This window comes from Nocardia wallacei, from assembly GCF_014466955.1.
GTDB lineage: Bacteria > Actinomycetota > Actinomycetes > Mycobacteriales > Mycobacteriaceae > Nocardia > Nocardia wallacei.
Genome location: NZ_AP023396.1, coordinates 3,569,372 through 3,684,714 on the forward strand (window position 1 = coordinate 3,569,372; position 115,343 = coordinate 3,684,714).

Sequence of the window (115,343 nt, forward strand, 5' to 3'; positions counted from 1 at the left end):
CGTGTCCAGCCGTTCGCCGAGCAACCGGCGCAGCTCCTCCGGAGACGGGGCGGACACCGGCGGGCGTGGCCGGAGTCGAATGTCGTTGTCGGACACCAGCCGCAACCCCGCCGCGGGTGCGGTGAAACAGCAGTGCAGCGCGTCGTGCCGAGGCAGCCAGGCGGCGAACGCGGCCGCCAGCGCCGCCTGGTCGATCGGGCCCGGCACCTCGAAGGTGGCGGCCAGCCAGGCTGTCGGCGCGGCGGCCAGGTGCAGCAGCTGGTTGGAGGTGAGCGGAGTCGGATCGGGCACCGGGCCGGGCTCCGCCGAAACCGCCCACTCGAGCAGCGTGCCCGGCGCCACGTCGAGCCGATCGAGATATCCGAGCCGCATCAGGTCCCCTCGGAACCCGATGCGGCCGTGGCATATTCGCCGGTCGCCGCGACCGACCGCACCACCGCGCGCAACCGCTCCAGATACGCGGTGACCGAGTCGTGCGCCCGCGTGGTGTCCGGGAACATCACCGCTACGTGCACGCGATCGGCCTCCCGGTTGAACCACAGCGGCGAGGGCTGGCCGATCCGGGCGGACGAGCCCAGCCCGCGGATGCCGTGCAGGCCGGGCATCGAGCGTTCCAGCAGATCCCCGGAGATCGGGCGCATGTCCATATAGGACACCCACGGCCAGTCCCGGACCTGCGGCAGCGCGCGCCCGGCGAGTTCGGCCGCGCGGGGGAGCGCGGCGAGCAGCGGGATGCCGGTGAGCGGTTTGATCTCGTGCAGCGCGGCGCGGGCGCGCCCGGCGAGTTCGCCGAATCGCGCGGCCGGGCCGACGTCGAACGCGACCGGCAGCAGGTTGACGAACCAGCCCTGCGTGAACCGGAATCGCGGATCGGTGCGTGTTCCCAGTACATTGAGGCCCAGATAGCCGGTGCGCCCGGCGATCTCGAGTTCGGTCAGCGCGATGGCGGCGTACAGCCCGGCGGTGAACGAGCCTCCGGCCGCCGTGCACGCAGCGGCGAACTCGTCACACTGCTCGCCGGTGAGCAGGTCGAACCGCAGGCCCGTGCTGTCGCCGAACTCGCCGGGCGCCAGGCCGAGATCCCAGGGCGTGGGCAGGATCCGGTCGGCGTTGTCGGCGAGCAGGCGGGCGAGTCGTTCCACCTCCGGTGGCCGCGCGGCGATCGTGTCGCGTTCCTCCCGGGCGTACTCGGCGTAGTCGGTGGCCGGGGGCAGCGTGGGCGTGGTGCCCCCGGCGTGTGCGGTGTAGCTGTTGTACAGCTCGGCGATGGCCGTGACCAGCGAGGTGCCGTCGGAGAAGGCGTGGTCGAGACTGAGATATACGGTGAAGCCGTCGATACCGTGATCGATCGCGCCGCAGGCGAAGGCGGGCCACACGGTCGGGTCCGGCGCCTGGAAGCGGGCCGCCAACCGGTCGCGCAGCGCTTCACCCGACGCATAGGCGCCATGGACCACCGTAGCCATCGCCACGTCGGCGGGAGCCAGGTCGTGACGGGTCAGCGTCGGCCCGGTGTCGTCGAACCGGCAGCGCAGGCTGTCGTGCCGGCGCAGGAAGTCGGTGCACGCTCGGCGCAGCGCCTCGCGGTCGAGCGGTGCGGCGATGCTGAAGCACATCGACAGCTCGGTTCGCACCTCGCGGGCGACGTCCGCCGGTGCCGACTCGCGCCGCCGCCGCTGCCAGTAACGGATGTGGAACTCCTGGATGTACGACGGCGGGATCGGCGCGGGCGGCGCCGCGGCCGCGGCGGTCACCGCGGCGGGCGTGGGCACGAATTCGAGCAGTTCGCCGGGCTTGGGCAGCCAGTCGGTGAGGTGGATCATCTCCATGTCGACGCTCCTTGTCCGAGGGGAGGGGTGGTCGTGAGCAGTGGCACGTCCGCGTCGCGGGAGTAGCCGTCGAGCAAGCGGCGCAGCCGCAGCGCATGGCGGTGCGCGGCCCGGGTGGCACGGGCGGTGCCGGGATAACGCATGTTGAGCGTCACCCCGGCGGGGGTGCGCAGGAACCAGTAGAAGAACTCGTGGGCCGAGCGGGTGCGGCTGCGCAGCCACCGGGTATCGGATTCGAGCCACCGATCCGCGCCGAACATCGCGCGAATGTCCATGTAGGACAGCATGAAAGACACCTGTGGCCGCACCTCCAGGAGTTCACACACCCGCCCGAAGGGCACCGTGGCCGCGCCACGCACCCGGCGCAGTTCGGTACCGGACCGGGCCACCAGGTCGGCGAGACCGGTCGCGTCGCACTCGATCCGATACGGCGCCAAGCCGACGAACCAGCCGAGGCTGTCCGCCCACCGGGGTTCGTCGCGGGTGTGCATGGGCACGACGGTGCGGAATCGACGGGCGCCGGTGAGCTCGGCGTGGGCGGCGGCGAACGCGGCCGTCAGCACCGCGACCAGGCCGTGGCCCTGGTCGCGGGCGAAGGCGGCGGCGCGATCGGCCGCCACGGCGTCGAGGACCTCGAGGGCGAGGGTGCGCTGCGGGGCGGCGCTCGCCTCCGCACCGTGCCGATCCGGCCGCTGCGCCGGCTCGTGCCGCAGGTAGTGCACCGGGCGCCCGGCGGCCTCGGCGAGATCACCCGGTATCGGCGCGTGATCGGCTGCGCCGGTGAGGAATTCGCGCCACAGCGCCACCGCCGGGTGATCCGGACCGGCCGCGTCGGTGCGTCGCCGTTCCAGATCGCAGAAGTCGAGATAGCTGGCCGCGGCAGGGAGTTCGGCCTCGCGCCCGGTACCGGCCGCCGCGTAGAGTGCGCGCAGTTCGCCGCCGATCGAGGTGGTCGAGTAACCGTCCATCATCGCGTGGTCCGCGGCCACGATCGCGGTGAACGAGCCGCCGTGATCGATCGTCACGCACAGGTGCGACGGCCAATCCAGCGGAGAGGTGCGTTCGTCGAGCAGCTGGTGCACGAGGCGGTAGGCCGACATCGCCGAGGCCGGGCGGCCGGCGTCGGCCGCCCGGATCGCGGCGCGGCCCGGCGGTAGGGTGTAGCGCGCGGTGCGCCCGCCCTCCACCGCGACGTGACTGCGCAGCACCTCGTGCCGGTCCACCCAGGCTGCCAGCGCGGCGGCCCAGGCCCGGGCGTCCAGGCCGCCGTCGATCCGCAGCACCTGACCGAGCCAGCAGTGCCGCCGAGCGCGAATCCGGTTGTGCTCGAGCGCCTCTCGCAAATGCTGCTGATGGTTGTAGGACACCGCGCGGCCGTCGCGGGGCCAGTCGGCCCAGTGCGTGTCCGCGGTGGCCAGCCATTCCGTCACCCTGCCGGTGCGCAGCGGATAATCGGCCAGTTCGATGAATTCCATGAACATCCCTCATCCGATGTGTCAGAAAATTTCGAACGGAAGTTGTTTTCCGGTTCGTCGCGGAAAATGCCGACACGCACGTCGTGCCGTGCTCCGATGGTCTGAAAATCCCGGTGACCTCGTCGTTCGCCGGAATGCGGATGACTCTAGGACATTCGCCCAAGGCTCGTATCGGTGACGTCGGTCACCGTAAAGAATTGGCTTGTGAAAAGAGGCTAGTTATCTTCTGGCGAATTCCGGACATGCGGCCGTTGTTCTGCCTGTATGACACGTCATGTTGACGGCTTCGAGTTGCATTCAGGTGATTCGCCGCCTGGCTGACGACCGGAATTCACGTGGGCGTCGCCGAATTTTTACGGCCGCCGGGCGACGGGTCAGGGCGCGAACGCGGCGGATTCGAGCTTGCGGGCGATCCGGGCGGCGGACAGCGTCATGGCATCGGTGGGGCGGTGCGGGTCCAGACCGGTCAGTTCGTGCACCCGGGCCAGCCGATAGGTGACGGTATTGCGATGGATGTTCAGCTGCCGTGCGGTGGCGAGCTGATTGAAGCCGCTGTCGACGAACGTTTCCAGCGTCTCGGCGAGCAGCGGCTGTTCGTCGAGCGGCGCGAGGATCGTCGCCAGTCCCGGCCGGGCCGCGGCCCCGGCCGCCACCATGTACTCGAACTGCAGATTCTCGCGGCGGCACACCGACTCCGGCCGATCCAGGCAGCGGCCCAGTTCGGCGAGGGCGCGGGCCTCGGCGAACACGGCCGGGACGGCGGAGCGGCCGTGGGCGGCGCCGACGCCCACCCAGAACCGGGGTGCGTGCGCGGCCGTGCGTGGCGGCAGGCGGCCGGACAGGTGTGCGATGGCCGCCGAGCCGTCGTCTCCGGCCCGCAGCGGCACCAGCGCGGTCCAGCCGCCGCTGTCCAGGCGCAGCAACACCCCCGGGATCGATTCGATGCGGTGCCGCAGCTCGGCGGGACCGGAACCGGCCCGGCCACCGGTGCCGAGCCGGAAGACGGCGACCAGGAATCCTTCCGGCACCGCGAGCACCGGCTCGTCGGCCCACTGCGCCGGGTCCCGGCCGGTGAGCAGCGCGTCGGCCAGGGTGCGCCGGCGTTCGAGCAACTCCCAGCGCGGGTCGTGGGCGCGTCGCACGCAGGCTGCCGCGATGCGTTCCACCACCAGCGTCACGTACCGCAGCAGCGGCAGCGCGGCCTCGGCGAGCAGTTCGCGTTCGGCGCCAGCGGTCGCCGCGCACAGCCGGTCGTAGAGGAATTCGGCGCCCTCCCGGTAGCGGCCCAGCACCTCTTCGAGGGGCTCGCCGTCGCGGACGCGGCCCACGGCCAGTTCCACCAGTTCGCGCGTGGCCTCCTCGCCGGGTTCCTCGCCGCGCTGCAGGAAGTCGAAGAACAGTTCGATGTTCAGGGTCGCGCCGCGCTCCCAGCCGGGCATCACCAGCGAGCGCGGAATGCTGCGATAGGGCGGAATCGACGCGGAGAACTCCCGCATCAGCACACCGGCCCGCCGGTACAGGGCTTCGAGGGCGCGGTCCCGGGTCGGCGACTCCACGGCTTCCTCCGTCCGGGCCTATGGGGTGTACAGGGATTCGATGGTATCGGCATACGCTGCGGCGATGGGCTTGCGGCGCAGTTTGCCGGTGGGCGTGAGGAAGTCGCTGCCGGGCTCCCAGACCTCCGCCAGCAGCGCGAATCGCTTGATCTGCTCCACTCGTGACAGCCTCGTGTTGGCCTCGGCCACGCCCGCCTCGACCGCGCCACGGACCCGCGGATCGCGGGCGAGCGCGGCGATATCGGTGCCGGGCAGCCCGTGGCGCGCGGCGAAAGCGGCGGCCAGCTCCGGGTCCAGGCAGATCAGCGCGGTGTTGTACGGGCGGCCCTCGCCGATCACCGCGACGGTCCCGGCCAGCGGGGTGTGCGCGGTGATGGTGTTCTCGATGGTGGTCGGCGACATGTTCTTGCCCGCCGCGTTGATGATGAGTTCCTTCTTGCGGTCGACGATGCGCAGGCATCCGTCGGGGTCCGATTCGCCTATGTCACCGGTGTGCAGCCAGCCGTCGGCGTCGAGCGCGGCGGCCGTGCTCTCGGGGTCCCCGCGATAGCCGCGCATCACCATCGCGCCGCGGATCAGTACCTCGCCGTCGTCGGCGAGCCGGACCTCCGCGCCGGGCAGCGGCGTGCCGACCGTGCCGATCCGGATGTGTCCGGGGCGCGTCACCGTGGCGCCCGCGGTGCATTCGGTCAGGCCGTACCCTTCGCACAGCGGCAGGCCCAGTGCCAGGAAGAATTCGTGGGTGTCGCCGGGAATCCGGGCCGCTCCCGTGACGGCGATGCGCACCCGGTCCAGGCCGAGGCGGGCGCGGAGGGTGGACAGCACGAGCCGGTCGGCGAGCCGATAGCGCGCGGTGTCCAGCAGCGAGGGGGCGCGGCCGTCGGAGACCGCCCGGGCGCGGGCCCGGCCCACTCCGATCGCCCAGCGGGCCAGTGCGCGGCGAACGGCGCTGGGCTCGGCGGCGAGCCGATCTTCCAGGGCCGCTTTGACTTTCACCCAGACGCGCGGCACGCCGAGGAAGACGGTCGGCCGCACCTCGAGCAGCGCCTCGGCGACCTCCCGCAGCTCGGGGACCGTGGTGATCCGAGCCGCCTCGAGCAGATTGAGATAGTGAGCGAACCAGCGATTGGCCGCGTGCGCGTCGGGCAGATACGACACCACCCGGTCCTCGATGCCGCCGCCGCCGAATTCGTCGACGACGCGGGCGTTCTCGATGAAGTTGGTGTGGGTGAGTTCGACGCCCTTGGGCCGGCCGGTGGTGCCGGAGGTGTAGACGATGGTGAGCAGGTCCTCGGGAGCCACGGCGCGCCAGGCGGTGTCGAAATCGAACTCCGGAGCCTCGGTGCGCTCGACCGCGGCGAGGCCGATCGTGCCCGGCGGCGTGCCGTCGACGCAGACCACGTGCTCGACCCGGTGTCCCGCGGCGGCCGCCTGCTCGACCGCCGCGAGCACCTGCGGCACGAACCGCGTCTCGCAGATCACCACGCTGTTCCCGGCGTTGCCGAACTGGTACGCCAGTAACTCCGGCGGATTGGTGTTGTACACCGAGAACGGGGTGGCGCCGGTGTGCAGAACGGCGGTGTCGCACAGATGGAACTCGGGCCGGTTGGTGAGCATCAGCGCCACCGTGCCGCCGCGGCCGACGCCCAGCGCGGCCAGCCCGGTGGCGATGGCGCGTACGCGGGAACCGTACTCGCGCCATGTGATTCGCACCGCGTCGCCGCGATCGCAGACGGCGACGACGTCGGGATAGCGGGCGACATTGCGCTGGAACGCCTCGCACAGGGTGCGCGGGCGGGCCGCGTCGCCCGCCACCGTCGATGAACTCACAACACACCCCTGGCTCGCGAAGATCGCGCGGCCACGACGGTGACCGCGATGTCGATCTCCAGCACAGCGCGGACCCGGGCGGGCCGGTACCGGCAATCGGGCGGCTCGGCAGCGGCGGGTTTGTGCACTGTGCACCAGCGGCGTGCGTTCGCGGGCAGAACTCGCCGGGCGGCTTCCGGTCCGTGCCCGCCGTCGCCCTGTAATCTCTGGAATCCCATCGTGACCTCGAGTGCCCGGCCCGCGGCAGGTCTGCTTCTTCCGTCCAGCGGCCCGCTGCTCGGCATTCCGATTTCGCGAAAGTTGTTGTGCCACAACGGTTTCACGTGAAACAAGATCACGACTCGGCAGGGTCGTGCGTGCCGTCCCGGATCGGCCCGGCGTGACGATGGCGACACCCGGTCGTGGTCCCGGCAAGCCTCGAGCTACACTATGGGCCAGGGTGTGACGCACACCCGGCGTCGTAGATTGCTATCCCTACGCTCCAGCGCCCAGCTGTGTGGCACCGGCTTTCCTTGCGGCGATACCGATATTGCCCATCGGCAATTTCGCCACCGAGTGCCCCGGCGCGGATCCGCATCACGCTGCGCGACGCGGGCACCCTTGCCCGAAAGACACTGCAATTCCTGTGAATTCATCGATGTCCCCGAGCGGATCGACCGCTCCCTCCTTCGCCGCGCTCGGCGTGCGTGACCCGCTGGTGCGGGCGCTGCACCGGGCCGGTATCACCGAACCGTTCCCGATCCAGGCCGACACCCTGCCCGACACCCTCGCCGGGCGCGATGTGCTGGGCCGGGGCAAGACCGGCAGCGGCAAGACCCTGGCGTTCGCGATCCCGACCGTGGCGCGGCTGGCCGGCGAACTCGCCGGGCGTCGCCGTCCGAACACCCCGCTCGGGCTGATCCTGGCACCGACCAGGGAACTGGCCACCCAGATCGCCGCCGCGCTGGAGCCGCTGACCGCGCCGTACTCGATGCGGGTGACCACTGTGTTCGGTGGTGTGCCGCAGCATCGGCAGGTGCGCGCACTGCAGGCCGGTGTCGACATCGTCGTCGCCTGCCCCGGGCGACTCGAGGATCTGATGCGGCAGCGGCTCATCGCCCTCGACGCCGTCGAGATCACCGTGATCGACGAGGCCGACCACATGGCCGACCTCGGCTTCCTCCCGTCGGTGACCCGCATCCTCGCCGCGACGCCGGCGGGCGGGCAGCGGCTGCTGTTCTCGGCGACTCTCGACAATGGGGTCGACAAGCTGGTCGCGCGGTTCCTGCCGAAGGCAGTGCTGCATTCGGTGGACGAGGCCAATTCGCCCGTCGCCGCCATGACCCACCACGTGTTCGAGGTGGGCAGCCAGGAGGTCAAGAAGGACCTCGTGCACAAGCTGGCCTCCGGCACCGGCCGCCGAATTCTGTTCATGCGCACCAAGCACCAGGCGCGCAGGCTGGCCAAGACCCTGACCGCCGCCGGTATCCCCGCGGTCGACCTGCACGGCAACCTCGCCCAGGCGGCGCGCGACCGCAACCTCGCGGTCTTCGCGTCGGGCGACGCCAAGGTCCTGGTCGCCACGGATGTGGCCGCCCGCGGCGTGCACGTCGACGACGTCGAACTCGTCGTGCACGTGGACCCGCCGGCGGAGCACAAGGCATACCTGCATCGCTCGGGCCGCACCGCCCGCGCCGGGAGCACCGGCGACGTGGTGACCATCGTGCTGCCCGAACAGCGCAAGGATATGGCGGCGCTGATGCGCAAGGCCACCATCTCCGTACAGCCGCAACGGGTTACGGCCGAGTCGGCCGCGGTGGCCGGGCTGGTCGGTACGGTCGCTCCGCTGGTCACCGCCGTGCCCGCACCGCGGCAGGCATCCGGACCGACCGGTCCGGGCCGAGGGCCTCGGGGTGACGGTGCGGCAGGACGCCGCCGCGGGCCCGCGAGTGGGGAGCGGGCCGCCGCCGGCGAGCAGCGTGGCCGCCGTGGCTCGTCGCCGAAGGGCGAGCGGCGCGCCGACGTGCACGCCGAGACCCGCGGCCACGGCCGACCGGCCGGGCGTGGCGCCGGAGCGCCGGCGGCGGGTGAGCAGCGCGGTACGCGCAACGGCCGCGGCGCCGAGGCCGCCGACCGAGGCCGCGGCAACCCGAGCGCCCGATCCGACTACCGCCGCGGCGGCTCCGCGTCGGACCACGGCCGCAACGGCGATGTCGCCCAGCGGCATTCGGGTCGCCGCAGCGAGCACACCACCGGGTCGGCTCCGGCCGGGAGCGGCCACGCCAGCCGCCGCCAAGGCCAGTCCACCGGCACCACCCCCCGCGCCACGACCCGTGCCACCGGTCGCGGCGCATCCCCCGCGGGCAGCACCGGCGGCCTCGCCGGTTTCTCCCGCACCAACGGCGGCGCCCGCCGCCGCCGCGGCTGACGCCCCCTCACCCGGTCACGCGGCCAGTGCCGGTCCACCGGCACTGGCCGCGTGGTTTGTTGTGGGTGTGGCCGCGTGGTTTGTTGGTGGCCGCCCGTCGACCGAGGCCGCGGTGATCATCGGCGGCGGGGGACGGAGGTGGTGAGGACGCCCGGGGCGGGCGGGGTGTCGCTCGGTATCGTTCGAGCATGGCAGGAGAGCAGATGGAGATCTGGCACAATCCGCGGTGCACGAAGAGCCGGGCGGCGAAGGCGGCGCTGGACGAGGCGGGCATCGCCTATACCGAGCGCCGGTATCTCGAGGAACCGCCGGGGGTCGAGGAACTGCGCGCCGTGCTGGGCAAGCTGGGGCTGGAGCCGTGGGACATCACTCGCACCGGCGAGGCCGAGGCGAAGGAACTGGGCATGCCGGGCTGGTCACGCACGCCCGCCGACCGCGAGCACTGGATCGAGACACTGGCGCACCATCCCAAACTCATACAGCGGCCGATCATCGCCACCCCGGACGGTCACGCGGTGGTGGCGCGCGACGAGCAGACCCTGAAGTCGGTGCTCTAGTGTGCGAGCACGGTTGCCGCGCAACGCAATCGGCGCCCGCGACGATTACCTGACGCGTAATCGACTCCCGGCATCCGGTCGCGGATGCTGTTCTCATGAGCGAATACGAAACCACCGAATACGAGACCATCGCACAGCGCTACATCGACTCCTGGAACGAACAGGACGCGGACAAGCGGCGGGCCCTGCTCGCGGAGGTGTACACGCCGGACGCCACCTACACCGACCCGCTGGCCGCGGTGACCGGACTCGATGCCATCGACCAGGTGGTGTCCGGAGCGCAACAGCAGTTCGCGGGCCTGCGATTCACCTTGGGCGAGCGGGTCGACGGCCACCACGGCATCGCCCGGTTCACCTGGAATCTCGGCGCCCCCGGCGCCGAGGCGCTGGTGGTGGGCTTCGACGTGATCGTTCTCGAGCAGGGCCGCATCGCCCAGGTCCACGGCTTCCTGGACAAGGTGCCCGGCTGAGACATCGGTGCGCACGGGGATCCCTCAGCGGTTCGCCGCTCTCCGTGCGCACCGAGTTGCGTTGCCGCCGGACGTCTTTCGCCCGCACACCGCGCGTCACCGGATCGGGGCGGACTCCAGCGGAAACGGCGGAGCGCCCACCCCGGCGATACGCAGATTGCCCCACGGATCACGCTCCTGCAGCGTCGCGTCCACCGGAACACCGCCGGGCAGTGTGAGCCGGACGTGTCCGCGTCCCGGATCGGGGAGATCCGCCGGGTTCGCGGCGGACACCCGGCCGTACCAGTGGTACCGGCCGTCGATCGGATCCGGATGGCCGTTCAGGGTCACCGTCACCGGCAGCTCGGCACCGGGCGCGTCCAGTCTGGCCGGACCCGAATACTCGTGTGCCGCTTCCCGTTCCGCGGAAACCGTCAGATCGAAATGCCTCGGGTCGGGGCGTCGGACCGCCCGCCGATACGACGCGCTCGACCCCGGCCAGGCGACCCGATCGACGCCGTCCGAGTCGCGGTACGCGCCGGAACCACCACTCGCCGCGGCCGCCGCCCTCGCCCGCAGCCGCCGATTGAACTCGTGTTGGGTGGCCGCCCGCACCTCGATCCGATCGGCCGCCGCCCGCCGCATCAGCTGCATGCATCGCCGGACATACCCGGCCTGGGCCTCGAGCACGGCACCGGTGCGACGGTGCCCGCCAAGGGAATTCGGCCCGGCCACGAGAAACAGGTTCGGGAATCCGTGCACCGTCGTGCCGAGGAACGCTTCCGGCCCGGCGCTCCACGCCTCCGCGAGCGTCCGCCCGCCCCGGCCCGTGATGGGCTGCCGGGCGAACCGCGCCGGATCGTGCAGCGGTCCGACCGCCGACACCAGCAGCCGTGGACGCCACTGCAGCCCGGCGGCGGTGCGGACGTCCCAGCGGTCGGTGGCCTCGTCGAATTCCAGAGCCGCCACCGCCGACCCCACCCGGATATGCGGGCGCAGACCGTCGCGTTCGACTGTGCGCCGCAGGTCTTCGCGAACCTCGCCCCGGGCGAACAGCCGCGTCCCGAGCGAGGCCCGGAATCGGGGCGCGATCTCCCGGCCGCAGTGGGAGCAGCGGTCCGCACCCTCGGCCTCAATGAGGTCGTCGCCGCGCGCCAGCACGACGAAATCCTCGATACCCGCCCGGCGCAACTCCCGCGCGAGGGCTATCCCGCCGAAACCGGCCCCCACGATGACGATGTCGGCACTCACAGCAGCCCTTGCCGCCGCCACAACCACTTGCCGGCCGGACCGATTAGCCCCTGCTTGTCCAGGAACGCACCGAGATTCGCCGCTCCGGTGCCCAGCGCCCGCTTGGCATGCGGATTGGCGCGCGCCACCCGCCGCGCCGCCCGTCCGTCCAGCCCGGCCCGGTCGTACATGTGCCGGTTGGTCATCAGGTGGACGAACAACGGCGCCGCGATCGCGACACACAACCGCGTATAAGCCGATTCGGCCCGCGACATGGTCGGCGCCCGCCGCGCCAGCGCGTCGCGCGCGAACCCGATATGGCGCGCCTCCTCCGTGACATGGATGCGCATCACCCGCGACACCAGCGGCTGCAACTGCGGATCGTCGAGGGTGCGCCGCTGCAGCGCGTCGAAGATCTCCTCACCGACCAGCGCGCCCACCCAGGTCATCGACCCGCGCAGGAACAGCTGCAACGACGAGATGACCAGCCGCGCAGGTGGTTTCGGCCAGTAGGGCCGCGCCTCGATCCGGTCGATGAGTTTGCCGAACATCATCATGTGCCGGCACTCGTCGCCCATCTCGGTGAGCGTGTAGTGCGACTGGCGCGTGGTCGGGTCGCCGTTCATCAATTCCCGCAGCAGCAGCCGGTTGAGCAGGTTCTCGAACCAGATCCCGACCGACAGCACATTCGCGAGCTCCTGCCGCGACAGCTCCCGGCGCTGCTGCGGCGTCATCGCATCCCACAGCGCCGTGCCGTAGAGCGAGACCACCTCCGGCGGCAGGAACAGTTTCTCCGGGTCCAGCGGCGCGTCCCAATCCAGATCGACCACCGGGTCGTAGGACTTGCGCACCGAGCCGGTGAGCAGGCGCTGCGCGAAGGACTCCGCGGGGAGCGACGCGGTACCCCGAGGCGGCACGACGGCATTGTCCATGACGGCTCTCTCATTCGCTCGATTACTGATACATGTTGTAACACTCAGATTAATGAGACAGCTTGTATCGGTCAATAGTCCGGCGGGTATCGTTGCGGTGTGACCAAGACCAGCGGAAAGTCCGGAGCGCGGCAGACCGGAGCCGCCGTCGACGGCCGCAGCACCCGCTGGAGCGGCCACAAGGAGCAGCGGCGGGCCGACGTCCTGGATGCCGCGGTCGCGGTGATCGAGGAGCACGGCGTCGAGGTGTCGGTGCAGCAGATCGCCGACCGCCTGCGGCTGCCGCGCCCGGTGGTATACCGGCATTTCGACGGCCGCGCCGACCTGGACGAGCAGATCCGGCGGCGCATCCTGGAGTCGCTGCTGGCGGAGTTGCTGCCGACGCTGCGCGCGGACGGAACGGTGAGGGACGCCGTGCGCGGCGCGGTGGGTACCTATGTCGGCTGGGTGGCCCGGCATCCGCAGCTGCACCGATTCCTGTCCGGCGCTGCGCCGCAGGGTGATTCGTCGCAGGCGCTGGCCGGGGCCCGCGATCGGATCGGCGGGCAGCTGTCGGATCTGTTCGCTGTCACGCTGGCGCGCTTCGGGATCGAGACCGACCGGGCGCGGCCGATGGCGCTGGGCATCATCGGCTTCGTCGACGGCGTTGTCGAGGGCTGGCGCGCGGATCCGGCGACCTCGCTGACCTCCGAGCAGGTCGAGGGCATTGTGTCGGCGTCGGTGCTGGCGATCTTCGAGGGCAATGCGCGCGGTCTCGGCGTTCCGCTGCAGCGCGATACGATGGTCGCGGATCTGCTGGAGCGGGCGGATACGCCGCGCGTGCAGCAGGTTTCGTGACTCGATCGCCCGGCTCGTGTGGTGCTGGGCGGTCGGTTTTACTAATCTCCCAGCGTGCCCCTGTCACCGACCCTGACCGATCTGCTCGACGACGCCGCGCTGCTGTCGCTGGAGCACCAGATGCATCTGACCGACCTGCTCGGGGAGCATTCCTGGCGGTGTGACGTGAGCGGTGGCCGGCTCGAGTTCGTCGGCGCGGGCGCGACGTTCGTGTGCACCGAATTCCATCTGCTCGGGACCGCCGCGCCCGAGGCGGGGTCCTGGCTGTGGTCGTGGGCGAACCCACGCGGATTTCCGGCGCCGGTCACCGAGGTGGCGGAAGCGGTGCGGTACTTCGGCGTTCAGCACCGGATCGCCGAATTGGCCACCGCGGAGCTGCCGTTCGCCACGGTGTCCGGGGCGAGTCCCGAGCCGCCGCAGGTGGTCGGGGTACTGATGGAGGCCGCGAAGATCATCACCGGCCGCTGGAGCGGGTACAGCGCGGTGGTCGGCCACGACGGCGCCCGCGCGGCATTCCTGGTGGAGCACCCCGAATTCCGGTTGCCCCAGCCCGAACCGGCCCGCCTCGCCGCGATTCTGACCCGGGCCGCGGCCGGGCTGACGCTGTCGGATCAACGCCGCGCGGTGCGCAGCTACCTGCGCCGCCGCGGCCTCGTCGCCGACCTCGACGCGACGCGCCGCCATCTGACGTTCACCGGTCCGGACATCTTCGGCACCGTCGAGTTCGACGCGTACGGCCGGATCAGCTCCGTGCACGCGAAATCGACGTAGCGGGCGGCCCGGTGCGCGCGGTCAGCCGTAGACGCGGGCCGGGGTGCGGACCGGATGCCATTCGGCCACCCGGAATGTCGGCGTCATCTGGGTTTCGGGGCGGGCGCTGTTCGGTTCGACCTTGCCGCGCACCGAGACCCAGGTGTCGTCCGGCGGCGGGTCGTCCAGGCCGGTGAGGTGGACGCGCAGCAGCTGGGCGTCGGCGACGCAGCAGGTGATCACCAGCCGCGCCAGGTCGACGCCCGCCCGGCTGCCGTCGGGACGGGGTGCGCCGTCGTTGTCGGTGCGCACGATGAAGCCGATGACGGTGACCTCGCGGCGGTCGAGTTCACCGCTGGAATCGTAGGAGGCGCGGTCGATCAGGTCGTACATGCGGATCGTCGGGGCCACACCGGCGGGCAGCGGGCCGAAGGGGAATTTCCCGTCGTCGGTGCCCGCGGGTGCGCCGACGCTGGCCTGCGCGGTGCTCCCGGACTGCACCGAACCGGCGCCCAGCGCGGGCGGCACCACGATCAGCAGGGCCGCGATCGGCGCCAGCAGCAGCCATTGCGAACGGCCCGGGTGATGGTCGGAATCGGCTGCGGCCCAGCCGGTTCTGATATCGCGGCCGATCACCACCAAGGCCAGGAGCGTCAATGCCGCGCCGCTGGCGATCAGATACGGCTGCAGGCCGGGTTTGACGTAGCGCAGATAGGTGTCGTCGAGCGCGATCTTCAGCACGGCGCCGCCGATCAGCAGCAGGACGAAGTTCTGTGTCACGCGGTTCATCGCGCCCCCAGGAAGATCAGCCCGGCCAGGGCGCCGCAGCCGGTCGCCACGGCGAAGGTCACGGGTGCGAAGCGCAGGGCGAACCGGCGGCCGAAGGTCCCGGCCTGCATCGCGGCCAGTTTCACGTCCACCGCGGGGCCGACGACGAGGAACACCAGCCGGGGCAGCAGCGGCAGGCTGGACATGCTCGCAGCCACGAAGGCGTCGGCCTCCGAGCAGAGCGCCAGCAGCACCGCCAGCAGCGCGAGCACCAGGATCGACACCAGCATCTGCCCGGCCAGGCTCCGATACCAGTCGGCCGGGACCAGCACGTGCAGTGCGGCCGCGGCGGCGGCCCCGACCACCAGAAACGCCGCGGCTTGCAGGAAGTCGTGCCGTGCGGCCTCGGTGAACACCTGCCAGCGGGAGCGGCCGGGCGACCAGTGCTCGTGCCCGCGCGGTTGCGCGGTGAACCATTCCGGCCGCCCGAACCGGGCCCAGAGGAAACCCATCACCAGCGCGGTGGCCAGGGAACCGGTGAACCGCGCGGCGACCATGCCCGGCTCGCCGGGGAAGGCCACCGCCGTCGCGATCAGCACGACCGGATTGACCGCGGGCGCCGACAGCAGGAAGGCGAACGCCGCGGCGCTGGGCGCGCCCTGATCCATCAGCCTGCGCGAGACCGGCACGGCGCCGCATTCGCACCCCGGCAGGGCGACCCCCGCCAGCCCCGCCACGCCGATGGCCGCGGACTCGTTGCGCGGCAGCAGCTTCCGCAGCAGATCGGGGGACACGAAGGCCGCGATACCGCCGCTGACCACCACGCCGAGTACCAGAAACGGCACGGCTTGCACGAAAATGCCAGTAAATACCGTTGCGCCCGTCCGCAATTCGGCACCGGAGCCGAACCACCCCGCGATCGGCCCCGCGAACACCAGCCCGAGCGCCAGCAACCCGGCCAGCACATACGTCGACCACATCCGCGCACCCGGGTGAGACGTGCGCTCCCCGCCCGCGCCTGCCCCGTGCGCTCCCGCGCCACCGAGAACGCTGCCGTGCCGCCCGGCCGTACCTGGCCCATGTGGTGTCGCGTCGTCGAGTGCGGGGTTGTGCTGCCCTGTGGTGCCTGGCGCATGTGGTGCCGCGCTGTGCGGCCCGCTCGTGCCTGGCCCATGTGGTGTCGCGTCGGCGAGTACGGCGGCGCGCTGCACGGCCGTGTCTCCTGGCGCATGTGGTGTCGCGGCGTTGTGCTGCTCGGTTGTGCCCGGCGCATGTGGTGCCGCGCCGCCGAGAACGGGGCTGTGCTCCTCGTTCGTACTCGATCGATGGGGTGTCGGGTCGGCGAGTACGGTCGCTGGGGTCTGGTCCGCTACTGATTTCGGCTGTTCGTGCGGCATCGATCGCGCCTCTGGCATCGACACTTTCAACCCCCGTTTGCTGGTGACGTTCCGACCGATTCCGCGATACTGCCCGGGAGACCCGGCGCGTGTGATCTCACCGGAGCGAGCAAAACGCATGATCGCACATCCGGGTGACAAGGAGCTGCCCATGCCTGGCGGTTCGCCGTGTCGGCGGCAGCGGTTCGCCATGCGGCGGCACCATAGGGGAGGAGGCTCGGGGCCCGCGACCCATGACCTCCCCGAGGCGGACCGCTAGGCTGCTCGCCGCCGAGTGATCGCTCGATAGCTGTTGTGCCACAGCCACTCCACCGGCCCGCGCTCGAACAGGCGCAGCCACAGGTGTGCGAACACCACCATGACTACACACACCGTCAGATAGACCGCCATCGTGAACGGCACCCGATCGCCCGGCGAGACGCGCGCCGCCATTCCCAGACCCCAGCCGTAGCACAGCGCCGAGGCCACCAGATTCTGAAGGATGTAGCAGCTCAGGGCCATTCGCCCGACCTCGCTGAAGCGGCGGCCCGTGAATCCGGCGGCGTCGCGGCCGACGTAGAACTGCGCGACCAGGGCCAGAATGCCCAGCGAGACCAGCGGCGCGGTTCCGTAGCGGGTGAACAGCACCAGATCGCCGTCCCACAGGCCCAGTCCCAGATCCAGCGGTGCGGCGACCCCGAAGCCGAGCACCATGAGCCGCCGCCGCAGCCGTCGCCCCGCCGGTTCGAACAGCCCGGCCCGGAACAGCCGCGTGCCGAGCAGGAACAGCGCGACCGACATCGGGAACACGAAAACCGCCTCCAGCCGGAACATCCCGGCGTTCTCCACCCGGAACGACGCCAGCTCCCAGAACGAGCCGTCGGCGTACGGATTAGGGTCGAGCGGCCGGGCCTCGCCCGAATCCTGTTGTGCCGGTAGCGCCATCGCCGCCGCGATGGCCGTCAGCATCGCGACGTGCACCGTGGCCGCGACGACCAGCCAGCGGCGCTGGGCCCGCTCGCTCGTCGCGAGCAGGTACGCCACCACCGCCCCGGTGACCGCGTACCCCATCAGCACATCGAACTCGGCGACGAACAGGAAGTTCAGCAGCCCGTCGAGAAACAACAGCGCCGCCCGCCACGGATAACCGCCGGGCCAGGGCCGCCCGCCCCGCACCGCGGACCGCTGCTGAATGGCCAGCCCGATGCCGAACATGATGGTCAGCAGGCCGAGGAACTTGCCCTGCGCCAGCTGCTGCAGCACCCGTTCGGTCCAGCCCCAGCCGCCGGTCGGACCGCCGAGGTCCTGGACATATCCGATGAGACCCGCCGGATCGGTCAGGATCCAGATGTTGGTACCCAGCGTGCCCAGGATGGCGATCCCGCGCAGCACGTCGAGGGCGGGCAGTCGCGCGGGCCGGGGAGTGGCGGGCGGCGCGGCGAGATCGGGGCCGGGCGTGTCGCGCCGGGCGAGCGATTCGGTCATGCCGACCATTCTCATACGATCGTATGGTGCTGGTCGTCCGCCATCCGGAGGACATCGGCCTACGACCTGAGACCGACACCCGCGGGCCACGCCCGCACCCGGGATCGCCCCGGCCGCTCGCCGGTCGCCTAGGCTCGGGTCATGCAGCGCATCATCGGAATCGAGGTCGAGTACGGCATCTCCACGCCTACCGAGCCGTCGGCCAACCCGATTCTCACGTCCACCCAGGCGGTGCTGGCGTACGCGGCGGCGGAGGGCGTGCCGCGCGCCAAGCGCACCCGCTGGGACTACGAGGTGGAGTCGCCGCTGCGCGACGCTCGCGGTTTCGATCTGGGCCGGCTCAACGGGCCCGCCCCCGTGATCGACGCCGACGAGGTCGGCGCGGCGAACATGATTCTCACCAACGGGGCCCGGCTCTACGTCGACCACGCCCACCCGGAGTACTCCGCGCCCGAGGTGACCGACCCGCTGGACGCGGTGATCTGGGACAAGGCCGGCGAACGCGTGATGGAAGCCGCCGCCCGCTACGCCTCCAGCGTGCCGAACGCGCCCCGCATGCAGCTGTACAAGAACAATGTCGACGGCAAGGGCGCCTCCTACGGCACCCACGAGAACTATCTGATGAACCGCGACACGCCGTTCAATCAGATCATCGTGGGCCTCACGCCGTTCTTCGTGTCCCGGCAGGTGGTGTCGGGGTCCGGGCGCGTCGGGATCGGGCAGTCGGGCGACCAGGCCGGTTTCCAGCTGTCGCAGCGGTCGGATTACATCGAGGTCGAGGTCGGTCTGGAGACCACGCTCAAGCGCGGCATCATCAACACCCGCGACGAGCCGCACGCCGACGCCGACAAGTACCGCCGCCTGCACGTGATCATCGGCGACGCGAATCTGGCCGAGTGGTCCACGTATCTGAAGGTCGGCACCACGGCGCTGGTGCTGGACCTGATCGAGGCGGGGGAGGACCTGTCGGATCTGCAGCTGGCCCGCCCGGTCACCGCGGTGCACACGATCAGCCACGACCCCACCCTGCGCGCCACGGTGGCGCTGGCCGACGGCCGCGAGCTGACCGGCCTTGCGCTGCAACGGATCTACCTGGACCGGGCGGAGAAGTTCCACGGCCGCGAGGGCACCGACGACGCGCGCGTCACCGACGTCCTGGAGAAGTGGGCGCACGTGCTGGACCTGCTCGAGCGCGATCCGATGGAAACCGCCCACCTGCTGGACTGGACCGCGAAACTGCGCCTGCTCGAGGGCATGCGCAGCCGCGAGGGCCTGGGCTGGGCCGCGCCGAAACTGCACCTGATGGATCTGCAGTACTCCGACGTGCGGCTGGACAAGGGCCTGTACAACCGCCTCGTGGCGCGCGGTTCCATGGAGCGGCTGGTGTCCGAGCAGCAGGTGGTCGACGCGATGACCGCCCCGCCGACCGACACGCGCGCCTACTTCCGCGGCGAATGCCTGCGGCGCTTCGGCGCCGACATCGCCGCCGCCAGCTGGGATTCGGTGATCTTCGACCTGGGCGGCGACTCGCTGGTGCGCATTCCCACCCTCGAACCCCGCCGCGGCACCAAGTCGCATGTCGGGAAGCTGCTCGACGGTGTCGACACCGCCGCCGAACTGGTCGAACAGCTCACCACCTAGCGTGCCCGCGGTCGGGCGCGCCGGGCCGGAACGCAGGTCGCGGGCGGGCCACATTGCGAGGTAATCCGGCAAGTTGTCCCCGACGCTGGGTAGTGTTGAGGCACGAGCATCGGATTTTCTCCGATGCTCGCCGATATCAGTACAGAGGAGGTCGGCTGCTATGGCACAAGAGCAGACCAAGCGCGCCGGTGGCGGCGACGAGGATGACGAGGCGGTCGGCGCGGAAGCGGCCGGACAGGAACGTCGCGAGAAGCTGGCGGAGGACACCGACGACCTGCTCGACGAGATCGATGATGTGCTCGAGGAGAACGCGGAGGACTTCGTGCGCGCATATGTTCAGAAAGGCGGCCAGTGACATCAGGTGACCCCTTGCGGCTCCACACGGGGTACGCCCTGTCCTCCTTCTCCGAATACCTGCGTGAGGTAGCGCCGGAACTGTTGCCCGGCAACGGTTTCGGTCGCGCCGGCGCGGGCCCGGCGGGGGCGTCGTCGCAGGACATCGCCCCGCACGGCACCACCATCGTCGCGGTCAGCTACCGCGGCGGGGTGCTGATCGCCGGCGACCGGCGCGCCACCCAGGGCAACCTGCTGGCCAGCCGGGACATGGAGAAGGTGTACATCACCGACACGTTCTCCGCGGCCGGTATCGCCGGTACCGCGGGCGTGGCGGTGGAGATGATCCGGCTGTTCGCCGTGGAGCTCGAGTACTACGAGAAGATCGAGGGCGTCCCGCTGACCTTCGACGGCAAGGCCAACAAGCTGTCGAAGATGGTGCGCGACAACCTGCCCGCGGCCCTGCAGGGCCTCGCGGTGGTGCCCATCCTGGTCGGCTTCGACCTCGAGGCCACCGACCCGGCCCGGGCCGGGCGCATCGTGTCCTACGACGTGGTCGGCGGACGCAGCGAGGAGCGCTTCGGCTACACCGCCGTCGGCTCGGGGTCGATGTTCGCCAAGTCGTCGCTCAAGAAGACGTACCACCGCGACATCGACGAGGAGAACGCGCTGCGCATCGCCGTCGAATCGCTGCTGGACGCCTCCGACGACGACACCGCCACCGGCGGGCCCGATCTGATGCGCAACATCTTCCCCACGGCGGTCACCATCAATGCCGAAGGGGCGGAGGAGGTTTCGGACGAGCGGCTGGCGGAGATCGCCCGGGCGATCGTCGAGCGGCGCGGGGTGTCGGATCGGGAAGGGAGCGCCACAGCATGACACTGCCGTATTACGCGTCGGCCGAACAGATCATGCGCGACAAGACCGAGCTTGCGCGCAAGGGCATCGCACGAGGCCGCAGTGTCGTGGTGTTGGTGTACGACAAGGGCGTGTTGTTCGTCGCCGAGAATCCGTCGGCGACACTGCACAAGGTGAGTGAGCTGTACGACCGGGTGGGGTTCGCCGCGGTCGGCAAGTACAACGAGTTCGAGAACCTGCGCCGGCACGGGATCCTGCAGGCCGACCTGCGCGGCTACCAGTACGACCGCCGCGACGTGACGGGCCGGGCGCTGGCGAACATGTTCGCCTCGCTGCTCGGTTCGATCTTCACCGATCAACTCAAGCCGTTCGAGGTGGAGATCTGCATCGGCGAGGTGGGCTATCCGGAGCAGGCGCAGAACGCGGTCCTGTACCGGGTCAATTTCGACGGCTCCATCGTGGACGAGCGCGACTACGTGGTGATGGGCGGCAACACCGAGCCCATCGTCAGCGCGCTCAAGGAGACCTATCAGCCCGGCCTGGAGCTGCGTGCGGCGATCAAGCTGGCCTTGGAGGCGCTGCAGAAGGGCACCCCCGAGGGCGACAAGGACAAGCGAGTGCTCGGTGTCGGCACGCTCGAGGTGGCGACACTCGAGCAGGCCCGGCCGCGGCGGTCGTTCCGCCGCATCGCCGGCCCGCAGCTGGAGGCCCTGCTCACCGACGAGAAGACCGGTAAGAGCAAGGCGAAGCCGAAGGACTCCGGCCCCGAAACCCCCAGCGCGGGAGACCCTTCCAACGCCTAGCGCGTGTCGACCATGCCCCCTGCACCCCGACGGATGCAGGGGGCATGCTCATGCCCCAGGAAGGGTCGACCCGCTAAAAGCCGCCTTCTGATTACCTGTCCGGTTTGCGGTCCGGCTCGGTTTTCGGGGGTCACTGCGCAAGCGACGAAGGAGCAAGCAGTGACCCCCGAAAACCGAGCCACAGGGGACCGCAAACCCGCGGCGCCGAAGGCGTCGCCAAGAATATCGTTGCGAACCCGTTTGCATCGGCTTGGGCGCACAGCCCATTTCGGGCAGGGCATAGCTGTAATGTCGATGGTGTGCAGCGACGAATCATGGGGATCGAGACCGAGTTCGGGGTGACGTGCACGTTCCACGGGCACCGTCGGTTGAGCCCGGACGAGGTGGCCCGGTATCTGTTCCGCCGGGTGGTGTCCTGGGGCCGTAGCTCGAACGTGTTCCTCCGCAACGGTGCCCGTCTGTACCTCGACGTCGGCTCCCACCCGGAGTACGCCACGGCCGAGTGCGACTCCCTGGTGCAGCTGGTCACCCACGACCGGGCCGGTGAGCGGGTGCTCGAGGAGCTGCTGATCGACGCCGAGCAGCGCTTGGCGGAGGAGGGCATCGGCGGCGACATCTACCTGTTCAAGAACAACACCGACTCGGCGGGCAACTCCTACGGCTGCCACGAGAACTTCCTGGTCGTGCGGGCGGGCGAGTTCTCCCGCATCTCCGACGTGCTGCTGCCGTTCCTGGTCACCCGGCAGTTGATCTGCGGCGCCGGCAAGGTGCTGCAGACGCCGAAGGCGGCGACGTTCTGCCTGTCGCAGCGGGCCGAGCACATCTGGGAGGGCGTCTCCTCGGCGACCACGCGGTCGCGCCCGATCATCAACACCCGCGACGAGCCGCACGCCGACGCCGAGAAGTACCGGCGCCTGCACGTCATCGTCGGCGACTCGAACATGGCCGAGACCACCACCATGCTGAAGGTGGGCACGGCGGCGCTGGTGCTGGAGATGATCGAGGCCGGGGTCTCGTTCCGCGACTTCGCCCTCGACAATCCGATCCGCGCCATCCGTGAGGTGAGCCACGACCTGACCGGCCGCCGCCCGGTGCGGCTGGCGGGCGGACGCCAGGCCAGCGCCCTGGACATCCAGCGCGAGTACTACGCCCGCGCGGTCGAGCACCTGCGCAATCGTGACCGCGACCCGCAGGTCGACGCGGTGGTGGACCTGTGGGGCCGCACGCTCGACGCGGTGGAGGCGCAGGATTTCGCGAAGGTCGACACCGAGATCGACTGGGTGATCAAGCGCAAGCTGTTCCAGCGCTACCAGGACCGCTACAACATGGACCTGTCCGATCCCAAGATCGCCCAGCTGGATTTGGCCTACCACGACATCAAGCGCGGCCGCGGCGTGTTCGACCTGCTGCAGCGCAAGGGCCTGGCCAAGCGCATCACCGAGGACGAGGCGGTGGACGCCGCGGTCACCACGCCGCCGCAGACCACCCGCGCGAAGCTGCGCGGCGATTTCATCACCGCCGCCCAGGAGGCGGGCCGCGACTTCACCGTCGACTGGGTCCACCTGAAGCTGAACGACCAGGCCCAGCGCACAGTCCTGTGCAAGGACCCGTTCCGCTCCGTGGACGAACGAGTGGACCGCTTGATCGCGTCGATGTGACGGTCCTGCGCAAGCGGTGTCGATGCCGCTCCGTGGACGAACGGGTGGATCGCCTGATCGCGTCGATGTGACGGTCCTGCGCAAGCGGCGTGGATGCCGCTCGGTGGAATGTGTGGACCGCCCGATCGCGTCGATGTAGGCGAATCGATGGCTTAATCGTGCGCCGGGGCGCATGTGTCGGCGCGGGCAGATTACTCTGTGTCGCGTGGCGATATCCAAGGTCGAGCGGCTGATGAATCTGGTCATCGCGCTGTTGTCGACCCGGCAGTTCCTGACCGCGGAGCGCATCCGCGACAGCGTCGCCGGATACGAGGACTCCGCCAGCGACGAGGCGTTCAGCCGGATGTTCGAGCGCGACAAGAACGAGCTGCGCGATCTCGGCATCCCGCTGGAGGTCGGCCCGGTGAGCCGCTACTCCTCGCAGGAGGGCTACCGCATCAACCGCGACGCCTACGAGCTGCCCGATATCGATTTGACCAGCGAGGAGGCGGCCGCGGTAGCGGTCGCCGTGCAGCTGTGGGAATCTCCGGAACTCGCGACCGCGGCCGAGGGCGCGCTACTCAAGCTGCGGGCGGCCGGAATTCACGTCGAATCGGACGCGGCGCTGTCGTCGGTCCCGGCGGTACCGGCGCGCACCCGCGGGTCGGAGGCGGTGCTGGGCAGGTTGCTGGCGGCGGTCGATGCCGGGCGCGCGGTCCGCTTCGAGCACCGCATGTCGCACAACGCCCCCTACCTGATGCGCGACGTGGAGCCGTGGGGCGTGGTCACCCATCACGGGCGGTGGTACCTGGTCGGCCACGATCGCGATCGCGACGCCACCCGCACCTTCCGGTTGTCGCGCATCGGCGACGACGTCACCGCCTACGGGCCCCAGAACGCGGTCCACAAACCCGACGGCGTGGACCTGCGCGCGATCGTCGCGCGGGTGACCGGCGCGTCGCAGGTGACGGGCACGGCGACGGTGTGGGTGGCCGAGGGCCGCGGCCAGGACGTGCGGCGGCTGGGCGCGGCCGTGGAGGAACGCGAACTCGGTGGTCGCCCGGGCACCATCGTGGAGGTGCCCGTCCGCTCGCGGGACTGGCTGGCGCGCCTCCTCACCGGGCTGGGACCCGACGCGCTCGTCCTGGCGCCGGCCGACCTGCGCGAAGATGTCATCGCCCGGCTGCGGTCGGTGCTCGAGGGGACGGAAGTGGGGGCCACGTGAGCAGTCGGTTGTCCACGCGGCTGTCGCGGTTGCTGAACATGGTGCCGTACTTCCTGGCCAATCCCGGCATCAGCGCCGCGGACGCCGCCGCCGAACTCGGCGTCACCACCAAGCAGCTGATGAACGACCTGAATCAGCTGTGGATGTGCGGGCTGCCCGGCTACGGGCCGGGCGATCTCATCGACCTGTCGTTCTCCGAGGAGAGCATCGAGGTCACCTTCTCCGCGGGCATCGACCGCCCGCTGCGGCTGACCTCGACCGAGGCCACGGCGGTGCTGGTGGCCCTGCGGTCGATCGCCGACCTGCCGGGCATGGTCGATCCGACGGCCGCGCGCTCGGCGATGGCGAAGATCGAGTCGGCCATCGCCGGTGACCCCGGCCGCTCGGCCGGTCCCGAACCGGCCGCGCCCGTGGCGGCTCCCGCGGTGACGACCGTGCGCTCCGCGCTGGCGCACGGCCGCGCCCTGCGCCTGGTGTACTACTCGGCCAGCCGTGACGTGGTATCCGAGCGGGTGGTCGACCCGATCCGAATCGTGTTGGTGGACAACAACTCCTACCTGCAGGCCTGGTGCCGGGAGGCCGAGGGGGTGCGGCTGTTCCGGTTCGATCGGCTCGAGGAGGCTGCCGAACTGGACGAGCCCGCGCGCCCGCCCAGCCACGCCACCGACGAATCCGCGGCGCTGGACCTGTTCTCCGATGATCCCGCGATCCCGCTGGCGCGCCTGCTGGTCCACGCCGACTACGGCTGGGTGCTCGACCAGTACCCGATGCACCGGGTGGCCGTGCACCAGGACGGCAGCGTCGAGGCGACCATGCGGTTCGCCACGCTGGACTGGATGGCGCGGCTGCTGCTGGGATTCGGTTCCGGCGTCACCGTCCTGGGCCCGGCGGAGCTGGTGAGCGCCGTGCGTGAGCGGTCCGGCGCCGCGCTGGCCGCCTACGCCGCGCTCGCCGACGCGGGGGGCGCGGGGTACGACCGCACCGTGACCGAGGAGGTCGGTCCCGCGTGACCTTTCGCGTGACCGTGCTCGGCGCCGGCAGCGTCGGCGTGTTCGTGGGCGGAAAGCTGGCCGCCGCGGGCGCGGACGTCACCTTCGTGGGGCGGCCCCGGCTGCTCGACGAGATCACGACCGCGGGCCTGCGGCTCACCGATCTCGACGGCGGCGACGACCGCGTGGCGCCCTCGGCGTTCCGCACCGCCACCGTCCCCGACGACGCCGACTCGGCGGACCTGGTGCTGATCACCGTGAAGTCCGCGCAGACGGCGGCGGCCGCGCGCCAGCTCGCCGAGCGCGTCCGCCCCGGCACGGTGGTGCTGAGCCTGCAGAACGGGATCGGCAACGACACCGCGATCCGCGAGGTCCTGCCGTCCTGTGTGGTGCTGGCCGGAATGGTGATGTTCAACGTCGTGCACCACGACGGCGGCCGCTTCCATCGCGGCACCCAGGGCGGTCTGGCCGTCGCCGACGACGCGGCGCTGGAACGGTTCGCGCCGCTGCTGCGCCGCACCGGTCTGGAACTGGCACGCCATGCCGATCTGCGGGCGGTGCAATGGGCGAAACTGCTGCTGAACCTGAACAATCCCATCAACGCGCTGTCCGGGCGGCCGCTGCGCGAGGAGCTGGCCGAACGCGACTACCGCCGCTGCCTGGCGCTGGCCCAGACCGAGGCCCTGGCCGTGATGGGGCGCGCGCGGATCCGCCCGGCCCGGCTCACCGTGCTGCCGCCCGCACTGATGGCACGTTTGCTCACGGTGCCGGACGCGCTGTTCACCCGGGTCGCGGGCAGTGTGCTGGCGGTGGATCCGATGGCGCGCTCGTCGATGGCCGACGATCTGGCTCGCGGCCGCCGCACCGAGATCCGGTGGCTGTGCGGAGAGATCGTGAACCTGGGCAAGATGGTGGGGATGCCCACTCCGGTGAACGCCCGCTTGGCCGAACTGATCGAGGCCGCCGAGCACGGCGACACCCGGACGTGGCCGGGTCCCCACCTGCTGGCACAGCTGCGGGTGGCCCGCGACCACGCCGCCCGCCACCCGGCGAACGAGAGCTGACGAGCGGCTTCGCGTCTCACGAGGTCCGGTAGCATCGGACGTACCACAGTCTTTGGAGGTTATCGATGGGTTCACTCAGCCCGACGCACTGGCTGATCATCGCGGTGCTGGTGCTGGTTCTGTTCGGCGCCAAGCGGCTGCCGGACGCGGCCCGGGGCCTGGGGCGCTCGCTGCGCATCTTCAAGAGCGAGATGAGCGAGATGCAATCCGACAGCACACCGAAGCCGGAACAGCCCGCCAAGGCCCCGACCCAGGAACTGCCCCCGGCCCAGCCGACGACATCGGCGCCCGCGCCGAATCCGGAAACGCACAAGGCGTAGCAGATTCGTCGATCCCGGGATGAGGCGATCATCCCGGGTCGTGTTGTGTCCGGATCCGGTGACAGGCGATCAGCGAGGCAGCCACATCCATGCGCATACCGTTCGACCCCCGGCGCAGCCGGCGCAGGACGAATCCCGACGGCACCATGTCGTTGGTCGAGCACCTGCACGAGCTGCGGTCGCGGCTGCTCAAGTCATTGCTGGCCGTCGCGCTCACCACGGTCCTCGGATTCCTCTGGTACCAGCACGGCTTCCTCGGCATCGACAGCCTCGGCGACATCCTGCGCGGCCCGTACTGTGACCTGCCCGCCTCGCAGCGCGCCGCGCTGAGCCCCGACGGCGCCTGCCGGTTGCTCGCGACCGCGCCGTTCGAGCAGTTCATGCTGCGATTCAAGGTCGGCCTGACCGCCGGTGTGGTGATGGCCTGCCCGGTGTGGCTGTACCAGGTGTGGGCGTTCATCACGCCGGGCCTGTACGCCAAGGAACGCAAATACGCGCTGAGCTTCGTCGGTACGGGCGCGGTGCTGTTCGTGACCGGTGCGTTGCTGGCGTACTGGGTCGTCGCGCACGCGCTGAGCTTCCTGATGGGCATCGGCAGCAACGTCCAGATCACGGCGTTGAGCGGTTCGCAGTACTTCAGTTTCATCATTCAGCTGCTGATCATCTTCGGCGTGAGCTTCGAGACACCGCTGCTGATCGTGGGCCTCAACATGATCGGCGTGCTCAGCTACGAGAAGCTGAAGAAATGGCGGCGCGGGCTGATCTTCGGGCTGTTCGTGTTCGCCGCGGTCGTCACACCGCAGGATCCGTTCTCGATGCTGGCGCTGGCGTGCGCGCTGACGTTGTTGTTCGAGGTCGCCGTGCAGATCGCGCGGCTCAACGACCGTCGCCGCGCCCGCCGCGACGACTGGAGCAAGCTGTCCGACGACGAGGCCTCCCCGCTGGACGAGCGGCCCAGCGGTGTCGAGGCTGCGGCGCCGGTCGACCCGCCCGCGCCGGTGGATGTGGCCGAGCCGGTCGGGGCGGGCCCGGACAAAACCCCACGCCCGGTGTCGGACTACTCCGATACCCTCTGACGGTGACACTACGGTCGCTTTCCGGCGAACTCGCGGCATTCGCCGCGGAACTCGAATTCACGCTCGACCCGTTCCAGCAGCAGGCGTGCGAGTCCCTACAGGGCGGGCACAGCGTGCTGGTGTGCGCGCCGACCGGGGCGGGAAAAACCGTGGTCGGCGAGTTCGCGGTGCATCTGGCGCTAGCCGCCGGCGGCAAATGCTTCTACACCACGCCCATCAAGGCGCTGTCCAACCAGAAGTACGCCGACCTGGTCGAACGCTACGGCCGCGGGTCGGTGGGGTTGCTCACCGGTGACCAGTCGCTGCACCCCGACGCCCCGGTCGTGGTGATGACGACCGAGGTCCTGCGCAACATGCTCTACGCGGGTTCGGATGCGCTGCAAGGCCTTTCGTACGTGGTGATGGACGAGGTGCACTATCTCGCCGACCGGTTCCGCGGCGCGGTGTGGGAGGAGGTCATCCTGCATCTGCCGCCGGACGTACGCCTGGTCAGCCTGTCGGCGACGGTCAGCAACGCCGAGGAGTTCGGCGCGTGGATGGAGACGGTACGCGGCGACACGGCCGTGATCGTCGACGAGACCCGCCCGGTACCGCTGTGGCAGCACGTGCTGGTCGGCCGCCGGATGTTCGATCTGTTCGACCAGAAGTCCAGCGACCGGAAGGTGCTGGTCGACGAGGACCTGGTGCGCTACATCAAGCACCGCGAGCAGGCCGACCGGATGGAGAGCTGGGGCGGCCCGCGCGGCCGTGGCGGCGGGCGCCGGTTCTACCGGCCGCTGCCCCGCCCGGAGATGCTGGCCGTACTCGACCAGGAGGGCCTGCTGCCCGCCATCATGTTCATCTTCAGCCGCGCGGGATGCGACGGCGCGCTGGCGCAATGCCTGCGCTCCCGGCTGGATCTGAGCCGCGAGGACGACCGCGAGGTGATCGACGAGATCATCGACAAGCACACCGGCGACCTGCCGAAGGCCGACCTCGAGGTGCTGGGCTACTGGGAGTGGCGCGAGGCGCTGTACCGCGGGCTGGCCGCCCACCACGCCGGAATGCTCCCCGCCTTCCGGCACACGGTGGAGGAGTTGTTCGTGCGCGGCCTGGTGCGGGCCGTATTCGCCACGGAGACACTGGCACTGGGCATCAACATGCCCGCGCGCACGGTGGTGCTGGAACGGCTGGTGAAGTTCAACGGCGAGACCCACGCCGAGCTGACCCCCGGCGAGTACACGCAGCTGACCGGCCGCGCGGGGCGGCGCGGAATCGACGTCGAGGGACACGCGGTGGTGGTGTGGCATCCCGATGTCGACACCAGCGCGGTCGCGGGCCTGGCGTCCACCCGGACCTATCCGCTGCGCAGTTCGTTCCGGCCCGGCTACAACATGTCGATCAACCTGATCGACCGGCTGGGCGCGGCCGAGGCGCGGGCGCTGCTGGAGCGGTCCTTCGCGCAGTTCCAGGCCGACCGGTCGGTGGTGGGTCTGGTGCGCGGCATCGAACGCAACGAGGGCCAGGTGCGCAAGCTGCGTTCGCAGCTCGGCGACGAGGGCTTCATGGAGTATCTGTCGCTGCGCGAGCGGGTGAAGCAGCGCGAGCGCGATCTGGAGCGGCAGGGCCGCGCCGATCGGCGCGGCGCCGCGGTGGCGTCGCTGACCTCGCTGCGCCGCGGGGACGTGGTGGCCATCCCGTCGGGTCGCCGGCAGGGCCTGGCGGTGATCCTGGAACCCGATGCGTCCCCGGGTGATCCGCGTCCGCTCGTGCTCACCGAGGACAAGTGGGCCGGTCGGATCTCGGCGGCCGATTTCCCGACCCCGGCGCAGCCGCTGGGCCGGATGCGGCTGCCGCGTCACGTCGACCACCGCACCGCGCGCACCCGCCGCGACCTCGCCTCGGCGCTGCGCAGCACCGGCATCAGCGCGCCGGGGCGGCAGCGACGCGGCACGCGGTCCAAGGGCGGCGACGACCGGGAGTTGCAGAGCCTGCGGCGGGCGCTGCGCTCGCACCCCGCCCACACCCGGCCCGACCGGGAACAGCTGGCGCGCATCGGCGAACGGTACAACCGGCTGCAACGCGAGACGGAGTCGATGCGCCAGCAGGTGGCGGCCACGACCAATTCGCTGGCCCGCACCTTCGACCGCATCGTCGGACTGCTCGAGGAGCGCGGTTACGTCGACAATGGCGAGGTGACCGCCGACGGCCGCCGCCTGGCGCGCATCTACACCGAGGCGGATCTCGTTGTCGCCGAATGCCTCCGGGAGGGGCTGTGGCGCGGGCTGGGCCCCGCCGAACTGGCGGCGGTCGTGTCGATCCTGGTATACGAGTCGCGGCAGGAGACGGGCGGGTTCCTCGGACCGGCCGGGCCCACCCCGCCGATCCGGCGAGCGGTGGGTGCGACGGTCGGGGTGTGGAGCCAACTGCGCACCGACGAGGCCCGCCACAAACTGGCGCCCACCCGGGAACCGGATCTCGGCTTCGTCACCGGCGTGCACAAGTGGGCCCGCGGCGAGAGCCTGGCCGAATCCCTGCTCGCCGGTGGGGAACAGGGCAGTCCGCTGTCGGCCGGTGATTTCGTCCGGTGGTGCCGCCAGGTCATCGACCTGCTCGACCAGATCCATCAGACGGCCGACGACACGGAGGTCGCCGCCACCGCGGCCAAGGCGGTGAAGGCGATCCGGCGGGGCGTGGTGGCCGTCGACGCGGCCTAGTGGAGTAGGCGCGCCGCGAACGGGGAACACCGCGAACGACGCCAATCCGGACGCGGCGCAATCGACTGTGATTGGATGCTTGCGTGTACCGACCGTGGTGAGGCAGTGACGACCTCACTCGGGGGGCAAGCGTGAGTACGACGAGTGCGAGTGGAGGCAGGCAGATGAGCGGCCCGTACGGACCGAGCGACACCCCTGGTCCAGGGGAGGGACGCCCGAATGATCCGACCCAGCAGTGGAGCGGCGGGCAGCAGCAGCCCCCCGGCCAGTCCGGCCCCACTCAGCAGTGGGGTCAGCAGCCCGGCGGCGCGCAGCCTACCCAGCAGTGGGGAGGACAGCAGGGCGGGGGGCAGTGGGGCCAGCCGACCGGTCAGCCGTGGAGTCAGAGCCAGCCGCAGCAGCAGCAACCCCCGCCGCAGCCGCAGTGGGGCCAGCAGAGCCAGCCGTCGTGGCCGCAGCAGCAGCCTCCGCAGCAGCCGGCCTGGGAGCCGACGCAGCAGCAGTGGAATCAGCCGCAGGGCGCTCAGCAGTGGGGCCAGCCGCAGCCGGGCCAGCAGTGGGGTCAGCAGCCACAACAGCAAGGCTTGCAGCCGACCGGTGCGAAGAAGAAGTCGAGGAAAGGCGCGCTGATCGCCGGGGCGGCCGCGCTGGTCGTGGTCGTCGTCGCGGTCGTACTGGGCGTCGTCTTCCTCTCCAGCGACAAGCTGGACAACAAGGCCGTGCAGGACGGCGTGCAGAAGGTGCTGAAGGATTCCTACGGCATCGACGACGTCCAGAACGTCACCTGCCCGTCCGGGCAGAAGGTCGAGGTCGGCAAGTCCTTCGACTGCACCCTGAAGGTGGGCGGCGAGCAGAAGAAGGTCACCGTCAAGATCACCAAGGACGACGGCACCTACGAGGTGGGCCGCCCGAACTGAGCCACCGTCGCGCCCCGGCCCTGGCCGGGGCGCGAACTGTCGTGCACCCCTTGCCGTTTCCCGATCCACCGCTCAGCGACGGTGCGGTGACGCCGCGCCCGTGGCGTGCTACGGACCTACCCTGGCGGTTCGAGTCGTTCTCCGATCCGCAGTGCCTGCGCTTCTCCTGGCCGCTGACCGAGCCGTGCACGCCCGAACACGTGCACCGGCGTTTCACCGACGAGGAAGTCGCGCGACGGGCGGGCACGGAACTGGCACTGGCCGTCGGGTCCGCGGCGGATCCGGAAGAACTGCTCGGCTCGATCTCGCTCTACGACATCGAACGTGAGCACGCGCGGGCAGGGCGCGGCCACCCGCGCCGTCCGGCTCCTCAGCCGATGGGCGTTCGCATACCTTGACCTGTCCCGCCTGGAGCCGACCTGCGCCCCGGACAACCTGCCCTCCCAACGCGTCGCCGAGCGCTGCGGCTTCCTCCGTGAGGGAATCCTGCGCTCCCACATGGCCTTCCAAGGCGGGCGTCGCGACACCGTCGTGTACGGCGTGGTGCCGGGTGACCTGTCCGCGAGTAGCTGAACACCGCTGCGTGCGGCGGACCGCCGGGCAGCGCGCCCGCGAATCGTCGTGCGGGACCGGGCGGGCGAACGGTCCCGAGCACCCGAATCCTCGTGTCGGCGGGCGTGCCGATGCCGTCGGAACTCAGCCCGCGACGGACTCCAATGCCTTGACGAGGCGTTTGATCGGGCTTTCGGCGTTGTAGGCGGCGGCGAGAGTGTGCAGGCCCTCCGGGTCGGCGGGGACGGTGGGGAGCCGGTCGGGGCCGGAGAGGTGGACCTGCGCGTCGCGCACGACGCGGACGACCGGTGAGGCCGCCTTCAGATAGTCGTCGGCGGCGCGGAGTTTGGCCCGGACACCCTGTGCCAAATCGGCATTCGGGTCGTGGACGGCGGCGATCAGGGCGTCGAGGCTGCCGAAGCGGGAGATCAGGGTGGCGGCGGACTTGTCGCCGATACCCGCGACGCCGGGCAGGCCGTCGGACGCGTCGCCGCGCAGGGTCGCCATATCGGCGTAGGCGGGCCCCGCGTTCTGTTGCGGCACACCGTATTTCGCCGCCACCTCGGCCGGGCCCCACAGCTCCGCCCTGGCCAGTCCGCGGCCGACGTAGAACACCCGCACCGGCGGCGCGGGCTCGTCGCGGACCAGCTGCAGCAGGTCGCGGTCGCCGCTGACCACGATGGTCGGGTCGGTGCGCTCGCGGCTCGCGAGGGTGCCGATCACGTCGTCGGCCTCCAGCCCCGCGGCGCCGCCGGTCGCGATGCCCGCCGCCGCGAGCACGCCGAGGATCATGTCGACCTGCGGTGTCAGGGTGTCGGGCACCTGCTCCGCGCCCGGCTCGGCCCCGGCCGCGTCGTCGAGGCGGTGCGCCTTGTACGACGGGAGCAGGTCGACCCGGAACTGCGGCCGCCAGTCCAGATCCAGGCACACCACCAGCCGCGCCGGGCGGTGCCGGGTGATCAGCGCCGCGACCATGTCGGTGAAGCCGCGCAGGGCGTTCACCGGCTGCCCGTCCGGCGCGGTGATCTTCTCCGGGATGGCGTGGAAGGCCCGGAACCACAGGCTGGCCCCATCGAGCAGCAGCAGCGGACCGGCGGCAGGTGAGCTCATGCCCGAGACGCTAGCCGATCGCCCCGACAGACCGGCGCGAAGTCCGCGGGCCGGTCGGTGGTTACGGCCGACGGTGGGGGACGGGAGCGGTTCTGGCGTACCGTCGAGGACTATGAGCGCGCAATCGGAGGCACGGTTCACGGCGGACGTCTACGGGAAACGGCTCGAGCGGGCGGCGGAGCTGACGCGGGCCGCGAAGCTGGATGCCCTGCTCATCACGCCGGGCCCGGATCTGCGGTACCTGCTCGGTTCGCGGGCGCAGTCGTTCGAGCGGCTGACCTGCCTCGTGATCCCGGCCAGCGGGGAGACGCCGTCGGTGGTGGTGCCGAAGCTGGAGCTGGCGTCGCTGTCCGGTTCGGCGGCGGGCGAGCTGGGGTTGCAGGTGCTGGACTGGACCGACGGGGTGAACCCGTACCGGATGGTGAAGTCGGCGCTGAACGCCGGCGCCCGCGTGGCCGTGGACGACACCATGCCCGCACTGCACCTGCTGCCGATCGCCGACACCCTGAACGCGCTGCCCGTGTCGGCCACGCCGGTGCTGCGGCGGCTGCGAATGCGCAAGGACCCCAGTGAGATCGAAGCGCTGCGCCGCGCGGGCGCGGCCATCGATCGCGTGCACGCCCGGGTGGGCGAGTGGCTGCGCCCGGGCCGGACGGAGGCGGAGGTGGCCGCCGACATCACCGCGGCGATCGTCGCGGAGGGCCACACCGGAGCCGAGTTCGTGATCGTCGGCAGCGGCCCGCACGGCGCCGATCCGCACCACGAGGTGTCCGACCGGCGCATCGAGGCCGGTGACGTGGTGGTCGTCGATATCGGCGGCCCGGTCGAGCCGGGCTACTTCTCCGACTCCACCCGCACCTATGTACTGGGCGAGCCGGATCCCGAGATCGCGGCCCGCTGCGCCGCGCTGGAACTGGCCCAGGCCGCCGCGGTGGCCGCGGTGCGGCCCGGCGTGACCGCCGAGTCGGTGGACGCCGCGGCGCGGAACCCGTTGGCGGCGGCCGGTTTCGGCGACAACTTCATTCACCGCACCGGCCACGGCATCGGCCTGTCGGTGCACGAGGAGCCGTACATCGTCGCGGGCAACGAGACCGTGCTGGAGCCGGGCATGGCGTTCAGCATCGAGCCCGGGATCTACTTCCGCGGCGAGTGGGGCGCCCGGATCGAGGACATCGTCGTGGTCACCGACGAGGGCTGCGAGTCCATGAACACCCGCCCGCACGGGCTGACCGTGGTGTGAGGCGCGGCTCGGACGGGCCGGCTTTGGTGTGCGCTCCGGCTCGAGGGGCCGACTTGGGTAAGCCGCGGCGAGGAGGGTGGTGTGCGCTCCGGCTCGGAGGGGCTGACCTGGGGTAAGCCGCGGCGAGGAGGGTTGGTGTGCGCTCCGGCTCGGAGGGGCTGACGTGGGTAAGCCGCGCTGGGGAGGGTTGGTGTGCGCTCCGGCTCGGAGAGGCTGACCTGGGGTAAGCCGCGGCGGGGAGATTGGTGTGCTCGCTGGCCGGACGCATTGTCCGTCGGGTTGTCCTGCGGGGCATCGACCGTGGCGGCGCTCCCAGGGTGCGGCAGTGACTGTCAGTCGCTGAGCCTGCTGCTGGTGAGGGCGCGGGTCGCGCGGATGGCGATGACCACGCGGCGGGGATTCTCCCGCGGCGTGCGGTAGCGCAGGGCGTAGCGGCGCTCGCCCTCGGCGACGTCGGCGGGATCGGTGAGCACCTCCGCCGGGCCCTCCAGGGTGAGCCAGCGGGCGCCGTCGACCTGGCTGACCGCGGCGTAACCGCCGCGCTGCGCGTTGCGGGCCTTGACCGTGTCGCCGGAGGTGATGACGCGGGCGATACCGGCCTCGGGATCCCAGGTGAAGCCGACGGCGACCACGTGCGGCGTGCCGTCGGCCCGCAGCGTGGTAAGGGTGGCGAGGTGCCGCTCGGTCACGAACTCGAGGGCGGTGGGGGACAGTTCGATCCGGGTGTCGGCGCTCGTCATGACCGCGACGCTAGCAAGCGCGGGGACCGGTGCGCCCGGCCGCATCGCCCGGTTTGGCAGACTGTGGCCCATGAGTGCGCGCGGACGCGAGGTCGACGAGGGTGCGGTGCTGCTGCTGGGCGGCCGCAGCGAGATGGGACTCGAGATCGCGGAGCGGCTGGCGCCCGGCCGGGTGGTGATCCTGGCGGCGCGGCGCAGCGGCGACCTCGCCGAGCCGCGATCGCGGCTCGAGCGCGCGGGCGCGGCCGCGGTGCATCAGGTCGAATTCGACGCCGACGAGGTGGCGAGCCACGGCCCGTTGCTGGAGAAGATCGCCGCCGAGCACGGCCGCCTCGGGGTGACCGTGCTGGCGTTCGGCATTCTCGGCGACCAGGCCCGCGCGGAAGCCGATCCGGCCGCGGCGATCGCCGTGGCGCAGACCGACTATGTCGCGCAGATCAGTGTGCTCACCACGCTGGCGAATCTGCTGCGCGCCCAGGGCAGCGGGCAGATCGTGGTGTTCAGCTCGGTCGCCGGGATCCGGGTGCGGCGCGCCAACTACGTGTACGGCTCGGCCAAGGCCGGACTCGACGGATTCGCCTGCGGCCTCGCGGATGCCCTGCACGGCAGCGGAGTTCACCTGCTGCTGGTCCGTCCCGGATTCGTCATCGGCACAATGACTTCGGGCATGAAACCGGCCCCGTTCTCCAGCACCCCGCAACAGGTGGCGGAGGCTGTCGTCACGGGCCTGCGCCGCCGCACCGAACGCCTCTGGGTCCCGGGCATCCTGCGCCCCGCCTTCGCCGCCGCCCGCCTTGTCCCGCAGGCGATCTGGCGGCGGTTACCCCGGTGAGCACGGCAGCCGCCCGGGCGGACCACGGCCGATCGCACCGGCTCGACTCCGTGCTGCGCCCGCGTACCCGGCCACCGGTCGCCGACGATCCGCCCCACACCCGGCTCGTGCGGGGCCGCGCCGACTTCCCCTGCCGCGCAACGCCCCTGTCGGCGGGCGCGGCCCGGGTGTCATCGGCGCGGGGTGCGTTGCCCACCCGCCCGAGCAGCCCGCGAATTCGCGGGCGGCTGACACCGAGGCCGCCATCGGCTCGGCGCGGACGCAGCGCTGCTACCGCGCTCGCGGTGGCCTGTCCGTCGAGGGTATCGGTCGTCTTCGCGGAGGCGCGGCCTGCGGCGCACCGCCCGCGCGGGGTGTCACTGTGACCGGCTCCGCGGCGGTGTCGTGGCCCGCGGAGACGCCGATCGCCGTGGTGGGGATCGGGGCCGACGGGTGGTGCGGGCTCGGCGAGGTGAGCCGCGCGGCGGTCGCGGACGCCGACGTGCTGTTCGGGTCGGGACGGCAGCTGGGCCTGGTGCCGGGCGAGGTGGCGCGGCCGCACCGCATTGCCTGGCCCGTGCCGCTGCTGCCCGCGTTGCCGGAACTGCTCGCCGCGCACCGGGATTCGCGAATCTGCGTCCTGGCCAGCGGAGATCCCATGTTCTACGGGATCGGCGGGACACTGGCGAAATTGGTTGGGCCCCAAGCGCTGCGGGTGCTGCCGCAGCCCTCGTCGGCGTCGCTGGCATGCGCGCGACTGGGCTGGAACCTGGCGGAGACACCGGTGGTCAGCGTGGTGGGCCGCCCCCTCGAGACGGTGCTGCCGGACCTGACGGACGGCCGCCGTATCCTGGTCCTCGTCCCGGACGAAACCACCCCGGCGCGGCTCGCGGAGCTGCTGGCGCGCAATGGTTTCGGTCCGGCGCGGCTCACCGTGCTGGAACAGCTGGGCGGCCGAGCCGAACGGACCGTCTCCGGGATCGCCGAATCGTGGGCCGAACCGCCGGGCGACCCCCTGAACGTCGTCGCCGTCGACTGCGCCGCCGACCCCGCGGCCCGGCGCCTGACCAGAATGCCGGGCCTGCCGGACGCGGCCTACGGCGGCGACGGCCAGCTCACCAAGGCGGAGGTTCGGGCCCTGGCCCTGTCCGCGTTGGCCCCCGCGCCCGGTGAACTGCTGTGGGATGTCGGCGGCGGTTCGGGCACCATCGCCATCGAATGGTGCCGCACGCATCCGGCCTGCCGCGCGGTGAGTTTCGAACGGTCCGAACCGCGCCGCCGTCAGATCGCCGAAAATGCCGCCGCACTGGGCGTTCCCGGCATCGACGTTCGCGGCGAGGTGCTCGGCGAACTGCGCGCCACCGATCTCCCGGCCCCCGACGCGATCTTCCTCGGCGGCGGCCTGACCCAGCCGGGCCTGTTCGAAGCCTGCTGGGCCCGGGTGCGTTCCGGTGGCCGGCTGGTGGCCGACGCCGTCACGGTGGAATCGGAAGCCCTGCTGGTGGGTTGGGCGGCCCACCACGGCGGCGCGCTGCGCAAGATCCAGATCCAGCGCGCCGAACCCCTGGGCGGATTCACAGCCTGGCGGCCCCAGCTGCCGGTCACCCAGTGGTCGGTGACGAAGAACGGATGAACCGGCACCGCCCCCAAACCTGGGGGTGAACGGTCAACTGTCCAACAGGTATTGTCGGTCTCCGGATTCCGATTCGTTGATCGGACGTTGTTTTCCTGATGGGGAGATAGATGAAGTACAAGAAGTTCGCCGCCACCGCGCTGATCGCCATCGCGTCCACCGGTATCGCGGCCGGCACCAGCTACGCGCAGCCCGCCGCCCCGGCTCCCGGCCAGGTCGAGCAGTCCGCGCCCGCGGTGCAGGGCGAGGACCGCGGCGTCGGCTACGTCACCCAGCTGGACGCCGCCGCCAAGTCCGTCGTGACCACCGTGACCGGTGGCGCTTTCACCCTCGACCGCGACGCCAAGGTGGTCAGCCTGACCAACGGTGCGGGCGAGAAGATCATGGAGTACCCGCTGGCCGTGCAGTCCGGCGACCAGAAGACCGAGGTCGCCGCGGCGATCGACGAGGACGGCCGCCGCCTCACCCTGACCCCCACCGCGGGCTCGGTGGCCCAGGTGAAGGACATCTCCGCGCAGGAGTGGTTCTTCGCGGAGTTGCAGCACGCGTCGCTGGGCGCGGCCGTCGGCGCCGTGATCGGCGCCCTCATCGGCTTCTTCTTCCTCGGATTCGGCCTCATCCCCGGCGCGCTGATCGGCGCCGTCATCGGCCTGCTGGTGGCGGGCGGCCCGTCGCTGATCGACGCGGGCCAGGCCTACTTCGCGGGGCAGTAGTCCTGCAGGTCCTGATTCTCGGCGGCACCCGCGAGGCGCGGGAGCTGGCCGAGATCACCACCGGCGAGCGGGGATTCGAGATCGTCTCCTCGCTCGCCGGTCGCGTTCGCGCACCCGTGCTGCCCGCAGGTGCGGTGCGGATAGGGGGGTTCGGCGGGATCGACGGCCTGCGCAACTGGCTGGCGGACAATGACATTCATGCGGTCGTGGACGCGACCCACCCGTTCGCGGGCACCATGTCCGGCCACGCGGCGGCGGCCGCCGCGGCCGCGGGCATCCCGATCGTGCACCTGCGCCGCCCCGGCTGGCGGCAGTCACCGGGTGATCGGTGGACCCGAGTCCCGGACCTGAGTGCCGCCGCGAAACTCGTTGCGGCACCGGGCAACAGAGTATTTCTCACCATCGGCCGCCAAGGTGTGGGCGCCTTCGCGCAGGCCCCCGACGCCTGGTTCCTGATTCGCGCGATCGACCCGCCCGCGGGGCCGCTGCCGCCCGATCACGAGATCCTGCTGGCCCGGGGCCCGTTCACCGCCGAGGACGAACTGCGGCTGCTGACCGACCGGCGCATCGACGTCCTGGTCACCAAGGACAGCGGGGGAGACCTCACGGCCGCCAAACTCACCGCCGCCCGCGCCCGCGAGACGCCGGTCGTGCTGATCGACCGGCCACCGCTGCCGCCGGGCGCGACGACCGTGGAAACCGTTGCCGCGGCGAGAGACTGGCTACGCGCTCAGGCCTGACGGACCGGCCGGTCCAGCAACGCGGGCAGCCGGTCGAACCACGCCAGCACGGCGCGTTCGTAGCCGATGCCGAAATCCAGCGTCGCCCGCTTGCACCGCGACATCTCCTCGTCGGTGCTGTCGAGGTATCCGGCCAGGCGCTGCTCGTGGATGCGGCGATTGGCGTCGATGATCCGGTCCAGGCGCTCGGGCTCCACGAACTCGCCGAATGACAGCGTGAGCAGCAACGGCACCCGGATGGTCTCGGCCCCCGGGTCGCGGGCGATCCACTCCGCGAACGCTTCCCGTCCCGCGTCGGTGAGCTGGTAGGGGGTGCGGTCGCGCGCGCCCGGCTCACCCTTCTCGACCAGGCCCGCCTTGTCCATCGAGCCCAGCTCCCGGTACACCTGGCTCTGCGTGATCGTCCAGAAGTCACCGATCCGGTCCTGGGCGAGATTCACCAGATCCCACCCCGACATCGGCCCCTCGTGCAGAAACCCGAGCAGCGATGCCGCGGTCGAGTTCAGCCCCCGCTTCGACGAGCCCTCGGCCACACCAGCCCCTTCCCACGACAACCTTCTACATTGGAATATTAGCCGTGCGTCAGCCGGGCCGCAGCGTACCCGGCGCACTGCGTGACGGTGTACCCGTTACGGGCGGTGCCGGAAACTCCGCACGACGCCGGACCGTCCGGGGGTGACCCGTTCGGGTGGTGCGGGCGGCGTACCCGGCTCGGCCGAGGTGTCGGCGCGGCGGCGGGTGCTCCGGTGCGGGTCACGGTACCGGACCGGACCCAGCCGGTGCGGGGTGGCGTTCAGTGTGTGCCGTATCGGCGTGCGGTGTAGACGCGGGTGCCGGTCGGGGTGTCGAACGCGGTGGTGGTGGAGGCGCCGACAATGAGCAGCGTGCGCATGTCGACCTCGGCCGGATCGAGGTCGGCGAGCGACACCACGCGGACCGATTCGGCCGGCCCGCCGACGTCGCGGCCGACGATCACCGGGGTGTCCGGCTTGCGATGCTCGAGCAGCAGGTCCCGCATGGCCGCCACCTGCCAGGTGCGCTGACTGGAGGCCGGATTGTAGACGGCCAGGGCCATATCGGCGGCGGCGACGGCCGAAATGCGCTGTGCCACTACGTCCCACGGCTTGAGCCGGTCCGACAGCGAGATCATCGCGAAGTCGTGGCCGAGCGGCGCGCCGACCCGGGCGGCGACCGCGCCGGCGGCCGTCATGCCCGGCAGCACCCGCACCGGGACGTCGCGCCACCGCGGGTCCGCCGACTCCTCCACAACCGCCGCGGCCATGGCGAATACGCCCGGATCGCCGGAGGACACGACCGCCACCCGGCCGCCGCGCGCGGCCAGATCCAGTGCCATGGCCGCGCGTTCGGACTCGACGCGATTGTCGCTGGCGTGCCGCCGCTGCCCGGGTCGCACCGGTACGCGGTCGATATAGGTCGTGTAGCCGACGAGGTCGGTCGCCTGTGCCAGCGCCGCGGTCACCTCGGGGGTGGTCCACTCGGCCGCGCCCGGCCCCAGGCCCACCACGACGACCTCGCCGGTGGCCTCGGTCGGCGGGCTGTGCGCCGCACGGCTTCCCGCGACGGCGCTGCCGGGCGGCGACAGCGGGATCTCGGTGGTCGGCGCGGGGCCCGGCACGACAGCGATCGCGAAGTAGGGCACCTCGGTGTCGTCCACGTCGGCGGCCCGCAGTACACGCTGGCGCTCGCTGCTGGCGCGTTCCACACAATAGGCGTCGGCCAGGCGGCCGGAGTCGGAAAGAGCTTGGCGCACACCGGGATACGTGCGGCCGAGCTTCATGATGGCCGCGGCCTCGGTGGTGGCGAGACGGCGGGTGAGTTCGTCGGCCGGGAGGGTGCCGGGCAGCACAGTCAGCACCTGTTCGCCCTCGACCAGCGGGGTGCCCAGCGCGGCCGACGCGGCGCTGACCGAGGTGATGCCGGGAACGATCTCGGCGTCGAACCGGTCCGCCAGCCGCCGGTGCATATGCATGTAGGAGCTGTAGAACAGCGGGTCACCGGCCGCCAGCAGCGCGACCGTGCGCCCGGCGTCGAGATGGGCGGCCAGCAGCGCGGCCGAGCGTTCGTAGAACTCGTCGATGGCGCCTTGGTAGCCGCCGGGATGGTCGGTGGTCTCCGTGGTGACCGGGTAGATCAGGTGCTCCTCGAGCTGCCCGGGACGCAGGTAGGGCGCCGCGATGCCGCGGGAGATGCTGCGGCCGTGCCGTGCGCTGTGGAACGCGACCACGTCGGCCGCGCCGATGAGCCGAGCCGCCTTCACCGTCACCAGTTCCGGATCGCCGGGGCCCAGGCCGATACCCCACAGCTTGCCCTTCGCCGTGCCGCTCATTCCTGTTCGCTCGCAATCGCGTTGAGCGCCGCGGCGGTGATGGCGCTGCCGCCGCGGCGGCCGTGCACGGTCAGGAAGTCCGGGCCGCCGTATTCGGCGAGTGCCTGCTTGGATTCGGCGGCACCGATGAAGCCGACCGGGATGCCGAGTACCGCCGCCGGTCGCGGCGCACCCGCGTCCAGCAGGTCGAGCAGGTGGAACAGCGCGGTCGGGGCATTGCCGATCGCGACCACCGCGCCGTCGAGGCGGTCGCGCCAGAGTTCCAGTGCCGCAGCCGATCTCGTGGTCTGCAACGACCGCGCCAGGTCGGGCACGCGGGGATCGGCGAGCAGGCAGAGCACCTCGTTGTCGGCGGGCAGGCGCTTGCGGGTGACGCCGGACGCGACCATGGTCGCGTCGCACAGGATCGGCGCCCCGGCCCGCAGCGCCGCGCGCGCCTGCGCCACCACGTCCGGGCTGTGCGCCACGTCGGCGGCCAGATCGACCTGCCCGCACGCATGGATCATCCGCACCACCACCTGTGCGACATCGGCCGGAAAACGGTCCAACTCGGCCTCGGCCCGGATAGTCGCGAACGAGCGCCGGTAGATCTCGGCCCCATCGGTGAGGTAGCTGGTACGTACATCGGACATGCCGCCCAGCCTAAGCGGCGCCCCAGTATCCCCGACACGCTCCCCTGAACCCGGCCCGACAAGAGGAAACCCCCGAACGGGGGCGAACAGCATCCGGTTCGCCCACGCCAGGCGGATTTGCCGAGCGCCCTTTCGGCGCGCTGCGCCCGCGAGTTCGGCGGCGCGACCCGGTCGGCGTGCTGTGCCAGGGGTGCTGGGCGACCGACTCGGCGTGCTGTGCAGGTGGGTGTTGGGCGACCGGTTCGGTGTGCTGTGCCCGGGGGCGAGGCGGCTGTTCGTTGTGCTGTGTGCGGGATCTGGCTGTGCGGATCGGGTCAGTGTGTGGTGCCGGGTGGGGTGTGGCGGTAGCCGCCGGGCTCGGCGATGACGTCGGTGACGGGGCCGCGGGGGCGGCCGCAGCGGCGGTCGCAGCCCGACCAGTGCTGGCGGCCAGAGACCACGAGGTCACGCGCGGTGAGGCCGGAGGCGGGCGCGGTGGCGGCACCGGGCCGGATACGGTTCTCGGCGATCGCGGCGGCCGCGTCGGCACGGACGTCGGTGCGCGACTTGGCGCAGCCGGGCTGCCCGGCGCACGCGGTCACCAGCAGCCAGGGGGAGTTCGCGTCGAAGATGAGCCCCATCGGCGCGAGCACCCGCAGCACCTGATCGGCGGCCCACTCGTCGAGATCGGCGAGTACCAGGCTGCGCCACGGCGTGACGTGGATCGGCCGCTCCACCGCGGCGAGGAACTCCGCGGTCCGCGCGGGCAGGCTGCCGAGCGGCACCCCCGCGCCGAGCGCCACCCGCTCGTCGGACTGGACGAACCAGCCGATCGGAACCTCATGGTGCGCAACGAGTTCCAGCGGTTCGGCGGTGGCCTCGAGTCCCAGACACGCCGCGACACGGTCCGGCCCGTGCTCGATCTCGTGCAACCGCCACCGATCTCCGCGTAGTCGCTGGAAACCGTGCGCCGCCGCCAGCAGCACCTCGACCGCGTCCGCGACGGGAATCCGGATGCCGGAGTCACGCCCGCCCAGCACCAACGCGTACCGCTCCTGCGATACCGCGTGGACGCCGAGGTCCCCGCCGAGACCGCTGACATCGCCGCGCCCGTCGTCGAGCGTGAACAGCACCCGGCCCGGCAACTCCGCCAGTGCGGGACTCGCCCGCAGGCCCGCATCGAGCGCCGGGACCAGCGCATGCACATCCGTCCGTCCGCCCACCCGGCCCGACAGCGGCGAGGCGACGATATTGCGCACCCGCTCGTGGCCGGGAGCGGGCAGCAGTCCCGCGGCATCGAGGCGATCGGCGAGCGCGGCGGCGTCTCGCACCTGCCGCAGCTGCACATTGCCGCGCGAGGTGAGTTCCAGCTGCGCGTCGCCGAGGTCCCGCGCCGCCGCGGCCAGGACCCGCAACTGATCGGGTCGCAACGCGCCGCCCGGCAGCCGGATGCGGGCCAGCGGCCCGTCGGCGGCCTGATGCAGCCGCAGCACACCGGGGCAGGAATCTGGTGCGGAGCGAGTCATGATTCGTCCAGCCTACGACCCGCGCCGGACGGCGGCGGGTGGGTGTCCGGGCACCGGCGCGTCCGGGCAATCGGTTCGGGCGCACGGATAGCCGGACAGTCGTTGCGCCTGCACGCCGGAGCATCCGGCAGCCGGTCAGCGTGGACTCTCGTCGTCCTCGTCCCTGGTCGGGGCCTTCGACGGCGGCGTGAAGTACTCGTCGAGCAGATGTTCCCGTTCGTGGTGGTCGAGACGATCGCGGCGCGAGGCGGACCCGAACGCCAGCAGGCCGAAGATCGCCACCGCCGCACACACTCCCGCGGCGATGAGCAACAGATCACCCCGATTCCCGGCCGCTGCCACCAAAGCCACAGCTAGCAACGAAACGGCAATCACCATGCAAACTAATCCTGACCAGGCGGCTACGCGATTCCGCCGGATCCAACCCGACGCATTCGGCATATAGCCAGCGTACGCCGCCGCATGTCCGTGAGAGATGAACGAGCACCACGTCGTTGCAGGTTCGATGCACAGTGCGCCGCCGCGCCGCTCCCGCGTGATCAGCGGTGGCGTGAATGCCCTTCGGTCCCCACGCGGTAGCATCCGGGGGCTCGCCCACCACGAGGAAACCGGTGCAATTCCGGTGCGGTCGCGCCACTGTGACAGTCAGACCCTCCTGGCGGGCACAACTGCCGCATGGGCGCGTCACCCGAGGAAGGCCGAACCGTGATTCTGCTGCTGTCCACCTCCGATACCGATCTGCTGTCCGCGCGTGCCAGCGGCGCCGACTACCGGCTGGCCAACCCCGCGCGGTTGCTGATCGACGATCTCCCGGCCCTGCTCGACGGCGCGGACCTGGTGGTGGTGCGCATTCTCGGCGGCCGCCGGGCCTGGGAGGAGGGCCTGGACACGTTGCGCGCCAGCGGAATTCCCGTGGTGGCGCTGGGCGGCGAGATGGCCCCGGACGCCGAGCTGATGGAGTGCTCGACGGTGCCCGGCGGCGTGGCGGCCGACGCGCACAACTACCTGGCCGCGGGCGGAGCCGACAACCTGCGGCAGCTGCACCACTTCCTGTCCGACACCGTGCTGCTCACCGGACACGGCTTCGAACCCCCGGTGCACCTGCCCAATTGGGGTGAACTGCGGCGAACGGCCCGTGACGGGGACGGCCCGACGGTCGCCGTGCTCTACTACCGCGCCCAGCAGCTGGCGGGCAATACCGCCTATGTCGACGCCCTGTGCACCGCGATCGAGGACGCGGGCGGGCGCCCGCTGCCGCTGTACTGCGCGTCGCTGCGCACGGCGGAACCGGAGTTGATCGACACCCTGCGGGCCGCCGACGCGCTGGTGGTGACCGTGCTCGCCGCGGGTGGCAGCAAGCCCGCCGCGGCCTCCGCGGGCGGCGACGACGAGGCCTGGGACATCGGCGCGCTCGCCGACCTGGATGTGCCCATCCTGCAGGGCCTGTGCCTGACCAGCGGCCGCGCGCAATGGTCGGACAACGACGACGGCCTGTCCCCGCTGGATGTCGCGACCCAGGTCGCGGTGCCGGAGTTCGACGGCCGCATCATCACGGTGCCGTTCTCGTTCAAGGAGTTCGACGCCGACGGCCTGGCGACCTACGTGCCCGATCCGGAACGCGCCGCGCGGGTGGCCGGCATCGCGGTGCGCCACGCCCGGCTGCGCCACATCCCGCCCGGGCAGCGCCGCATCGCGCTCATGCTGTCGGCGTACCCCACCAAGCACGCGCGCATCGGCAACGCCGTCGGGCTGGACACACCCGCCAGCGCCATCCGGCTGCTCACCGAAATGCGTTCGGCCGGTTACGATCTCGGCGCTCCCGGCGAGATACCGGGACTGGCGGAACGCGACGGCGACGCACTCGTCCACGCGCTCATCGCCGCGGGCGGCCAGGACCCCGACTGGCTCACCGCCGATCAGTTGGAGGGCAACCCGATCCGCATCGGCGCCCAGCGGTACACGGAATGGTTCGAGACGCTGCCGGCCGAACTGCGCGACGCCGTGATCGAGGCGTGGGGGCCGCCGCCGGGCGAGCTGTACGTCGACCGGTCGGCGGACCCGGCCGGTGAGATCGTCATCGCCGCACTGCGTTTCGGCAATGTGGTGCTGATGGTGCAGCCGCCGCGCGGCTTCGGCGAGAACCCGGTCGCCATCTACCACGACCCGGACCTGCCGCCGAGCCACCACTACCTCGCCGCGTACCGCTGGATCGCCGCGGAGGAGACCGCGGGGGGCTTCGGCGCGGACGCCATGGTGCATCTGGGCAAGCACGGCAACCTGGAGTGGCTGCCCGGCAAGACCCTCGGCATGTCCGCGGCCTGCGCCACCGACGCCGCGCTCGGCGACCTGCCGCTGATCTACCCGTTCCTGGTCAACGACCCCGGCGAGGGCACGCAGGCCAAGCGGCGCGCGCACGCCACTCTGGTCGACCACCTGATTCCGCCGATGGCGCGCGCGGAGAGCTACGGCGACATCTCACGCCTGGAGCAGCTGCTCGACGAGCACGCCAATATCTCCGCGCTGGACCCCGCCAAACTGCCCGCCGTCCGTCAGCAGATCTGGACGCTGATGCGGGCCGCGAAGATGGACCACGACCTGGGCCTGACCGAACGCCCCGACGAGGACTCCTTCGACGACATGCTGCTGCACGTCGACGGCTGGCTGTGCGAGATCAAGGACGTTCAGATCCGCGACGGCCTGCACGTGCTGGGGCAGGCGCCCGCCGGTGCGGGCGAACTGGATCTGGTGCTGGCCATGCTGCGCGCCCGGCAGCTGTGGGGCGGCGAGGTCGCGGTCCCCGGCCTGCGGGAAGCGCTGGGGCTGCGCGAGTCCGGCGACGAATCCCGGGAACGGGTCGACGCCGTGGAGTCGCGTGCCCGCTCCCTGCTCGCGGCGCTGCAAGCGGCGGACTGGGCGGTGGAAGCGGTCGACGATGTGCTGGACCAGTTGGTCACCGTTGTCATGTCCGCCACGTCCGGCGCCCCGTCGGAGGACGCGACCGAGACCGAAGACGGTGCGGGCGCGGATGTTTCGTCGCTGCCGCGGGGCAGCGCCGTCTCCGGGAGCGCCCGGATCACGGTGCCCGCGGACAGGATCGACACCCTCCGCGCCGTCCTGCGTTTCGCCGCGACGGAAGTCGTCCCGCGCCTGCGCGAGACCGGTATCGAGATCGACCGCATCCTGCACGCCCTGAACGGTGGCTTCATACCCGCGGGCCCGAGCGGCTCCCCGCTGCGCGGCCTGATCAATGTCCTGCCGACCGGTCGCAACTTCTACTCGGTCGACCCGAAGGCGGTGCCGTCGCGATTGGCATGGGAGACCGGCCAGGCCATGGCGGATTCCCTGCTCCAGCGCTATCTGGCCGACCACGGCGAGTATCCGCGCTCGGTCGGCCTGTCGGTGTGGGGCACCTCGGCGATGCGGACCTCCGGCGACGACATCGCGGAGGTCTTCGCGCTGCTGGGCGTGCGGCCGGTCTGGGACGAGGCCAGCCGCCGCGTCACCGGTCTCGAACCGATCGCCCTCGCCGAACTGGGCCGTCCGCGCATCGACGTCACCGTGCGCATCTCCGGCTTCTTCCGCGACGCCTTCCCGCACGTGCTGGCGCTGCTCGACGACGCGGTGCGCCTGGTCGCCGGACTGGACGAACCGGCCGAGTCGAATCACGTGCGCGCGCACGCACGGTCGGATCTGGCGGAGCACGGCGACGAACGTCGCGCCACCACCCGCATCTTCGGTTCCAAGCCCGGCACCTACGGCGCGGGACTGCTGCAGCTGATCGACTCCAAGAGCTGGCGCACCGACGACGATCTGGCCGAGGTGTACACGGCCTGGGGTGGATTCGCCTACGGCCGTGGTCTCGACGGCATCCCGGCGGCCGACGACATGCGCACGGCGTACCGGCGCATCACGGTGGCGGCCAAGAACACCGACACCCGCGAGCACGACATCGCCGACTCCGACGACTACTTCCAGTACCACGGCGGCATGGTCGCGGCGGTGCGGGCCCTGACCGGCAGCAATCCCGAGGCCTACATCGGCGACAGCACGCGGCCGGACGCGGTGCGCACCCGCACGCTGTCGGAGGAGACCACCCGCGTGTTCCGTGCCCGTGTGGTGAACCCGCGGTGGCTCGAGGCGATGCGCCGGCACGGCTACAAGGGCGCCTTCGAGATGGCGGCGACCGTCGACTACCTGTTCGGGTACGACGCCACCACCAATGTCGTCGCCGACTGGATGTACGAGAAGCTCTCCGAGAGCTACGTTTTCGACGACGTGAACCGCAAGTTCATGGAACAGTCGAACCCCTGGGCGCTGCACGGCATCGCCGAGCGCCTGCTGGAGGCCGCCGAGCGCAAGCTGTGGGAGCACCCCGAACCGGCGACGCTGGACCGGTTGCGGCAGGTGTACCTGGAAACCGAGGGTGAACTCGAGTAGTTCTCGCGCGCCCGCGCCTACGCGCGCGGGCGTAGGGAGTCGTGCGTCCCGGGGCGGATGTGGCCGGGCCCGCGCCGCCGTAGTGTCTGGTCCATGACCTGGAACGATCTCGCGCAATCCAAGTACGCGCTGCTGACGACCTACAAGAAGGACGGCACCGCGGTCGGCACCCCGGTCTGGGTGGCGCCCGACGGTGACCGCATCGTCGTGTGGACCAACGCCGAGGCCTGGAAGGTGAAACGGATTCGCCGCAATCCGTCGGTCACGCTGCAGCCGTGCGACAACCGCGGCCGCACGCGGGGCGGCGAGGTGCTGGCGGGCACGGCGGAGGTTCTCGACGCGGCCGGCACGGACCGGGTGCGCGGCGTGATCGGCCGCAAGTACGGTGTGCTCGGCATCCTGGCCGTGCAGGGGCACAAGCTGATCCGGGGCAGGGATCGGTCGGTCGGCCTGTCGATCAGCCCCCGGTGACGATCTCGATGCCGACGGTGCCGCGCCGTCCGCGGCGCAGCACGCTGCCGGTGACGACGAGCCGGCCCGGCACGGAGTACTTGCGCTTGATCAGCGTGCGTACCCGTTCGCTGCCCTCGTCGTCGAGAATCCTTGCGGCGCCTTCGATTACGTCGCCGTGCGGCTTGCCGGCGGCGTTGCACGGTTGCAGTGTCACGGCGGGATTGCGGCGGATGCGCTTGACCTTCCAGCTGTCGGTGACCGTCCAGACGTACAGTTTGCCGCCGTCGAGCGCCGCCCACAGCGGTGTCGCGACGGGGGTGCCGTCCTTGCGAAACGTGGTCAGGAGAACGTATTTGGCGGTGCCGACGGCACCGAAGGGGTTGTCCACCGGGGCAGCCTATCCGGCCGTGTCCGGGTCGTCGGCCATGCGGTACTCGCCCGCCGCCAGCCGCCGCCGCAGCCGGCCGGTCCAGCCGGTGAAGTTGTCGAAGACGCCGCTCCACAGTTCGAGCAGGTCGGGGGAGTGCGGTGCGTCGTAGCGGCCGGGAAACTCCGACCGCATGGCCAGCAGATCGTCGCGGATCTCGGTGGTGGCCCGCTCCTGCGCGGCGAGCAGATCGACCACCTCCTGCCGCGGCAGCGCGTCCATGAACGCGATGCCCGCGCCGAGTTCCTCCATGTCGACGCTGACCAGCGCGGCTCGCAAGCGCGTGAAGAATTCGTCGTCGCCGGCCGCGGTCAGCTCGAACAAGGTGCGGCCGGGGCCCTGGTCGCTGTCCTCGGTGCGCACGGCGCGCAGCTTGCTCTCCGTGGTGAGTTGCTTCAGGGCGTGATAGATCGACCCCGGCCGCACGGTGGTCCAGGTCTCGGCTCGCCACGACAGCAGTTCCTGGCGCACCGCGTACCCGTAGGTGGGCTGATGCAGCCGGATGATGCCCAGCACAAGCAGGCGTACGGCGGACACGAGGGCTCCCTTCGACAGGTGACCCATGCTATTCAAATTTGACTTCCCAGGCCAGCCGACCTACCGTGGACTAGTCAAATTTGAATACCTTGTGAAGGGAGGGGACGGGTGGCCATCTCCATTCCGGTGCTCTGGAGCGGCGATCTGCCGGTCACGCTCGAGTTCTATCGCGCGCTCGGGTATAAGGTGACCGACGAGCAGTCCAGGCCCTACGCCTACGCCGTGCTGCACCGCGACGGCTATCAGATCCACTTGGGCCCGACACCGAAGCAGGCCGGCAGCGCCGAGGAGGCGTACGTGGGCTGCCTGGTGATGATCGACGACGCCGCGCGCCGGCACGCGGAATTCAGTGCGGCGCTGCGCGAGCACTACGGCCGGGTCCCGGCGCGCGGCGCGCCGCGGATCACCCGGTTCCGGCCGGGCCAGACCCGGTTCACCGTCGTCGACCCCGCCGGTAACTCGATCATCTACATCGAGCACGGCGAACCCGACCTCGAATACGGGGGATCTCGTGCACTCGCCGGGCTGGCGCGGGTGCTGGACAATGCCCGGATCCTGCGGGACTTCAAGAGCAACGAGGCCGAGTCGATCCGGGTGCTGGAAGTGGGGCTGCGGCGGTTCGGCCACTCCGCTACGCCGCTCGAGCGCGGCCGCGCCTGCGCGATGTTGGCCGATATGCATTCCGCCGCAGGCGATGTCGAGCAGGCGGCCGGACGGCGGCGCGAACTCGCGGCCTTGGCGTTGGCGGACGACGAGCTCGCCGCGCTGCGCGCCGAGTTCCCGGGGGCGTGCGAACCGGGTGAGAACTGACCTCTGCCCCGGAGCTTTTCCGATCGCTCGGCCGCGTGCTCAGGCGGCCAGGGTCAGCACGCGCGGGCCGTCGTCGGTGACGGCGATGGTGTGCTCGGAGTGGGCGGTGCGCGAACCGTCGGCCGAGCGCAGCGTCCAGCCGTCCGGGTCGGTCACGATGCGGTCGGTGCCCGCGGCGAACCACGGCTCCAGGGCGAGGGTCAGGCCCGGGCGCAGGCGCATACCGCGGCCGGGGCGCCCGGCATTGGCCACGTGCGGATCCTCGTGCATGGTGCGGCCCAGGCCGTGACCGCCGAATTCGGTGTTGACCCGGTAGCCGTAGCCGTGGGCGACCTCGGCGATGGTCGCGGAGATGTCGCCGATCCGGTTGCCGGGCCGGGCCACCTCGATGGCGGCGGCCAGCGCCTCCTCGGTCGCTCGGACCAGGCGGCTGTCCTGTTCGTCGGCGGTGCCGACGATGACCGTGATCGCCGAGTCGGCCACCCAGCCGTCGATGCTCACCGCGAGATCGATGCTCAGGACATCGCCGTCGCGCAGGGTGTAGTCGAACGGAAGGCCGTGCAGCACAGCATCGTTGACGGACAGGCACACGGTGTTGCGGAACGGTCCGCGCCCGAACGAGGGCGCGTAGTCCCAGTAGCAGGAGGTCGCGCCGCGCTCGCGGATGCGCTCGCGGACGTGCCGCTCGAGGTCGAGCAGGTTGACTCCCACCTGTGCGCGGTCACGGAGTTCGGCCAGGACTTCGGCGACGAATCGGCCGGTCACATGCATCCGTGCGATCTCGGCGGGTGTTTTCAGTTCGACCACGAGCAGCCTCCAGTATCGGTATTTAAATACCACCCTAGCGCTTGCGGTATTTGAATACCAACCCGTAGGGTAGCCGCATGGTCCGCCTACCCCTCACTCCAGCCCAGGTCGAGGCGGGTCGCCGCCTCGGCGCGTACCTGCGCGCGGCGCGGGCGCAGCGCGACCCGGCCGCGGTGGCCCTCGCGGCGGGCATCTCGCCGGAGACGCTCCGCAAGATCGAATCCGGCCGGTTGCCCAGCCCCGCCTTCGGCACGGTGGTCGGCTTGAGCCGGGCGCTGGACATTCCGCTGCAGGAGCTGGCCGAAGTCTGGCAGTCCGCGGCTCTGGCCGAATCGGCTTAGCTCGGCGTGGCGGGGCGGAGGCCGGGAGTGGCGGGACCGGGAGGGGCGTCGACGACTCGCTGGGGGGTCAGTTCGGCGGAGTCCTCCATGTAGTCGCGGAATTCGAGTAGAGCGTGGTCGAGCAGGCGGGTGACCGCGCCGCGGATGGTGGGGGTATCGGCGGGGCGGACGGTGATGGTGCGGCTGCCGGTTTCCATGTAGCGGCCGTCGCCCTCGATGTCGTACCAGCGGACGGTGCCGACCTTGCGGGGTGGGCGCAGGCCCTGGCGGCGCGGGCCGCGGAAGACGGTGACGACTCCGGCGCCGGTGGCGGGGCGCCGGATGAGTTCGCGGTAGCGCTGCAGCGGCGTCGATTCGCCGGTGTAGCGGAGGATCGGCTGGCGTTCGGGGTAGAGGTCGGCGGCGACGAAGGCCTGGGCGGGGCGGGTGCCGGGCGGTTGTTCCGGGAGGAGCATCGTCAGGCGTTCGGGTAACCGGTCGGCGGCGGTGATGGAGAGTTCGATGCGGCTCCGGCGGGTGAATTGCATGGCCAGCGCGGCATGGCGGTCGTGCCGGGCGGCGGCGACGCGGATCGGGCCCGCTTGGTCGGAGACACCGTGGATCTCCGCCCAGACCTCCGGATCGGTGAGTACCGTGAAGGCGCGGCGCAGCAGGTCGGCCTCGTTCCAGCTCAACCGGCCGCGTTCGGAATACTCCTGCCGGACGCGAGACCAGAACTGGTCGCGCTCGTTGACGTGCCCGAACCGGGACAGATAGTCGAGTGGGTACAGCATGCGGTCGTTGGCCGGCCCGAACCACAGGGCCGCGAATTCCTCTTCATCGAACGACCAGGACGCCATTACTCACCTATCACGGGTGGAACATTGCGGTAGTTGTCCGGGGCGGTTGCGGTACTGCGGGCATGAACGGTGTCCTCCGGTACGAATCCGATAGTGCCGGAACGTATTTGGCCACCGCCAGAGCCCGGCGCGGGCTCGTGAGTGTGAGATTCCTCGCCCTCGGCGGTCGCGGCGACTCCGCCGGGCCGAGCCGCGGCTGCACCAGAGGAGGGCTCGTCCGCGGGGGAAGCGATCCCGCCCGTATCGGACGCAGCATGCCTGCCGGAAGGCGACGCGGCTGCGCCGGACGGTGATGCGGCCGTGCCGGACGGTGATGCGGCCGTGCCGGACGGTGATGCGGCCGTGCCGGACGGTGATGCGGCCGTGCCGGACGGTGATGCGGCCGTGCCGGACGGTGATGCGGCCGTGCCGGACGGTGATGCGGCCGTGCCGGACGGTGATGCGGCTGCGGCGGGCGCGGTCAGGTCCGTGCGGGCAGCCGCCTGCGTGGCGGATGGGGATTCGGCTGCGCCCGAAGGGATTCCGGCCGCGCTGTGCTCATCGCACCGTGCCTGCTGTGGGGTGATCAGGCCGTCGGTCGAGCTGGCCGTTTCACTCCGAGGGGCGAACGTGCCGGTTTCCGGTGCATTGGACACGACCGAGACGCTTTGGGTACCGGTCGGGATACCGGAGCCGTCTACGAATGTGGCAGTGTCCACATGAGACGCGTGTTCGCTCGTGTCCACATGAGACCCGTGTTCGCTCGTGTCCGCAATGGGTCTGTGTTCGCGGGTGTCTGGGTCGGAATCGTGTGCGTCGGTGCTCGCCGCGAAACCGTGTTCGCTTGTGCCCGTGTCGAACCCGTGTTCACTGCTGTCGGTGGCGGAATGGCGGGGGCCGTCGACCGCAGCAGCCGATTCGGTATCGATGGACTCGGCGGGTCCGGCATCGTCCTCGGCCCCGGTTTCGCGGTGCTTGTCGAACCGCAGGCCGTAGCGTTCACGGTCGCCCGCGTAGCCGCGTAGACGCGGCATTCGGTGCATCGAGTCGTCGGCGGTCTGCGCGATCTCCGCCGCGGCCGTGCCGCTGATGGCAGCCCCGCCGGCCGCGGTGTACGGCGTGAGGTCCGGGCTCGCATGCGGGACGGCCGGGCTCACGAAACCCGGGACCTTCGGCATCGGCGCGTGTGGAACGGGTGGCACGGCAGGCGGATTCGGCATCGGAGCAGGTGGTCCCGGCTTACCCGGTGGCGAGCCCGGCGCTCCCGGCTGCGGCGACGGCGGAGCATTCGGCACGGGGGCGGAAGGGCCCGAGCCTGGTGCCGGAGCGGGGATGCCCGGGCCGGGTGCTGGAGCCGGGCCCGGGCCGGGTGCCAGCGGACTCATCGGCGCGCTGGGCCCCGGCGGCAGGGGTGTGTTGGGCAGCGACGGTGGTGCGGCGGGAACCGGCGGTGCCAGCGGTGGGCTCGGCACGGGCGCCGAGGACAGCGGCCCGGGCGACGCGGGCACCGGCGCGGCGGGCGGGACCGCGGGCGCCGCCGGTGCGCCGAGAGGTTGCGGCGACGAGTGTGGCGCGGGCGCAGCAGGATTCGGTGACTGGCCCGACGGCCCGGATGTTCCACCCGAACCGCCTGACCCTCCACCGGTCCCACTACCCGTTCCCGCCCGTTCCGCACCGACGGCTCCTGCGGTACCGGTATGCGAACCGTTCGTGGCGGCAGTGCCGGTCGAGTCGCCGTGCCCCGGATCGTGCTGCGTCACAACCGGTCCCGGCCCCGCGACCGGCTCCGAAGTTTGTCCCGGACCTGGCCGCGAACCCTCCGGAACAGCATGCTCCACGGGCTCGGGCTCACCCGTCACCGCCGGCTCGCCATGACTCGGCCCCGGCTTCTCCCCGCCCACGGGCCGTTCGGGCCGCGGCGGCGGAGCATCGTGCCCGCTGTGGCTCCCGGCCGGCCGCTCGGGCCGGGGCGTGGTCCCGAGGCCACTACCGACCGGACCGAAATGATTCGGCTCGGGCCGCGTACCCTGCGAGCCGAACAGTGACGAACTCGCCTCCGGATCCGCGGCCGTACCACCCGAGACACCCGGGACACCACTGAGCAGCGAACCGACGGGCCCGGTGCCGGTGGCGCCGTCGACCGGTATCCCGCTTGCGGCGGCCGTCGTCGCGCTGCCGGTGAGCGACCACCCGCTGCCGGAGAGCAGACTGTCGAGGGGTCCCGACGAGGAATCCGCACCGGCAAGCGACATCGCGGCGGGAAACGCGGGCAGCCGCGCGTCCTGATCGAGGAACGGCAGCACATACCGCTGCTGCATCACCTGCCGGGCGTCGTCCTGCGCCTGCTGGGCCGCGCGGGACTGGCCGTCGTAGCCGGTGGGATCCTCGGTCTGGTCGGCCGTCACCGGAACCGGTTTGGGCACATACGCTTTGGCGGTGAGCGCGGCCGCGGCCGTGTTCGCGACGACCTGCCCGGTCTGCTCGAACAGGTCGGCGAGTTGCCCGGCCCGGGTACCGTAATCGGACAGCGCCTGCACCGCGGTGTCGGCGGCCACGCCCGTCCACTGCCCGTCGACGGCCGTGCGCACCGCCTGCACCAGCTGACTGGTGGACTCGCGCCACTTGTCGCGCGCCTGCTGCCAGGTGGTGACGACCTCGGCGGTCTGATCGCTGACGGTCTGGAAGGCGTCGTAGATCTGCTGGTGGGTCAGCGCGTCCACGTTCTCCGGGTTGGTGATTCCCGGCTGGTCGTATCCGGTCACTGCGCGCCCCCGGCCGTCGGTCCCGGCGTGATCGCGCGGAATCTCGCGGCGAACTCGCTGTCGGTCTGCTGTAGTCGTTCGCGGATGGTGCGGAACAGGCTCTGTACCTCGTCGGCGACCTGCCAGTGCCCCTCGAGCGCGTCGTAGGCGCTGGTCTCGCCGCCGGCGCCCTTCCCCCGGAACCGGCCCACGAGAGTCTTGGCGGAGGTGAGGATGTCGGATCGCTCGCCCAGACCCCACGACTCGTGCTGGTTGACCCGCTGTACCAGCTGCTGGATGGCGCGGATCTCGGTCTTGCGCTGCTCCATCGCCTGATCGAGCGCCACGAACGCCTGCGGGTCCACCCGTAGCGAAACCGCACCCGTCCTGGCCTGTTCGATCAGCGGGCCGAAGACCTCGTGACCGCTGTCATCTACCATGCTGCCCCCGTACGACTGCGTGCGTGCCTGTGCTGAATTCGACGCAGCCGCACTCGCTTCGGTTCCCTCGATCTCGGCTGCGGCGTTCGGACCGGCCGTCCGGTGGGGCGATTGTGCCACACCCGGCCGGGCGCGGACAGTGGATCGCTAGGTGGCGCGGCTGACCGAGGACATGTGGAAGTCGGGAATCCGCAACGGCGGCATGGCCGTTCGAGTGAACCAGTCCTTCCATTCGCGGGGCAGGGTGACCTCGGTCGCGCCCGCCTCGCCGACCCGGCGCAGCAGATCCAGCGGGCTCTCGTTGAAGCGGAAGTTGTTGACCGCCGCGGTGACCTCGCCGTTCTCCACCAGGTACACCCCGTCCCGGGTGATGCCGGTGAGCAGCAGCGTCGCCGGATCCACCTCGCGGATGTACCACAGGCAGGTGAGCAGCAGCCCGCGCTCGGTGCGCGCGATCATCTCCGCCAGCGATGCGCCGGAACCGCCTGTCATGAGCAGGTTCTCGCCGGGCACCGTGACCGCGGCGTCGAATTCCGCGGCGGTGGCGCGCGGGTAGACCAGCGATTCGACGACTCCCTCGCGCACCCAGTCGGCACGGTGCGCGGTGAGGCCGTTGTCGAACACCGACATCGTCTCCGAGGACGCCGCGGTCGCGACGAACGGCCGATACTCCAGCCCCGCGGCGGCCGGGTCCGAGTACAGCGTGAGCGGAATGTCGGTGAGCCGCTCGCCGATGCGGGTGCCGCCCGCGCGGGCGAACGCGGTGTGCCCCTCGTGGGCGCCGCGGCCCTCCATCGACCACATCAGGTAGATCATCAGATCGGCCACCGCGGACGGCGGCAGCAGCGTCTCGTAGCGCCCGGCGGGCAATTCCACGCGGCGCCCGGACCAGTCGAGGCGGCGCGCCAGCTCGGCCAGCAGCGCGGGCACGTCGACATCGGTGAAATCGGCGGTGCCGGTGCCGACCCACGCGCTCGCCAGGTCCGCGCCGTCACCGCGCTTGGCGTTGATCTCCACCGAACCGGTCGGCTGCACCCAGCGGCGGCGCACGCCGGTGGAGGTGCCGAGCCAGGTCGAATGCAGCTGGTGGTGGGCGAAACCGTAGAGCCGGTCGGTCCCGTCGAATCCGGCGGCGAGGTCGCGGGCGAGCGGCTCGAAGACCTCGATGCCGGTGGTCGCGGGGGCGCCGGTCCACGGCAGGTCGCGGTCCGCCGCGGGGGCGAGGGTGCCGGGATCGAGCAGCGGCACGGCGTCCGCGGCGGGTTCGGCGGTGCGCGCGGCCTCTTCGCTCGCGCGCACCACGCCCTCGATGTCGGCGGGATCGACGCTGGTGGAGGCGACGCTGCCGACCCGTGCGGACCGAGGCCCGTCGCGGTAGATCGACACGACCGCCCAGTCTCGCGACACCGAGGATCCGTTGGTGGTCATGGAGTTTCCGGCCCACCGCAGCGACGTGTCGTAGGCGTCGGTGACCAGGACGATCGTCTCGTCGGCGCGGGCGGCCCGCAGTGCGCGGTCGACGACCTCGGCCGCGGGGATGACATCGGCTGCGCTCACGGCAATACCTCGGGTGCGGTCGGCGGTGCGGGCTGATTCATCGGGTCCTGCGCGCGGCCGCTCACGACTGCCCGGCCTCGGAGCGGGTGTTGAGCACGTTCACCCCGCGCACCAGCACCGAGGGGCAGCCGTGGCTGACCGCCGCCACCTGACCGGGCTGGGCCTTGCCGCAGTTGAACGCACCGCCGAGCACCCAGGTCGACGGTCCGCCGACGGCTTCCATCGCGCCCCAGAACTCGGTGGTGGTGGCCTGGTAGGCGACGTCGCGCAGCTGGCCCGTCACTTCGCCGTCGCGGATGCGGAAGAACCGCTGTCCGGTGAACTGGAAGTTGTAGCGCTGCATATCGATCGACCACGACTTGTCGCCGACGATGTAGATGCCGTCCTCGACGCGGGAGATGAGGTCCGCGGTCGTGGTGTCGCGCGCCGGGTCCGGCTGCAGCGAGACGTTCGCCATCCGCTGGATAGGCACGTGGTGCGGCGAGTCGGCGTAGGAACAGCCGTTGGAGCGGTCCAGGCCCAGGCGCGGGGCGAACGCCCGGTCGAGCTGGTAGCCGACCAGGATGCCGTCGCGCACGAGATCCCAGCGCTGGCCCGCGACGCCCTCGTCGTCGTAGCCGACCGTCGCCAGCCCGTACTCCTGGGTGCGGTCGCCGGTGACGTGCATGATCGGGGTGCCGTAGCGCAGGGTGCCGAGCTGGTCGGGGGTGGCGAACGAGGTTCCGGCGTAGGCGGATTCGTAGCCGATGGCGCGGTCGTACTCGGTGGCGTGGCCGATCGACTCGTGAATGGTCAGCCACAGGTTGGTGGGGTCGATGACCAGGTCGGTCGGGCCCGCGACGACGCTGGGCGCCTTCACCTTCTCGGCCAGCCACTCCGGGATCCGCGCGAGTTCACCCTGCCAGTCCCAGACGCCGTCGCCGCCGGTGACGTACTCCCAGCCGCGCCCGGCGGGGGCGGCGAGGGTGCGCATCGTCTCGAAGACGCCCGCGGCCGGGTCGACGGTGATCGCCTCCAGGTGTGGATGCAGCCGCACCCGTTGCTGGGTGATCGCCGAGCCCGCGCTGTCGGCGTAGTAGGTCTGCTCCTTGACCTGCAGCACGGCCGCGGTGACGTGGTCGACGCCGTCGGCGGCCGCGAGCCGCTCCGAATAGTCCTGCAGCAGTGCCACTTTCTCCGGGGTCGGCACCGCGAACGGGTCGATCTCGTAGGACGAGACCCAGGTCGCGTCGCGGTACACCGGTTCGGGCGCGAGTTCGACGCGTTCGCGGTTGAGCGCCCGCAGCGTGGTCGCGACCGTCACCGCGCGGCGCGCCACCTCGGCGGCGGTCGCGGGGGACAGGTCGGCGTGGGAGGCGAACCCCCAGGTGCCGTCGACGACGACGCGCACCGCGAAACCGAGATCGGTGGAGTTGCCGACGGCTTCGACCCGGCCGTCGCGCAACCGGATCGACTGCGTCACCAGCCGATGCACGCGCAGGTCGGCGTGCGTGGCGCCGGCGGCGCGGGCCGCGGTCAGCGCCGCGTCGGCCAGCGCGGCCAGCGGGAGGGCGCGGAACTCCTCGTCCACCACCCGGGGTGCGATACTCACCCCGGACACGCTAATCGGTTGCCGACCGGTCGTTCAACCGCCGCGGTCGCCCCGCCGGGGTGCCCGGCGCGACACGCCGTGCAACCCTGCATCGAGTGCAAACACGCACGAAATGCGAGGTGGCACAGGGTGAAGCGCACGCGCCGACGCGCAGCTTGCCGGGTGTTTCGTGATCTATGCCGTACCGTGTGCCCGCGTGCCGCCATCCGCACTCCGTGACCGCAAGCGGGAACGCACCCGCCGTGCCCTTCTCGAGGCCGCCGTCGACCTGTTCGAAACCCGTGGCTACGAGGCGACCACCGTCGCCGATATCGCCGCGACGGCCGAGGTGGGTACGAGAACCTTCTTCAACTACTTCGAGAGCAAGGAGGAGTTGCTCTTCCCGGAGCCCGACGAACGCGTGCGCGCCGCCGTGCACGCGATCGCCACCCGGCGCCCGGACGAACGCCCCGTCGAGGTGTTGTTACGGGCCTTACGCGCGGCCGGGGACAACCCCGGCGACCATCTGGGCGACGACCTCGCCGCCCGCATTTCGGTTCTGCGCGCGCAGGTTTCGCGCACGGTGCCCGCGGTCAGCGGCCGCGCCGCGCACGCCCAGCTCGCCGCGCAGCAGGAGATCGCCCGGCAGCTGCGGGCCGCGTTCCCCGAAGAACTCGACGAGGTCGGGGCCGCCGCGCTGGTGGGCGCCGTCGTCGGGGCCGTGTCCGGGGCGCTGACCGTGCTGTTCTCCGGTCGCCACGCCCTCGAGGACGGCGAGCGCCTGCACCGCAAGATCCGCGAGACAACCTCGAAGGTGCTGGCGCCGTGGCTGGCCGAGCCCGCGCCCGCCGCCGAGAGCCGCTCGATCCGGCACATGATGGCCGAGGCGCGCTGCTGACCCGCCCGCGCGGGTCTCAGCCGAACTGCTGCCAGCCCAGGCGGATCACCATCCCGGCCACCACCACCAGCAGCACGACCCGGACGAACCCCGCGCCGCGGGCGAGCGCCATGCGCGAGCCGACCACCGCCCCGGCGATATTGGCCGCCGCCATCGCCAGGCCCAGCGTCCAGAGCACATGCCCGGTGGCGCCGAGGAAGATCAGCGAGCCGAGATTGGATCCGCAGTTGATCACCTTCGCCATCGCCGCCGCGCGGACGAACTCGGTGCCCAGCAGGGTGGCGAAGGTGATGATGAGGAAGGTCCCGGTGCCCGGTCCGAGCAGCCCGTCGTAGCAGCCGATCAGACCGGCCGCGAGGGCGACGACCAGAATCGTCTTGCGCCGGGTGGGCGGATCGGTGGCCATGGTGACGCCGATCGAGGGCCGCGCGGTGACGAACGCCGCGACGGCGATCAGCACCGCCATCACGATCGGGATGAAGTAGTCGCGGTCGATCAGCGCCACCGCCGCGGAACCGGCCGCCGCCGCCGTCGCGGCGATCAGCGCGCCCGGCAGCAGCAGCCGCCAGCGCATCGGCACCTTGCGCGCGAAGGTCACCACTGCGGCGGTGGTGCCGGAGAACGCGGCGATCTTGTTGGTGCCCAAGGCGGTCTGCGGTGCGATGGCCGGAGCGACCAGGAACAGCGTCGGCAGAATGATCAGACCGCCGCCGCCGACCACGGCATCCACCCAGCCCGCCGCCGCGGCCGTCGGCAGCAATACCGCCCAGTCTGCGAAATCCACCGGCCGAGACAACCAGACGTCGGATGATCCGGCAAATCAGTGTGGGCACTTAGGCTGAGCGGGTGCGTCGATTCAGTCTGTGGCTGCGCGGGAAGCCGATGGTGGCCGACTCGATGCTCGCCCTCGCCCTGCTACTGCTCGATCTGGCGGTCATCCGCGACAAGGAACATCTCCCCCTGCACCTCGCACTGGCCGTGCTGGTGCCGCTGCCGGTGGTGTGGCGCCGGGCGTACCCGCGCGGCAGCGCCGCCGCCCTGCTCGGGCTGGCGATCGGCACCACCGTGGTCAGTCATGTGACCGGCGCGGACCTGGCGCCGCCGGCGCTGCTCGCGGTCGGCATCATGCTGTACACGCTGGTCGCCTACGTCGGCCGCCGGGAAGGACTGCTCTATCTGGCCGCGCTGGCCGTCGACGGCACGCTGTCGATCACGGTGCTGCACCAGACGGTCTGGGTCACAGCCGGATTCCTGGTCATGTTCTACGCGCTGTGCTGGACGCTGGCCGAATTCCTCGGCGCCCGCCACGCCTACGACCGGGAGGTGGCCGCGCGCCTCGCCGTCGCCGACTACGACCGGGACCGCAGCGCGCACGAGGCCGTCTCCATCGAACGCACCCGCATCGCCCGCGAACTGCACGACGTCGTCGCGCACGCGGTGAGCGTGATCATCGTGCAGGCCGACGGCGCCAAGTACGCGCTGCGCCGCGACCCCGATGCCGCCGAACAGGCGCTGAGCACCATCGCCGCCACCGGCCGCGACGCCCTGCGCGAACTACGCCGCACCGTCGCGCTGCTGCGCACCGAGCACGCCCCCGAGCAACTGCCGCAGCACGGCACCGCGGGGCTGGCCAAGGTGGTGGGCATGATGCGCAGCGCGGGGCTGGCGGTGGAGTTGGAGTTGACCGGCGAACTCGACGACGTCGCGCCGGAGGTGAGTCTCGGAGTCCACCGCATCGTCCAGGAGTCGCTGACCAACACCTTCCGCCACGCCGGGCCCGACCCGAAGGCCTGGGTCCGGGTGCGCCGCCGCGACGACGACGTCCTGGTCGAGGTCGACGATCTCGGTCACGCCGCCGAGGCCGCCGCTGCCACCGGCGCCGCCCGCACCGCCGATCCCGCTGTCCGCGCGGCATTGACCGGCAGCGGCCTCGGCCTGGTCGGCATGCGGGAGCGGGTGGCGGTTCTCGGCGGCACCTTGGAGGCGGGCCGCCGCGCCTCGGGCGGCTGGCGCGTGCGGGCCACCATTCCGCTCGAACGCGAGCCGATGGAGTAGGCCGCGCGGTGGCGGATAGATTGGGGGCGTGCCGATCACCGTTCTCGTCGTCGATGACCAGGAGCTCATGCGGGCCGGACTGAAAATGGTGCTCGGCGCCCACCCCGACGTGGAGGTGGTGGGGGAGGCCGACAACGGCGCCGCCGCGGTGGCCCGAGCCCGGGAACTGCGCCCCGACGTGGTGCTCATGGATGTGCGCATGCCGGTCGTCGACGGCGTCACCGCCACCGGCCAGATCCTCGAATCCGGTTGTGGCAGCCGGGTTCTGGTGATGACGACCTTCGACCTCGACGAGCACGCGCTGGGCGCGCTGCGGGCCGGGGCGAGCGGATTCCTGCTCAAGGACACCCCGCCGGAGGACCTGATCTCCGCCATCCGCAGCGTCGCCGCGGGGGACGCGGTGGTGTCGCCCAAGGTCACCAAGCGGCTGCTGGACCGGCTCATCGCCGACGATCCGGCGCGCATGCGCGATCCGTCGGTGCTCGATGTGCTCACCGTCCGCGAGCGGGAGGTGCTCGGCCGGATCGCCGCCGGGCGCTCCAACGCCGAGATCGCCGCCGAACTGTTCCTGTCCGAGGCGACGGTGAAGACGCACGTCGGCCGCGTGCTCACCAAGCTGAACCTGCGCGACCGGGTCCAGGCGGTGGTGCTGGCGTACGAGACGGGACTGGTGCGGCCCGGAGCGTGACCGGCGGCCCGGTTTCTCAGCGGGAACTCAGCCTCGGCGGGAGAAATCCGGGCATGCCGGACGTTGCACCGGTAGATCGTTTCGAAAGGATCGCCATGCCCGCCCTCTTGTTCGCTGTCTACCTGGTCGTCGAGATCGCCACCCTGGTCGTCGTCGGCCACCTGATCGGTGCCGTGCCGACGATCCTGCTGCTGATCGCCGGGTCAGGACTGGGCCTGATCCTGGTGCGCTCGCAGGGGCGCCGGGTCTTCGACCAGTTCCGCCGCGCCGGTCGCGGCGAGATCGCGCCCGGTACCGCCGTGGCCGACGGCGCGCTGGTCGCCCTCGGCGGCGTCCTGATGTTCGTGCCGGGCCTGATCACGTCGCTGTTCGGGCTGCTCCTACTGCTGCCCACCCGCGCGCTGCTGCGCCCGGTGGTGTCGGCCTTCGCTACCCGCCGCATCGATCGGCTGTCGATGGCGACCGGCTATCACGGCGTGGTCGTCGAACCCGGCGGCGAGGTCGTCGACGGCGTGGTCGTGCACCAGCACTACGACGACGGTCAGGGCGAGGGCCGTCGGATGCTCGACGGGCGCTGACCCGGCTCGCTCGGCCCGGGCGGGCGCCGGTGACGGTATGCGGCACACTGGACTGCCGTGAGTACCCAGTTGCTGGTCGGCGGACGCATCTACAGTTCCAGTTCACCCGACGCCACGGCGATGGCGGTGACCGACGGCACGGTGGTGTGGCTGGGTGCGGACCGGCCGGGGCGGGCCCTGTATCCCGACGCCGAGATCATCGAACTGGACGGGGCTTTCGTGGCCCCGGCGTTCGTCGACCCGCACGTGCACGTGACCGCGCTCGGCCTGCAACTGACCGGATTGGACCTGTCGCGGGCCACCTCGCTGGCGCACTGCCTGGAACTCGTGCGCGACTACGCCCTCGAACATCCGGGCGCCGTGCTCGGCGACGGCTGGGACGAGACCCGCTGGCCCGAGGGCAGGCCGCCGACGGCCGCGGAGATCGACGCCGCCGCCGGACCGGGCCGCTCGGTGTATCTGGTTCGCGTGGACGCACATTCGGCGGTCGCCTCGACCGCGCTGCTGGACGCCGTCCCCGGGGTCACCGCGGCGGCCGGCTACAGCCCGGGCGAGCCGCTGCGCGCCGAGGCCCATCACCTGATCCGCGCCAGCGCCCTCGACGGCCTGGACCGCTCGCACCGCGACCGCGCCCGCCGCGCCGCGCTCGACCACGCCGCCGCGCACGGCATCGTGGCCGTGCACGAATGCGCCGGACCGCAGATCTCCGGCCGCGCGGACGTCACCGAACTCCTCGAGTTCACCCACGGCGTGCAGGTGCGGGCGTACTGGGGCGAGGCCGTCGGCAGCGCCGAGCAGGCCCGCGCGCTGATAGATGACCTCGGGGTGCACGGGCTCGCCGGAGATCTGTTCGTGGACGGTTCGATCGGCTCGCACACCGCGTGGCTGCGCGCGCCCTACGCCGACCGCGACACCACCGGCGTCGGCTACCTCGACGCCGACGCGATCGCCGCGCACGTGCGCGCCTGCACCGAGGCGGGCATTCAGGCCGGCTTCCACGCCATCGGTGACGGGGCGCTGGAGGCTGTGGCGCAAGGGTTCTCGCGTGTCGCCGCCGAGCTGGGCGGTCCGGCCGTGGCGGCACGCGGGCATCGCGTCGAGCACGCCGAACTGCTCGACGCCGCGCAGATCTCGACGCTGGCCGCCTGCGGTGTGATCGCGAGTGTGCAACCCGGATTCGACGCCGAGTGGGGCGGCCCGGACGGCATGTACGCCACGCGGCTGGGCGCCGCACGCGCCGCCGCGCTGAACCCGTTCGCCGCCATGGCCGCCGCGGGGATCTCCCTCGCGATCGGCTCCGACGCGCCCGTCACCGCCCTGAACCCGTGGGAGGCCATCCGCGCGGCGGCCCACCACCGCACCCCCGGCCACCAGATCTCCCCCCGCGCCGCCTTCGCCGCCGCCACCCGCGGGGCGTGGCGGGCCGGCGGGGTCCGCGACGGCGTCGCGGGCACCCTGGTCCCCGGCGCCCCCGCCTCGTACGCCCTCTGGGACGCCGCCGACCTGGTCGTCGCCGCAGCCTCCGACAAGGTGCAACGCTGGTCCACCGACCCCCGCTCCCGAGTCCCCGGCCTCCCTCCCCTCACCCCGGGCACCAACCCCCCACGCTGCTTGCGCACCGTCCACCACGGCACCACCATCTACGAAGCCTGACCGCCTGACCGCCTGACCGCCTGACCGCCTGACCGCCTGACCGCCTGACCGCCTGACCGCCTGACCGCCTGACCGCGTGACCGCGTGACCGCGTGAGCGGGTGACCGCCTGACCGGGTGGCCGCGTGGCCACGTGGCCGGGGTGACGGACTGACCGCCTGACGCCCGGCAGCCTGTCGACGTGTCCGCCTGAGCAGCTGTCGGCTTGTCATGGCGAGCCGTGTGACCGCGTGAGTCGGGTGAGCTGCCTGGTCGCGTAGTCGACCGTTGGACTACTGCGAGGGGCGAATTGCGCGGATGTGGATGTCGGCGAGGGGCGGTTTCGTTAGGCGTCGGTGATGGTGGCCCGGTGGCCCGGTGGCCCGGTGGGCGGGTGGCCCGGTGGCCCGGTGGGCGGGTGGCTCGGTGGGGTGGCTCGGTGGGCTGGGCAGTTGGGCGTTGTGGTCGAAGGCTGTTCGTTGTGGTCGGTTGGCCGTTCGCGGGAGCTGGTTGGACGGCCCCCGGTCGGTGGTGGTCGTGGTGCGTCCGTAGCATCGACGCGGTGTCGAGCAGGGCGTCGTGGGCGGTGCGTGGGGGCCGGGGGAGCGCTGGGCGTTCGGAGTTCGTGGTGTCGCCGCTGTGCCGGGTCGGCCCGTTTGCGGAGGAAGCGTGAGTAGACGGCTGGGTCTCGGGAGAGGCGTGCCGGGCTCGTCCTCCGACGGACCGCGGCCGTCCGGCACCTCCGGCCCACGGCCTGGGGCTGCCGCCCCGCCGACCGACGGGCCCGCGAGGCGGGCCGCGCGACCGACCGGCTTGCGGGACTGGGCCGCCGGGCATCCGGTGTGGTGGCGCCTGGCCGGTGCCGTGGTCGCGGGATTGCTGATCTACGCGAGCTTTCCGCCGCGGGCCTGCTGGTATCTGGCGCCGCTCGGCATCGCCGTCCTGACCGTGGTGGTGCGCGGGCCCGGTGGGCTGCGCGGGGGATTCGGGTACGGGCTGCTGGCGGGTCTGGCGTTCTTCGTGCCGCTGCTGCCGTGGACGGGGGTCTACGTCGGCCCGGTGCCGTGGCTGGCGCTGTCGGCGGCGTGCGCGGTCTATGTGGGCCTGTTCGGGCTGCTGGCGCGGCTGGTCGGCGCGGCACCGGGCTGGCCGCTGTGGATCGCGGCGCTGTGGACGCTCACCGAGTGGGGCCGCTCCAGTTTCCCGTTCGGCGGATTCCCTTGGGGCCGTCTGGCATTCGGTCAGGCCGACGGGTGGTACCTGCCACTGGCCGCCGTGGCCGGTGCGCCCGGCGTGAGCTTCGCGGTGGCGCTCACCGGAACCCTGCTGGCGGCGCTGGCATTACGGGCCGCCGACCGCCGCAAGCCCAGATGGCTACCCGGGATTATCGCTGTCGCAACGGCTGTGGCTATCATCCCGGTTACCGGAGTGATCCTCCGGACCGCGCTGCCCGCCCCGGACGACGGTGACCGGCCGATCACGGTCGCCGCGATCCAGGGCAGCGTGCCGCGGCTGGGGCTGGACTTCAACGCGCAGCGCCGCGCGGTCCTCGACAATCACGTCCGCCGCACCGGGGAACTGGCCCGCGCGGTCGCCGCCGGGCAGGCCCGGCAGCCGGATGTGGTGATCTGGCCGGAGAATTCGTCCGATATCGATCCGCTGCGCAATGCCGACGCCGCGCGCGAGATCGGCGCGGTGTCCGCCGCGATCCACGCACCCATCCTGGTCGGCGCCGTCCTGGTGAACGCCGACGACACCACCACGAACTCGGTGCTGGTGTGGAACGGCCCGGCCGGACCGGGGGAGCGGCACGACAAGCGCATCATCCAGCCGTTCGGTGAGTATCTGCCCATGCGCGGGTTCTTCCGGCACTTCTCCGAATACGCCGACCGCGCGGGCTATTTCGTGCCCGGCCACGGCGACGGCGTGGTGCACGCGCAACCCGCGAGCGGGGGAGCGGCGGTCGCGATCGGCGTCGCCACCTGTTACGAGGTGGCCTTCGACCGCGCCTTCGAGGACTCCCTGCGCGCCGGTGCCCAGCTGCTGACGGTACCGACCAACAACGCCACCTTCGGCGACACCGAGATGACCTACCAGCAGCTGGCCATGTCCCGTGTGCGCGCCGTCGAACACGGGCGCGCGCTGGTGGTCGCGGCAACGAGCGGGGTCAGCGCGATCGTCACCGCCGACGGCGCGGTGGCCGGGCAGACCCCGAAATTCGTGCCCGCCGCACTGGAGGCGACGCTGCCGCTGCGCACCGCCACCACCCCCGCGACCCGGCTCGGCCCGCTGCCCGAACGCGGGTTGTGTATCCTTGCCGCGGCTGTTGTTGTGGCTGTGGCTATTCGACGGCGAATTTCGCCGCCGGAGCATCCGGTAGCCGAGGACGCCCTCGGCGGCCGCGCGCACCGCCGGTCGACCGCATCGGCACCCGCCGAGTAGCGAACACTGGTGGCACGGCCGGGCCGCTGCGGGCTTCACGCATCGGTTCGCGTTGCCGCACAGCGTTCGCCAAGTCATTGCTAGACCTGCTCAGCTTCGCCAGGGAAGTGCTTGAACTAGGTTTTCCGCTCGACATTGCTGTTAGCGAAGAGGTAGCTGACTAAAGCTCCTCTCCGCCAATGTGGTTCGAAGTGAAACATCTCGGCATCGCTACCGATCCGCCCGTCGCCATGCTCCGAATCATAGGGCGTGGATCACGTCCTACGGCGGGTGCGTGCGCGCACCCGCCGCAGCGTCGTTCTTGAGGGCTCGAGGAGTTGCGTCAACAGCGGCAGAACGGAGTGATTGATGAGGTCATTGGCCACCGATCGTGTAGCCCAATGCTCTTCTGGCGAATTCTCAGCACAGCCCTTCGACCTGTCGCCCGCGCAGACCGCCATCTGGTACGCCCAGCAACTGCAACCGGACGTCCCGCTGACCGTCGCGCAGTACGTGGAGATCCACGGCGACCTCGACGTCGGCCGCCTGCTCTACGCCATCGAACGATTCGGCGCGGAGGCCCAGGTCGGCCAGGTGCGACTGCTCGAGATCGACGGTGTCCCGCAGCAGATGGTCGATCCCGCGCGGCGTCCGGGCTGGGCGCGGATCGACCTGCGGTCCGAGGCGGACCCGAAGGCGGCGGCGCTGCGCTGGATGAACGAGCACGCCAGCAGCCCCATGGATCTCGAGCGCGACCCGCTGACGACCAATGTCGTGCTGCGCCTCGGCGCCCGCGACTACATCTGGTACTCCCGCGGCCACCACATCGTCATCGACGGATACGGCGCGATGAACGCGCTCACCCGCACCGCGGAAATATACACAGCCCTGGAGAACCACACCGAGCCGGTCGCGTCGCGCGCCACGCCGCTGGCCGACATCTACGCCGGTGAGTCGAGTTACCGGGAGACCAGCCGTTTCCGGTCCGACCGCGAATACTGGACCGAGCAGCTCGCGGGCGTCGGCGCGCCGATGAGCCTGTCCACCACGGGAATCGCCGCCGCGCCGCCCGACACCGGCCGCCGCATCGCCGCTGCGGTGCTGCCCGCCGCGGTCGAGGCCGATCTGGCCGCCGCCACCGGTACCTTCGGGACACAGAATTCCACCTTGTTCGTCGCCGCGCTGGCCTGCTACGTGCGGGCGGCCACCGGCAACCCTGATGTGGTGCTGAGCCTGCCGGTCTCGGCGCGCACCACCGTCGCGCTGCGCCGCTCGGCGGGCGTGGTGTCGAACGTGGTGCCGATCCGCATCCGCTTCGACCCCGCCACCACCGTGCGCGACGTGGTGAAGGCGGCCGAGTTGCAGATCACCGGCGCGCTGCGGCACCAGCGGTACCGGCACGACGACATCCGGCGCGACTGCGGTTACTCGCGCGACTCCCGGGGCTTCTTCGGCCCGATGGTCAACATCATGCTGTTCCACAGCGAGTTGCGGTTCGGCAGCCTGGTGGGTTCGCTGAACGTGCTGTCCACCGGGCCGGTGGAGGATCTGTCGATCAACCTCTACAACGGGGCAGGCAACCGCATCCACGTCGATTTCGAGGCCAACCCTCAGCTGTACCGCGGCGCGGAAGTGGAGCGCCACCACGGCCGGTTCCTGGACTTCCTGGCCCGGATGCTCGCCGCCGACCCGGCCACGCCCGTCGCCGCCGTGCCCGTGATCACCGCGGCCGAGCGCGAACTGGTTGTGCGGGAATGGAATTCGACGGCCGTCGCGCGGCAGGAGGGCACGCTGGCGAGCCTGTTCGCCGCGCGGGCCGCGGCCTGCCCCCGGGCCACGGCACTCGAATTCGGCAGCGAGACAGTGTCCTACGGCGAGCTGCACGAGCGCGCCAACCGGCTGGCGCGCGTGCTCGTCGCGCGCGGCGCGGGCCCGGACACGGTGATCGGACTGGCGCTGCGGCGCGGTATCGACCTGCTGGTCGGCATGTACGCGATCGTGCAGTCCGGGGCCGCGTACCTGCCCATCGACCCCGATCACCCGGCCGAGCGGATCGGGCACATGCTCGACCAGGCCCGCCCGCTGTGCGTGCTCACCGTGTCCGGTGACGCCCGCGCGCTGCCGGATACCGTCGCACGCCTCGACATCGATACCGCCGAGACCGCCGCGGTGAGCCCACTACCCCTGACAGACGCCGAGCGCCGCGCGCCGTTGCGGCCGGACCATCTGGCCTATGTGATCTTCACCTCCGGCTCGACCGGCCGGCCGAAGGGCGTCGGGGTGTCGCACGCCGCGATCGTCAACCGGTTGCGGTGGATGCAGCACGCCTACCCGCTGGACGAGACCGACGTGGTGCTGCAGAAGACGCCCGCCACCTTCGACGTCTCGGTGTGGGAGTTCTTCTGGCCGTTGCAGATCGGCGCACGGCTGGTGATCGCCGCCCCGGACGGGCACCGCGATCCCGCCTACCTGGCCGCCCTGATCGCCGAGAAGGGCGTCACCACAGCGCATTTCGTGCCGTCGATGCTGTCGGTGTTCGTCACCGACACCGACGTGCGCGGGTGCACCGGCCTGCGCCGGGTGTTCTGCAGCGGCGAGGCGCTGCCCGCCGCCACGGTGCGCGACTTCCGTGCCGCCCTGCCCGGCGCGTCGGTGGAGCTGCACAACCTGTACGGCCCGACCGAGGCCGCCGTCGACGTCACCGCGTGGCAGTGCGTGGCGGCCGACGACAGCGTGCCGATCGGCGCACCGATCTGGAACACCCGCACCTACGTGCTCGACGAGTACCTGCGCCCGGTCCCGCCGGGGGTGACCGGCGAGCTGTACCTGGCGGGTGTGCAACTGGCCCGCGGCTATCTCGCCCGGCCGGGACTCAGCGCCGAACGGTTCGTCGCGGACCCGTTCGCCGAGGAGACCGCGGGCCGCATGTACCGCACCGGCGACCTGGTGCGCTGGCGGTACGCCGACGGCACGGGTGTGCTGGAGTACCTGGGCCGCAGCGACTTCCAGGTGAAGATCCGCGGCGTCCGCATCGAACTCGGGGAGGTCGAGGCGGCGCTGACGGCCGACGACCGGGTGGCCCGCGCGGTCTGCGTCGCCCACCGCGGGCCCGGCGGCGACGAACTGGTCGCCTACGCCGTCGCCGCCCCCGCCGCTGCGGTGCGGGCCGCCGACCTGCTGTCCGGACTGCGCCGCACGCTTCCGGGCTATCTGGTGCCCGCGCACCTGATCCTGCTCGACGAGCTGCCGCTGAGCCCCAACGGCAAGGTGGACCGCAACGCCCTGCCCGCACCGGAAACCGGCCCGCGCCGGGCGCCCGGCCCGGCTGCCGGACCGCGCACGGCGCTGGAACGGCAGCTGACGGCGATCGTCGCCGAGGTGCTCGGCGGCGACGAGATCGGTGTCGAGGACAGCTTCTTCGACCTCGGCGGCAACTCGCTGTCGGCGGCTCGCGTGGTGGCCCGCGTCAACAGCGGTCTCGGCGCCGCCCTGACCATCCGGGACCTGTTCGAGGCGCCGACGATCGCGGCGCTCGCCCTCCGGCTCGACGCGCACGGCCCCGACACCGCCTCCCCGGCCCTCGGCGCGGCGGCACGGCCCGAGCAGCTCCCGCTCTCGCTGGCCCAGCAGCGGCTGTGGATCCTGAACCGGTTCGCCGAGCATCCGGCGGCGTACAACATGCCGCTCGCCGTCGAACTCACCGGCCCGCTGGATATCGAGGCGCTGCGCGCCGGGCTGCTCGATGTGCTGGACCGGCACGAGAGCCTGCGCACCACCTTCCCTGATGCCCCGATCTCCACGGCGCCCAACGCTTTCCAGGGCCCGATGCAGCTCGTCCATCCCGCCGCGGAGATCCCGCTGACACTGGACCCGATCGACGCCACCGGCACCGACGCACTCGCCCTGGCCACCGAGTACGCCGGGTACGGGTTCGACCTGCGCAGCCAGGCCCCGATCCGGGTGGCGCTGTATGCCACGGGCCCCGAGACGCACCTGTTTCTCGTTGTGCTGCACCACATCTGCGGTGACGGCTGGTCCATCGCGCCGCTGGCGCGAGATCTCGTGACGGCCGTGGCCGCGCGGGCGGCGGGCGCCGCACCACGCTGGCGGCCGCTTCCGGTGCAGTACGCCGATTTCGCCCTGTGGCAGCGCGAACTGCTCGGCGACGAGAACGATCCCGCCAGCGCGCTGTCGCGGCAGCTGGCGTACTGGCGTGCCGCGCTGGCGGACCTGCCCGATCAGCTGGATCTGCCGATGGACCGGCCGCGCCCGATGCGGCGCGACGCGGCGGGCGCCACCGTCGAATTCGCCATCCCGGCCGCCACCCGCCGTGCGATCGCGGACCTGGCCGCCGAGCGCGGCGTGAGCACCTTCATGGTGCTGCACGCGGCACTGGCCACCCTGCTCGCGCGGCTGTGCCACACCACCGACATCGCGATCGGCACGCCCATCGCGGGCCGCTCCGATCCGGCGCTCGACGACCTGGTCGGCATGTTCGTCAACACTCTCGTGCTGCGCACGGCCGTCGACCCGGCCGCCGGGTTCGACCGCCTGCTCGACCGCGTCCGCGAAACCGATCTGGACGCCTTCGCCAACTCCGACGTGCCGTTCGAGCGGCTGGTCGAGATGGTCAATCCCGCGCGCGACGCCGGGCGGCACCCGCTGTTCCAGGTGATGCTGTCCTACGAGAAGACCCCGGAATTGCGCTTGGATCTGCCGGGTGTGGCGGCCCGGGTGCTGCCGATGGACATCGCGGTCGCCAAATTCGATCTGCAACTGACCGTGCACGAGCCCGAGGGCGACGACGACGGCCCGCTGACAGCCGAATTCGGTTACGCCACCGATGTTTTCGACGCGGACACGGTGTCGGCGCTGGCCGGTCGGTTCGTCCGGCTGATCACCGCCGCCGTGGCCGCCCCCGAGGTCCCGGTGGGCGATCTGGCGCTCCTCGACGCCCGCGAGACGGGCAGGCTGGTGCCGATCCAGGGCGCGCCCGGCGTGCCGCCGATCACGCTGGCCCGGCTGCTCGCCGAGACCGCCGAGCGGCTGCCCGACGCCGTGGCCGTGCGCTACCTCGGCCGCGACACCACCTACCGGGAGCTGGACGAGGCGTCGAACCGGCTGGCGCGCGTGCTGATCGAGAACGGCGCCGGGCCCGAGATGGTGGTGGCGATCGCACTGCCGCGCGGACTGGACGCCATCACCGCCGTGTGGGCGGTCGCCAAGTCCGGCGCGGCCTACGTGCCGGTCGACCCCGGCTATCCCACCGACCGGATCGCGCACATGCTCGCCGACTCCGGCGCCATGCTCGGCCTGACCGACACCGAATGCGTTGCCGCCATGCCGGATTGGCCGGTCCGCCGGGGGCGGCACCGCAAGCAGGACGTGGACTGGCTGCTGATGGACTCCCCGGAGCTGGCGGCCGCGACGCGGCGCTGCGCGGTCACCGCCGTCACCGATGCCGACCGCTATCACCCGCTGCGTGTCACCCACCCGGCGTACCTCATCTACACCTCCGGGTCGACGGGCACGCCCAAGGCGGTGGTGGTGACCCACGCCGGGCTGGCCTCCCTCGCCCACGAGCAGATGCACCTGTTCGGGGTCACCGATTCCGCACGGACACTGCACTTCTCGTCCCCGTCGTTCGACGCCTCGGTGCTGGAGCTGCTGCTCGGCTTCGCGGCCGGCGCTACCGTCGTCGTCGCACCCGCGGGCCTGTACGGCGGCGCGGAGCTGGCGCGGCTGCTGCGCGCGGAGCGGGTGACGCACGCCTTCATCACCCCGGCCGCGCTGGCCACCGTCCCACCCGAGGGCCTCGAGGAGCTGGAGGCGGTCATCGTCGGCGGCGACGCCTGCCCGGAGGAACTGGTGCGGACCTGGACGGCCGGGCACCGCATGCACAACATGTACGGCCCCTCCGAGGCCACCGTCGCGGCCACCGCGACCGGCCCGATGTCCGCGGACGCCGCCGTCCCGATCGGCCTGCCGGTGCGCGGCATGCGGCTGTTCGTGCTCGACGGCCGCCTGCACCCGGTGCCGCCCGGTGTCCCCGGCGAGCTGTATCTGTCCGGGCCGGGCCTGGCCCGCGGCTACCTCGGGCGTCGTGGCCTGACCGCGCAGCGTTTCCTCGCCAACCCGCACGGCCGCCGCGGTGAACGCATGTACCGCACCGGCGATCTGGTGGTGGCCGACCGGGCCGGGCTGCTGCGCTTCCTCGGCCGCGCCGACGACCAGGTGAAGATCCGCGGCTTCCGCATCGAACCGCGCGAGATCGACCATGTGCTGCGCGAGCACCCGGGGGTGCGGTTCGCGCTCACCGTCGTTCATCACGGCGAGCACGGAAACGCCCGGCTCGCTTCGTATCTCACCGGTGACGGCGGGCTCGATCCGGCGGCGGTGCTGGAGACCGCGCGCCGGCGGCTGCCCGGCTACATGGTGCCCGCCGCGATCACGGTGCTCGACGAGGTGCCGATCGGCCCGTCGGGCAAGCTGGACCGCAAGGCGCTGCCCGAACCCGAGTTCTCGACCGCGGGCCCGTCGCGGGCGCCTGGCACCGATCTCGAACGCCGCGTCGCCGACGTGTTCGCGGCGGTGCTGGGGCACCCGATGCCCGGCGCCGAGGACAGCTTCTTCGACGCGGGCGGCAACTCCCTGCTGGCCACCCGCCTGACCGCGGCGCTGCACGCGGAGTTCGGCGTCGACCTGCCGGTGCGCGCGATCTTCGAGGCGCCGACGGTCGCGGGCGTCGCCGCGCAGCTGGCGCGGGCCCCGCGCACCCGCCGGACGCCGCTGTCGGTGCGGACGCCGCGCCCGGACCGGGTACCGCTGTCGCTGCCGCAGCAGCGCGTCTGGTTCCTCAACCGCTACGCGCCCGAATCCAGCGCCTACAACATCGCTTTCGTGCTCCGCATCGACGGCGAACCCGACATCGGCGCGCTGCGCGCGGCGGTGGGCGACCTGATGGTCCGCCACGAGGTACTGCGCACGGTGTTCCCCGAGGCTACGGGCTCGCCCGCGGGAACCGCCGCCTCCGGCGCCTACCAGCGGGTCCTGGAGCTGGACCGCTGCCTGCCCGCGCTGGAGTCGGTCGACACCGACGAGCCGGGCGCGGAGGCGGCACTGCGCGAGCTGGCGCGGCGCGGGTTCGACCTGACCCGCGAGATCCCGCTGCGGACCACGCTGTTGCGCACCGGCCCGCGCCGCCACCTGCTCGGCATCGTGCTGCACCACATCGCCGCCGACGGCTGGTCGCTGATACCGCTGACCCGGGACCTGGCCGTGGCCTACACCGCCCGCCGCGGCGGCGCCGCCCCCGCGTGGCCGCCGCTGCCGGTGCAGTACGCCGATTTCAGCCTGTGGCAACGCGATTGCCTCGGCGACGAAGCCGACCCGACCAGTTCCGCCGCCGACCAGTTGTGGTTCTGGCGGGAGACGCTGGCGGACCTGCCCGAGGAACTGCCGCTGCCCTACGACCGGCCGCGCCCCACGCAGCCCACCCAGCGCGCCGGGACGGTCCGGTTCGAGGTGCCGGGCGAATTGCAGCGTGCGCTGGACGCGCTCGCCCGCAGCCAGGGCGTGAGCCTGTTCATGGTGCTGCGCTCGGCGCTGGCCGTGCTGCTGCGCATCACCACCGGCGGCCGCGACATCGTGATCGGCACCCCGGTCGCCGGGCGCACCGACCCCCAGCTCGACGACCTGGTCGGCATGTTCGTCAACACGCTGATGCTGCGCTCGGACGTCGACCCGGACCGCCGCTTCGTCGACCAGCTGCTCGCCGACCGCGACGGCGAACTGGCGGCGATGGCGCACGCCGAACTGCCCTTCGAGCGCATCGTGCAGGAACTGGGGCGCGGCGCCGGCGCCCTGCGCCCTCTGCTGCAGGTCGCGTTGACCGTGACGGACGGCCGGATCCCAGCGCTGGAACTGCCGGGCCTGCGGTTACACGCCGAGGAACTCGACATCGCCACCGCCAAGTTCGACCTGGAGCTGCGGGTGCGGCCCGAACCCGGCGCGCCGGACCGGACGTTCGAATTCGTCTACGCCGCAGAACTGTTCGACGCGCGGACGGTGCGTACCCTGGCCGACCGGTTCGCCATGGTGCTGGCCGCCGTGACCGCCGACCCGCGGATCCGGGTGCGCGACGTCGATGCCCGCACCGAGCGCGAGCGCACGCGGCTCACCCCCGCCCGCGGTCCGGTGCCGACCCCGCAGTGCAGTCTGGCCAACTACTTCATCGCCACCGCGCATCTGCATCCGCATCGCGTCGCCCTGCGCTCCGGCGCGGTCGAACTCACCTACGCCGAGGTCGACCAGTACTCGAATCGCCTGGCGCGGGCGCTGATCCAGCGCGGCCTGGGCGCCGGTGACCGGGTGGCGATGGGCCTCACCCGCTCCATCGAGTCGGTGGTGACGATGGTGGCGGTGGCGAAATCGGGCGCGGCGTTCGTCCCGGTGGACCCGAACTATCCGACCGACCGGGTCCGGCACATGCTGACCGACTCCGGCTGCGCGACCGGCATCACGCTGGCCGCCCACCGCGACCGGCTGCGCGCGGCCGCCGCGGGCGGGCGCGACACCCGCTGGCTGCTGCTCGACGATCCGGACATGATGGCCGAGATCGAGCGGCACGATCCGGCCACGGTCACCGACGCCGACCGGGTCCGCACGGTCTGGACCGCCGATCTGGCGTATCTGGTCTACACCTCGGGATCGACCGGCAAACCGAAGGGCGTGGCCGTCACCCACGCCGGGCTGTCCAACTTCGCCGACGAGATCCGCGACCGGATGCGCGTCGAACGTGATTCGCGCACACTGCATTTCGCCACCCCGAGCTTCGACGCGGCGATCTTCGATCTGCTGCTGGCCGTCGGGTCGGGCGCCACCATGATCATCTGCCCGCCCGATGTCTACGGCGGCGACGAGCTGGCGGAACTGATGGACCGCGAACGGGTCAGCCACACCTTCCTGACCCCGGCCGCGCTGGCCACCATCGACCACGAGCGCTGGCCGCTGCCGCACCTGAAGTCGCTGGTGGTCGGCGGCGAGGCGCTGAGTGCGGAGCTGGTGTCGCGCTGGGCGCCCGGCCGCCGCATGCACAACGGCTACGGCCCGACCGAGACCACCGTGGTCATCACCGCCACCGACCCGCTGCGCGCGGGCACGCCCATCACGATCGGCACCCTGTTCCGGGGCGCCCGCGCGCTGGTGCTCGACGAACGGCTGCGCCCGGTGCCGGTGGGTGTGCCGGGTGAGCTGTATCTGGGCGGTCAGGCGCTGGCCCGCGGCTACTTCGACCGATTCGCGCTCACCGCGGCCCGGTTCGTCGCCGACCCGTACGGGCCCGAGGGCGCCCGCATGTACCGCACCGGCGACGTGGTGCGCTGGAACGACCACGGCGAGATCGTGTACCTGGGCCGCACCGACCACCAGGTCAAGATGCGCGGCTTCCGGATCGAACTGGACGAGATCAGCGAGGTGCTCACCGCGCATCCCGCGATCCGCTTCGCGCACACCGAGGTTCGCCGGATCGCGGGCACCGACCGGATCGTGTCGTTCGTGCAGCCGCTCGACGCCGCCGCACTCGACCTCGACGGGGTGCGCGAGCACGTCGCGCGACATCTTCCCGCGCACATGGTTCCGAGCAGTCTCACCGTGCTCGACACCATCCCGCTGACACCGGTCGGCAAGCTGGACCGCGCCGCACTGCCGCAGCCGCGGCTGCTGGGCACCGCCTCTCGCGAACCGGCGACCGCCTCCGAACGCCTGGTCGCCGGTGTGGTGGCCGACCTGGTCGGCGCCGAATCGGTCGGCGCCGACGACAACTTCTTCGAGGTCGGCGGCAACTCGCTGCTCGCCACCCAGTTGGTGGCGCGCCTGGCCGCGGCCACGGGGACGCGGCTGGAGGTGCGCGCGGTCTTCGCCACCCCGACCGTGGCCGCGCTGGCCGCCCGGCTGGACAGCGGCCCCGGCGCCGACGGCACACCCGAACTGGCCCGGCGCACCCGGCCGCAGCGGGTGCCGCTGTCGGCGGCGCAGCGGCGGCTGTGGTTCCTGGAGCGGTTCAACGACTCCGGCGGCGACGAGATCGCGGGCGTCTACAACGTCCCCGTCGCGCTGCGGCTGCGCGGCGCGCTCGACATCGCGGCCCTCGAGGCCGCCCTGCACGCGGTGCAGCGCCGCCACGAGACCCTGCGCACCGTGTTCCCCGAACTCGAGGGCGAGCCCTTCCAGCACGTCCTCGATCCGGCCGCGGCCGCCGCGCCACTGCCCGTCACCGCGCTCGCCGAGGCGGACGTGGCGGCGGAGGTCCGCCGTTTCGCCGCCGCCGGGTTCGATCTCGCGACCACGGTCCCGGTGCGGGCGCGACTGCTGCGCCTCGCCGCCGACGACCACGTGCTGGTGCTGGTCGTCCATCACATCGCCATGGACGGCTGGTCGCTGGAGCCACTGGCCGCCGACGTCGCCACCGCCTACCGCGCGCACGCGGCGGGCGCTGCGCCGCAGTGGCCGGACCTGCCGGTCCAGTACGCGGATTACACACTGTGGCAACGCGATACGCTCGGCAGCGAGGACGATCCCGACTCGACGGCGAGCCGCCAGCTCGACTACTGGCGCCGCACCCTCGACGGACTGCCCGAACTGCTGACCGTGCCCGCCGACCGTCCCCGCCCGCCGGTGCCCAGCTACCGCGGCGGCACGGTCGACTGCGAGATCGACGCGCGGACGCACCGCGAACTGCGGGCGGTGGCCGGGCAGCACGGCGTCACCATGTTCATGGTGCTGCACGCCGCACTGGCGACCCTGCTGCACCGGCTGACCGCGGGCGACGACATCGCCGTCGGCACCCCGATCGCCGGGCGCGGTCACCCCGCACTGGATCCGATGGTCGGCATGTTCGTGGGCACCCTGGTGCTGCGCACCCGCATCGACGGCGGCGCCTCCTTCGCCGACCTGCTGCACGCGGTGCGCGACACCGACCTGGAGGCGTTCGCGCACGCAGACGTGCCGTTCGAGCGGCTGGTCGAGGTGCTCAATCCGGCCCGCTCGCGATCGCATCACCCGATGTTCCAGGTGATGCTGTCGGTGCGGAACCAGCCGGTGCGCGTGCTGGAGTTGCCGGGCCTGCGCATCGAGGCCGCCGGCGCCGACCCGGGCATCGCCAAGTTCGATCTGCAGTTCACCCTCACCGAGTCGTGGCGGTCCCCGGCCGGGGAGCGGGAACCGGGCGGCATCACGGTGTCGGTGAACTTCGCCCGCGACCTGTTCGACGACGCGACCGCCGCGGCGCTGGGCCGGAGGTTCGCGCGGCTGCTGACCGCGGCGGCCGCCAATCCGGCGCTGCCCGTGGGCGATCTGGAACTGCTCGACGCCGCCGAGTGGTCCGGCCTGGCGCCGGTGCGTGGACCGGCCGCCGATCGTCCCCGCACCTTCCCGGAGGTGTTCGAAGCGGCGGTCGCGGCCGACCGCAAGGCGGTGGCCGTGCGCGCGGGTGACACGCAGATCACCTACGACGCCCTCGACCGGTGGACCAACCGGCTGGCCCGGGTACTCATCGGGCTGGGCGTCGGCCCGGAAACCCTGGTGGCGCTGGGCATTCCGCGGTCCGCGGAGTCGGTGGCGGTCACCCTGGCCGTCGCCAAGGCGGGCGCGGCGTTCGTGCCGGTCGACCCGAACTACCCCGAGCACCGCATCCGCCACATGCTCACCGATTCCGGTGCGGCCCTGGGCATCACGCTGTCGGCGCACCGGGAACGGATGCCCGACGGCACGCGGTGGACGGTGCTCGACGCACCGGCGTTCCGGCGGCGGGTGCTGCGCGCCTCCGACGCGCCGATCACGGCGGGCGAGCGGCTCGGCACGTTGCGCACCGACAACCCGGCCTACGTCATCTACACCTCCGGGTCGACCGGCGTCCCCAAGGGCGTGGTCGTCACCCACGGCGGCCTGTCCAACTTCGCCGCCGAGACCGCGCAGCGCTTCGACGTGCGGCCCGGCTGCCGCATCCTGCATTTCGCCACGCCGAGCTTCGACGCGGCGATGCTGGATCTGCTGTTCGCGCTGGGCGGCGCCGCCACCCTGGTGATCACCCCGCCCGGGGTGTACGGCGGCGCCGACCTGACCCGGGTGCTGACCGAGGAACGCATCACCCACGCCTTCATCACCACGTCCGCGCTGGGCACCGCCGACCCGGCCGGGGTCACCGAGCTGCGGCACGTGCTGGTCGGCGGGGAGGCTCTGCCGCCGGACCTGGTGGCCAGGTGGGCGCCGGGCCGCAACCTGCACAACGTCTACGGCCCGACGGAGACCACCATCGTCACCGTCATCTCACCGCCGATGACGCCGGGCGGGACCATCACCATCGGCGAGCCGATCCGGGGCGTGCACGCGGCGGTACTGGACTCCCGCCTGCACCCGGCGCCGGTCGGCGTCACCGGTGAGCTGTATCTGGCCGGTCCGGCGCTGGCCCGCGGCTACCTGCGGCGGCCGGGCCTGACCGCGCAGCGGTTCCTGGCCAATCCGTTCGGCAAACCGGGCGAACGGATGTACCGCACCGGTGATCTGGTGCGGTGGATCGACCGGGCCGGGCATCGGGAGCTGGAATACGTCGGCCGCACCGACCACCAGGTGAAGATCCGCGGTTTCCGGATCGAACTCGGCGAGATCGACACGGCCCTGGCCCGGCACCCGGACGTGGAGTTCGCCACCACCCTCGGCCACCGCACCCCGGCCGGGGCGACCGCGCTGGTGTCCTACGTCAAGCCCTACCCGGGGCGCACGCCGACACCGGCCGCGCTGCGGGCCCACACCGCCGAGCTGGTGCCGAATTACATGGTGCCGCAATCGATCACGCTGCTGGACCGGCTGCCGCTCACCCCGGTCGGCAAACTCGACCGCACCGCCCTGCCGGAGCCGGTCTTCGGTCCCCGCACCGGCTACCGGGCCCCGGCCACCGCGACCGAGACGGCACTGTGCAGGGCCTTCGCCGACGTGCTCGGCGTCGACACCGTGGGCGCCGACGACGGGTTCTTCGAACTGGGCGGCAACTCGCTGCTGGCCACCAAGGTGGTCGCGCAGCTGCGGGCGGCGGGCATCGAACTGCCGGTGCAGGTGATGTTCGGCGAGTCGACCCCGGCCGCCATCGCGCGCCGGCTGGCGGACTCGGCGGGTGACGCGCTGGCGCTGGCGCTCGAGCCGCTGCTGCCGATCCGGCCGGTCACCGATTCCGGTGCGGCGCCGCTGTTCTGTGTGCATCCGGCGATCGGGCTGGCCTGGTGCTATTCGGGCCTGCTCGCGCATCTGCCCGCCGACCGTCCGGTGTACGGCCTGCAGGCCCCGCACGTCAGCGGCGGCGACGACCACAACTCGCTGGCCGAGGCCGCGAAAGACTATGTGGCACAGATCAGGTCGGTCCAGCCGGAGGGGCCGTACCACTTACTGGGCTGGTCGCTGGGCGGCCTGATCGCGCAGGAGATGGCGGTGCAGTTGCAGCGGGCGGGGGAGCGGGTGGCGCTGCTGGCCATGATGGACAGCTATCAGCTCTCCGACGAATGGCTCGAGCACGCCATCCCCGGCGTCGCCGACATCATCGGCGAGTTCGGCAGCGATCTGCTCGGCGGCGACCACGCCGTCGACCCGCGGCTCACGCTGCACGACGCCGCCGACCTGCTGCGCAACCGGCCGGGCCCGTTCGCGGCGCTCACCGTCGAGCACCTGCAGCGCCTCTACACCGGGTACGCCAACGGCGCGGTGCTGGCGCACGGCTTCCGGCCCCGCATGTTCGACGGCGATCTGTTGTTCTTCACCGCCGCCGACGACGAGATCAACCGCGCCGACCCGGCCCGGTGCGCCGCGGCCTGGCAGCCGTTCGTCACCGGCACGGTCGAGGAGTGGAAGGTGCGCTGCCGCCACTCCGGGATGACCACCCCGGAGGCGCTGGCGATCATCGGCCCGGCACTGCGGGAACGCCTGGGCGACAGCACCGTTGGCGGCGGCACGGCGCCGCACGACGCAGGAGCCGACGACGCGAAGGAGGATCGGGTATGAGTCTGGCGGTGGAGGTCGGCGGCCTGGTCAAGTACTACGGCCGGGTGCGCGTCCTCGACGGGATCGATATGGACGTACCGGCGGGCACCGTGATGGGCCTGCTCGGCCCCAACGGCGCCGGCAAGACCACGACCGTGCGGATCGTGACCACGCTGCTCGCGCCGAGCGCGGGCACCGTGCGGGTCGCGGGGGTGGACGTGCTGCGCGATCCGGCCCGCGCCCGCACCCGCATCGGGCTGTCGGGACAGTACGCGGCGGTCGACGCGAATCTGTCCGGGTTCGAGAACCTGCGCATGGTGGCCCGGCTGTACGGCATGTCGCACCGGCAGGCGGCCGAGCGCGCCACCGAACTGCTGTCGGCGCTGGGTCTCGAGCATGCCGCGGACCGCCGCGCGGGCACCTACTCCGGTGGTATGGCCCGGCGCCTGGATCTCGCGGGCGCGCTGGTGGCGCGGCCGGCGGTGGTGGTGCTGGACGAGCCGACCACCGGCCTGGACCCGCGCGGGCGGCTGGACATGTGGCGGGTGATCGGCGATCTCGTCGACGACGGCACCACCGTGCTGCTCACCACCCAGTACCTGGAGGAGGCCGATCTGCTGGCCGACCGCATCACCGTCATCGATCGCGGGCGGGTGATCGCGCGCGGCTCGGCCGACGAGCTGAAGACCGCCATCGGCGGAGACCGGCTCACGGTGACGCTGGCCTCCGGTCAGGACCCGCGGCCCGCGCTGTCGGTGCTGGCCCAGGTCGGTGTCGGCGAGCCCGCGCACGAGCCGGGCAGCGAGCAGGTGTCGGTGGTGGTGGGTGAGGGCTCGCGGACCATGGTCGAGGCGTTGCGCCGCCTCGACGACGCCGGGGTGTGCGTACTGGACGCGGACGTGCACCGGCCCAGCCTCGACGATGTGTTCCTGTCGCTGACCGGCACGCCCGCCGCGACTGCCGCCGAATCCGAGAAAGCCGATGTAGCAGAGGAGATCATGTCGTGAAGACCGCCCAGCTCGACGCGGATTCCGTTGCGGAGCAAGCCGATCCGGCGCCGGAGCCGGCCGGCCGGGCACCGGAGCGCGGCGTCGCCGAGATCGCCGCGCCGGTGCGGGTGTTCCGCGACAGCGCCATCGTCGCCTACCGCAACCTGGTGACCATCCTGCGCGTGCCGACATTGCTGGTGACGGCGACCATTCAGCCGCTGATGTTCGTGTTCCTGTTCGCCTACATCTTCGGCGCGTCGCTGGGCGGCAGCCAGTACCGCGAATTCCTGCTGGCGGGCATCTTCACCCAGACCGTCGCCTTCAACGCGGCGTTCACCACCGTCGGGCTGGCCAACGATCTGCAGAAGGGCATCATCGACCGGATGCGGACCCTGCCGATGTCGCGCCTGGCGGTGCTGATGGGCCGCACCCTGTCGGATCTGATGGTGAACGTGCTGGCGCTGGCGGTGATGGTCGGCTGCGGCTATGTGGTCGGGTGGCGCATTCACGGCGGAATGGTGGACGCCGCACTGGCTTTCGGGGTGATCCTGCTGTTCGCGTTCGCGATGTCGTGGGTGGGCGCGCTGACCGGGTTGCTGTCGCCGAGTGTGGAGGTGGCGCAGAGCGCCGGGCTGATCTGGCTGTTCCCGCTGACCTTCATCTCCTCGGCGTTCATCTCGAGCGAGACGCTGCCCGGTCCGCTGCGCACGATCGCGGCCTGGAATCCGATCACCGCGGTGGCCGCCGCGGGCCGGGAACTGTTCGACAACGGCGCGCCGCCGTCGTTCGCGCCGCCGCACGGCTGGCCCGCCGATCACTGCGTCGCCTACGCGGTCGCCTGTTCCCTGGCGATTCTCGCGGTGGCCGTGCCGCTGGCGTTGCTGCAATATCGCAAGGTCGCCAGTCACTGACCGGTAGTACGCGAATGCCCCCTCGGTCCCGGACCGAGGGGGCATTCGTTCGTCGCGGGATCAGCGCCCGCGACGGGTCTTGAGCAGCTCCAGGCGCTCCTGCAGCAGCTCCTCCAGTTCGTCCTTGGACCGGCGCTCCAGCAGCATGTCCCAGTGGGTGCGCGGGGGCTTGGTCTTCTTGGGCTCCTGGGTGGTGCCTTCGATCAGGATGCCTTCCTGGCCGTTGCGGCACAGCCAGGTGGGTGGGATCTCGGCGTCGTCGGCGAAGGGAACGTCGAATTCCTCGCCGTTGTCGGTCCGGTACCGCGCCACCCGACGCGGCGCCAGGTCGTGGTCGCGGTCGGTCTCGTAGCTCACCGCTCCGAGCCGGCTGCCTCGGAGTACGCGATCTGCCATGGTGTGCGGTCCTCTCTAGCCTGTCGGCAACGCTCCTACAGGTGTAGCAACGCGCGACGGCATACTTCAGTTCCCGGCGACGGTCAACCCCAACATTCTAGTCGTCTGCCGCACGTCACGTCACCGGGGTGCCGCGAGCCCGCGTGCCACTGGTGCGGGGTAGTACTGGTGCGGGGTAGTACGGGCGTGCGGCGGGTTGGCCCGGCGAGTCGTTTGCGTTCGGCTCGCGCGAGGCTATCGTGTCCGGCGTGCTTTGTACGCCCAGGTCAGGTCGTAATGCCCCGGATCGCCGAATGTCCTGCCTGTGGTGCGGGCGTGAGATCGCCGAATCGGAGGTGGGGCGGCGGCGCCGGTACTGCCGCCAGTCCTGCCGGCAACGGGCCTACGAGCACCGGAAAGGCTTGGAGGGCACCGGAATTCCGGAGGATGCGGTGGTCCTCAGCGCCCAGGAGGCCGCCGATCTGGCCGACCGCTGGTTCGCCGCCCGCTGTGCCGCCGAGGACGTCGCCACCGCGGTGGCCGAGGGCGCCGACGCCGCCGAATTGGCAGAATTGACCGCCACTCTCGTCGCGCTCACCAAGGACGCCGAACGTCTTCGCTGACCGGCTCGCGGGATCGCCCGGGCAGGAGACCGCTGTCGGCGGCGTCGCCGATCGTCACCGCACGCGAGTCGGCAGCGGCAGTCGTGGGTTCCCCGGTGTGGAGCAACACGGTCCCGGCGCGGGCCTCGCGGCGGGCACGCAGCGTGATGGCCAGGACCGCGGCGGTACCGATCGCGATCAGTCCGCCCGCGGTGAGGACCGTGACCCGGCCGGGGCGTAGCAGCGGCTCGGCGTGCAGGGCCTGCCGCAGCAGTACCGCGAGCACTCCGGCGGAGCCGATCGCGAGTACGCCGACGATCCGGGCGCGGACGCGTTCGGTGAGCCACGGATGCCGCCGCGCGAGCCAGGCCAGCACGACCGCCGCGGCGAGGAGCACCTGGATCGCGTGCAGACCGGCGAAGTGCGGCACGCGCAGATCGCCGCCGTGGGTACTCCAATGGGTGAGCGGCATGGTGTCGCCGCCGTCGCGCAGCGGGTCCGGCGTGTGGGTCACGGTGTGCCCGGCGGCGAGCGGGACCGGGCGGCCGTCGGCGTCGCGGGCGGTCTGCTCGCCGGTGAATCCCATCAGATATCCCAGCGCCATCCCGGCCACCGCGAGTGCCAGTCCGGCGTGGATCGCGCGCGTGGCAGGGCGGTCGAGGATCCGCTGCCAGGCGAGCACGAGCACGATCACCAGGTTCGCCACGAACAGCCCCGGCACCCCGGAGGCGAAGACGATCTGCCCGATGTCGTTGACGCGGTCGGTGTGGTCGGCGTTGAAATGGCTGAAGGTTCCGCGCGCGGCCTGCAGCACGATGAACCCGACGTCCACGAACCCGGTCACCGCGAATACCGTGCCCATCCACCAGGTGGCCCGAGAGCCCTTGTGCGGCAACGACAACAGCCACGCCAGCGTGCCGGAGTAGAGCAGAAACGCCAGCCCGAACTTGAACGGTTTCAGCCACACCGACTCGCCGAGCAGCTGCCGCTCGTCGACGGCCATGGCCACGAGCGAGAACAACGTCAGCACGCCCATGGCCCCGGTGGACACGAGCAGCGGCCGATGCCAACGCCGCAGGGGGGCAACGATAACAGCGGTGGAATTCATACCCCGACGCTAGGAAGCGCGACCCCGCGCCGACGTCCCCCGCGGGTGCCGTCCACACCCGCTACCCGGGTACTAGAATCCACCGTAGGCACCTACCGGCGGTGGATTGTCCGGCGGAAGCGGCTGCCCGGCAGCGTGATTCACGCGGCGTACCCAGGTCCGATATCCGCGAGCCCCCTCATCGGGCCCACGGTGTCAGTCCCGCAGTCCGCCGACGTCGATGCCGCGGGCGAGCAGCCACGGGACTGGGTCGATCTTGTCGCCGTTGTCGTGGGTCCAGACCTCGTAGTGCAGGTGCGGACCGGTGGAGAAGCCGCGATCGCCGACGGTGGCGATGATGTCGCCGGCGCGGACCTGCTGCCCGACGGCGGCGAGGATGTCGTTGACGTGACCGTAGACGCCGACGGTGCCGTCGTCCTGCAGCACCCGCACCCACATGCCGAATCCGGAGGCGGGCCCGGCCTCGATGACCACGCCGTCGGTGACGGCGGCGATGGGTGCGCCGAGCGGCTCGGCGAAGTCGATCCCGGCGTGCAGGGCGCCCCACCGCATGCCGAACAGTGAGCTGACGGCGCCCGCCACCGGACGCACGGTGAGCGGCCGGGTGTCCTTGGCGGACTTGGCCATCGGCCACGGCGCGGGCGGTTGCGGTGCGGCGGCGGGCTGGTCCTGCGAGATCGGTGCGGCGGCCGGCGCGGGCGCCGGCGTCTGCTGCACCGCGGCCAACCCGGCGGCCGAACTCTCGCCGTGGCTGTCGACGATGGCGAAGGCCCCGGCGGAGGCGCCGACGACGGCGGTGAGCGCGACGGCACGGGCTGCGCGCCGGGCCCGCCGCAAAGGTAACGGAACGGTCACGGGCATGCTGCGAACCTACGACAGATCGCGCCGGGTTCCCTCCTTCTGTCGCGACCGTCACAGCACGGCGAAATCCCGGTTGATCTATCACGGTCCGATAACGGCCCGCAGGTAAGGGCGCTGCGACCGGGGCGGATCGCGTCGCGCCGCGACCTTGACCGGACTCCGCCCGAACCAGCATTCTATTTCAGTGCCCACTAACGGAGTCCGGGCTTTGACCGCTCTGGCCGATCCCACCCGGCGCGCGATCTTCGAGGCGCTGCCGCAGGCGCCGCGTGCGGTGGGGGAGCTGGCCGCGACGGTCGGTGTCAGCAGTTCGGCGGTGTCGCAGCATCTGCGCGTGCTGCGCGAGGCGCGACTGGTGATGGTCCGCCCCCGGGGCAACCGGCGGCTGTACTCGCTGGACCCCCGCGGTCTCGCCGACGCCCGCGACTATCTGGAGCAGTTCTGGCCGAGCGCACTCGCGGCCTACTCGGCGGCGCTGTCGGAAGCCGGCGGCCCGCGGCCGCCGCGGCCGTAGCATTGCGGCCGGTCGGCCAGCCGCTATCCGACGCGCCGGAAGGTGGCGCTGCGGCGGTCGGTGTCGGTGCCGGGCCAGGGCCGCCGGCGCAGTTGCTGGTCGACGGCGTCGATCACCTCGGCGACGCTGATCTCCAGCAGGCCCGGGTCGGGGGTGTCGGCGTGATGGTCGCCGGTGCGGCCGGCCCACAGCACGACGTGCCGTCCCAGCAGATGCGGCGGGGGGCCGCTGTGGCTGGGCGCGGTGGGACCGAACAGCAGCACCGTGCGGGTGCCGAAGGCGGTGGCGAGGTGGGCGACGCCGGTGTCGCCGCACACCACCAGCGCGGCCTCGGCCACGGTGGCCGACAGCTCGATGAGATTCTGCTGCCCGGCCAGGACGTGCCGATGCGGCAGCCCGGCGCGGGCGGCGATGTTCAGCGCGATCTCGCGTTCGAATTCGTCGCCGGTGAGCACCACTTCGCGGCCCTGCACCAGCAGGTGCCGGACGACGGCGGCGAATCGCTCCGGCGGCCAGCGCCGCGCGGGCGAACCGGCACCGATGTGCACGACGACGCAGTCGCGGTGGCTGGTGGTGGCGACCGGCGGCACGAGTCCGAGGTTGCGGCGGTCCGCGGCGATGCCGCCGGCTTCGAGCAGGTGACACCAGCGGTCGACGTCGTGCATGTCCTGCTGCCAGGCCGGTCCGGCCAGCTCGGGAAAGGCGGGGTTGCGGTAGGTGAGGATGCGGGCCGGGTTGGTCTTGACCAGTTCCACGATGCCTTCGGTGCCGGCGCCGTGCAGATTGACCGCCAGCGCGGGCGCCTCGCCGTCGTAACGCAGGCTCTCCGCGTCCGGGGTGGGCACCATCGCGTCGACGGAAGCGATGAGATCCACGATCGGCCTGAGCCGATGCGGCGCGGCGAGCGCGATGTGATCGTGTGGCCTGGCCCGGCGCAGCGCGCGGAGAGCCGGGACCGCGGTGAGCAGATCACCGAGTCCGCGTGCGCGCAGCACGAGTACAACCGCCACCCTCGTCTCCTAGCCATCCACCGAGCGACCCACGACAACAAACCCACTTCGCCCCCGCGCCCGGGGCGCGGCACGGACTCGGGAGAGCCACTTGGAGAGGACTACCCGAGCGCTGGGAACGCGAAACGCGTAATCGCAGCGAGATCTGCCGTCTCCGCCGGTCGGTCGGGACGGCTCGCACGGGATGGTTGCGACACAGCCTCACCGAACCGGGTTCCCGCTCGGCGGCGATCCAATCGGGGAAGGGCGGTACGGGTTCCGGCGCATCCTCCGAACGGCCGCGAATTTTCCTACTACCGAGTGTCGTTGGCGGGGGTGCGATCAACTACGCTGTGCAGTCATGACATTCGTCTACAACCTGGTGGTCGCGACCCACGTGCTGGGTCTGGCCGCGGTCATCGGCGGGTACGCCTCGGCCCGGCCGAAGGTGAACGAGGTGATGGTCTGGGGTGCGCGGGCGCAGATCCTCACCGGCCTGGTCCTGGTCGGCATGGCCGAGAGCATCGACTCGCTGGGCAAGGATCCGGTGATGGCCAAGGTGGTCGTCAAGCTGGTGATCGCGGTGGCGGTCGCGGGTCTGGCCGAGGTCGCGCACGCGGATGCCAAGCGCGGCAAGGTGGTCGGGTGGATGGCCGACGCCGCGGGCGCGCTGGCGATCGTGAATGTCCTCGTGGCGCTGCTGTGGACGTGACTGCTGTGGACCTGACCGCTGTGGACGTGACCGCGCCGGATACGGCGGGCTCGCGGCGATAGCGCGTTGACATCCACTGAGACGACGCTCACACTCGTGTCTGTATTCGGGCCCGCCGGTACAGGTTAACGGGCGGTTCCGGTCGTCCGGCCCACAGCGCGTGAGGGACAACGATGTCCAGCGGAGACCACGACCATCTCCCCGTCACCGCGATGCCTCGCGCGCCGGTGCCCGGTCTCGTGCGTCCGCCGGTGGCCACCCCCGGATTCGCTGCGCCGGCGGGGGAGTTGGATCGCTTTGCGCGGCACCGGTTGTCGCTGTACGGCAGCTGGCTGTGGTGGCGGCTGGACCGTGCCCAGCGCCGCGGCCTGACCCGCCGCGAACTCGTGCGGATACTCACCGCGGGCATGTGCGCCCAGTCGGTGCTGTCGTTGCTGCCGCGCCGGGAACCGGACGCCGGTACCCACCGCAATTCGTCGCTGTTCGTGCGGCTGGCCACGGCGACCGGAGTGGTTCCCTACCGGCCGCCGGTGGCGGTGCGGCTGGCGGCCCGGATGTCGGCATGGCTGCCGCCGGGCCCGATGGATCCGGGCGTGCTGGCCTTGGCCGAGCAGGTCGCCGCGCAGCTGACGGGCGCCCTGGCCGACGACCCGCAACGGCAGGCGCACGTCAGGCGAGTCGCGCACCTGCGGCTGCGCACCGGGCTCCGGCATCTCGAACACGCCCGCGAGGACCTGGTCGCGGCCATGAATTCCCGTGCGCCGGTGGCGAATTCGCTGCGCCGCTGGGCGCTGGCCGCGACGACGGCGGCCGCGCAGGCCCTCGTGATCCACCCCGAACTGCGGCCCGGATCCGGCCCGCTCACCACAGCGGCAGCGGCACACCGCGTTCGCCCGGCGGACGTGGACCGCGGATACGGCGGTCGGCCGCGGTGATGGCGGTGTCGTTGATACTGGCCTCGCGCCGGCGCATCAGGCCCGCGTCGTCGAACTCCCACAACTCGTTGCCGTAGCTGCGCCACCACTGTCCCCGCGCGTCGTGCCATTCGTACTGGAACCGCACGGCCATGCGGTGACCGCGAAATCCCCACAGTTCCTTGCGCAGCGCGTAATCATGCTCGCGCGCCCATTTGCGGGCGAGGAAGGCGACGATCTCCTCCCGCCCGGTGACGAACTCATCACGATTGCGCCACACCGAATCCGGGGTGTAGGCGAGCGCCACGCGCTGCGGATCGCGGGTGTTCCAGGCGTCCTCGGCCAGCTGCACCTTCTCGCGGGCGGCGGCTTCGTCGGTGAACGGCGGCACGGGTGGACGGGTCATGTCGGGGTGGTTCCTTCCGGTCGGCGAGCGGGTCTGCCGCATCCAGCGTCGCGTGGGGCGGCCGCCGGAGCCATGTCCATCGAGACACGAATCCCACACATCAGGACACGCCGGGTTGCTACCGTCGACCCATGGCGCACAGACAGATCGCGGTGCTGGCCTTCGACGGGGTCCGGCTGCTGGACGTGACCGCGGTACTGGAGGTATTCGGCACCGCCACCACCCTCGGCGGCCGCTACGACACCGTGTTGTGCTCACCCACCGGCGAACCCGTCACCACCGCATCGGGCACCCGGCTGCTGGTCGATTCCGCCTACGACGCGATCACCCGCCCCCACACCGTGCTCGTCCCCGGCGCGCCGGTCCTGCCGCACACGCCCGCCCCGGCGGCCCTGCCGGCGGCGGTGACCAGACTGTCCGGTCCCGCACGGCGGATCGCGTCGGTGTGCACCGGCGCCTTCGTTCTCGCCCAGGCCGGAGTGCTGGACGGACGCCGGGCCACCACCCACTGGCGGCACACCGGCCTGCTCGCCCGCGCCTACCCGGCGATCACCGTCGAACCCGACTCCATCTACGTCCGCGACGGCGCCATCATGACCTCGGCCGGTGTCAGCGCCGCCCTCGACCTGGCGCTGGCCCTGGTGGAGGAGGACGAGGGCGCGGCACTGGCCCGCGAGGTGGCGCGCGACCTCGTGGTGTTCCTGCAGCGCCCCGGCGGCCAATCGCAGTTCTCCGTGGCCTCGCGCACCCCGCGACCCCGCCGCGACGAACTGCGCACGGTCCTCGAGTCGGTGCTCGCCGACCCCGCCCACCATTCCCTGTCGGCCATGGCGGCCCGCGCCGGAGTCAGCGGACGGCACCTCACGCGCCTGTTCCGCGACGAATTGTCCACCACCCCAGCCGCTTTCGTGGAGTCGGCCCGCCTCGAGGCGGCCCGGGCCATGCTGGAGTCCGGTGAATCGGTCACCGCGGCGGCCCACCGCTGCGGCCTGGGCAGCGACGAGTCCCTGCGCCGCGCCTTCCTCCGCCACCTGGGCATCACCCCGTCGGCCTACCGGGCCCGATTCCGCACCGCGGCGCGCGCCGCACCACCGGCTCAGCGCAGCGCGTAACGCGCGGCCAGCGCCGGAATGGCGGCGATCTTGTCCCGCGGCAGCCGATCCCACTGCAGCCCGGCGGGCCGGTACGGCTCCACACAGCGGATCACCGCCTCCGGCGTCACGATCAGATCCAGCCGGCAGTCGTGCTCGGCCTCGGGTAACTCCCCGTCGACCACCTGCAGCCGGTGCACCGTCGTCGCGATGAGCGTGCGTTCGTCGATCAGCCCGACCTCCTGCAGCAACGCGATCTCGATATCGGAGTAGCCCGCACCCTTCCCCAGCCGCGCGCCCCGCCGATTCACCGCGACACTGCCCAGCACGATCAGATCGATCGGCAGCATCTCGTCGACCTCCACATTGCGCGCGACCCGCGCCGCGGTGTCCTTGCGCGCCGCCTCCGCGGCGGGCACCGGCAGCCGCCGCGGATCGAGCAGATAGAACGGCTTCGGCGCGGCGAGGCGCGGACAGGCCATGTAGATCAGCTTCCCCGCGTCCAGCGCCCGCCGCCGCACCGGGAACTGCGCGGTGTCGGGCACCGTGGTGAGCACCCGCGCCGACGACCACTCGGGCACACCGGCCAGCCGATCGGCAGCGGCCGCCGCCCCCGCGAACTCGGGAATGTTGTACGGCGCACCCGGCGGCACCACCCCCTCCCGCTCCAGCAACGACCAGATGCGTTCGCGCGCAGCCTGTTTCGCCTCATCGACACTCACTGCGCCACTCCTCGTCTCGTAGCCGTCGGCACCCCCGCGGCGGTCCGCTGCTCGAGCGGCACACGGGTCGCTCAGCCCGCTCGCCGCGCCGCGTGCAACCGGGCCAGCGCCATGCGAGCCTCGGCGCGGGAGATGAGCTGATCGTCGTCGAGTTCGGCGATGGCCGCCTCCAGCCATTCGCGCACCAGGGTGGACAGCCCGATACCGCGTTCACCGGCCAGCTCCTTCAGCCGCGCGTGCAGACGCAGCGGCAGCCGGATCGAACTGGTGATCATGATGTCCTCGTCCGGCCGCAGCGGCGGCGGCACCTGGTCCGCGGGCACCGGGCCGTCACCGAAGGCCAGCCGGTCCATGAACGCCGTGACCTCCTGCGGGGTGGATGGTAAGTCCTTGTCGCTCATCGCCGGTTCTCCTGTTCCCACTGTTCGAACACCCTCAACTCGTCGGCGCGCATCTCGCGGGCGCCGATGATCAGCCACGTCCAGCTGTCCTGCCGCCGCGCGGCGACGATGAGCGGGCGACCGGCGTCGGTGCGGCCCCACAGCGTGAGCACCGCGACGCTGCCGTCGGCGGCCCACCGCGGCCAGCGCCGCGTGCTCGCGAGAATCTGCCGAACCTCCGAGGTCTCGATGCCGATCAGGTGAGCCATCGCCCAATCAGGCCACTCGAAACCCATGACCCGATACTACGCGCGTAGTAACCCCAGTTCGAGGGGTCGACCAGCACCGCCGGGGGCGCACCCGCCGCAATCCCGCAGCCGATGCGCCCCGGCAGCCGATGCCCCGCCCCGCGCGCTCAGCCCTCGAACAGCGACTGCCCCACATACCCGCGCGCATCCGCCACACCCGGCGGCACCGCGAACACCGCCGACCCGATCGGCGTCGTCCAGGTATTCAGCGCGTCGAACTCGGCCAGCCGCCGCTGCACCGGCAGAAACTGCGCCTCGACATCACGCTGATACGCGGCGAACAACAACCCCGAATTCGACGTCGACCCCGGCGCGGGCGGATCGTCGTAGTTGTAGCCGCGCCGCAGGAACCGCTCACCGGCACTGGTGTGATGCGCCCGCGCGATATGCGCCGACGGCGGAATCACCGGAATACCGAACCGATCCACCGCCGCGAAATCCGGCTCATCGAACTCCCCACCGCCCGTCAGCGGCGCCCCCGTCGCGATCCGGCGGCCCACACTCAACTCCCGCCCGTCGGCATCGAGTTCGTCCCAGGTGTCGAGATTCATCGCGATCCGCCGCAGCACCAGCGACGTGCCACCGGCCAGCCACGCCCGCGCACCGCCGTCGTCCCACACCAGCCGATCGAACTCGGCGCTGCCCGGCACGAGATTCACCGTGCCGTCCACCTGACCCATCAGATTGCGCATCGTCTGCCCGCGCGGCGCATCGCGGAACCCGCGCTGCACCCACCGCACCGACACCAGCGACGCCACACTCTTGGACAACACCCGCACCGCATGCGACACCGTCGTCACCTCATCCGCGCAGACCTGCAACAGCAGATCACCCGCACACCACGCCGGATCCAGGCGATCGATGCCGAAACCCGGCAGCGGCCGCAGCCACGACGGCCGCGCCGACTCCAGCCCCGCGACCGTGAACAGGCCCGGACCGAACCCGATCGTCACCGTCAGCCGCGCCGGCCGCGCCGCCAACTCCGGCTCGGTATCGGCGAGCGCCGGCCGCCCCGCGGTCAACCGCCCGGCATCACCGGACCAGATCCGCAGCAACCCCGTGATATCCGCGCGCCCGGTCCCCGGCTTCAGATCGAAACCGACGAACGCCGCGTGCCGCTGCGGCACGGTCGCGACCCCGCCCTGATGCAGACCGTAGAACGGCTCCACCGCCAGACCCGAATCCGCCTCGGGCCGAGCCTGTCCCGCCCGCGCCGCACCCCAGCCGATCCCCGCGACACCCGCCGCCCCCGCCGCGGCGGCGCCCCCACCGAGCAGACGCCGCCGCGACACTCTCGACTCAGCCACCGTGCCCGGCCGGGCTCGCGTCGGGCACGTAGTTCTCCTTGTTGCCCGGGAAATCACGCACCCGAGCGGTGAACGTCGTACTCGAACCATCCGCGAACTTCACCGTCACCGGCACCTCCGCACCGGTCCGCAACGGCCCCGTCAGATCCATGAACATCAGATGATCCGCACCCGGCGCCAACGCCACCTTCCCATGCGCCGGCACCACCAGGCCACCGGCCTTGGGCCGCATCATCTTCTGCCCGTCCAGACCCACCGTCTCGTGAATCTCCATCCGCGCCGACGCCGGACTGGTCGCGTCGACGATGCGCGCCTCGGCATCCGACGCATTGGCGATCTCGCCGAACGCCGCCGACATGCCCTGATCGGCCGCCTTGATCCACTGATCGGAAATCGCCACCGCCGCCGCCTGCGACACCGGCGCCGCGCCGTCACCCGAGGAACATCCGGCCGACAGCGGAACCGCCAGCGCCACAGCCACACCGGCCACGCGCGAAAAGCTGAGAACAGACATGAGAAAACTCCTTGTCGAGGTGAGGGAGGATCACCGTCCGCGCCGGGCGCACGACCTGCCGCCGCGCACCCCATGCCGAGACGCACCACCTGCACGCGCTCAGCACCGAACAGCACGCAACCGCGCACTGTCGAACAGCGCGCAACCGCGCACTGTCGAACACAGTGCCTCAGGCAACCACGCCCGCGAAACGGTGAGAGAAAGGAAGAACGCCCGCACCCCGCGGCGGCCCCCGCCGCCCGACCCCCGAACTCCACAGCAGACGCCTAGCCGAGACAACACGAACACCCTCGACCACCCGCCACACCGCAGCGGCAACGGCCGGAACCGCCCCCAGCGCCACCACCAGCCGCCGCACCCTCGACAGCACCCGGCCCAGCGCCACCTCGGCGCCACGAATCAGCAACGCCCCCACCGGAATCGCCACCAGATGCGCGACCAGCATCGCCGGAGCGAACCCCGGCCGATGACAATGCTCCGGCGCCACCGACAGCGCGGCATGCCCGACCGCCTGCCCCGCCCCCAGCAACACCATCAACCGCGCCAACCCGGTACCCACCGAGGCGACCAGCACACCCGTCAGCGCACACGCCGCCACCAGCAGCGGCACCGCGGCCGAATCCACCGGCACCGCACCGCCGCCCAACGCGTGCGCCGCGACGCTCACCGCCCCCGACGCGGCCCCGACCGACGCACCACGCAACCGCGCCGCAGGATCCATCGTCGACCGCACCCGCTCATCCTAAGGTCCGCGCCGGCCCGCTCCACCCGCCGGGACCGTGGCCCTGCCCACACCGCACGCCGGCCACCACCACACCACGGCATCAGTCCGAACCGGCGGCATCAGTCCGAAACCGGCAGCAACCCCGGACGTTTCGCGGTCAACTCCGCCCCCGACGACACCCCACGCAACCGCCGCCCGATCCACGGCGCCATATGAAACGCCACCCACCGCAACTCCGCCGCCACCGACTCCGCCAACTCCCGCCGCACCGGCGGCAACGGCTGCCGCCACCCACCGTCGGCACCCGGCACACCCAGCCTGTCCGCCACCGCCCGCGCCACCAGATCATGACCCAGCGGATTGAGATGCAACCGATCCTCCGCCCACACCCGCCGATCCGTCGTCGCGGCCACCGGCTCGAAATCCACCAGCAGCACCCCCGGCCGCCGCGCCAACTCCCGCATCCGCGCATTCATCGCCCGCACCCGCGCCGACAACGGCCGCACGATCGGCGCGACCCCACCGATATCCGGAAACGTGAACGTCACCACCCGCGCCCCCACACCCGTCAGCGCCGCGAACATCGCATCGATATCCGCCAGCACCGCCTCCTGATCGAACCGCGGCCGAATCAGATCGTTCATCCCCGCCACCACCGCCGCCAGATCCGGCACCAGCGCCACCGCCGGACCCAACTGCTCCGCCCGGATCTGCGCCGCCCGCCGACCCCGCACCGCCAGATTCGCATACATCAACTCCGGACACGACTCCGCCAGCAGACCCGCCAGCCGATCGGCCCAGCCCCGATGCCCACCCCGGCCGTCCGGATCACCGATACCCTCGGTCTGACTGTCACCCAACGCGACGAAACGCCCGACCGGCCGCGCCACTGCGATATCCGACGTCACCTGCACCTCCCGCGAAGCCCCTGCGGCACGACATCGTACGACCGCCGCGCGAACAACGCGGATACACCGGCACACCAACGCATGACGGAAACCGACTCAGAGCAACTCCAGCTCCGCCGCCCGCAGATCCTCCGGGAACACATACCGCCGCAACGCCCAGAACCGGAACGCCATCGCCAACAGCACACCCAGAATCTGCCCGGTGACGAAATTCGCCACCGCCTGCGTCGCCGCACTCACCCGCGGCACCCGGATATCGAACACATACAGCGAAATCGCCTGCGGAACCAACGTCACCGCGATACCCAGCGCGCTCACCGCGAAGAACAACGCCGCCTCATGATGGCGCTGCCGCCCGCCCCGCGCACTGAACGACCACTCCCGATTCAGAATGTAGGACACGATGGTCGCGATCAGCACACCGAACGCCCGCGCCGTCAACGGCTTGTCCTGCAGCACGGTCAATTTCAGCGTGTACACCACACCGGTATCGACGAACCAGGTGACCGCACCGACCACCGCGAACTTCATCAACTCTTGATGCCGGACGAGAACAGCGCGATAGGCTTCCGGCAGCCGATCGAGGACGGGTTGCACCAGCGACACGGCACCCACCTTAACCGCGCTCGCCGCCACGCGCCGACCAGCGACCCCGCCCGGCCCCACAGCTCACCGCGGCGACGACCGCTCCGGCAACCCGGCCAACTCCGCGCACACCGCCGTCAAACGATCCCCGAGCGCATCGTCCTGCGCCACCCGCGACGGCGCCTTCACCCGATCCCGCTGAAAATAACAACCCGTCACCGCCGCCGGATCCGGCGCGGAAGCCAGATACGTCAACCGCCGGCCACCCTCCTCCGCCGACACCAGGAACACCCGCTTGAACACCTCCATCACCGGCTTCGCGAACCACGGCGCGGCATCCCAGATCCCCGTCGACACCGCGCCCGGATGAAACGCGTTCACCGTCACCCCCGTCCCCGCCGACCGCCGCGCCAACTCCCGCACATACAACACATTCGCCAGCTTCGAACGGCTGTACGCCCGCTGCCCCGAATACCCACGCGCACAACCCAGATCGTCCACATCCAACGACACCCCGTAATGCATCACCGACGACGTGAACACCACCCGCGCCGGCGCACTGCGCACCAACCGCTCCAGCAACAACTCCGTCAGCAGAAAACCACCGAGATGATTGGTCGCGAACGTCGACTCCGCCCCCTCCGAGGTCTCCGTCCGCCGCCAGAAGAAGCCACCCGCGTTATTGGCCAGCACATCCAGCCGCGGACACGTCTCCAGCACCGCGGCCGCCAGCCGCCGCACCGAATCCAGCGACGACACATCACATTCCAGCGTATCCACCGCACCGGCCCCGGCCGCCCGCACCCGCTCCGCCGTCACCGCGAGCTTCTCCGGATTCCGCCCCACCAGCACCAGCCGATCGCCCCCCGCGGCGAGCTGCCGCGCGGCCGCCAACCCGATGCCCGACGTCGCCCCCGTGATCAGGATCGTCTTCATACCCACCCACCATGCCAGATCCAGCCGCCCGGTGTACCGCACCTCGCGACCACCCCCTACCGGCACCGTTACCCGCCGAAACGCCCTGCGCCGCAGCCCCGGCCGGTACTGTGAGCGCATGGAGCCGGTACTCGTCACAGGCGCCGCCGGGGGACCGCAGGGCTCCACCGGCCGCCACCTCACCGCCCTCCTGCTCGGCCGCGGCATCCCCGTCCGCGCCCTCGTCCACACCGACGACGACCGCACCGGCCCACTGCGCGCCCTCGGCGCCGAAGTCGTCGTCGGAGACCTGCGCGACATCGCCATCACCCGCGCCGCCCTCGACGGCGTCCAGCACGCCTACTTCACCTATCCCGTCCTCGACGGACTGGTCGACGCCGCAGGCGCATTCGCCGTCGCCGCCCGCGACGCCGGAGTCCGCCGCGCCGTCGCCGTCTCCCAACTCGCCGCCGGCCCACAGGCCCTCACCCCCCGCATGCGCCAGCACTGGGTCGCCGAGCAAATCCTCGACTGGGCCGGCATCGGCGCCATCCACCTGCGCGCCGCCGTCTTCCACGAAAACCTCGCCCGGATCGCCGACACCGGCGACGGCACCCGCCTCACCATGCCGATGGGCCCACCCACCACCGTCCTGCCACTCATCGCCGCCACCGATGTCGCCCGCGTCGCCGCCGGACTACTCGCCGACCCCGACCGCCCCGCCGCATCCGTACTGCTGCTCACCGGCGACGTCCTCCCCATCGGCGAGGCCGCCCGCCTGCTCGGCCGCACCTACACCGACACACCCCCGGACCACTGGCGCCGCTGGGCACTCGAGTTCTACGGCTCCGCCCACGCCGCCGAACACCTGTCGAAACTGTGGGAGATCTTCCGCCTCCTCGGCGAAGGCACCGGCCTCTACCAGGTCACTCCCGAGATCGAGAAATACGGCGGCCACCCGCCGACCACCCTCGCCCAATTCGCCGCCCACCGCTCCCGCTGACCCACCCCGGTTACCTCACGGGTAATCGTCGCCACGCACCGGTCTCCGTACGATCGAGCACGTGCAAACCCAGACCGCAGGCGACCTGCTCCGGCATTGGCGAGTTACCCGCCGCCTCAGCCAACTGGAACTGGCCGGCCGCGCCGAAACCTCCGCCCGCCACCTCAGTTTCATCGAAACCGGCCGCGCCACCCCGAGCCGCCAGATGATCCTGCACCTGTCGGAGGAACTGGAAATCCCACTGCGCGAACGCAACCGGGTCCTGCTCGCCGCCGGCTTCGCACCCGTCTACGCCGAACCCGGATTGGACACCCCGCAGATGGAGCCCGTCCGCACCGCCATGCGCCAGATCCTCGTCGGCCACGAACCGCACCCCGCACTCGCCGTCGACATGCACTGGAACATGGTCGACGCCAACGCCAGCGCCGGCCTGTTCCTCGAGGGCATCGGGCCCGAACTGCTCACCCCGCCGGTCAACGCACTGCGCTTGAGCCTGCACCCCGACGGCCTCGCCCCACGCATCATCAACCTCGCCGAATGGCGCGGCCACCTGTTCGAACGCCTGCAACGCCAGATCGAGATCACCGGCTCCGCGCACCTCGCTGCCCTGCGCACCGAAATGCGCGCCTACCCGGGCGGCGAGCACCCGCCCGGCCTCCCCGAACCCGAACAGGCCGTGGTCCCGTTGCGCCTGCGCCACCACGGCGCCGATCTCGCCTTCCTCAGCGCCATGACGGTCTTCGGTACCCCCATGAACGTGACGGTGGCGGAACTGGCCATCGAATCCTTCTTTCCCGCCGATCCCGCCACGGCCCGATACCTGCGCGACAACTCGCCGATCAGCTAGCGCGGCGCATGGACAATCGAGCCCATGAGCGAACCGCCGCCCGCGTACACGACCTGCTCGGCGTCGAGGTGGCGCAGATCTCGGACCTCGGCCACCGGCACGCGTGGTCACTGCACCGTGCGCGCCTCTCCGACGGCCGCGCCGTCTTCGTGAAAGCGGCCACCGGCGCACCGGACGCCGCTGCCGGACAGGCATTGCGCGCGGAGTCGAACGGCTTGCGCTGGCTGGGGGAGGGCGCCCGCGACGGCCTGGTACCGCCGGTGCTGGGGGAGGACGGCCGGACGCTCGTGCTGCCCTGGCTGGACGAGACCGCGCCCGATCCGGCCGCGGCCGAGACGTTCGGCCGGGCCCTCGCCGCACTGCACGAGTCCCGTCCCGGAGCCTTCGGCGCGCCCTGGCGGGGCTTCATCGCGATTGTGCCGCAAGACAATTCGCTGACGACAGGGGAGTGGGGCCGCTGGTATGCCGACCGCAGGCTGGCGCCGCTGCTCCCGGCCGCCGCACCGGTGCTGGGCAGCGCGGGCCTACGCCTGCTCGAACGCGTGATCGGAGACATCGACCGCCTGGCCGGTGATCCGGAGCCACCGAGTCGCGTCCACGGCGACCTCTGGTCGGGGAATCTGCTGTGGACAGCGGACGGTGTACGGCTGATCGACCCGGCCGCCCACGGCGGTCACCGCGAGACCGACCTCGCCATGCTGGCCCTGTTCGGCGCGCCCCACCTGGACCGGATCCACGCGGCCTACCGGGAGGTGAGCCCCCTGAAACCCGGTTGGCGCCAACGCGTTCCACTCCACCAGCTGTATCCGCTACTCGTGCACGTGGTGCTGTTCGGCGGCTCGTACCGGGGGATGACCCTGGAGGCAGCCGAGTCGGCGCTGCGAATCTGACCGGGTCGAACCGATCCCTCGAAATCTGCCGGTATCGACAATGAAAAAATACCTAAATGGGCATATGCGCATCTATGCATTAAAGACGTTCATGGCCCAAGCCGCCCAACGACGCAGTCACTCCCAAAACCAGCACCGACGAAGGAGGGGGCTGCCGACGGCTGGACATGGGTTAGCGTCGGCGCATGGACCTGCGCCGGATCCACCACGTGGCGATCATCGCCTCCGATTACGAACGATCGAAGGCTTTCTATACCGAAGTCCTGGGCCTGCGGGTGCTGGGGGAGCACTACCGGGCCGAACGTCGTTCGTACAAGCTCGATCTCGCGCTGCCGGACGGCGGTCAGCTGGAGGTGTTCTCGTTTCCGGACCCGCCGGCGCGGCCGTCGCGGCCGGAGGCCCGCGGGCTGCGGCATCTGGCCTTCGCGGTGCCCGATGTGGTGGCGGCGCTCGCCGAGTTGCGGGGTAGGGGAGTGCCGGCCGAGGAGGTGCGGGTCGACGAGTACACGGGGAAGCGGTTCGCCTTCTTCTTCGATCCCGACGATCTGCCGCTGGAGTTGTACGAGGTCGGGCACGACGCCTGATCAAGGAGGCTTGAATATTCATACCTAGATGTAGACATGCGAATTTATGCATGCAAATCTGTCCAGGAATGTTCGTGCTGCCACGATCATCGGCAAACTCACCAACGCACACATCACCACCAGCCCAGACGAGGGAGTCCCTCCGGCTGGTGACCGGACCGAACCGACTGTCCGCGAACAGCATCGTGGGCGCGCGCCCGGATCGGAGACGGCTCCCATACGATGTCCGGATGACCAATGTGCTGCTGAAAACCTCAGCCGGGGACATCACACTCGAGCTCGACGAGACGAAGGCGCCGAAGACGGTCGCCAACTTCGTGGATTACGTGAAGGCCGGTCACTACGACGGGACCATTTTCCACCGGGTGATTTCCGGCTTCATGGTGCAGGGCGGCGGTATGACCGCGGACATGCAGCAGAAGCCGGCGCCGAACCGGGTGGAGAACGAGGCGAACAACGGGCTGCGCAACGACAAGTACACGGTGGCGATGGCCCGCACCTCCGATCCGCATTCGGCGAGTGCGCAGTTCTTCATCAACACCTCCGACAACGGCTTCCTCAACCATCCGGGTCAGGATGGCTGGGGTTATGCGGTGTTCGGCAAGGTCGTGGACGGCACGGCCGTGGTGGATTCGATCGATGGTGTGAAGACCGGTTCGCGGTCGGGCCATCAGGATGTGCCGGTGGAGCCGATCACGATCGTGTCGGCTCAGCTGGTCTGAGTCCGTCGTCGGAGAGGGCGGCTGTCGCACGGTGGTGCGGCGGCCGCCCTCGGTGTGTTCGGGGGTTGGTCAGGCGTCGAGGACGCGGGCGGTGTGGTTCACGACGGGCGGCTGTACGGACCAGGGGAAGTTGATCCAGCGGTCGGTACGCCGCCACACGTATTCGCAGTCGACTGCCGAGCGTGGCTTCTGGTAGATGACGGCGCAGCGGACCTCGGCGACCTTGTCGATGCAGAAGTCGCGCACGAGTTCGAGGGTGGCGCCGGTGTCGGCGACGTCGTCCGCGACGAGGACGCGAGCGCCGGCGAGGTCGACGGCCTGCGGGACGGGCGGCAGCATGACGGGCAGGTCGAGGCGCTGGTCGACGCCGGTGTAGAACTCGACATTCATGACGTGCAGGTTCTTCACGTCGAGGGCGTAGCCGAGGGCGCCGGCGACGAAGAGCCCACCGCGGGCGATGGACAGGATGAGATCGGGTTCGAAGCCGTCGGCGGCGACCTGCGTGGCGAGTTCGCGGCTCGCGGAGCCGAACAGGTCCCAGGTGAGTTCTTCCCGATCCGGCACGGGCGCCCCTTTCGGTGGTCGATGGGACGAACTTAGACCACGCGGGATGCGGCCGTGCCGGATCGACCGGCGTTACACGAGGCGGTGTCCGCCGTCGACGTGCAGCACGGTGCCGGTGAGGAATTCGTTGGTCATGACGGCGTGGAAGGCGGCGGCGATGTCGTCGGGGCGGCCGACGCGGCCGCCGGGGAGTCGCTGGGCCATGGCGGCGAGTCGTTCGTCCTTGGCGTCTGCGGCGAATTGGGTCCAGATGGGGGTGTCGACCCAGCCGGGGGAGACGGCGTTGACGCGGATCGGGGCGAGTTCGAGGGCGAGGGCGCGGACGAGTCCTTCGAGCGCGGCGTTGGCGGTGGCGACCATGGTGCCGCCGACGGCGGGCCGGTAGGCGGCGATGCCGGAGGTGACGGTGAGCGAGCCGGTGAGCAGTGGTGCGGCGTGTTTGGCGACGAGCCAGGGGCCGAGGATTTTGATGTCGGCCACGGTGCGGGCGTCGGCGAGGGCGAATTCGCGCAGGGGGCCGTAGCCGGTGCTCATGTCGGCGGCGGTGACGACGACGTGGTCGAGGGTGGGGCTGTCGGCGAAGAGGCGTCGGACGGAGGTCTCGTCGGCGATGTCGACCTGCTTGCGGTGCAGGCGGTTTCCGCCGCCGAGGGTGGTGGCTGCGGTGTCGAGGCGGGCGGTGGAGCGTCCGGCGATGGTGACGTCGTGGCCCGCGGTGAGGAGCCGGGCGGCGAGAGCGAGGCCCATGCCGGAGCCGCCGCCGATGATGAGGGTGTGGGAGGTATCGGTCATGGCGTCGACTGTCGCGGCAGCGGGGGGTGCTGAGGAGGCCGTGTGTGGCCTGGTCCTGGCGGGGCCACCCCGGGAGCTGCGGGTGGAGGCAGACTGGTCGGGTGAGTGAGCGTCGTGTGCTGGGGGATTTCCTGCGGGCCCGTCGTGGCCGGGTGCGGCCGGAGCAGGTGGGGTTGCCACCGGGGACGGGCCGGCGGCAGACGCCGGGTTTGCGGCGCGAGGAGGTGGCGTCGCTGGCGGGGTTGAGTGTGGACTACTACATCCGGTTGGAGCAGGGGCGGGATACGAATCCGAGTCTGGCGGTGCTGGACGCGCTGGCGGCGGCGTTGCGGCTGGACGAGGACGAGCGCGCGCATCTGTACCGATTGGCGCGGGCGGTGGCGGATCGCCGGGCGTCGGCGCGGCGGGCGCCGGTGGCGGCGCGGCCGGGGTTGGTGGTGTTGCTGGAGTCGGTGCGTCCGACGCCGGCGTTCGTGCTCGATCAGTTGAGCAATCTGCTGGCGGCGAATCCGGAGGGGCTGCGCCTGCTGTCGGGTATCACCGAGTGGGAGCCGGTGCGGCGCAACCTGGTTCGGTATGTGTTCGTGCATACGGCGGCGCGGGTGGTGTTCGAGGATTGGGAGGCGATGGCGAAAGACTGTGTGGCGCATCTGCGGACGGTGCAGGGTGCTGATCCGGCGTCGCCGGGGCTGGCGGCGTTGACGGGGGAACTGGGTGCGGCCAGTGCGGAGTTCGCGCAGTTGTGGGCGCATTACGACGTGCGTACGAAGCGGGGTTCGCGGCGGGTGTTCCGGCACCCGGCGGTGGGGCGGTTCGCGTTGACGTCGGAGATTCTCACCGCGCCGGACGGTCAGCGGTTCGTGGCGTTCCAGGCCGCGCCGGACGGCCCGGATCGCGATGCGGTGGCCCTGCTAGGGCTGGTGGGTGACGATGTACCAGAGCACGGCGAGCGTGCCGAGCACGAAAAGTGGTGAGATGACCCAGGTTTCGACCTTGTTGCCGGTGCGGTCGATGATGGGCACGCTGAAGCGTGGTTTGAACGGCCACAGCAGTCGGCAGCCGCGGTCGGTGAGGCAGTCGCCGAGCAGGTGGGCCAGGGCGCCGAGGCCGACGGAGAACGGCAACCAGGACGGTTTGTCGGTGATCCAGTGGTCCATGGCGAAGGTGCCGGCGACGGCGAGCACGGTGATGGAGAAGTAGGAGCGGAAGCTTTCGCCGGGTGGGCACAGGTTGAGGGCGCGCAGGGCGAGTGCGAGCAGGAAGAACACGAGTCCGAGGGTGAACCAGCGGCCGATCCAGTGTTCGCCGGCCCAGGTGCCGAGGGCGGCGGCGACGACGAAGGCCAGCGAGTGGGTGGCGTGGCGGTGTCCGCCGGAGATGGCGGAGATGAGTCGGCAGGCGGTGTGCGAGATGGGGCCCAGGACATGGGAAATGGTGCCGTTGGGGTGGTCGGCGTCGGGGAGCAGGGCGGCGCCGGCGGTGAGGAAGGTGCCCATGAGCAGGTCGACGGTGCGGAGGTGGCCGTTCTGCAGTACGGGGTAGGTCAGGATCGAAAGTGGTAGCACCGCAGCGGCTCCCGCCCAGGCCAGTGCGCCACTGGTCGCGTGTGAATGTCCTAGCACTGTGGCAGGTTAGCCGATCTTGGTCGGTGCTCAGCCGTGGGTGCGGGGGTCGACGATGCGGTCGAGTGCGTTGAGGTCGGATTCGAGGGCGTAGAAGGCGCGCAGTGCGACGGCGAACGCGAAAAGCCCTCCGACACAGAGACCTACGATCGTGCCGAGGACGAGCTGCTGCTGGTGGGCGGTGAGGAAGACGAGTCCGGCGGGGACGCCGACGAGTGGAACCGACGCGGCGACACCGAGATACACGCGGCTGCGGCGCACGAGGCGGTGCAGCCGGGTGAGGTCGTCGGTGGTGGTGTGTCCGGCGGCGACGAGGCCGGGGTAGTACCAGCGCAGCATGAAGAAGGTGACGGGGAAGTAGGTGTAGACGACGGCGACGGCGGCGGCGACGAGGTTGGAGGCGATGAGGTTGATCGTGACGCCGACGGGCAGGGTGCCCAGGGAGTGCAGTTTGACCAGGAAGATGCCCATGGCGGCGATCCAGCCGGCGAAGGTGACCACGGCGATGCGGTCGCCGCAGGCGAGGGTGTCGCCGCGGGCCTTGGCGAGGGTGGGTGGATCGAATTGTCTGCCGCGGCGCAGGCCGACGGAGACCAGCAGCACCAGCCGGCACCAGTAGAGCAGCAGGGCGATGGCCAGCGGGTAGGCGATGACGATGAGCAGGTAGCCCAGGCGGGTGATGTGGTCGGCGGCGTCGGCGCCGAGTTCGTGGCGGATGAGTCCGATGTTGTGGGCGGCCAGGTACATGCCGCCGAGTAGCTGTCCGAGCAGGCTGGACAGGGTGACCACGGGCATGGGCCGCATCTTGAGGCGGGCGCGCAGGCTGTGGGCGGGTGGGTCGACGAGGTCGCGGGCGGCGCGGTCCTGGCTGAGTTCGAGTTGGTGGGCGAGTTCGAGGCCGCTGGCGTAGCGGTCGGCGGGGTCGGGGGACAGGCAGGTGAGCAGGGCGTGGCGGAGCACGGCGGGGCAGTCGTCGGGCAGGGTGGCCTCGGTGGCCGGTGTGATGGGTGCGCGTCGGCGTCGGATCATGGCCTGCAGCGAGTGTTCGGTTTCGCCGGCGCCGTGTTCGTCGTCGAAGGGGAGCTGTCCGGTGAGTAGTTCCCACAGCACGACGGCGAGGGCGTAGAGGTCGCTGCGGGTGTCGAGGTCGGCGGCGGTGGTGGAGCTCTGGGGGTGGCAGGCCTCGAGTTGTTCGGGTGCCATGTAGGGCAGGGAGCCGCCGAAGTAGGCGACGGGGTTGGCGCCGGGTAGGTGGCGGCTGAAGCTGATGTTGAAGTCGGCGAGTTTGGGCAGGCCGTCGGCGGTGAGCAGGACGTTGGCGGGTTTGATGTCGCGGTGCAGGACGCCGCGATGGTTGGCGTAGTCGAGGGCGGCGGCGAGGCGGCTGCCGAGCCAGGCGACGGTTTCGGGCCAGGTGAGTCGTTCGAGTTCGGCGCGGGTGGCGGAGGGCTGGGGTTCGAGGACGCCGCCGGTGGTGGCGGCGGCGTCGACGGCTTCGAGGAGCAGTCGTCCGGAGCGGCGTTCGGGTGGGGTGCGGCGCAGCAGCCGGAGCACGCCGAGCAGGGTGCCGCCGGGCACGTACTGCATGTACATGAGTTTGAGGTGCTGGTCGGTGATCTGGCGCTGGTCGAACACGCGCACGATGTGGTCGTGGTCGAGCTGGGCCAGGGTCTGGGGTTCGGTGCCGCGGTCGTGGGAGATCTTGACGGCGACGAGGCGGCCGAGGGAGCGCTGGCGGGCGAGGAAGACGCGGGCGAAGGCGCCGTGGCCGAGGGGGAGCAGTAGGTCGAAGTCGTCGATGGTGGCGCCGGGGTTGATGGTGTCGAGGGCGTCGAGGGCGGTGGGGTCGGCGAGCATGGTGGTGCGCAGGCCGTCGACGTCGAATCCCTCGGTGATGCGGGCCATCTGGGTGGGGTAGTCCTGCTCGTATTCGCTCAGGTCGATGTCGTTGCGGCGGCTGCGGGCGGTGATCTCCTCGTAGATCAGGTCCGGGGGCAGGGGTGCGGCGGCCAGTTCGGGGTAGCGGTCGCGGTAGTCGGCGAGGCGGGGGGCGTCGTCGTCGCGTTGCCAGCGTTCCTGCAGGTCGACTTTGATCAGTTCGATGAGGGCGGTGCGGCGCAGGGCGGGTTCGGTGGGCAGGTGCGCGGACAGGTCCGGGGGTGTGCCGGTGGCTTGCCATTGTTCGGAGAACAGGGCAACCAGGCTCGTCAACGCGGTTTGCGTTGCCGTAGCGCGGTCGGCACCGGGGTCGGGTGCGGTCGCGCCGAGGTCGTCATCCATCGTCGCTCGCTTCGAAGTGGAAGTTCCCGGGCCCGGCCCCGAGGATATTCGATCACTTGTGGCGGTCATCGGTGGTGTGCCGATTCCGTTACGCGGTGGGGGATATCGTCCCGTCATCATCCGGTGGTTTGCGGGCGGTGTGCAAGCCCTTTGTTCCCGGGCGCGGCGGGGCGTGCGGCGAGTTATGCTGCGGCGAGTCGGGTTGCCGGAGAAAGGGGTTGGCGCGTGACGGTCGCCGCCGCGGTGAAAGAGCACATTCAGCAGATCGGTGGGGGGTTCATGTTCTCCCGCGAGGCGAAGGCGTTCGGCGCCGCGACCGGTGTGGACGGGTTCATCGGCCCGTATACGCGCGGCCGCGGGGGCGTGCTGGGGGAGGTGGATGCCGATGTCGTCGCGGCGGCGTTCGGGTTCTTCCGGCCGCAAACCATCCGTGCCGCATGGGAATCGGTGCGGCTGCCCGCCGCCGAGGCCGCCGCCGGTTATCTCACGGCATGCCAGGAGTTCGGTCGGCGCAAGCTGGCGGAGTTCGAGGGCGCGGCGCCGTTGGCGGAACTGCTGGGGTCGGTGGCCGATGCGGCCGATGTCGCCGGGGTGCCGCTGTTCGCGGGGTGGCGGGCGTTGCCGCGGGCCGCCGACGCTTCCGCTCGCACGCTGCAGTTGATCCACGTGCTGCGGGAATTGCGCGGCGGCTTGCATCTGCTGGCGGTACGCGCTCACGGCCTGGCGCCGCAGCATGCCGTGCTCATCTCCGGCTCCCCGCGTCACAGTGGCCCCGAGCAGGCCCGCCTGTTCGGCTGGCCGGAACCGTTCCCCGAGATCACCGCCGATCATCGGGAGCGGTGGGCCGCGGCCGAAGCGCTCACCGACGAGTTGATCGCGCCCGCCTTCGCGGTCTTGGACGAGAAGGCGTCAGGTGAGCTGGTCCGGCTGTTGAACGAGGCGCACGCCGCGGTTTTCGGCCGGGGATGATGGTGTCTGGTGATCGGTGGCCGCTCGTGGGCCGCGGCCCGGGGAACGGAGGATGGTGTGGGGATCGGCATAACCGGTGTGCGGGTGGGGCATTGGACCGATACGGTCGGTGAGACCGGGTGTACCGCGGTGGTCCTGCCGCCGGGCACCGTCGCCTCCTGTGAGGTGCGGGGCGGGGCGCCCGCCTCACGTGAACTCGACGCGCTGGCGCCGGACAAGTCGGTGCTGGCCGTGGACGCGATCGTGCTGACCGGTGGGTCGGCGTTCGGTCTGGCCGCGGCGGACGGTGTTCTGCGTTACCTCGAGGAACAGGGGCGTGGCGTCCCGACTCCGGCGGGTCCCGTGCCGGTGGTGCCGACCCTCGCGCTGTTCGACCTGGCCGCCGGCGACCCCGCCGCCCGGCCGACCGCCGACTCCGGATACGCGGCGGCACAAGCGGTTTCGAGTGACCCGGTGCTGCACGGCCGGATCGGCGCCGGTACGGGCGCCTACACCTCGCAGTGGCTCGGCCCGGGCGGCCGCCGCCCCGGCGGGCTGGCGTATCGCGAACTCCGGCACGGCGAGCTCGTGGTCGGGGCGCTGTGCGCGGTCAACGCGTTCGGCGACATCGATGACGGCACCGCGCCGGTCGCGCTGGATTCGGTCGCGGTGTTCGAGCAGGTCTTCGATTTCGCCCGTACCCACACCACCATCGGCGCGGTTCTCACCAACGCCCGCCTCGACAAGCCATCGTGCCGCATCGTCGCCCAGGGCGCCCACGACGGCCTGTCGCGAGCGCTCACCCCGCCGCACACCCGTTTCGACGGTGACGCCTTCGTCGCCGCGGCAACCGGCGAGGTCCCCGCCCACGTCGACACCGTGCGCCTGATGGCCCTGTCCGCGGTCACGGCCGCCATCCGTTCCCTCGGCGGCTGAGAAGGGAGCGGCTCCGGACGATGAGCGACTGCGCACTCGCCGAATGCGGATCGGACGTGCGGGCCAGCGCCACCGTGAGGGAGCGGCTCCGGACGACGAGCCCTTGGTCTTACTTGACATAATGTCGATTATCGGCGCGGCAACGGGGCGGGTGCTGAGGGTTGAATGTGTTGTGTTGCAGGATGTTCGGTGGCTGCACCCCGTGTCCGGCCGGGCTCCGTGCTCCGTTCGTGTAGGCGTGGCTGATGCGGGATTCGGTGGGTGGCATCGTGAACCTCGGTTCAAGATCTTTTCGGTCGGTCCGGGCTTCGGCGGGAAATTTTTCGGTGCGGTTGTCAGACCCCCTTCGGGGCCTCACAATGCCTCGATCCCCCGATAAAACCCGCTCTCCGCTATTCGTCACAGTGACGTAATGATGGGTGCAATTCCGGTAATTGCCGCGGCCGGACTGTCTGTGTCGTTCTCGGAAATCGACGTGCTCGGGAAGGTCTCGGGTGGGTATCAATTGTGATCGGGGGCCGGTGGTGGCGGATTAGGATTGCGCTCGACGGATTGTTTGTGATGCTCGAGATATCCTGCCACCTGCCCGGCGGCGGGTTTTATGGCTAGAGAGGTCGGTGACTCGATGAGCGGCAAGCGTTACCTCGGATGGACGGCACGGTCGGCGATGTGTGTCGGTGTGGGTGTGGCCTCGGCGGGGCTGGTGCTCGCCGGGCCCGCGCAGGCGGCCCCGCTGTGGCCCGGCGGGCCCGACATCCCCGGGGTCGAGCCGCTGGTCCCGCCCGCTCCCGTGGTCGCGCCGTGCACGCAGGCGGGCGCCAAGGTGTGCATGCGCCTGTCCACGAACGAGGCCTGGCTGCTCGACGGCGACGGCAAGGTGGTTTTCGGCCCCACCCCGATCTCCCACGGCCGCCCGGGATATGAGACTCCCCCGGGCGTATTCCGCGCCGCATTCAAGAAGATCTACCACTGGAGCACCATGCACAACGCGGAAATGCGTTTCGCGGTGTTCTTCAACGGCGACATAGCCACCCACATCGGGCCTATCGAAGAACAATCCCACGGCTGCATCCGCATGACCCCCGACGGCGCCGAAGCTCTGTACAACCACGTCAACCCGGGCGATATCTTCGAACTCGTGGTGTGAGCGGAAACGGGCGGCGGGGTCAATTCTTGCGTAAGGTGCCCGCGATATCGCCGATGATGCCCTGCATGCGGTAGTCGACGCTGCCGTCCGGTGCGAGCCGCAGCTTCGACCAGTTCCCATCGTCCTGACAGCCGAGCGCCGAGGTGTCGCCGGCGGTGAGGCGGGCCTGCAGCGCGATCTCGTCCGAGGTGGCAGCGGTCAGGGTTTCGGCGCGTTCGCACTTCTGGCCGCTGGTGCGGCTGGTGTTGCTGGCGGTGCCCAGCTCGTCGCCGACGCTGCCGTTGTTCAGGTCGACGACGATGGTGTAGACGACGATTCCGTCGGTCGCGGTGCCCTTCCAGGTGCCGACGTAGTCGCGCGGCAGCGTGCTGTAAGACGTTGCGGGGCTGGGTGTTTCGGAGTCGCCGGAGGTTTCCGCTCCGGCGGATCCGGGTGTATCGGCCGTCGTGCGGGTGGCGTCGGTGGCGCGGGTGTCGTGGTTGTAGGCGAGGATGCCGCTGATGGTGCCCGCGGCGGCCAGCACGGCGGCTGTGGTGGCGGCGATGAGGGCGGTGCGTTTGGGGCGGGGTGCGGGCGGTGGCGGCGGGAGGTCGCGGCGGATCGTGGTCCCGGGGTGTGCGGGGGCGCCGATCGGAGGCGGTTGGCGCGCAGCGGGATTCGCGGCGGGTGGTGGGGTGTCCGGGTGCGGTCGGGTGGTGGGGTTCGGTGTGGGCTGGTTCGAGCCGCCGGTGGCGGGGTGGGCGACGAGCGGGGCCGGTGGGGTGTCGACGGCCGGTGCCACGATTTCGAGATCGAGCAGGGCGATGGCGCGGCGGCTGATGTCCTCGAGGATCGGGGCGGGCAGCCAGCCGCGGGTGTCGGCGGCGCCGAGCGGGGCGAGGCGGGCGGCGAGATCGGCTGGGGCCGGGCGGGATTCGGGGTCTTTGTCCAGGCAGGCTGCCACCAGGGTGCGGAGGCGGTCGGGGACGCCGTCGAGGCGGGCCGGTTCCTGGACGACGCGCCACAGCATGGCGACCGAGTCGCCGCTGCCGAACGGGCCTGTGCCGGTCGCGGCGTAGACCAGCAGGCCGCCGAGCGCGAAGACGTCGCCCGCGGGCCCGGCGGGGGCGGTGCCGGTGATCTGCTCGGGGCACATGTAGCCCGGGGAGCCGATGATCTTGCCGGTGGTGGTGAGGGCGGTGTCGTCGGCGGCGCGGGCGATGCCGAAGTCGATGACGCGCGGGCCGTCCACGGCCAGCAGCACATTGGACGGTTTCAGGTCCCGGTGGACCAGCCCGGTGGCGTGGATGTCGACCAGTGCGCGGGCCAGGCCGGTGGCGAGGGTGATCAGCGCGGGCTCGGGCAGGGGGCCGTAGCCGTCGACGGCGTCGCTGAGGGACAGGCCGGAGACGAATCCGGTGGCGAGCCAGGGGCGCGGGGTGTCGAGGTCGGCGTCGAGGACGGGCACGGTGTAGGGTCCGGCGACGCGGCGGGCGGCGGCGACCTCGCGGCGGAAGCGGGTGCGGAATTCGGTGTCGCCGGACAGGTCGGGGCGGACCACTTTGACCGCGACGGTGCGGCCGCCGCTGTTGCGTCCGAGGTAGACGCGTCCCATGCCGCCGGCGCCGAGGATGCCGAGTAGCCGGTACTGCCCGATGGTGGTCGGGTCATCGGGTTCCAGTGGGCGCATCTGTGAACGTTTCCTTCCCCGGTCCTGCTGCCGGTGCGTGCCCGGCGTGCTCCTGATCCCACACGAGCGCACTACGGTCGCGCAACTCCGGGCGGGCGCGCACTCCCCCGGGCTGTTACCGCCTGGACCGCAGGGGTATCGGCCTCGCCGTCGACCAACTACGCGGAGCCGGAGGCCGAATCGATGACGATGTCGTGGCGCATACCGAACGGTGGAGGTCTATGTGGCTTCGTCCAAGAGGGCGCGCAGCGCTGAGTGGGCCACCTGCCGCAGTTCGTCGCGGCTGCGCCCGGCCGCGGCCTGGACGGCGATGCCGTCCGAGATCGTGTGGACGAGTGCGGCCAGGACGGCTGGTTGCTGGCGGGTCGGCAGGTCGGTGGCCTGTTCGAGTCGTCGGCGCAGTGCTGCCTCGCCTGCTTTGCGCACCGTGACGGCGTCCTGGTGTACAGCGTGCGCGTCGGGTCCGCAGGCTTGAACGGTCTTGACGCACAAGCAACCGTGGGGGGTGCTGTCGCCTGCTGTCAGGTCGACGGCTCCGTGGATCAGCCGTTCGATGACTTCGCGGCCGGTGGGCGCGTTGAGCGCGTCGGCGGCGTAGGCGCCGGGGCCGTCGAGGTAACGGGCGAGGACTTTGCCGAACAGTTCTTGTTTGTTGCCGAAGGCGGCATAGAGGCTGGGCTTGTTGATGCCCATGGCGGCGGTCAGCTCGGCCAGCGAGGTGCCTTCGAAGCCGTTGCGCCAGAACACCTCCAGTGCGCGGTCGAGTGCGGTGTCTGCGTCGAACGAGCGTGGGCGTCCGCCGGGCATGTAGTCCTCCGTGGCCCTCTCCATGTTTTTTACCTATCGGTACATTACCCCTTGTGCGAGGAGGTCGGGCCGTTTAGTTTCTTACCGAAAGGTACAGAACTAGGGAGCGGAAACCATGATCCGAGTCGGAGTTGTCGGGGCCAGCGGTTGGGCGGATAACTCGCACCTGCCCGCGCTCGGAGCGCTCGAGGAGTTCGAGGTGACCGCAGTCGCGACCACCAGCCAGTCCAGCGCGGACCGGGCGGCGGCCGCTCACGGCGTACGGCACGCCTTCGCCGGCGCGGGCGAACTCGTCGTGCACCCTGAGGTCGACTTGGTCGTCGTGTCGGTGAAGGCGTCCGGGCATGCTGCCGTGATCAAAGCAGCGCTCGACGCCGGCAAGCACGTCGTGTCCGAGTGGCCGCTGGGCATCGACGCCGACGAAGCGGAGGAGCTGACCGAGGCCGCTGCCGCGGCCGGCGTCGTTCACGCGGTCGTTCTCCAGGGCCACCACTCCCCGAGCGCCCGCTTCGTCACCGACCTGCTGGCCGACGGCCGGATCGGCACACTCGAATCGGTCGCGCTGGTGGCCGAGGGCGCCCCCTGGGGTGGCAGTCGAATATGGCCGGACCTCGTGTTCGGCCTCGACCCTTCGACGGGAACCAACATCCTGACCATCATGGCCGGTCACTTCCTGGCCGCGCTCGAACGTGTCGCGGGCCCGCTGACCGAAGTCTCCGCACGGCTGCCCCGCATGCACGACCGCGTGCTCATCGCCGGGACCGAGCAGACAGTGCCCAACGCCACACCCAGCCACGTGCTGCTGCACGGACAACTGGCCGGCGGCGCCACCGCGTCGGTCGCCGTGCACGGCGGCAATGGACCCGCCCGGTACGGGTTCCGCCTGGAACTCGTCGGCAGCGACGCCACCTTGACCGCCACCCCGACCCAGCCCGGGACATTCATCCACTGGGGCGACTGGGAGATCCGGATCGGCGAGGAGACCCTGGCCATGCCCGCCACCTACCGGACCGTCCCTGCCAGCGTCCAGTCCGGCCCACCGGCCAACATCGCAGCCCTCTACCAGGAGGTCGCTCGAGCCATCGCCGAGGCCCGACAACCGCATCCCAGCTTCGAGACCGCCCTGCGCCACCACCGCCTCCTGGCCGCCATCGAACAATCGGCAGCCGATGGAATCGTTCGGCGCGTCTCGTAGCCAGCACGGTCCCCCGCTGAACTCCGCAGGCGCGGGCGATGCCGGCGGCGGATCCGGCACTTCCCCACCCACTGACCAGCAGCTACGCCATATCCGCCCGGAATTCGGCCGATGCTACGGCAAACCCCCCAGCCCCAGCACGCTAAACGTCACAGTGACGGTTCTGTAATTGGGTTGCGGCTCGGGCCTCTCGAGGTCCACGCCCGCACTCAGCCGTGATGGCGGCGGTATACCGGGACCGCTCCAGGATGCAACGGCACCCCGTCGGTGCCGATCAACGACCGCACATCGAGGAACTGCGTCCCCGCCGCCTCCGCGGGCACCAGCTCGTCGGGGCGGGTGATGAGTAACTCGGTCAGCGCGGCGGCGGCCCGCGTGGGCAGTGCTCCGGTGGTGACGAGCAGATTGGCGACGCCGATGGTCCGCACCGCCGCCGCGCCCGGATACGCGTCGGCGGGGATGGTGACCCGGTCGTAGAGGTAGCCGAACCGGTCCCGCATGGGCTGGGCGAGGTCGCCGAGGTCGAGCAGACGCAGCGCCTGCGGCACGTCGAGGGCTGGTGTCGGGACGCCACCGGCCCACAGCAGCGCGTCGATGAACCCGTCGCCGAGTGCGGTGACGGCGTCGCGCAACGCCAGGTGGGTGATCTCGACGTCGCGTCCGGGCTCGAGCCCGGCGGCGCGCAGCAGCCGGTCGCCGGTGAACGTGGCGCCGGAACCGGGCGCGCCCAGGCTGATGCGTGCGCCCCGCAGCTCCGCCGCGCTGCGGATACCGCTGGCGTCGCGGACGACGAATTGCAGGTAGTTCTCGTAGACGCGCCCGATGGCCAGCAGCCGTCCGCGGTCGGGGTCGGCGTCGATCGAGTCGGCCAGCGCCAGTGCCGCATCGACCTCGCCCCGGTCGAGCAGGGCGAGATTGGCGAACGATCCGGTGGTGGTGACCGGCTCGATGTGGACGGTTCCGGCCGCGGCGCGGGCGAGCAGTTCGGCGAACGCGTGGTAGAAGCCGCCCACCTCCCCCGCAGCCACCCGCACGGTCGGTGTGCCGTCCCCGTCGCAGCCGGTCAGCGCCCCGGCGGTGAGAATGCCGGTGGCGCAGAGGAATCCGCGCCGGTTCACGACGGCGCCGCCGCGGGCAGTTCGACGGTCACCGCGAGTCCGTGCGGATGCACCGGCTCGATCCGCAAGCTGCCCTGGCGGGCCTTGACCAGCGCGGCGGCGATGGGCAGTCCGAGTCCCGAGCCGCCCGCGGCCGCGGTGGAACTGCGGAAGAAGCGGGTGGTGAGCCGGTCCAGTTCCCCGGCGGGCACCCCGGCGCCGTCATCGGTGACCGTCAGCGTCGCCGTCTCGGCGGTGCCGGTCACCACCAGCCGGGTGTGCGCGCCGCGTCCGGCGTAGCGGCACGAGTTGCTCAGCGCCACATCGAGGATCTGCGCCAGGGCGGCGGCGTCGGCGGCGGCGTCCACGGGACCGGCCGCCTCGACGGTGAGGGTGAGCCCGGCGTGGTCGAAGGCGCTGCGCCAGGCATCGGCGCGATCCTGGGCGACCTGCACCGCGTCACACCCGGCGGCGGGCTCGGCCGGATCGAATTCGGTGGTGGCCTCGGCGACCGCGAGGGTCAGCAGCCCGTCGAGCAGCCGGGTGAGCCGCTCCACCTCGGCGGTCGCGCCGCGGAAGGTGCCGGCCGCGTGCTCGGGGATGGCGGGTTCGAGCGAGTCGAGGCGAATGGTCAAGGCGGCGAGCGGGTTACGCATCGCGTGTGCGGTATCGGCGACCAGCTGGCGCTGCGCCTCGGCGGAATCGGCGACGGCCAGCGCCATCGCGTCGAACGACGCGGCGACGGCGCGGATCTCCGGCGGCCCGCCGTGCCGGCGAGTGAGGACGGTCTGGTCGACGGCTTCGGGCCGCGGCTTGGGCAGGGAGGCGGTGAGTTTCTCCACGGCGCGGGACAATTCGGCCAGCGGTCGCAGCACCCAGCGGGACAGCGCCAGCGCCAGCGCCATGAACAACACCATCGCCGCGACAGCGCCACCGGCCACGATGCCCCACGTGCGCAGAATGTCGGTGCGGGCGGGCCCGGTGGAGGCCTGGATGAGGACCGCGCCGTTGACCTGTACGCCGCTGCCGACGGGCCGGGCGATGAGCACTGTGGCCGGGCTCCACGGCATCAGCTGCGCGACCGGGGCGGGTCGCTGGTTGCGGCGGGCGGCGGCGAGTGCGGCGACGACAGCGGGACTGCCGGAGTCGACGCCCGCGCCGGCGAGGGTGGCGCCGCGGGCGTCGACGACGAGGATGTTCTCGCCGTAGAGCTGGTGGTAGCGGCCGGCTTCGACGGTGAGGGCGCGGGTGTCGCCGGTGGCGGCCGCGGCGTCGGCGAGGGCGGCGAACCATTCGGCGTCGCCGGTGCGGGCGAGGACGAGTTGCTGGGTGCGGCTGGTCGCGGTGGTCAGGCACAGTGGCACGGCGAAGGCGAGGACCGCGATGGTGGCGAAAACGGTGAGGGCGGTGAGGACGCGTCGCCGCATGGGCTCACTCGCCCCAGCGGTAGCCGTAGCCGCGGATGGTGGTGATCAGGCCGGGCCGGTCGAGTTTGTGGCGCAGGCCGGTCATGTGCACGTCGAGGCTGCGGGAGACCGCGACGAACGCGTCGCCCCAGATGCGGTCCATCAGTTGCTGGCGGCTGACCGCTGCGCCGGGGCGTTCGGTGAGTGCTTGGACGAGTTCGAATTCCTTGGCGGTCAACGAGATCGGGCGTCCGGCGACTTCGACGCGGCGGGCGGCGAGGTCGACGCGGACGTCGCCGGTGGTGACGATGCGGGCGGCGGGTTCGGTGGCCGCGGCGGCGCGGCGGGTGACGTTGTCGATGCGGGCGAGCAGTTCGGCGATGCGGGGTGGTTTGACGAGGTAGTCGTCGGCGCCGCCGCGCAGGCCGCGCACGATGGAGCGTTCGTCGCTGCGGGCGGTGAGGATGACGACCGGTACGGCGCTGACTTCGCGCAGCCGGCGCAGGACCTGCAGGCCGTCGGCGTCGGGCAGGCCGAGGTCGAGGATGACGGCGTCGTAGCCGCGGTGGGCGACGAGCAGGTCGGCGCCGCGGCGCAGCCGGTGGGCGTCGTGCCCGCGGGCGGTGAGCGCCTCCACCAGGGCGTCACCGACTCCGTCGTCGTCTTCGACCACTGCCAACTGCACGGTGTGATTCTCCCGTAATCGGT

Annotated in this window: 101 protein-coding genes (1 of these 101 cut by a window edge); 52 read left to right on the top strand and 49 right to left on the bottom strand. The window is 71.3% G+C overall.

The features are described from left to right. The 5 genes from NWFMUON74_RS15830 to NWFMUON74_RS15850 all read right to left on the bottom strand — a co-directional run. Window positions 1-372, bottom strand: the beginning of a protein-coding gene (locus NWFMUON74_RS15830) for a condensation domain-containing protein (RefSeq protein WP_187688542.1). 987 nt of this gene lie to the left of the window's left edge; only the first 372 of its 1,359 coding nucleotides appear in the window; its start codon is at window positions 370-372; its stop codon lies beyond the left edge, outside the window. Beyond that, a complete protein-coding gene (locus tag NWFMUON74_RS15835) occupies window positions 372-1,826 on the bottom strand; it encodes a condensation domain-containing protein (protein ID WP_187688543.1) in 1,455 nt (484 codons plus the stop codon). The genes NWFMUON74_RS15830 and NWFMUON74_RS15835 overlap by 1 nt, the downstream gene beginning before the upstream one ends. Continuing rightward, window positions 1,817-3,301 (bottom strand): condensation domain-containing protein, encoded by a 1,485-nt coding sequence (locus NWFMUON74_RS15840; RefSeq protein ID WP_187688544.1) that lies wholly within the window; start codon window positions 3,299-3,301, stop codon window positions 1,817-1,819. Before NWFMUON74_RS15840 ends, NWFMUON74_RS15835 begins: the two co-directional genes overlap by 10 nt. Window positions 3,302-3,675: 374 nt before the next feature. Next, complete coding sequence (locus NWFMUON74_RS15845) at window positions 3,676-4,857, bottom strand: PucR family transcriptional regulator (protein ID WP_187688545.1); 1,182 nt, start codon at window positions 4,855-4,857, stop codon at window positions 3,676-3,678. An 18-nt stretch (window positions 4,858-4,875) separates the two neighbouring features. Then, entirely contained in the window at window positions 4,876-6,687 is a 1,812-nt protein-coding gene (locus tag NWFMUON74_RS15850) for an AMP-dependent synthetase/ligase (protein WP_232111050.1), read from the bottom strand. Between the two features lie 637 nt (window positions 6,688-7,324). On the opposite strand from NWFMUON74_RS15850, the gene NWFMUON74_RS15855 reads away from it, so the two are divergent. From NWFMUON74_RS15855 to NWFMUON74_RS15865, 3 genes are all read left to right on the top strand, one after another. Then, a complete protein-coding gene (locus NWFMUON74_RS15855) occupies window positions 7,325-9,094 on the top strand; it encodes a DEAD/DEAH box helicase (protein WP_187688546.1) in 1,770 nt (589 codons plus the stop codon). A 188-nt stretch (window positions 9,095-9,282) separates the two neighbouring features. Next, on the top strand, window positions 9,283-9,651 hold the full coding sequence (locus tag NWFMUON74_RS15860; protein ID WP_232111051.1) for an arsenate reductase family protein: 369 nt from the start codon (window positions 9,283-9,285) through the stop codon (window positions 9,649-9,651). 95 nt (window positions 9,652-9,746) lie between these two features. Continuing rightward, a complete protein-coding gene (locus NWFMUON74_RS15865; protein WP_187688547.1) occupies window positions 9,747-10,121 on the top strand; it encodes a nuclear transport factor 2 family protein in 375 nt (124 codons plus the stop codon). Between the two features lie 96 nt (window positions 10,122-10,217). Here the strand turns inward: NWFMUON74_RS15865 and NWFMUON74_RS15870 are convergent, their stop codons facing one another. Next, complete coding sequence (locus tag NWFMUON74_RS15870; RefSeq protein WP_187688548.1) at window positions 10,218-11,351, bottom strand: DUF4873 domain-containing protein; 1,134 nt, start codon at window positions 11,349-11,351, stop codon at window positions 10,218-10,220. Continuing rightward, window positions 11,348-12,262 carry an AurF N-oxygenase family protein gene (locus NWFMUON74_RS15875; RefSeq protein WP_187688549.1) on the bottom strand — a complete coding sequence of 305 codons (915 nt, stop codon included), beginning with the start codon at window positions 12,260-12,262 and terminating at the stop codon, window positions 11,348-11,350. Before NWFMUON74_RS15875 ends, NWFMUON74_RS15870 begins: the two co-directional genes overlap by 4 nt. Window positions 12,263-12,361: 99 nt before the next feature. Here NWFMUON74_RS15875 and NWFMUON74_RS15880 point away from each other — a divergent pair, with 99 nt between their 5' ends. Both NWFMUON74_RS15880 and NWFMUON74_RS15885 read left to right on the top strand, forming a co-directional pair. Further along, a complete protein-coding gene (locus tag NWFMUON74_RS15880; protein WP_187688550.1) occupies window positions 12,362-13,099 on the top strand; it encodes a TetR/AcrR family transcriptional regulator in 738 nt (245 codons plus the stop codon). Between the two features lie 54 nt (window positions 13,100-13,153). Beyond that, a complete protein-coding gene (locus NWFMUON74_RS15885; RefSeq protein ID WP_187688551.1) occupies window positions 13,154-13,870 on the top strand; it encodes a DUF6882 domain-containing protein in 717 nt (238 codons plus the stop codon). Window positions 13,871-13,891: 21 nt separating this feature from the next. Here the strand turns inward: NWFMUON74_RS15885 and NWFMUON74_RS15890 are convergent, their stop codons facing one another. The 3 genes from NWFMUON74_RS15890 to NWFMUON74_RS15900 all read right to left on the bottom strand — a co-directional run bounded on the left by NWFMUON74_RS15890 (window position 13,892) and on the right by NWFMUON74_RS15900 (window position 17,478). Next, on the bottom strand, window positions 13,892-14,638 hold the full coding sequence (locus NWFMUON74_RS15890) for a TIGR03943 family putative permease subunit (RefSeq protein WP_187688552.1): 747 nt from the start codon (window positions 14,636-14,638) through the stop codon (window positions 13,892-13,894). After that, a complete protein-coding gene (locus NWFMUON74_RS15895) occupies window positions 14,635-15,597 on the bottom strand; it encodes a permease (RefSeq protein ID WP_187688553.1) in 963 nt (320 codons plus the stop codon). Before NWFMUON74_RS15895 ends, NWFMUON74_RS15890 begins: the two co-directional genes overlap by 4 nt. A 672-nt stretch (window positions 15,598-16,269) precedes the next feature. After that, on the bottom strand, window positions 16,270-17,478 hold the full coding sequence (locus NWFMUON74_RS15900; RefSeq protein ID WP_187688554.1) for a DUF418 domain-containing protein: 1,209 nt from the start codon (window positions 17,476-17,478) through the stop codon (window positions 16,270-16,272). 141 nt (window positions 17,479-17,619) lie between these two features. On the opposite strand from NWFMUON74_RS15900, the gene dop reads away from it, so the two are divergent. The 14 genes from dop to NWFMUON74_RS36875 all read left to right on the top strand — a co-directional run bounded on the left by dop (window position 17,620) and on the right by NWFMUON74_RS36875 (window position 31,610). Beyond that, a complete protein-coding gene (dop, locus tag NWFMUON74_RS15905; RefSeq protein ID WP_187688555.1) occupies window positions 17,620-19,119 on the top strand; it encodes a depupylase/deamidase Dop in 1,500 nt (499 codons plus the stop codon). A 160-nt stretch (window positions 19,120-19,279) separates the two neighbouring features. Next, window positions 19,280-19,474, top strand: a complete 195-nt coding sequence (locus tag NWFMUON74_RS15910; RefSeq protein WP_187688556.1) for a ubiquitin-like protein Pup — start codon at window positions 19,280-19,282, stop codon at window positions 19,472-19,474. Next, window positions 19,450-20,331, top strand: a complete 882-nt coding sequence (gene prcB / locus NWFMUON74_RS15915) for a proteasome subunit beta (protein ID WP_187689194.1) — start codon at window positions 19,450-19,452, stop codon at window positions 20,329-20,331. The genes NWFMUON74_RS15910 and prcB overlap by 25 nt, the downstream gene beginning before the upstream one ends. Then, window positions 20,328-21,113 carry a proteasome subunit alpha gene (gene prcA / locus NWFMUON74_RS15920; RefSeq protein WP_187688557.1) on the top strand — a complete coding sequence of 262 codons (786 nt, stop codon included), beginning with the start codon at window positions 20,328-20,330 and terminating at the stop codon, window positions 21,111-21,113. The genes prcB and prcA overlap by 4 nt, the downstream gene beginning before the upstream one ends. Window positions 21,114-21,412: 299 nt before the next feature. Then, on the top strand, window positions 21,413-22,771 hold the full coding sequence (gene pafA, locus NWFMUON74_RS15925) for a Pup--protein ligase (RefSeq protein WP_187688558.1): 1,359 nt from the start codon (window positions 21,413-21,415) through the stop codon (window positions 22,769-22,771). Window positions 22,772-22,976: 205 nt separating this feature from the next. Further along, window positions 22,977-23,975, top strand: a complete 999-nt coding sequence (locus tag NWFMUON74_RS15930; protein ID WP_187688559.1) for a helix-turn-helix transcriptional regulator — start codon at window positions 22,977-22,979, stop codon at window positions 23,973-23,975. Continuing rightward, the gene (locus NWFMUON74_RS15935) at window positions 23,972-24,985 is read left to right on the top strand and encodes a helix-turn-helix transcriptional regulator (RefSeq protein ID WP_187688560.1); all 1,014 of its coding nucleotides are present in this window, start codon (window positions 23,972-23,974) and stop codon (window positions 24,983-24,985) included. Before NWFMUON74_RS15930 ends, NWFMUON74_RS15935 begins: the two co-directional genes overlap by 4 nt. Further along, a complete protein-coding gene (locus NWFMUON74_RS15940) occupies window positions 24,982-26,028 on the top strand; it encodes a 2-dehydropantoate 2-reductase (protein WP_187688561.1) in 1,047 nt (348 codons plus the stop codon). The genes NWFMUON74_RS15935 and NWFMUON74_RS15940 overlap by 4 nt, the downstream gene beginning before the upstream one ends. A 65-nt stretch (window positions 26,029-26,093) precedes the next feature. Further along, window positions 26,094-26,348: a Sec-independent protein translocase subunit TatA gene (tatA, locus tag NWFMUON74_RS15945; protein ID WP_187688562.1), complete on the top strand. Its 255-nt coding sequence runs from the start codon at window positions 26,094-26,096 to the stop codon at window positions 26,346-26,348. Window positions 26,349-26,437: 89 nt separating this feature from the next. Beyond that, window positions 26,438-27,424 (top strand): twin-arginine translocase subunit TatC, encoded by a 987-nt coding sequence (tatC, locus tag NWFMUON74_RS15950; protein WP_187688563.1) that lies wholly within the window; start codon window positions 26,438-26,440, stop codon window positions 27,422-27,424. After that, the gene (locus NWFMUON74_RS15955; protein ID WP_425300495.1) at window positions 27,421-30,120 is read left to right on the top strand and encodes a DEAD/DEAH box helicase; all 2,700 of its coding nucleotides are present in this window, start codon (window positions 27,421-27,423) and stop codon (window positions 30,118-30,120) included. The genes tatC and NWFMUON74_RS15955 overlap by 4 nt, the downstream gene beginning before the upstream one ends. 164 nt (window positions 30,121-30,284) lie before the next feature. After that, window positions 30,285-31,037 carry a DUF4333 domain-containing protein gene (locus tag NWFMUON74_RS15960; protein WP_187688565.1) on the top strand — a complete coding sequence of 251 codons (753 nt, stop codon included), beginning with the start codon at window positions 30,285-30,287 and terminating at the stop codon, window positions 31,035-31,037. Between the two features lie 50 nt (window positions 31,038-31,087). Beyond that, a complete protein-coding gene (locus tag NWFMUON74_RS35710) occupies window positions 31,088-31,435 on the top strand; it encodes a GNAT family N-acetyltransferase (RefSeq protein WP_197987114.1) in 348 nt (115 codons plus the stop codon). Next, window positions 31,362-31,610, top strand: coding sequence for a GNAT family N-acetyltransferase (locus NWFMUON74_RS36875; RefSeq protein WP_197987022.1), 249 nt, complete (start codon window positions 31,362-31,364; stop codon window positions 31,608-31,610). Before NWFMUON74_RS35710 ends, NWFMUON74_RS36875 begins: the two co-directional genes overlap by 74 nt. Before the next feature lie 123 nt (window positions 31,611-31,733). Here NWFMUON74_RS36875 and NWFMUON74_RS15970 read toward each other — a convergent pair whose 3' ends face one another. Further along, complete coding sequence (locus tag NWFMUON74_RS15970; RefSeq protein ID WP_187688566.1) at window positions 31,734-32,699, bottom strand: 5'-3' exonuclease; 966 nt, start codon at window positions 32,697-32,699, stop codon at window positions 31,734-31,736. 112 nt (window positions 32,700-32,811) lie between these two features. Here NWFMUON74_RS15970 and NWFMUON74_RS15975 point away from each other — a divergent pair, with 112 nt between their 5' ends. Further along, window positions 32,812-33,939, top strand: a complete 1,128-nt coding sequence (locus NWFMUON74_RS15975; protein WP_187688567.1) for a M24 family metallopeptidase — start codon at window positions 32,812-32,814, stop codon at window positions 33,937-33,939. A 332-nt stretch (window positions 33,940-34,271) separates the two neighbouring features. On the opposite strand, the gene NWFMUON74_RS15980 is transcribed toward NWFMUON74_RS15975, so the two are convergent. Beyond that, window positions 34,272-34,679: a pyridoxamine 5'-phosphate oxidase family protein gene (locus NWFMUON74_RS15980; protein ID WP_187688568.1), complete on the bottom strand. Its 408-nt coding sequence runs from the start codon at window positions 34,677-34,679 to the stop codon at window positions 34,272-34,274. Between the two features lie 70 nt (window positions 34,680-34,749). Between NWFMUON74_RS15980 and dprE2 the strand changes: the two genes are divergently transcribed. The 4 genes from dprE2 (at window position 34,750) to NWFMUON74_RS16000 (ending at window position 38,576) form a co-directional block, all read left to right on the top strand. After that, window positions 34,750-35,511, top strand: coding sequence for a decaprenylphospho-beta-D-erythro-pentofuranosid-2-ulose 2-reductase (gene dprE2 / locus NWFMUON74_RS15985; RefSeq protein WP_187688569.1), 762 nt, complete (start codon window positions 34,750-34,752; stop codon window positions 35,509-35,511). Between the two features lie 361 nt (window positions 35,512-35,872). Further along, entirely contained in the window at window positions 35,873-37,123 is a 1,251-nt protein-coding gene (gene cbiE / locus NWFMUON74_RS15990; protein WP_232111052.1) for a precorrin-6y C5,15-methyltransferase (decarboxylating) subunit CbiE, read from the top strand. Window positions 37,124-37,233: 110 nt separating this feature from the next. Then, entirely contained in the window at window positions 37,234-37,836 is a 603-nt protein-coding gene (locus tag NWFMUON74_RS15995) for a DUF456 domain-containing protein (RefSeq protein WP_187688570.1), read from the top strand. Between the two features lie 2 nt (window positions 37,837-37,838). After that, a complete protein-coding gene (locus NWFMUON74_RS16000; protein WP_187689196.1) occupies window positions 37,839-38,576 on the top strand; it encodes a cobalt-precorrin-6A reductase in 738 nt (245 codons plus the stop codon). On the opposite strand, the gene NWFMUON74_RS16005 is transcribed toward NWFMUON74_RS16000, so the two are convergent. The 5 genes from NWFMUON74_RS16005 to NWFMUON74_RS16025 form a co-directional block, all read right to left on the bottom strand. Further along, entirely contained in the window at window positions 38,567-39,109 is a 543-nt protein-coding gene (locus NWFMUON74_RS16005; RefSeq protein WP_187688571.1) for a PadR family transcriptional regulator, read from the bottom strand. The genes NWFMUON74_RS16000 and NWFMUON74_RS16005 overlap by 10 nt on opposite strands. Before the next feature lie 260 nt (window positions 39,110-39,369). Continuing rightward, window positions 39,370-40,923 (bottom strand): precorrin-2 C(20)-methyltransferase, encoded by a 1,554-nt coding sequence (locus NWFMUON74_RS16010; protein WP_187688572.1) that lies wholly within the window; start codon window positions 40,921-40,923, stop codon window positions 39,370-39,372. Then, complete coding sequence (locus NWFMUON74_RS16015) at window positions 40,920-41,555, bottom strand: precorrin-8X methylmutase (RefSeq protein WP_187688573.1); 636 nt, start codon at window positions 41,553-41,555, stop codon at window positions 40,920-40,922. Before NWFMUON74_RS16015 ends, NWFMUON74_RS16010 begins: the two co-directional genes overlap by 4 nt. 314 nt (window positions 41,556-41,869) lie before the next feature. Beyond that, the gene (gene cobG / locus NWFMUON74_RS16020; RefSeq protein ID WP_187688574.1) at window positions 41,870-43,060 is read right to left on the bottom strand and encodes a precorrin-3B synthase; all 1,191 of its coding nucleotides are present in this window, start codon (window positions 43,058-43,060) and stop codon (window positions 41,870-41,872) included. Window positions 43,061-43,195: 135 nt separating this feature from the next. Continuing rightward, window positions 43,196-43,411 (bottom strand): hypothetical protein, encoded by a 216-nt coding sequence (locus NWFMUON74_RS16025; protein WP_187688575.1) that lies wholly within the window; start codon window positions 43,409-43,411, stop codon window positions 43,196-43,198. A 354-nt stretch (window positions 43,412-43,765) separates the two neighbouring features. On the opposite strand from NWFMUON74_RS16025, the gene cobN reads away from it, so the two are divergent. Next, window positions 43,766-47,497, top strand: coding sequence for a cobaltochelatase subunit CobN (gene cobN, locus NWFMUON74_RS16030; RefSeq protein ID WP_187689197.1), 3,732 nt, complete (start codon window positions 43,766-43,768; stop codon window positions 47,495-47,497). 93 nt (window positions 47,498-47,590) lie between these two features. Continuing rightward, on the top strand, window positions 47,591-47,968 hold the full coding sequence (locus NWFMUON74_RS16035) for a PPOX class F420-dependent oxidoreductase (protein ID WP_187688576.1): 378 nt from the start codon (window positions 47,591-47,593) through the stop codon (window positions 47,966-47,968). On the opposite strand, the gene NWFMUON74_RS16040 is transcribed toward NWFMUON74_RS16035, so the two are convergent. Both NWFMUON74_RS16040 and NWFMUON74_RS16045 read right to left on the bottom strand, forming a co-directional pair. Further along, a complete protein-coding gene (locus NWFMUON74_RS16040; protein ID WP_187688577.1) occupies window positions 47,955-48,338 on the bottom strand; it encodes a PPOX class F420-dependent oxidoreductase in 384 nt (127 codons plus the stop codon). The genes NWFMUON74_RS16035 and NWFMUON74_RS16040 overlap by 14 nt on opposite strands. 9 nt (window positions 48,339-48,347) lie before the next feature. Further along, window positions 48,348-48,914, bottom strand: a complete 567-nt coding sequence (locus NWFMUON74_RS16045) for a PadR family transcriptional regulator (protein ID WP_187688578.1) — start codon at window positions 48,912-48,914, stop codon at window positions 48,348-48,350. 108 nt (window positions 48,915-49,022) lie between these two features. Between NWFMUON74_RS16045 and NWFMUON74_RS16050 the strand changes: the two genes are divergently transcribed. Further along, window positions 49,023-49,724 (top strand): VOC family protein, encoded by a 702-nt coding sequence (locus NWFMUON74_RS16050; RefSeq protein ID WP_187688579.1) that lies wholly within the window; start codon window positions 49,023-49,025, stop codon window positions 49,722-49,724. Window positions 49,725-49,763: 39 nt separating this feature from the next. On the opposite strand, the gene map is transcribed toward NWFMUON74_RS16050, so the two are convergent. Beyond that, window positions 49,764-50,531 (bottom strand): type I methionyl aminopeptidase, encoded by a 768-nt coding sequence (gene map / locus NWFMUON74_RS16055; protein ID WP_187688580.1) that lies wholly within the window; start codon window positions 50,529-50,531, stop codon window positions 49,764-49,766. A gap of 77 nt (window positions 50,532-50,608) precedes the next feature. Here map and NWFMUON74_RS16060 point away from each other — a divergent pair, with 77 nt between their 5' ends. Then, complete coding sequence (locus tag NWFMUON74_RS16060; protein WP_187688581.1) at window positions 50,609-50,872, top strand: helix-turn-helix transcriptional regulator; 264 nt, start codon at window positions 50,609-50,611, stop codon at window positions 50,870-50,872. On the opposite strand, the gene NWFMUON74_RS16065 is transcribed toward NWFMUON74_RS16060, so the two are convergent. From NWFMUON74_RS16065 to NWFMUON74_RS16085, 5 genes are all read right to left on the bottom strand, one after another. Next, window positions 50,869-51,711 (bottom strand): ESX secretion-associated protein EspG, encoded by an 843-nt coding sequence (locus NWFMUON74_RS16065; RefSeq protein WP_187688582.1) that lies wholly within the window; start codon window positions 51,709-51,711, stop codon window positions 50,869-50,871. The two genes, NWFMUON74_RS16060 and NWFMUON74_RS16065, sit on opposite strands and share 4 nt — an antisense overlap. Further along, window positions 51,711-54,452 (bottom strand): ribosomal eL19 family protein, encoded by a 2,742-nt coding sequence (locus NWFMUON74_RS16070; RefSeq protein WP_187688583.1) that lies wholly within the window; start codon window positions 54,450-54,452, stop codon window positions 51,711-51,713. The genes NWFMUON74_RS16065 and NWFMUON74_RS16070 overlap by 1 nt, the downstream gene beginning before the upstream one ends. Further along, window positions 54,449-54,871: a hypothetical protein gene (locus tag NWFMUON74_RS16075; protein ID WP_187688584.1), complete on the bottom strand. Its 423-nt coding sequence runs from the start codon at window positions 54,869-54,871 to the stop codon at window positions 54,449-54,451. The genes NWFMUON74_RS16070 and NWFMUON74_RS16075 overlap by 4 nt, the downstream gene beginning before the upstream one ends. Window positions 54,872-55,018: 147 nt before the next feature. Next, the gene (locus tag NWFMUON74_RS16080) at window positions 55,019-56,428 is read right to left on the bottom strand and encodes a TldD/PmbA family protein (protein WP_187688585.1); all 1,410 of its coding nucleotides are present in this window, start codon (window positions 56,426-56,428) and stop codon (window positions 55,019-55,021) included. Window positions 56,429-56,489: 61 nt separating this feature from the next. Continuing rightward, window positions 56,490-58,019 carry a TldD/PmbA family protein gene (locus tag NWFMUON74_RS16085; RefSeq protein ID WP_232111053.1) on the bottom strand — a complete coding sequence of 510 codons (1,530 nt, stop codon included), beginning with the start codon at window positions 58,017-58,019 and terminating at the stop codon, window positions 56,490-56,492. A 196-nt stretch (window positions 58,020-58,215) separates the two neighbouring features. Between NWFMUON74_RS16085 and NWFMUON74_RS16090 the strand changes: the two genes are divergently transcribed. Further along, complete coding sequence (locus tag NWFMUON74_RS16090; RefSeq protein WP_187688586.1) at window positions 58,216-58,896, top strand: TetR/AcrR family transcriptional regulator; 681 nt, start codon at window positions 58,216-58,218, stop codon at window positions 58,894-58,896. A gap of 16 nt (window positions 58,897-58,912) precedes the next feature. Here NWFMUON74_RS16090 and NWFMUON74_RS16095 read toward each other — a convergent pair whose 3' ends face one another. Then, window positions 58,913-59,680 carry a TSUP family transporter gene (locus tag NWFMUON74_RS16095; protein ID WP_187688587.1) on the bottom strand — a complete coding sequence of 256 codons (768 nt, stop codon included), beginning with the start codon at window positions 59,678-59,680 and terminating at the stop codon, window positions 58,913-58,915. 62 nt (window positions 59,681-59,742) lie between these two features. Between NWFMUON74_RS16095 and NWFMUON74_RS16100 the strand changes: the two genes are divergently transcribed. From NWFMUON74_RS16100 to NWFMUON74_RS16135, 8 genes are all read left to right on the top strand, one after another. Then, window positions 59,743-60,951, top strand: a complete 1,209-nt coding sequence (locus tag NWFMUON74_RS16100; RefSeq protein ID WP_232111054.1) for a sensor histidine kinase — start codon at window positions 59,743-59,745, stop codon at window positions 60,949-60,951. A gap of 28 nt (window positions 60,952-60,979) precedes the next feature. Beyond that, on the top strand, window positions 60,980-61,639 hold the full coding sequence (locus NWFMUON74_RS16105) for a response regulator (protein WP_187688588.1): 660 nt from the start codon (window positions 60,980-60,982) through the stop codon (window positions 61,637-61,639). Between the two features lie 95 nt (window positions 61,640-61,734). Next, on the top strand, window positions 61,735-62,217 hold the full coding sequence (locus NWFMUON74_RS16110; protein WP_187688589.1) for an FxsA family protein: 483 nt from the start codon (window positions 61,735-61,737) through the stop codon (window positions 62,215-62,217). Between the two features lie 57 nt (window positions 62,218-62,274). After that, a complete protein-coding gene (locus NWFMUON74_RS16115) occupies window positions 62,275-63,870 on the top strand; it encodes an amidohydrolase (RefSeq protein ID WP_187688590.1) in 1,596 nt (531 codons plus the stop codon). Between the two features lie 791 nt (window positions 63,871-64,661). After that, window positions 64,662-66,290, top strand: coding sequence for an apolipoprotein N-acyltransferase (gene lnt / locus NWFMUON74_RS16120; RefSeq protein WP_187689200.1), 1,629 nt, complete (start codon window positions 64,662-64,664; stop codon window positions 66,288-66,290). Between the two features lie 348 nt (window positions 66,291-66,638). Beyond that, entirely contained in the window at window positions 66,639-80,312 is a 13,674-nt protein-coding gene (locus tag NWFMUON74_RS16125; RefSeq protein WP_187688591.1) for a non-ribosomal peptide synthetase, read from the top strand. Then, window positions 80,309-81,298: an ATP-binding cassette domain-containing protein gene (locus NWFMUON74_RS16130; RefSeq protein WP_187688592.1), complete on the top strand. Its 990-nt coding sequence runs from the start codon at window positions 80,309-80,311 to the stop codon at window positions 81,296-81,298. Before NWFMUON74_RS16125 ends, NWFMUON74_RS16130 begins: the two co-directional genes overlap by 4 nt. 110 nt (window positions 81,299-81,408) lie before the next feature. After that, window positions 81,409-82,191: an ABC transporter permease gene (locus tag NWFMUON74_RS16135; RefSeq protein WP_187689201.1), complete on the top strand. Its 783-nt coding sequence runs from the start codon at window positions 81,409-81,411 to the stop codon at window positions 82,189-82,191. A gap of 60 nt (window positions 82,192-82,251) precedes the next feature. Here NWFMUON74_RS16135 and NWFMUON74_RS16140 read toward each other — a convergent pair whose 3' ends face one another. Continuing rightward, complete coding sequence (locus NWFMUON74_RS16140; protein ID WP_187688593.1) at window positions 82,252-82,587, bottom strand: RNA polymerase-binding protein RbpA; 336 nt, start codon at window positions 82,585-82,587, stop codon at window positions 82,252-82,254. A 293-nt stretch (window positions 82,588-82,880) separates the two neighbouring features. Between NWFMUON74_RS16140 and NWFMUON74_RS16145 the strand changes: the two genes are divergently transcribed. Further along, complete coding sequence (locus NWFMUON74_RS16145) at window positions 82,881-83,189, top strand: hypothetical protein (protein ID WP_187688594.1); 309 nt, start codon at window positions 82,881-82,883, stop codon at window positions 83,187-83,189. On the opposite strand, the gene NWFMUON74_RS16150 is transcribed toward NWFMUON74_RS16145, so the two are convergent. Further along, the gene (locus NWFMUON74_RS16150; RefSeq protein WP_187688595.1) at window positions 83,161-84,276 is read right to left on the bottom strand and encodes a hypothetical protein; all 1,116 of its coding nucleotides are present in this window, start codon (window positions 84,274-84,276) and stop codon (window positions 83,161-83,163) included. The genes NWFMUON74_RS16145 and NWFMUON74_RS16150 overlap by 29 nt on opposite strands. Window positions 84,277-84,471: 195 nt before the next feature. Continuing rightward, window positions 84,472-85,137, bottom strand: coding sequence for a M23 family metallopeptidase (locus tag NWFMUON74_RS16155; protein ID WP_187688596.1), 666 nt, complete (start codon window positions 85,135-85,137; stop codon window positions 84,472-84,474). 184 nt (window positions 85,138-85,321) lie between these two features. On the opposite strand from NWFMUON74_RS16155, the gene NWFMUON74_RS16160 reads away from it, so the two are divergent. Further along, window positions 85,322-85,651 (top strand): ArsR/SmtB family transcription factor, encoded by a 330-nt coding sequence (locus tag NWFMUON74_RS16160; RefSeq protein ID WP_187688597.1) that lies wholly within the window; start codon window positions 85,322-85,324, stop codon window positions 85,649-85,651. 23 nt (window positions 85,652-85,674) lie between these two features. Here the strand turns inward: NWFMUON74_RS16160 and NWFMUON74_RS16165 are convergent, their stop codons facing one another. Continuing rightward, entirely contained in the window at window positions 85,675-86,661 is a 987-nt protein-coding gene (locus NWFMUON74_RS16165; protein WP_187688598.1) for a glycosyltransferase family 9 protein, read from the bottom strand. 340 nt (window positions 86,662-87,001) lie between these two features. On the opposite strand from NWFMUON74_RS16165, the gene NWFMUON74_RS16170 reads away from it, so the two are divergent. Beyond that, window positions 87,002-87,352 carry a hypothetical protein gene (locus NWFMUON74_RS16170; protein WP_187688599.1) on the top strand — a complete coding sequence of 117 codons (351 nt, stop codon included), beginning with the start codon at window positions 87,002-87,004 and terminating at the stop codon, window positions 87,350-87,352. A 173-nt stretch (window positions 87,353-87,525) separates the two neighbouring features. After that, the gene (locus NWFMUON74_RS16175; protein ID WP_187688600.1) at window positions 87,526-88,287 is read left to right on the top strand and encodes a ferritin family protein; all 762 of its coding nucleotides are present in this window, start codon (window positions 87,526-87,528) and stop codon (window positions 88,285-88,287) included. On the opposite strand, the gene NWFMUON74_RS16180 is transcribed toward NWFMUON74_RS16175, so the two are convergent. Then, window positions 88,214-88,672, bottom strand: coding sequence for a nuclear transport factor 2 family protein (locus NWFMUON74_RS16180; protein WP_187688601.1), 459 nt, complete (start codon window positions 88,670-88,672; stop codon window positions 88,214-88,216). The two genes, NWFMUON74_RS16175 and NWFMUON74_RS16180, sit on opposite strands and share 74 nt — an antisense overlap. A gap of 131 nt (window positions 88,673-88,803) precedes the next feature. Between NWFMUON74_RS16180 and NWFMUON74_RS16185 the strand changes: the two genes are divergently transcribed. Next, on the top strand, window positions 88,804-89,784 hold the full coding sequence (locus NWFMUON74_RS16185; protein WP_187688602.1) for a GlxA family transcriptional regulator: 981 nt from the start codon (window positions 88,804-88,806) through the stop codon (window positions 89,782-89,784). On the opposite strand, the gene NWFMUON74_RS16190 is transcribed toward NWFMUON74_RS16185, so the two are convergent. The 9 genes from NWFMUON74_RS16190 to NWFMUON74_RS16230 all read right to left on the bottom strand — a co-directional run bounded on the left by NWFMUON74_RS16190 (window position 89,769) and on the right by NWFMUON74_RS16230 (window position 96,147). Further along, window positions 89,769-90,485, bottom strand: coding sequence for a 5-formyltetrahydrofolate cyclo-ligase (locus tag NWFMUON74_RS16190; protein WP_187688603.1), 717 nt, complete (start codon window positions 90,483-90,485; stop codon window positions 89,769-89,771). The two genes, NWFMUON74_RS16185 and NWFMUON74_RS16190, sit on opposite strands and share 16 nt — an antisense overlap. Before the next feature lie 71 nt (window positions 90,486-90,556). Beyond that, a complete protein-coding gene (locus tag NWFMUON74_RS35720) occupies window positions 90,557-90,886 on the bottom strand; it encodes a hypothetical protein (RefSeq protein ID WP_197987023.1) in 330 nt (109 codons plus the stop codon). Next, the gene (locus NWFMUON74_RS16200) at window positions 90,883-91,161 is read right to left on the bottom strand and encodes a hypothetical protein (protein WP_187688604.1); all 279 of its coding nucleotides are present in this window, start codon (window positions 91,159-91,161) and stop codon (window positions 90,883-90,885) included. Before NWFMUON74_RS16200 ends, NWFMUON74_RS35720 begins: the two co-directional genes overlap by 4 nt. A 119-nt stretch (window positions 91,162-91,280) precedes the next feature. Then, window positions 91,281-92,465 (bottom strand): Dyp-type peroxidase, encoded by a 1,185-nt coding sequence (locus NWFMUON74_RS16205; protein WP_232111055.1) that lies wholly within the window; start codon window positions 92,463-92,465, stop codon window positions 91,281-91,283. Window positions 92,466-92,472: 7 nt separating this feature from the next. Next, on the bottom strand, window positions 92,473-92,994 hold the full coding sequence (locus NWFMUON74_RS16210; protein ID WP_187688606.1) for a copper chaperone PCu(A)C: 522 nt from the start codon (window positions 92,992-92,994) through the stop codon (window positions 92,473-92,475). Between the two features lie 169 nt (window positions 92,995-93,163). Beyond that, entirely contained in the window at window positions 93,164-93,727 is a 564-nt protein-coding gene (locus NWFMUON74_RS16215) for a hypothetical protein (protein ID WP_232111056.1), read from the bottom strand. A 110-nt stretch (window positions 93,728-93,837) separates the two neighbouring features. Beyond that, window positions 93,838-94,626 carry an SGNH/GDSL hydrolase family protein gene (locus tag NWFMUON74_RS16220; protein ID WP_232111057.1) on the bottom strand — a complete coding sequence of 263 codons (789 nt, stop codon included), beginning with the start codon at window positions 94,624-94,626 and terminating at the stop codon, window positions 93,838-93,840. Window positions 94,627-94,722: 96 nt separating this feature from the next. Further along, entirely contained in the window at window positions 94,723-95,232 is a 510-nt protein-coding gene (locus tag NWFMUON74_RS16225) for a GtrA family protein (protein ID WP_232111058.1), read from the bottom strand. 63 nt (window positions 95,233-95,295) lie between these two features. Next, window positions 95,296-96,147 (bottom strand): SDR family NAD(P)-dependent oxidoreductase, encoded by an 852-nt coding sequence (locus tag NWFMUON74_RS16230; RefSeq protein WP_187688607.1) that lies wholly within the window; start codon window positions 96,145-96,147, stop codon window positions 95,296-95,298. A gap of 118 nt (window positions 96,148-96,265) precedes the next feature. Between NWFMUON74_RS16230 and NWFMUON74_RS16235 the strand changes: the two genes are divergently transcribed. The 5 genes from NWFMUON74_RS16235 (at window position 96,266) to NWFMUON74_RS16255 (ending at window position 100,172) form a co-directional block, all read left to right on the top strand. Next, window positions 96,266-97,129, top strand: a complete 864-nt coding sequence (locus tag NWFMUON74_RS16235) for an NmrA family NAD(P)-binding protein (protein ID WP_187688608.1) — start codon at window positions 96,266-96,268, stop codon at window positions 97,127-97,129. A 61-nt stretch (window positions 97,130-97,190) separates the two neighbouring features. After that, complete coding sequence (locus NWFMUON74_RS16240) at window positions 97,191-97,976, top strand: helix-turn-helix domain-containing protein (protein WP_187688609.1); 786 nt, start codon at window positions 97,191-97,193, stop codon at window positions 97,974-97,976. An 8-nt stretch (window positions 97,977-97,984) separates the two neighbouring features. Further along, window positions 97,985-98,866: a fructosamine kinase family protein gene (locus tag NWFMUON74_RS16245; protein ID WP_187688610.1), complete on the top strand. Its 882-nt coding sequence runs from the start codon at window positions 97,985-97,987 to the stop codon at window positions 98,864-98,866. Between the two features lie 185 nt (window positions 98,867-99,051). Then, complete coding sequence (gene gloA2 / locus NWFMUON74_RS16250; RefSeq protein ID WP_187688611.1) at window positions 99,052-99,450, top strand: SMU1112c/YaeR family gloxylase I-like metalloprotein; 399 nt, start codon at window positions 99,052-99,054, stop codon at window positions 99,448-99,450. A 230-nt stretch (window positions 99,451-99,680) separates the two neighbouring features. Further along, complete coding sequence (locus tag NWFMUON74_RS16255) at window positions 99,681-100,172, top strand: peptidylprolyl isomerase (RefSeq protein ID WP_187688612.1); 492 nt, start codon at window positions 99,681-99,683, stop codon at window positions 100,170-100,172. A gap of 69 nt (window positions 100,173-100,241) precedes the next feature. Here the strand turns inward: NWFMUON74_RS16255 and NWFMUON74_RS16260 are convergent, their stop codons facing one another. Both NWFMUON74_RS16260 and NWFMUON74_RS16265 read right to left on the bottom strand, forming a co-directional pair. Continuing rightward, entirely contained in the window at window positions 100,242-100,736 is a 495-nt protein-coding gene (locus NWFMUON74_RS16260; protein ID WP_187688613.1) for a phosphoribosyltransferase, read from the bottom strand. A 72-nt stretch (window positions 100,737-100,808) separates the two neighbouring features. Then, window positions 100,809-101,528 carry an SDR family oxidoreductase gene (locus tag NWFMUON74_RS16265; protein WP_187688614.1) on the bottom strand — a complete coding sequence of 240 codons (720 nt, stop codon included), beginning with the start codon at window positions 101,526-101,528 and terminating at the stop codon, window positions 100,809-100,811. 101 nt (window positions 101,529-101,629) lie between these two features. Here NWFMUON74_RS16265 and NWFMUON74_RS36560 point away from each other — a divergent pair, with 101 nt between their 5' ends. Beyond that, complete coding sequence (locus NWFMUON74_RS36560; RefSeq protein WP_187688615.1) at window positions 101,630-102,502, top strand: helix-turn-helix transcriptional regulator; 873 nt, start codon at window positions 101,630-101,632, stop codon at window positions 102,500-102,502. On the opposite strand, the gene NWFMUON74_RS16275 is transcribed toward NWFMUON74_RS36560, so the two are convergent. Both NWFMUON74_RS16275 and NWFMUON74_RS16280 read right to left on the bottom strand, forming a co-directional pair. Further along, window positions 102,440-103,150 carry a metal-dependent hydrolase gene (locus NWFMUON74_RS16275; protein ID WP_187688616.1) on the bottom strand — a complete coding sequence of 237 codons (711 nt, stop codon included), beginning with the start codon at window positions 103,148-103,150 and terminating at the stop codon, window positions 102,440-102,442. The two genes, NWFMUON74_RS36560 and NWFMUON74_RS16275, sit on opposite strands and share 63 nt — an antisense overlap. A gap of 30 nt (window positions 103,151-103,180) precedes the next feature. Then, a complete protein-coding gene (locus NWFMUON74_RS16280; RefSeq protein ID WP_187688617.1) occupies window positions 103,181-105,430 on the bottom strand; it encodes a serine/threonine-protein kinase in 2,250 nt (749 codons plus the stop codon). Between the two features lie 225 nt (window positions 105,431-105,655). Between NWFMUON74_RS16280 and NWFMUON74_RS16285 the strand changes: the two genes are divergently transcribed. From NWFMUON74_RS16285 to NWFMUON74_RS16295, 3 genes are all read left to right on the top strand, one after another. Beyond that, on the top strand, window positions 105,656-106,399 hold the full coding sequence (locus NWFMUON74_RS16285; RefSeq protein WP_187688618.1) for an SCO6745 family protein: 744 nt from the start codon (window positions 105,656-105,658) through the stop codon (window positions 106,397-106,399). A gap of 57 nt (window positions 106,400-106,456) precedes the next feature. Beyond that, on the top strand, window positions 106,457-107,314 hold the full coding sequence (locus NWFMUON74_RS16290) for a P1 family peptidase (protein WP_187688619.1): 858 nt from the start codon (window positions 106,457-106,459) through the stop codon (window positions 107,312-107,314). A gap of 625 nt (window positions 107,315-107,939) precedes the next feature. Further along, a complete protein-coding gene (locus NWFMUON74_RS16295; protein ID WP_232111059.1) occupies window positions 107,940-108,461 on the top strand; it encodes a L,D-transpeptidase in 522 nt (173 codons plus the stop codon). A 19-nt stretch (window positions 108,462-108,480) separates the two neighbouring features. On the opposite strand, the gene NWFMUON74_RS36565 is transcribed toward NWFMUON74_RS16295, so the two are convergent. Both NWFMUON74_RS36565 and NWFMUON74_RS16305 read right to left on the bottom strand, forming a co-directional pair. Next, a complete protein-coding gene (locus NWFMUON74_RS36565) occupies window positions 108,481-110,130 on the bottom strand; it encodes a serine/threonine-protein kinase (RefSeq protein ID WP_187688620.1) in 1,650 nt (549 codons plus the stop codon). 219 nt (window positions 110,131-110,349) lie between these two features. Then, entirely contained in the window at window positions 110,350-110,961 is a 612-nt protein-coding gene (locus tag NWFMUON74_RS16305) for a TetR/AcrR family transcriptional regulator (RefSeq protein WP_197987024.1), read from the bottom strand. A 91-nt stretch (window positions 110,962-111,052) separates the two neighbouring features. Between NWFMUON74_RS16305 and NWFMUON74_RS16310 the strand changes: the two genes are divergently transcribed. Next, window positions 111,053-112,132 (top strand): Gfo/Idh/MocA family protein, encoded by a 1,080-nt coding sequence (locus tag NWFMUON74_RS16310; RefSeq protein WP_187688621.1) that lies wholly within the window; start codon window positions 111,053-111,055, stop codon window positions 112,130-112,132. A gap of 209 nt (window positions 112,133-112,341) precedes the next feature. Here the strand turns inward: NWFMUON74_RS16310 and NWFMUON74_RS16315 are convergent, their stop codons facing one another. The 3 genes from NWFMUON74_RS16315 to NWFMUON74_RS16325 are packed head-to-tail and all read right to left on the bottom strand — an operon-like array spanning window position 112,342 to window position 115,320. Further along, window positions 112,342-113,250: a TAXI family TRAP transporter solute-binding subunit gene (locus NWFMUON74_RS16315; protein WP_187688622.1), complete on the bottom strand. Its 909-nt coding sequence runs from the start codon at window positions 113,248-113,250 to the stop codon at window positions 112,342-112,344. Continuing rightward, a complete protein-coding gene (locus NWFMUON74_RS16320; RefSeq protein WP_187688623.1) occupies window positions 113,247-114,656 on the bottom strand; it encodes a sensor histidine kinase in 1,410 nt (469 codons plus the stop codon). The genes NWFMUON74_RS16315 and NWFMUON74_RS16320 overlap by 4 nt, the downstream gene beginning before the upstream one ends. Window positions 114,657-114,660: 4 nt before the next feature. Next, entirely contained in the window at window positions 114,661-115,320 is a 660-nt protein-coding gene (locus NWFMUON74_RS16325) for a response regulator transcription factor (protein ID WP_187688624.1), read from the bottom strand. Between the last annotated feature and the right edge of the window lie 23 nt (window positions 115,321-115,343).

What these genes read in the sequence shown, in the direction of transcription:
- NWFMUON74_RS16125 (WP_187688591.1), top strand. Translation starts at nt 66,639, where the DNA reads ATGAGGTCATTGGCCACCGATCGTGTAGCCCAATGCTCTTCTGGCGAA.
- NWFMUON74_RS16065 (WP_187688582.1), bottom strand. Translation starts at nt 51,711, where the DNA reads ATGGCGTCCTGGTCGTTCGATGAAGAGGAATTCGCGGCCCTGTGGTTC.
- NWFMUON74_RS16320 (WP_187688623.1), bottom strand. Translation starts at nt 114,656, where the DNA reads ATGCGGCGACGCGTCCTCACCGCCCTCACCGTTTTCGCCACCATCGCG.
- NWFMUON74_RS15995 (WP_187688570.1), top strand. Translation starts at nt 37,234, where the DNA reads ATGAAGTACAAGAAGTTCGCCGCCACCGCGCTGATCGCCATCGCGTCC.
- NWFMUON74_RS35720 (WP_197987023.1), bottom strand. Translation starts at nt 90,886, where the DNA reads ATGAGCGACAAGGACTTACCATCCACCCCGCAGGAGGTCACGGCGTTC.
- tatC (WP_187688563.1), top strand. Translation starts at nt 26,438, where the DNA reads ATGCGCATACCGTTCGACCCCCGGCGCAGCCGGCGCAGGACGAATCCC.
- prcA (WP_187688557.1), top strand. Translation starts at nt 20,328, where the DNA reads ATGACACTGCCGTATTACGCGTCGGCCGAACAGATCATGCGCGACAAG.
- NWFMUON74_RS15975 (WP_187688567.1), top strand. Translation starts at nt 32,812, where the DNA reads ATGAGCGCGCAATCGGAGGCACGGTTCACGGCGGACGTCTACGGGAAA.
- NWFMUON74_RS16155 (WP_187688596.1), bottom strand. Translation starts at nt 85,137, where the DNA reads ATGCCCGTGACCGTTCCGTTACCTTTGCGGCGGGCCCGGCGCGCAGCC.
- NWFMUON74_RS15835 (WP_187688543.1), bottom strand. Translation starts at nt 1,826, where the DNA reads ATGGAGATGATCCACCTCACCGACTGGCTGCCCAAGCCCGGCGAACTG.
- NWFMUON74_RS15900 (WP_187688554.1), bottom strand. Translation starts at nt 17,478, where the DNA reads ATGACCGAATCGCTCGCCCGGCGCGACACGCCCGGCCCCGATCTCGCC.
- NWFMUON74_RS16180 (WP_187688601.1), bottom strand. Translation starts at nt 88,672, where the DNA reads ATGACCCGTCCACCCGTGCCGCCGTTCACCGACGAAGCCGCCGCCCGC.
- NWFMUON74_RS16060 (WP_187688581.1), top strand. Translation starts at nt 50,609, where the DNA reads ATGGTCCGCCTACCCCTCACTCCAGCCCAGGTCGAGGCGGGTCGCCGC.
- NWFMUON74_RS16075 (WP_187688584.1), bottom strand. Translation starts at nt 54,871, where the DNA reads ATGGTAGATGACAGCGGTCACGAGGTCTTCGGCCCGCTGATCGAACAG.
- dop (WP_187688555.1), top strand. Translation starts at nt 17,620, where the DNA reads ATGCAGCGCATCATCGGAATCGAGGTCGAGTACGGCATCTCCACGCCT.
- NWFMUON74_RS16140 (WP_187688593.1), bottom strand. Translation starts at nt 82,587, where the DNA reads ATGGCAGATCGCGTACTCCGAGGCAGCCGGCTCGGAGCGGTGAGCTAC.
- NWFMUON74_RS16015 (WP_187688573.1), bottom strand. Translation starts at nt 41,555, where the DNA reads ATGTCCGATGTACGTACCAGCTACCTCACCGATGGGGCCGAGATCTAC.
- NWFMUON74_RS15855 (WP_187688546.1), top strand. Translation starts at nt 7,325, where the DNA reads ATGTCCCCGAGCGGATCGACCGCTCCCTCCTTCGCCGCGCTCGGCGTG.
- NWFMUON74_RS16265 (WP_187688614.1), bottom strand. Translation starts at nt 101,528, where the DNA reads ATGACCGATACCTCCCACACCCTCATCATCGGCGGCGGCTCCGGCATG.
- cobG (WP_187688574.1), bottom strand. Translation starts at nt 43,060, where the DNA reads ATGACTCGCTCCGCACCAGATTCCTGCCCCGGTGTGCTGCGGCTGCAT.
- NWFMUON74_RS15895 (WP_187688553.1), bottom strand. Translation starts at nt 15,597, where the DNA reads ATGTGGTCGACGTATGTGCTGGCCGGGTTGCTGGCGCTCGGGCTGGTG.
- NWFMUON74_RS36565 (WP_187688620.1), bottom strand. Translation starts at nt 110,130, where the DNA reads ATGCGCCCACTGGAACCCGATGACCCGACCACCATCGGGCAGTACCGG.
- NWFMUON74_RS16310 (WP_187688621.1), top strand. Translation starts at nt 111,053, where the DNA reads ATGATCCGAGTCGGAGTTGTCGGGGCCAGCGGTTGGGCGGATAACTCG.
- NWFMUON74_RS16305 (WP_197987024.1), bottom strand. Translation starts at nt 110,961, where the DNA reads ATGGAGAGGGCCACGGAGGACTACATGCCCGGCGGACGCCCACGCTCG.
- NWFMUON74_RS15960 (WP_187688565.1), top strand. Translation starts at nt 30,285, where the DNA reads ATGAGCGGCCCGTACGGACCGAGCGACACCCCTGGTCCAGGGGAGGGA.
- NWFMUON74_RS16235 (WP_187688608.1), top strand. Translation starts at nt 96,266, where the DNA reads ATGGAGCCGGTACTCGTCACAGGCGCCGCCGGGGGACCGCAGGGCTCC.
- NWFMUON74_RS16185 (WP_187688602.1), top strand. Translation starts at nt 88,804, where the DNA reads ATGGCGCACAGACAGATCGCGGTGCTGGCCTTCGACGGGGTCCGGCTG.
- NWFMUON74_RS16150 (WP_187688595.1), bottom strand. Translation starts at nt 84,276, where the DNA reads ATGAATTCCACCGCTGTTATCGTTGCCCCCCTGCGGCGTTGGCATCGG.
- NWFMUON74_RS16245 (WP_187688610.1), top strand. Translation starts at nt 97,985, where the DNA reads ATGGACAATCGAGCCCATGAGCGAACCGCCGCCCGCGTACACGACCTG.
- dprE2 (WP_187688569.1), top strand. Translation starts at nt 34,750, where the DNA reads ATGAGTGCGCGCGGACGCGAGGTCGACGAGGGTGCGGTGCTGCTGCTG.
- NWFMUON74_RS16170 (WP_187688599.1), top strand. Translation starts at nt 87,002, where the DNA reads ATGACATTCGTCTACAACCTGGTGGTCGCGACCCACGTGCTGGGTCTG.
- NWFMUON74_RS16255 (WP_187688612.1), top strand. Translation starts at nt 99,681, where the DNA reads ATGACCAATGTGCTGCTGAAAACCTCAGCCGGGGACATCACACTCGAG.
- NWFMUON74_RS16130 (WP_187688592.1), top strand. Translation starts at nt 80,309, where the DNA reads ATGAGTCTGGCGGTGGAGGTCGGCGGCCTGGTCAAGTACTACGGCCGG.
- NWFMUON74_RS15970 (WP_187688566.1), bottom strand. Translation starts at nt 32,699, where the DNA reads ATGAGCTCACCTGCCGCCGGTCCGCTGCTGCTGCTCGATGGGGCCAGC.
- NWFMUON74_RS15980 (WP_187688568.1), bottom strand. Translation starts at nt 34,679, where the DNA reads ATGACGAGCGCCGACACCCGGATCGAACTGTCCCCCACCGCCCTCGAG.
- NWFMUON74_RS16035 (WP_187688576.1), top strand. Translation starts at nt 47,591, where the DNA reads ATGACCTGGAACGATCTCGCGCAATCCAAGTACGCGCTGCTGACGACC.
- NWFMUON74_RS16280 (WP_187688617.1), bottom strand. Translation starts at nt 105,430, where the DNA reads ATGGATGACGACCTCGGCGCGACCGCACCCGACCCCGGTGCCGACCGC.
- NWFMUON74_RS16145 (WP_187688594.1), top strand. Translation starts at nt 82,881, where the DNA reads ATGTCCTGCCTGTGGTGCGGGCGTGAGATCGCCGAATCGGAGGTGGGG.
- NWFMUON74_RS15840 (WP_187688544.1), bottom strand. Translation starts at nt 3,301, where the DNA reads ATGGAATTCATCGAACTGGCCGATTATCCGCTGCGCACCGGCAGGGTG.
- tatA (WP_187688562.1), top strand. Translation starts at nt 26,094, where the DNA reads ATGGGTTCACTCAGCCCGACGCACTGGCTGATCATCGCGGTGCTGGTG.
- NWFMUON74_RS16230 (WP_187688607.1), bottom strand. Translation starts at nt 96,147, where the DNA reads ATGAAGACGATCCTGATCACGGGGGCGACGTCGGGCATCGGGTTGGCG.
- NWFMUON74_RS15875 (WP_187688549.1), bottom strand. Translation starts at nt 12,262, where the DNA reads ATGGACAATGCCGTCGTGCCGCCTCGGGGTACCGCGTCGCTCCCCGCG.
- gloA2 (WP_187688611.1), top strand. Translation starts at nt 99,052, where the DNA reads ATGGACCTGCGCCGGATCCACCACGTGGCGATCATCGCCTCCGATTAC.
- NWFMUON74_RS15865 (WP_187688547.1), top strand. Translation starts at nt 9,747, where the DNA reads ATGAGCGAATACGAAACCACCGAATACGAGACCATCGCACAGCGCTAC.
- NWFMUON74_RS16210 (WP_187688606.1), bottom strand. Translation starts at nt 92,994, where the DNA reads ATGTCTGTTCTCAGCTTTTCGCGCGTGGCCGGTGTGGCTGTGGCGCTG.
- NWFMUON74_RS16010 (WP_187688572.1), bottom strand. Translation starts at nt 40,923, where the DNA reads ATGAGCGGCACGGCGAAGGGCAAGCTGTGGGGTATCGGCCTGGGCCCC.
- NWFMUON74_RS16295 (WP_232111059.1), top strand. Translation starts at nt 107,940, where the DNA reads ATGAGCGGCAAGCGTTACCTCGGATGGACGGCACGGTCGGCGATGTGT.
- NWFMUON74_RS15890 (WP_187688552.1), bottom strand. Translation starts at nt 14,638, where the DNA reads ATGAACCGCGTGACACAGAACTTCGTCCTGCTGCTGATCGGCGGCGCC.
- NWFMUON74_RS16200 (WP_187688604.1), bottom strand. Translation starts at nt 91,161, where the DNA reads ATGGGTTTCGAGTGGCCTGATTGGGCGATGGCTCACCTGATCGGCATC.
- NWFMUON74_RS15910 (WP_187688556.1), top strand. Translation starts at nt 19,280, where the DNA reads ATGGCACAAGAGCAGACCAAGCGCGCCGGTGGCGGCGACGAGGATGAC.
- NWFMUON74_RS16110 (WP_187688589.1), top strand. Translation starts at nt 61,735, where the DNA reads ATGCCCGCCCTCTTGTTCGCTGTCTACCTGGTCGTCGAGATCGCCACC.
- NWFMUON74_RS16175 (WP_187688600.1), top strand. Translation starts at nt 87,526, where the DNA reads ATGTCCAGCGGAGACCACGACCATCTCCCCGTCACCGCGATGCCTCGC.
- NWFMUON74_RS15860 (WP_232111051.1), top strand. Translation starts at nt 9,283, where the DNA reads ATGGCAGGAGAGCAGATGGAGATCTGGCACAATCCGCGGTGCACGAAG.